The following is a 115,343-nucleotide window of genomic DNA, read 5'->3' as shown; positions in this document are numbered from 1 at the left end:
GGCGCAGCGCCTCTTGCGGGGCAAGGGCGGCCCCGAGCTCGCGAACCTCGTGGCCCTGCGGGATGTTGCCAGCGGGGGCGCGAAGGGTGAGCCTCCCAGAGAGGCCCCATGAACACGACCAGCTTCGACATCCACGTGCGCACCCTCGAGTGCAAGCGCTGTGGCGCGCCGGTCGCCACGGACCAGCGCGGGGGCGAGATCACGTGCCGCTACTGTGGCGTGGTCAACGTGCTCAGCACGCGTCAGGCCGCAGCGGGCGCGGGGGTGGTGCGCTCGCTGGCCGACGAAGTGGCGCGCCTCTCGCGCCTCAAGGCACAGCTGGTCAACCCCATCTCGGCGCACGCCTACGACTTGAGCCTGCCCCCCATGGGCTGGAAGAAGGGCGAGGTTTACCAGCCCGCCGGCATGGAGCGCGCCAGCCGAGAGTGGCGCGCCGCGCGCGAGAAGCCGTCGCCCCTGGCCGAGGAGCAGCGCAAGCTGTGCTGGCTGACGGTGTCGCTCGCCGATGGTTATCGCCGGCTGGGCCAGCCGCTCAAGTCGCGCGCCGTGCTGGAGACCGCGCTCGAGATGCTGGCGGACGACGGGCACCGCCAGCTGGTGCGCTGCCGCCTGGCGGTCGGCGCCATCGACGAGGACGACCTCGACTCAGCGGCAGGGTGGCTCGCCGAGTGTGACCCGTTCCCCGAGGTGCTGGAGCTGGACAGCGCCTACCGCGACGCGCAGGCGCGGCTGCACACGGCACGCGGCGATGGGCCGGCGCTGCTCGGCGTGGTGGGCGCGCGCGCCACGGACATCCCCATCGCCCCCGAGCACGACCGCAACGTCACGCTCATGCGCATCCATGGCCTCGAGCTGGCGGGGTATGCGGCCGAAGCCGACGCGGAGCTCGAGCGCGGAAGTGGGACCAACGGCCGCCGCGACATGCTGGCCCACCTCGCCGAGGGCAACCTCGCGCCGCAGGTCCGTGAGCGCGCCGCGAAGGGCGCCCTCGAGCAGCAGCTGCACGACTTGACCACCAAGCGGGCGGGGCTCGCCGGCAACGTCATCGACGCGCTGCTTCCGTCGCTCACGTTCCTGCCCGTCATCGCCGCGTTCTTGATGGTCCCCATCGCCGTGTCGCGCTGCGTCGCGGACGCCGACCCGCTGCTGGGTGCCTATGGGTACCCTCTCTGCCCCAAGGTATGCGAGGGCTGTCACGGGCCCGTGCGGGTCTCCACTGCGTGGGTCCCCTCGGGTCCTGGCGAGTGGACCAGCGACGGCGCCGACTACTACTGCGCGTCCGACAAGAACGACGTCGAGGTGCTCACGGACGAACAGCTCGAGGACAGCCAGCAGACCCTCGGGCCCTACCGCATGAACGCCCTCACCGCCGCTGGCGGGAGCTACCTCATGCTGCTCGCGATCCTGCTGGTGCTGCTGCCCTTTCAAGGCGCGCGGCGCTGGGCGTTGCATCGCGGTGAGCTCGCCGCGCTGAACGCCAAGCTGGACGAGCTGGCGGAGCAGCTGGGCGTCAGGGTCCCGCCGCCCGCACCGCCGCACATGCACTCGTTCGGCGTTGGTCTCGTGGTGTTGGTGGGTGCCGCCGGCGGAGGCGCGCTGCTCATCGTGCTGGGCATGTGGATGGGCTGAGGCCCAGCCCTTCGGGTCACATCAGGATGTTGTTCGTTGGCGTGAGCGGCGGCGGCAGGTCGGTCTCACCCAGCATGTCGCGCAGGTCGATCTCGATGCCGCGGCTCATGGCGCTGATGGGCACGTCGTTGGCGGAGCCCTCGAAGGGGTTCTCGGAGGCCTCGCCGATCTTGTCCATGGTGTGGAAGACCCACGCGATGATCACGGTGAGCGGCACGGCCAGCCACACCCCGAACGCGCCGAGGCGCTTGAACTCGGTGACCAGCCCGAAGGGCAAGAGCACGATGAAGAGCCACACGAAGATGAGGTTGAGCGTGGCGAACTGGCGCGGGTAGGGGAAGTTCTTGATGCGCTCGCACTTGCCCTGCTGCTCGTAGAGGGTGCTGACCAGGCGCACGATCTCCACCTGGCGATACTCGCTCAGCCGGCCCGCTTCGTTGTGCTTCCGCAGCTCCTCGGACTGCAGCGCCAAGAGCGCCGCCGCGCGGTTCTTCTTGCCGAGCACGCGCGCACACTCGTCCGGGCTCAGCAGCTTGCCCAGCTCCTCGTCGAGCGGGGTCTTGCGCTCCGGCACGCTGAAGTGGCTCGCCTCGAATTCGAGGTTGTGCTTCATCTGCTTGGTCTCCCACACGCGCGGCTCGCGCAGCTGGTAGCGGAGCGCCGTGAGCCATGCCACGTGCCGCAGGATCATGCGCTGGTGCGTCTGGCCGCTCGCCTCCGGCGTGATCAGGTCGCGCACCATCACGCCCCAGCTGCGGCTGGCGTTCACGATGGCGCCCCAGATCTGGCGCGCCTCCCACAGGCGCCCGTAGGCCGCGTTGCACTTGAAGCCCGTCACGAACGCCACGGCCGTGCCCAGCACCACCACAGGGGCCCACGGGATGACGCCCACGTCGACCCCGGCGCTGCAGAGCCCAGCGGGGGCGCTGGCCACCAAGACGAACGTGAAGAGCTCGCGTCGAGTCCACGTGAGGATCTCGCGCAGGGAGTAGTGGCGGCCCGCGTGCATGGCGGCTCAGGGAATACCGCGGCCGGTGGGAACTCTCCAGCCGTTTGGGTGTCGGATGGCTGTGGCCTCGTTGAAAATGTTCGCTGTCACGGGTACCGTCACCGCCATGGGTCTCCGCTCGGGGCTGACGCTCATTTCGCTCATCGTGCTCGGTGCAGGCCTTTCTGGCTGCGGCGCCGACGGGCCCACCTGCAGCGGCACGGCGCCCATCGACACCGTGGCGGTGGCGAGCGCGATGGGGACCGCCACTCTCACAGGCGCGCCAGCCCTCGTGTCCGTGCGCTTGCTCTCGATGCCGACTGCGCCCGTCGAGCTTCGTCCCGAGAATCTCACGGGCCTCATCCTGTCCACCGACGTGCTGCGCTTCGAGGCGGGTGAGCAGGGCCCCAAGACGTTTGAAGTCCGGGTCCCGAGCGACTGGGAAGCCACCTCGTGGACGCTGGGCTTCGAGCTGAGCACGGGCAGCCGCGATGCTGTGTTCAGCTGTATCCCCATCACCCCCGTGTTCGGGTCCGTGGGCGCGGGAGGCTGCGCTGACGGCGTCTTGGCCGCCGACGAGGAGTGCGATCCGGGGCCCGGCGGCTTCAATCTCTGGGAGCGCTGCGACTACGGCGAGACCTCGTGCCAGGTGTGTTCGCCCTTGACGTGCCGCTACGAGCCCGGCCAGCCCAGCTACTGCGGCGACGGGATGGTGGACCCGGCCAGCGAAGAGAACTGCGACGGGGACCCCGGCCTCGACTGCACCCCACCCGTGGGTGCTCTCGGCGGGTATGCGCTGGGCGAGGTGCGCTGCGATGACTGCCGCTTGGTGCGCGACTGCACGTGGTACGGCTCGTGCGGCACCGTGACGGGCCCATGCGTCACCACGGCGGGGCCAAACTCCCCCTCGGGCCCGGTGGTCCCTCACTCATGCGTGCTGCGCGGGGGAGTGCCGGAGTGCTTTGGTGACAACACTTACGGGCAGGCGCGTCCACCCGAGGGCGAGAGCTTCGTGGCCCTGACCACCGGCCGACATTACACATGTGGCCTGCGCGCGAACGGAACCATCGCCTGTTGGGGTGACAACGCCTACGGGAAGGCGTCGCCGCCTTCCGGACAGTTCAGTGACCTAGTCACCGTTGGGGACACTTCGTGCGCCCTCACAGCAGGCGATGGGAGCATTCGCTGCTGGGGCAGGCAGGACTACTTCCTGACCCCCATCCCTAGCGGGGGCGACTTCCACTCGCTCACCGCAAACGAAGCGTTCAGCTGCGTGGTGGACGCGGACCAGCGCGCGCGCTGCTGGGGCACCATCCCGCTCGCGCCACCCGACATCGCTCTCTCCTTCGTGCACGCTGGTGGCGACACCGCATGTGGTCTCGACTCGGAGGGAACCTTGCACTGCTGGGGTTTCGCTTGGACCCGGCCGGCCCCGGTGCCGGGCGTGTTCTCACCGCAGCCCGCCGGCGATGGCTTCTGCGGCACCAACGGCGAAGAGCTGGTGTGCTGGGGAGGCGGCACCCCCACACCTGCCGTGGACGTGTGGGCCCGCGCCAGCGGCACCTGCAGCGTGACCATGGTGGGCGAGCTGCAGTGCGCCGACCCGAGCTGCCCCGACATGACGCACGCCACCTTCGTGGGCGTCAACGTGAGAGGCGACTCGGTCTGCGGTGTGACCGACGAAGGCATCGCGTGGTGCGGTGAGTGCGCGCCCGGTGGAGCGGGAGCCTCGCCGCGGCAGGTGGCCCAGGACCCGGCCCAGGACGTCGAGCGTCGCTGCACCGTGGACACGACCGGCACGCTGCGCTGCCGTGGCTTCCTCGAGGGTGTGGTCCTCGGTGACTTCGCCGAGGTGGTGGCGGGCGAACAGCACGCCTGCGCGCGGGACGTGGATGGCCGCGTCTACTGCTTTGGCGAATTTGCGAGCGCGCCTCCCGCGGGACTGATCGCACGAGCCATCGCGGCGACCCGTCGGGTGGCCTGCGCCGTGGCCACCGACGGCACCCTTCAGTGTTGGGGCGACCCGGTGGGACTCGACGACCTGCTGAGCCCGCCCTCCGGCAACGACTTCGTGGACGTGGCGATGGGCGACCAGCACGGCTGCGCGCTGCGCAGCACGGGCGAGCTCAGCTGCTGGGGCTACGAGCTCTCGGGCGAGACCAGCCCACCGAGCGCGCTGCGCCTGACGACGCTCACCGGGGGCGACTGCGGGTTCGACACCGGTGGCGCGTACGTCTGCTGGGGTGCGACGTCACCCCGCTTCGACGAGGTGGTCTGCTGGGATCGCGATTGCCGTGCGCTCAGCGCCACGGCGTCGGCGCGCGTGAGCGGCCACCAACCGGATCGGTACGACATCCTGCCGCGCGACTTCGGGCTAGTCACCGACTTCTGCACGGTGTCCCCGGAGGGCCAGCTCTCCGACATCGGCGGGGGCCTCACCGGTCAGTGCAACGCCGGGGCGTCGGAGTTCCAGCGCCCACCGGACACCGTCTCCATCCTCGACATCGCCAGCGTGCGCAACGCCGAGGGCCAGGTGTTGTGCGCGCTCACGGACGACATTCAGTCCGACGCGCGCTCGCTGCGCTGCTGGGGCGCTGGCTTCGCCACGGGGCTCTCGCACCCTGGGTTTCACGTCGGCACCTACACGGCCCTGTCGCTCGGCTTGGACCAGCTGTGCGCGCTCCAGCCGAACGGCCTGCCGCGCTGCTTCCCCGACGGCGTGACGCCAGCGCCGCCCGCCGTGGCGCTCAGCGCCATCGCGTCGAGCGTGGGGCAGACCTGCGGCGTGGCCAGCAGCGATGGGCACCTCGTGTGCTGGGGAAACCAGGCGCTGACGCCGCCCAGCGGCAGCTTCGTGGACGTGACCCTCGGCAACGGCTTCGGCTGCGCACGTGAGTCGAGCGGCGACGTGACCTGCTGGGGCAGCTCCGCCTACTACGCGCACGTGCCGCCCAGCGGCGTGCGCTTCCTCTCCATCGGAGCGACGGACACGTACGTGTGCGGCATCGACGAGGACCAGCGCCTGCGCTGTTGGGGGGAGTACGCATGGAACCTCTGAAGACGATGCGCGCGCTCGCCCTGCTAGCCGTCGGGTGGCTTGCGGCGTGCGGCGGCCCGAGTGGTGCCGACCCCGATGCCGGCACACCCGAGGATGGCGGTGACATGCAGGACGCCGGACCGCTGCCGGTGCATCCCCGCCTCGCGCCCGCGCGCCTGCCGTTCCGCCTGGCGCTGCCCGAGATCAACACGTCGCTCTTCACCACCGGCACACGCGCCTTCGATGATGGCACGCTGGTGGGCTACCGAGAGGCGTCGTTCCCGGTGCTGGGCACGCTCGTCGCCGTGGCGGCACTCCCGGACAGGCTGGTGGTAGTCTACCCGGATCTCGAGACCGGGCGCATGGCCGTGGCGCACGCCGGTCTCGACACGCCGTGGCAGCGCTTCCCGCTGGGCAGCCTCGCCCTGCCCAGCCAGGTGGGCGCCGTGGACGCCATCGTGGGCGACGACGGCAAGGTGCTGGTCGCGCTCGCGCTGCAGACCGACGTGGTCACGCTCTACGAGGTGGAGCTCGACGGCACGGTCACCACGCTCTTCGAGGACCAAGTGGGCGTGGACGTGTGCCCGGCGCTGCGCCTCGGCCGCTCACGCGCGGGCGACGTGGACCTGTTCTACAAGCGCACCTGGTGGCACCGTGACTCGGGCGCAAGCACGTGGACGCGCGAGACCCTGCCCCACCAGTTCAGCGGGCCCATCGCGGCGGAGAACGCGGACATCGGCTGCGTCATGCGCGTGGCCTACGACGAGACCGACCGACCGATGGTGCTGGGCCTGGCGCGCGTCTGGGAGCCGGTGCTGACCAGTGGCGGCGTGCCGATCGACCGGACCAACCTCCAGACGTCTGGCACCGGCTGGACGCGCACCGCGCACGGTGAGTGGGTGCACCAGAGCGGCAGCAGCACGCCGGGCGCGGGGCTGGGCTTGCCCGCCGAGTGGCACGAGGGCTGGATCGACCTCGAGAGCCACCCCGAGGGGCACATCTTCAGCGGGCCGTTCGTGTACGACAGTGGCACGCAGTTCGAGATGGAGCTGGTCTCGCTGCGGCGCGATCCCCTGGCGGTCACCACCTATCCCATCGAGAACCCGAACCCCATTCCAGACTTCATGTTCACGGAGGGTGGCGACCTGCAGGAGGAGATGCGGCTCTACGCGTACCAGTTTCGCTACCTCGGGAACTTGATGAAGCTGACCTTCAGCCCGTGCGGCACGTCCACGGTGTACTCGGTCAGCTGGCCCACGTTCCAAGAGGACCCCTTCTCCGAGATCCGCATCGCCGTGGCCCCGCGGAACCGGTGCGACTTCGCGCCGCGCGCGCCCGTCTTCGATCACGGCCAGCGCCTCCCCAACGACCTTCTCCGGCGGCGCCCCGTGTTCGCGCACGGCTTTCGCTCCTATGACGCGGCGGTTTGCGTGGTGGGCACCGACGAGATGGTGGTTTGCCAGGGAGCGTGGGGCACCGTGCGCAACAACGACCAAGCCGACCCGTTCTTCTCGAGCGGACACGCGGTCCCCGCGCTGGTCTCCACCAGCATCGCGGACGGCGCCGTCGATGTGCCGACGGACACCGCCGCGGTGACCTTCACCTTCGACGCGCCGCTCGAGGTGGACTCCATCGACGCCGAGGTCTGGTACGTGTCGAGCGGTGGTGGCTCTCGGCGCGGGCCGATCACGGGCGTGCGTGGTGACACCAGCGTGGATGTGCAGCTGGGCGAGCACGTGGGGGTGGGCACTACCATCCGGGTGGCGCTTCACACGGGCAGCGAGGCCGACCTGATGGGTATGACGCCACCGGCGGTGAGCTTCCGCTGGGCCGGCTACGTGGAGCGCGTGGACCCACGCGACGAGGCCTCGCCCCAGGTGTGTTGCCCCACCTTTCCGTGCACCACGTGCGCCACCGAGGTCGACGTGGACTACCACGCTGGCACGCTGCTCGGCTGGCAGCTGGACGCCGACCTCGACCTCGAAAACGGCCCCGCGCCCGTGCTGCGCGACGGCAACGGCGACGTGGTGTCCGGCGTGAGCTTCCGCCTCATCCGCGCGCTGCCGTCGGACCCCTACCGCATCGAGATGGAGCTGCTGCGCGACCTCGAGCCCAACACGGCCTACACGGTGACGCTCCCACCTGGCAGCCGCACGCGCTGGGGTGCGCCGTTGAACGACTTCGAGACGCTGCGCTTCACCACCCAGGGCCCCTGAGCACCAAGCTGGGCAAGCAGGCCCTCTTCCGCTACCACCCGGTCTGTGGAGACCAGCTCGATCTACCTCACCTGCCCCGGCTGTGCCGCGGCGACCCTGCTCGACCGGCGCGGCCCGGCGGTGCGCTGCGCCGCCTGTGGCTTCGACTACACCGCCTTCCGCAAGGAGAGCGCGCCCGCCTACGAGCGCTTCCTCGTGGAGCGCATGCGTGAGGGCCCTGGTGGTCAGTTGGGCGCCGCCGCGCTGCACCAGTGGACCGGCACCGCCGGCGTGGCCGAGTCTGCTGCCTCGCTGCGTGCCCTCGCCGCACAGCACGGCGTGGCCCTGCCGCCGCCCATGACCACGGACCCGCTCCTGCGTGGCGCGCTGGTGGCGGTGGCGCTCATCGTGGTGCTGGTGCTGGGCTCCGTGAGCTATTTCATCGCGCAGGGGTCGCCCTGAGACCTGTATAACGGACGCTATGATTGACGCATAGCCACTCTTTCGGTCATAATACTGTACATTATGCCGAGAACGACGGTCGCCCCCCATCCCTTCGTGACGCGCGTGCTGAGCGAGCTGGGCGAGAACATTCGCCTCGCTCGTCTGCGGCGCGGGTTCTCCATGGAGCTGGTGGCCGCGCGCGCAGGGATGTCGCGGGCCACGCTCTCCGCCGTCGAGCGTGGGGAGCCCGGTGTGACACTCGGGTCTTACGCCAACGTCCTGCACAGCCTCGGTCTGCACGAGGACCTCGCACTGGTGGCGCGCGACGACGAGCTGGGCCGCAAGCTGCAAGACGCCGAGCTGCCCATGCGCCGCCGCGCGCCGAAGCGGCCTGGGCCCGCGAAGGCCACCAAGGCGAAGGATGACGCGCCATGACGGGCCAGCGCCGCATCGAGGTCGTGGCGGACTGGGCCGCTCTCCAAGGGCCGAGGCGAGTCGGCGAGCTCACCGCCACCCCTGCCCGCGGCAAAGAGGTGTTCGCCTTCGAATACGACAAGGCCTGGCTCGCGGCCGCCCCGCGGCAGCAGCTCGACCCAGCCTTGGTGCAGTACGGAGGGCCGCAGTACCCGGCGAAGAGCCGCGACAACTTCGGCATGTTCCTCGATTCGTCGCCCGACCGGTGGGGGCGCGTGCTCATGCGTCGGCGCGAGGCGCAGCTGGCTCGCGCCGAGGGCCGCGAGGAGCGTCGCCTGCTCGAGTCCGACTACCTGCTGGGTGTGCACGACGGCCACCGCATGGGTGCGCTGCGCTTCCGCATGGGTGAGCGCTTCCTCGACGACAACGACCACCTGGCCTCGCCGCCGTGGACATCGCTGCGGGAGCTCGAGCACGCCAGCCTGCAGCTCGAGCGCGACGGTGCCGAAGACGATCCCGACTACGGCCATTGGCTCCGCATGCTGATCGCACCGGGCGGGTCTCTCGGAGGCGCGCGGCCCAAGGCCAGCGTGCGAGACGAGCGCGGGCGGCTGTGGATCGCCAAGTTCCCGAGCCGCCTCGATGGAGAAGACGTTGGCGCGTGGGAGCACGTGGTGCACGTCCTCGCCGGGCGCGCGGGCATCGTGGTCCCGCCCGCCGAGGTGCGTCGCTTCGGCACGCGCAAGAGTGGCGGCCACGGGCATCACACGTTCCTGAGTCAGCGCTTCGACCGAACCGCGGAGGGAGAGCGTGTGCACTTCGCGTCGGCCATGACGCTGCTCGACCGCACGGACGGCGCGGGCGCCCACGACGGCGCCAGCTACCTCGAGCTGGCGGACCTCTTGATGCGGCTCGGCGAAGACGCGCCGCTGGACCTCGAGCAGCTCTGGCGCCGCATCGTCTTCTCCGTGTGCGTGTCCAACACGGACGACCACCTGCGCAACCATGGTTTCCTGCTGGGCGCGACGGGCTGGCTCTTGGCCCCGGCCTACGACATCAACCCCGACCCGCACGGCGCGGGCCTGAAGCTGAACATCTCGGAGACGGACAACGCCCAGGACCTCGGGCTGGCGCTCGACGTGGCGGGTGTGTTCCGCGTGAAAGAGCGTCGTGCCCGCGAGATCCTCGATGACGTCTGCGCTGTCGTGAACTCATGGCGCGCGGTGGCCACGGACCACGGTCTCTCGCGTGCCGCGCAAGACCGCATGCGACGCGCGTTCCGTGTGGCCGACGCCTGGGCCAAGACCTGAGCGCGCGCCTTCAGCCCACGTAGGCCGCGAGGTGCTGGCCGGTGAGCGTCTTCTCCTTGGCCGCCACCAGCTCGGCCGGGGGGCCTTCGAACACCACGCGGCCGCCATCGTGGCCTGCGCCCGGCCCGAGGTCGATGATCCAGTCGGCGTGCGCCATGACCGCTTGGTGGTGCTCGATGACGATCACCGACTTGCCGCTGTCCACCAGCCGGTCGAGCAGCCCGAGCAGCTGCGCCACGTCCGCCAGGTGGAGCCCGGTGGTGGGCTCGTCCAGCACGTAGACGCCACCGTCCGTGCCCATGTGCGTGGCCAGCTTCAGCCGCTGGCGCTCGCCGCCGGAGAGCGTGGTGAGCGGCTGACCCAGGCGCAGGTACCCGAGGCCCACGTCGTTCATGCGCGCCACGATGGCGTGCGCGGCCGGGATGCGCCCCTCGCCCTTGCCAAAGAAGGTGACCGCCTCGCGCGTGGGCAAGTCCAGCACCTCGGCGATGTTCAGCCCGCCGAAGCGATACTCGAGCACGGCCGCCTGGAAACGCTTCCCCTCGCAGTCTTCGCAGACCGTGGTCACGCCATCCATCAAGCCGAGGTCCGTGTAGATGACGCCCGCGCCGTTGCAGCTGGGGCACGCGCCCTCCGAGTTGGCGCTGAAGAGCGCGGGCTTCACGCCGTTGTGCTTGGCGAACGCCTTGCGCACGGGCTCGAGCAGGCCCGTGTAGGTGGCCGGATTGCTGCGCCGTGAGCCGCGGATGGCGGCCTGGTCCACCGTCACCACGCCCTCGCGGCCCGACACCGAGCCGTGGATGAGCGAGCTCTTTCCCGAGCCCGCCACGCCAGTGACCACCACCAGCACACCGAGCGGGATGTCCACGTCCACCTTCTGCAGGTTGTGCGCGTTGGCGCCGCGTACCGCGAGCACGCCGGTCTTCTTGCGCACCTTGGGTTTCAGGGCGGCCCGGTCGCCGAGGTGCCGCCCCGTGAGCGTGCCGCTCGTCCGCAGCCCCGCCACGCTGCCTTGGTACACCACCTCGCCACCCGCGGTGCCGGCGCCGGGGCCCAGGTCCACCACGTGGTCGGCCACCTCGATGACCTCGGGCTTGTGCTCCACCACCAGCACGGTGTTGCCCTTGTCGCGCAGGCGCCGCAGCAGCTCGTTCATGCGCCCGATGTCGTGCGGGTGCAGCCCGATGGTGGGCTCGTCGAACACGTAGGTCACGTCGGTGAGCGACGACCCGAGGTGGCGGATCATCTTGGTGCGCTGCGCCTCGCCGCCCGAGAGCGTGCCCGACGGCCGGTCGAGGCTCAGGTAGCCGAGCCCGATCTCCGTGAACGAGTCCAGCGTGTGCTGCAGCGTGGCCAGCAGGGGCGCCACGGTGGGCTCCTTCAAGCCGTGCAGCCACGTGGCCAGGTCGCTGATCTGCATGGCGCACGCGTCAGCGATGTTCACGCCCGCGATCTTGGAGGAGCGCGCCGCCGCGTTGAGCCGCGTGCCACCGCAGTCGGGGCAGGGCGCGAAGGTGACCGCGCGCTCCACGAAGGCGCGGATGTGCGGCTGCATCGCGTCCACGTCCTTCGACAAGAACGACTTCTGGATCTTGGGGAGCAGGCCCTCGTAGGTGAGGTTGATCTTCTCCACCTTCACCTTCATGGCCTCTTGGTGCAGCAGGATGTGGCGCTCCTCCTGCGTGTACTTCTTGATGGGCTTGTTCGGATCGAGCCCCGCTGCGGTAAGGATGCGCACCAGCCATCCGTCGGTGGTGTAGCCGGGGATGGTGATGGCGCCCTCGGCCAGCGACTTGCTCTCGTCGTACAGCTGCGTGAGGTCGATGTCGTTGACCTGGCCCATGCCCTCGCAGCGCGGGCACATGCCGCCGGCCTGGTTGAACTCGCGCTTCTCGGTCTTGCTGCTGGCCTTGTCCACGGTGATCTCGCCCACCGCGCGCACCGAAGGCACGTTGAACGAGAACGCGTTGGGCGGCCCGATGTGCGGCTTGCCCAAGCGGCTGAAGACCACGCGCAAGAGCGCGCTCGCGTCGGTGGCGGTGCCCACCGTGGAGCGCGAGTTCGCGCCCATGCGCTCTTGGTCCACGATGATGGCCGTGGTGAGCCCCGAGAGCGTGTCCACGTCGGGCCGCGCCAGCGTGGGCATGAAGCCCTGCAAGAACGCGCTGTACGTCTCGTTGATCATGCGCTGCGACTCGGCCGCGATGGTGCCGAACACCAGCGACGACTTGCCCGAGCCCGAGACGCCCGTGAACACCGTGAGGCGCCGCTTGGGCAGGTCCACGTTCACGTTCTTCAGGTTGTTCTCGCGGGCGCCGCGCACGCGGATCATGTCGTGGGTGTCCGCCGGGTGCGGTTCGCCGGTGGGGGGCTTCTTGGGCATGTTCGCGTTCCTTTGTCGCGGGTGCGGGATGAGTGTGGCGTCAGTGCGACTCGGCCGGCAGCTCCAGCAGCCCCGGGGCGGTGAGCGTGTACAGGCGATCCGCGTGATCAGCCACCGCTCGCAAGATCTTCTTCTCGTCGCGCGGGGCGCTCATGGCCGAGAATAGATGAGTCAGTGCTCATGCATAGTCACGCGAGGTCGTCGCGGAACCAGCGCGCGGTGGCCTCGTCGGCGGGGAAGAACGACTCGATCGTCAGCTCCTCGGCGGTCACGTCGATGGGCGTGCCGATGGTGGTGAGCAGCGTGAAGAGCCGCAGCTCGTTCGCGCCGCGGCGCAGGTGCAGCACCGCCACCGGGGCCCCGACGGGCGGAACGGCGCGCGCCACCCTCTCCACGTCGGGGTATGCGCGCACCTCGGCGAGCAGCGCGCGCCGCGACTCATCGCCCGGGTGCGCATGGTGTGCCCGCTCGAGGCGCTCCAGCATCACGGCCACCAGCTCGCTCCAGTTCACGATGTACGGCCGGAGGCCCTCGGGGTGCAGCGTGGCGCGCACCAGGTTGGCGGCGATGGCGGGCGGCACCGTGCTCGGCGGCAGGAACGTGGCGAACAGCCGCTGCGCACCGTCGTTCGCTCGCAGCACGTTCCAGCCGCGGTCGATGACCACCGCGCCATAGGGCTCCTGCTGCGCGAGCAGCAGCTCCACCGCGCGGTTCACCGGCGCCATGGCCTCGTGGCCGAGCGGCGTGGTGGGGTACACGGCCGCGAAGCCGGCGCCCACCAGGAGCGTGTTCCGCTCGCGCAGCTCGAGCCCCAGCACCCCCGCGAGCGCCAGCACCATCTCCCGACTGGGGCGCGCCTTGCCCGTCTCGAGGCAGCTCAGGTGCCGGGGCGACACCTCGGCCGTGAGCGCGAGCTGTTCCTGGCTCCACCTTCGGCGCACGCGATGCTCTCTCAACAGAAGCGGGAAGGTCTCCGTCATGGCGCCAACGTACCAGGGAGCGCGTCATGCCACCCATGACCTCCGAGGTCATGGACCACCGCCGCGGAAACCCCCACGTTGCAGGGCATGCTCATCAAGCAGGAGCCACCCTCATGACCCACGCCACGCACAAGCGCTGGTTGCGCGTCACCGCCCTCGTCATCGGCTCTTTCGGGCCGGTGTTCTTCCTCGGCACCATGGCGCCCACGCTGGAGCCCGCGCGCCTCACGCTGGACTTCCTGAACTGGCCCATCGACGGAGGGACCACCTACGCCGACGCCGACACCCGCTTCCTCTCGGCGCTGACGGGTGGGTTCCTGCTGGGCTGGGGAGTGATGGTGTGGTGCCTCGCCAGCTGGGTCTACGACCTCGCGCCCGAGGGCGTCCGGCGCTCGGTGCTGGTCGGTCTGTGCTCCTGGTTCTGCCTCGACAGCGCGGGCTCCATCGCTTCCGGGAATCCCTCGAACGCCCTCTTCAACGTGCTGGTGGTGGCGCTGGCCGCCGGTCCGCTCTGGGTGCCAGCCCGCAACCCTCCGGAGTCCGCCACATGATCGCTCTTCGCGCCTTCCTCGCCCTCGTCATCCTCGCCGTGGGCACCTACACGGGCATCGTCATCGCCAACCACGGCCTGAGCCTCTTCCCCGTCTTCTTCGGCGACATGGCGGAGCTCACCTGGCGGGGGCAGTTCAACCTCGACTTCATGTGCATGCTCGCGTTCTCCGGCCTGTGGGTCGCGTTCCGACACCGCTTCAGCCCCGTGGGCCTCGTGCTCGGCTCGTGCGCCTTCTTCTTGGGCGCGCCGTTCCTGAGCGCCTACCTCCTGGTGCAGACGTTCCGCACGAAGGGTGACGTGGCCGCGCTCCTGCTGGGCGAGCAGCGCGCCACCCGCTGACCGCGCGCTGCGCTGGTGCGGCTACCCCCGCAGGATGCTCGCCAGCTTCTTCCCCTTCGCGAGCTCATCCACGAGCTTGTCCAGGTAGCGGATCTTCTGCATCAGCGGGTCGGCCACGTCTTCCACACGCACCCCGCACACCACGCCGGTGATGAGCCCCACGTTCGGGTTCAGCCGGGGCGCTTCGGCGAAGAACGTCTCGAAGTCCACCTTCGCCTCGATCGCCTGCGCGAGCTGCTCGGCGCGGTAGCCGGTGAGCCATGTGATCACCTCGTCCACCTCTTGCTTGGTGCGCCCCTTCTTCTCGGCCTTCTGCACGTAGAGCGGGTACACGCTGGCGAACGACGTGGTGAAGATGCGGTGCTTCTTGTCGGCGGTCATCGCCTCATCGATACCAGATGAAGATCCGCCCGTCGTCCCTGCCGTCTTCAGCGGTTGGGTCGCCGTGCCTTCCGTGCGGCTTGACGTTTCTTCTTGGGGTCCTTCTTCGCGCGGCTCGAGCCCTGGCTCGTGCTGGCGCGCGGGCCTCCGAAGGGTGCCGCCCGCCCCATCTGCCGGGAGTTCTGAACGCGCATCCAGTCTTCGATTCCCTCCTGCGTGCTGATGTCGAAGCCCTCCTCGCGCGCCTGCATGATCATGGCCTTGGCCGTGCCGAAGTTGCTCGGGTCCGACAGCTCCGCCTCGAGCTCTTCCACGGCGTCTTCGCCGAGCACCCGGAGACAATCGTCGGCCTGCGCCAGCCCGAACTCGCGCTTCAGGAATCGGTAGAACGAGCGGTTGACCTCGATGATCCAGCGCGCCTCGGAGGCGTCGATGCTCACCTTGCGCGGGATGATCCTGAAGACCACTTCGCGGAGCCCCTTGGCGTCGAGGGTCGCCACGGTCTCGTGGAGGTAGGTGGCGGCGTACTCCAAGACGAAGTAGCACGCGTGCACGCTGGCGTGCTCGGCTCCCTCGGGCGACTCCGCGAAGCACAGCACCAGCTCTTCCTCCAGGGCGCCTCGAGCTTCGCCATCCAGCACCTCGCTCTGCCCAAGCTCGAAGAGGTCGCGCAGCAGGCCGGGGGCGGGGGCGGTGTGCGCCACCCGGCGCTCGTGCGGGGCCCGCAGTGTCACCTCCAGGTCGCCGCCGTGGGTGGCCACTCGCAACGTGCGCTCCACGGTGTCGCCGTCGACAAAGGCCGCCACCATCGCGTCCTTCTCCGCCACGAACGCGGTCAGGGCCAGCGCGATGGCCTCCGCCGTCCGGAGGTCACGGTTGGTCAGCGGTCGCACCAGCATGTCGCCATCCACGCTCGTGAGCGTGGGATAGGCGTTGGCGCCGGCGAGCTCCCAGCGCTGCTGGCGGACCTCTTTGCGCAGCGCAGGATGCAGCGCCTTCCCCGGCTCGAACTGCACCACGAACTGGGGCGGCATCTTGGGCTTGCCTCCACGCTGCATCTTGTCAGCACCCCAGACGAAAGCCTCGAAATCCGCGAGTCCGGGCAACATGATCAGACCAAGGCTCTCCCCCATCTGTCCGATGACCGACAGCGCCGCGTCCTCGATGCCGAGCTCCGGGATCGTCACCGCCAGCGGCTCGGAGTCGCTCGTCACCACCGTCCACGGCTTCACCCGGAAGAGACCCGCAGAGGCGCGGAAGAACGCGCGCACGGCCTCAGGCGCCACCCCGGGCGCGAGATAGGTGGGCTCGTCCGCGGGCCCATGCCCGATGTGCTCCCGCATGGCGTCCAAGAAGGCGTCGACCTCCGGTGTGGCCGCGCACACGATATCGATGTGCGGGTGTCCTTCGCGCAGGGCCTCCGCGAGCGCGGGAGAAGCCACTCGCACCCGCCTGGGGGAGCGTGGCTTGCCCATGATCGGGCGCTCCATGGCGGCGCGCAGGCTCTCCGCTGCCCGGCCCAGTACTGTGCCCGGCTTGTCCACGAGGTGACCGAGGATCGCGCCCTCGGTGTCGAGCCAAAATAGCCCCTCGGGGCGGTAGGGAGCGTCCCCGTCCAGGACGTAGTTGGGCATGGAGGCCACACCCCCGAGCCATTCGATAGCGGCGGTCGTCTTCTTGGTGTTCATTTGGAGCGCTCCACTGGCTACACCCGACTTTCGCGCCGTAGTCTAGCCATGTCGTTCGCCGCGGCGAGCGGCACGGAGAGAGGTGACACCCGACAGGTGACTGACTTGCCCATGTTCGACCCGCTGGGTACAGCCTGACTCATGGAGCCCAGACTGAACTTCGTGACGCTGGTGGTGGCCGACCTCGATCGCGCCCGCCGCTTCTACCTGGACGGCCTCGGCTGGACCGCGGCCTTCACCGGCGACGACGTCTTGATGATCGCGGTGGGCACCAAGCTGGTGCTCTCGCTGTGGACGGAGTCCGGCGCCCGCGAAGAGATCGGCGAGGTCACGCGCGGGGGCACGCTGCCGTTCACGCTGGCCCACAACGTGGCATCGCCCGCCGAAGTGGACGCCGTGCTCGCCACCGCGCGCGCCGCGGGAGCCACGGTGCACGACGCCCAGCAGCGCACGTGGGGTGGCTACAGCGGGTACTTCGTGGACCCCGAGGGGTTCCGCTGGGAGGTGGCGTTCAATCCGTTTCCCATCGGGGGCGTGACGTTCCCGTAGCGCGCGGGCCAGCAGGCCTCAGCCGTGCCGCTCCACGCGCGCCTTCACGCCGAGCAGCATGCGACGGTCCATGGCGAAGCCGATGGGCTCGATCGCGGCGCCATAGGCGAGCTTCATCCCGAGGTCGTCCGAGGTCGCCGCGCGGTAGCGGCTGATGAACCGGCAGCGGTCGGGACCGAGGGGCTCGAGGAAGAAGAGCCAGCACGACTCGACCCACGCCTTGCCCGCGGCCTTTGCGGCGGCGTCGGCGGCGCCGAACGCGAGCCAGTAGCGCCCCCGCTCCACCTCGACCACCGGCAACGGCGGCATGTCGGGGTGCAGCCGGAGCCCGTCGCCGACCTTCACCTCCCACTCGGGATGGATGCGCTCTGCGTTCCGCACCTCGCAACCGACCACGTTCTCGAGCCACTGGTAGCTGTAGAAGCCGCCGCGATCGGCTCCGATCTGGGCGACCCACGGCCACACGGCGTCGGCGGGCGCGTCGATCTCGACGCCGTGGGTCCAGTGGGACGTCGGGGCGGGGACGAGCTCATCCCCGGGGTAGCTCCGCGCCGCCGTGGCCTCGTCGACGCCCCAGCGTCGCTGACCGCTCCGAAGGAACGGCGTCAGCATCGCCGCCACCATGATGGCTGCGCCTCCGGCACCCTCGACCACGTCGCGCCACCCGTCGCGTGCCCTGCCCTCGCAGCGGCGCTTCAGGTTGTGGAGCTGCGCGGTCTCCATGAGCCGGTGCACCGGCGTGATCCACGCGGCGTGCAGGCGCTGGTCGGAGGAGAAGGCCGCGCGCACCCGAGCGTGCAGACGCGTGCTGCGCGCATCGAGAGGCTCGAGCGCGAAGGCCCAGGTCACCTGCCAGAAGCGCGGAGGTCGTGGCGACGCGAACGGCAGCTGCCTCTTCGCCTCGGGATCGAAGAGCCCGCCGAGCACGAGCGCGCGCTCCGGGTCGATGGCGAGCACCTCGAAGCCATCGGTGCTCTCGGGGGTCGCGGGGATCACCTGACCGACCTCGAGCGACTGCAGCCCGGGGTGAATCTCACGCGCGGAGGGCCGGTTCGCGTTGTCGAGCGTATCGAGCGAGTAGAAGCCGGCCCTGCCTCCGCCCATTTGAACCAGCCAGGGCCAGATCTGCGCCGGCGAGGCGGCGATGGTGACGCCGTGGGTGAGCATCCCGGTGGCGTCCGGCAGCAGCGCGTCGCCGGGAAGCGACCGCTCGTCCTCCCGGCTCTCGGGTGTGCCGTGCTCTCGGGCGAGCGCCGCGAAGAGCGTGCGCCGAACGAGGTGCGAGCCGGGGCCGATCACGAGCCAGTACTGCTCGAAGCGCTTCCAGGAGGCCTCGTCGGTCGCGTCCACGCGGACCTCGATCTCCACGCGGCTGTCTCGCTCACCAAATGGCAGCACGCGGAGCGCCCACGCCACCTTGACCCAGCCCGACTCGTCGAACGCCGCGTAGGCCGCGGGCCCATCCACGTGTACGAACGGGATGTCGAGCTGCCACACCTTGCCGATCGCGCCGACGACCACCTCGCGCGGCTCCTCGATCAGGACCTGAAAACCTGGGTGCTCGGCGCTCGAGGCGATCGCGTCGAGACGGAGCTCCACCTTCTCGACCGCACCAGTCCATCGCGACGGCAAGGTGCGCAAGGCGAACAGCGCCTTCACGAACGACGAGCGCGCGAGGTCTTCGTGGCGAACGAGCTCCCAGGCACGCTCGGGTGTGAGGGCGAGTTCGACGGCGGACACCTCCAGCTTGCGCGGGGTCGGCAACACGAGATCCAGGGCGCTCATGCGCACGAGTTTACGACGCTCTAAAGGCGTTGCACAGACGGGCGCGCCACCGGGTGGAGCGAGCCCTGGTCCCGTGCACGTCCCGCCGATGCGCTAGCGCCTCGGGCCCCAGCGTCGCGCAGTCCTTGCAGGTGTGGCGCCGGTGGCCCTTGCCCGAGAAGGCCTCGTTCGGTCGGCGGCGCTCGCACACCCAGCAGTAGTGCCCCGACGAGCCCGTCCGCTTCCGTCTACCCACGTCAGGACCGTCCGCTTGTCGAGTGAAGGCTGGCTACCCCAGTGCCACACGCTCTACGGACACACAGATCCACTATGAGCGCGGGCACAGGCGGTCTCGGTGGTCCCGTCCGCGTGTCTCGTGAACGCTCGGAGAGCACCCGCGGGTGGTTGAGTCCGAGCCTTGGCCCGTTGTGGACCGCGTGGCTTGGCGTCGCGCTGGCCGCTCGGGCATCTGCCACCGCGGACACACTGCTCACGCAAGCCCCAGCGCCCGAAACTGCTCGGCCTTGGAGGACGCCCACGGGTCGTCGGGCATCGCCCTCTGGTACGCGCGCAGGAACGCTGCCGCTTTGCCAGTGTCGCGCATTTGCTCGAACACAGCGACAAGGCGTCGAAGGATCGCCGGTCTTCCCGGCAGTCTTCGATTGAGCGCCATCAGCTGATCAGCAGCGTCCTCATACTTGGCGTCGAGCGCAAGGATCGATGCGTGCTTGAGTAGGAGGTCTGGCGCTTCGGGCGTCTCGGCCAAACATCGCCCAACGAACGCGCGCGCGTGATCGACCTGACGCACCTCGAGGTACGCCGAGAGCGCGAGGCGCCGAAGCTCGGCGCCAGAGGGCGTAGTTGCGTCGACGACGTCCGGCCGGGCCTCGAGATCGCGAATGCAGTCGAAGTAGCGCCCCTCTCGATAGGACGCCTGCACCATGAGGAGGAAGGCCTGCGCGTCGCGGGTCGCCTCGAACTCGGCGCGCGCAACCAGCTCCGCTTCGCGAAAATCGCCCGCCTCGACCAGGCGCACCGCTTGCGATGACCAGTCCTCGTGCGGCGGACGCGGCAATGCCAAGGTGCGCGTGGGCGTGAACAGGAGCTGCGCGCGTCGCACAGCGCGGAACGCCTCCAGCATTCCGTCTATGCTCGGCCAGCGCTCTTCGGGCGCGAGCCTCAGGCAGCGGTCGATGAACTCGTCGAGGGGCTGCGAGACCGACGAGTTGATCTCGCGTGCGCGCGCGAACGGTAGATGGCGGGCCACCTGGCTCAAGGTGTCGTGAGGGAGCCGCGCCGTCACGAGATGGTAGAGAAGCACGCCGAGGCTGTAGATGTCGCTCAGGAAGCGTGCATTGGTCTCACGCGTCGACAGTGTTGCCCCAACCACCTCGGGCGCGGAGTAGAGGATGGTGCCGCCGTTCTCTCGTGTGCGCGCGTACATGTCCTCCGGCAATACGCTTGAGCCGAAGTCGGTCAGCTTCACACGGTCGGCTGAGACCAGGATGTTCTGCGGCTTGATGTCACCGTGGGACATCCCGACGCGGTGCAGGTGTGCGCAGCCCTCGAGCACCTGCTCGAAGACTCCGAGGAGGTTGTCGTAGCTCGCGACGAAGCCCTCATCCCCCTTGTCGAGCAGCTGGGCCAACGTCACGGAGGGGAAGTACTCCATCTCGATCGCGTACCACTCGCGCTCTGGTGGGACGCGCCCCATCCAGTACACGTCGACCACGCAACGGTGAGACGCCTGCCCTACCAGCGGCGAACCCTCGGCAAGTTCCTCGTTCCGCTTGCCCTGCGCCTTCGGAATCTTCACCGCAACGATGGCGTTGTCGGACAGGCGTTGCGCGCGCCACACCCAGCCATACGAGCCATCGCCAAGGCACTCGACCAACTCGTAGCGATCGCCGAGGCGGCGGTCTGCTCGTGGGACGAAGAACTTGGTCGTCATGATTCGCCTCTTTGAAGAATGTTCTCGAGCCGGAGCAGGCCATCCTGCCCGGCGCGGACAACGAACTGGCAGAAGAGGATCCGTGCGGCCGAATTGCCAGGGACGCGCACGCCCCCGCCGGCATGAAAGCCCCCTCGCACGATGCTGCGCAGCAGGTCGTGGTCGGGGAGAGTCACGAGCCCCACGCTCCAATAGGCCAACAGCAGCGTCGCGTTCGGACACTCCCACCGCTGCTGCGCGAGAAGCAACGTCTCGACCTTCGGGCTTAGGTCCTTGTGCCGTCCCGAGTAGCGTTCGAACTCAGCGACCAGTGCGACGTGACGCGTCGAGCGATCAAACCACACCGAGTCAGATCGCACGTCCTGGTCGACGTTGGCCAAGATGCCTTGGCGCGGAGCAGGCACCTCGGACACTGCCGCGAAGCCGAGGTCACGGCCCGCCGCCGTCAAGAGTGTGCAGCCGAGGCTGTGGACCAAGTGACCCGCGTCGCGCACGCCCCATTCGGTCCACATCGGCAGATGGGACGTGGCTGCGTCGAGCGTGAGTTCGCTCCGTGGGTCCATACCCTCAGCCACCGAACCTTCCCCAGAGGTTGATCACCTCGGGCGACTCGCCACCGTGGACCAGCGCCTTCGTACCAACATGCACCAACAGTGGAGCAGGGATCGATCGCCCGCAGATGAGAGCCTCCCCGGTCGAGAGACCGGGCAGTTGATCGAGGTCGGCTGCGCTCACCATGTCGGAGGTCTTCGCGATGAAGCGTTGGTCGTCGGGGTTCTTGAGGCGCATCGCGATCAGCGTGTTGCACTGCGAGGTCACGTCGGGATCGAGCTTCGACGGACGCTGGCTCACGACCGCGAAGCCCACGCCGAACTTGCGACCCTCACCGGCGATCTTCTTGATGATGCGGTGACTCACGGCAGCCCCCCCCGCGGGTGCAAAGCTGTGCGCCTCCTCGTAGACGAGGAAGCAAGGGCGGGTGCGGTCGGTCTTGCTCGACGCGGCGCGGAGGATCTCGCTCGAGATCAGTGCGGTGATGACTTGCTTTGCGGTATCGCTGAGGCCCTGCAGGTCGACGATGACGAGACGCCCCCGGCGGTCGGACGGTCTCCCGACCATCTCGTAGACGTCTGTCGCAGCGGGCAAGCCCGAATGGTAGAAGCTCTGCGCCTCCTGAAGCACCCGCGAGAGCTTCATGGACGCGACGGCTGCGCTTCGACCGTTGAGCGCCGTCGCCTCCGCCTGGCTCAATTCGTCCCACTGCCGCACGTCGTCGATGCCGTCGCCGAGGTAGTGGCGGAGCCGATTGATGTCGCGCGGCGTCGTACGCTCGTGGGCAATCCAGTAGCGGATGGCGACGTCCAGCACTCGCTGTTGTGGCTCGGTCAGGCCTGGGAGGATCTCGCTCAGGTCGTCCATCTCGAAATGGTCGAATTGCAGCGCCAACTCTTGGTTCGCGCCGGCGTACTTCTGCCGAAACGACGGGTTCTGCGGGCTGTACACCGTGATGCCTGCTCCCGCCTCACGCAGTCTCGTGAAGGCGTCACGGATGGCCGGTAGGGCCGCACGATCGCGCTGGTCGTCCAGCTCGTCGGGGCGCTCGTTGAAGCGGAGCTCTCCACCAGCCAGCGCGCGCCCGTACTCGCCATGGGGGTCGAACACGACGACAGTGCCGTTGTTGATGGCGACGAGACGCTCGATGATGCGGCCCACGGTGTACGACTTGCCCGAGCCCGTCATCGCCAGGATGGCGAGGTGCTCCGTGACGAGGCGATTCACGTCCAGGTAAACGGGCACGGCCGAGGCGCCGCGCTCGTAGCCAACGAGATTGCCAATGTGAAGGCTCGAGTGCTCCTGAAACTCGTAGAACGCGCTCAGGAACTGAAAATCCACGGGCTCGACGGGTGAGCCCGGATCGAGAGCGCGGCGGGGCATCTTGATCTGACCACTCTGCGGGTCGCGGTAGCCGATGGCCTCGAGCTTGCCCAGGATCTGCTCCCCGGTGACGTGCGCGCCGGGCAGCAGCTCGAGCTCCGTCACGGCCTGCCCCAGGCCAGAGTTGTAGAGGACATTGCTGCGGCTGATGCTGACGATGCGCGCAAGCACGTCTGTCTGCGGGGCGCCCTCATCCTCGCGGTGCCGCACGCGCACGAACTCCCCGCGCCTGCCTGCAAAGGACGAGTTGAGCACCATCGAGAGGTTCGTGGGGTCGCCGGTGTTGCCGACGAGTCGGCCAAGGATATGGGTGGGCATAGTCGTTCTCCTTTACGGTGCGAGGTCGAAGTCCGAGAGCCAGACGCTCTCGATCTCGCGCCGCCTCAGCTCGCCGGCGACACTCCGGCTGTAGTGTTCCAGGAAGGGGCCGAGCGCGGTCAGCTCACGCTCGGCGAGCTGCACCGGCAGCGGAGTCGCCGCCGTACCGCCCACGGCCGTCAGCGCCATCGTCAGGCCGACGATCTCGTCGATGGCCTCGGCGGTCCACGCCGGCGCATCGCCCACGAGCTGCATCAGGCGCGGCTCCGTGGTCTGTCCGGCGCGGAAGTGAAGGCCAACGATGCCGAGCTCGACGACGTTGCCTGGCTCCATGCGCGGCGCGTGGACGTTCATTCGGAACGCGGCGGTCCTCGTGAAGCTGCCGAGAATGCCATGCACGAAGCGGCGCTCGCCGACGCCTAGGATCGCCTCGCGCACGCCGTCGAGGGCAGCGAGCGCCTCGTGGTCGACCGTCTCGGTGGGCAGGATCTGGCTGCGCCCGCCCTGCAGCCGCAGGTCTTGCTGCGCCGACTGGATGATCGCACCGAAGCGTTGCGAAGCAAGACCGATGATGACTGGCCCGCTCGGGTTCCATGGGAAGAGCCGCTCTCGGTGTCGCGCCCAGAACGACTCGATGATGTCCCGCGTAGCGGCGTAGGCCGCTGGGTAGCCCGGCTCTCCGGCGCGGCTGGCGGGTGGCACCATGCTCCGGTCCATCACCAGAGCGGTGTCGAGGAAGATGAGCCGTGAGCGCCCCTCGACGACGGCCCGATCCGCCAGCTCGTACGCCTGCCTCATCGCAGCGAGCGCAAGCCGCATCGATTGATTCTCGTAGTTGATGTCGTCGATCTCGCAGGCGCTGTCCTGGCCTGCTGTCGAGACGGCGTTGTGCTCGACGAGCAGGTCGCAGCGTGCGGCCGCCGCACCGTAGAGGAATCCGCCGATGGTCTTCGTCGTGGCGGAGTGGGTGGCGATGCCCGAGGCCCGCGTGTCGATCGGGTTCGGCCGCTCGACCCTGCGCACGAGGCGTGCATCCACGAAGAGCGGCGCCACGCGCTCGAGGTCGCGGATCTGCTTGAGGAGCCTCCCGACAGTGCCCGGCAGGTGGACCTGCGACTGCACAGCGAGCGTTTGAGCCAGTGTTCGATGGGTGGTCATGGCGTGGTCACCTCGCGGAGCGCGCTCACATATGGCGCGTAGGGGCTCTGCATCACGAGCGTAGTGGCTTCGAGCGTCGGCATGGCATCGACGACCAGGCCTCGAGCGCGCAGTTCGCTCAAGAGCGCTCGCGCGCGCTCGGGCGGGATGCGGAAGACCGGTGACGCGCGCAGCGCCGCCATGGCCTGCGCGTCACCGTCGAAGTTCCCGCTGAGCAGGAACACCAGGAGCCCGAAGTGCTCGGGCGAGAGCGGTGTCTGCGCGGGCGCGAGGGTGGGCTTGGCCTCACCCGCCATCGCAACGAGGCTCGCCATCCAGTTCTGCGTCTCCTCGGGGGCATCAAGCACCGAGAGTGACCAGAGGGGCAGGCACGTGATCGCGAACAGCCCGGCCGCCGGGTGCAGACGGTGCGTGCCCACGCAGACGCTGAGGTCGCTCCACGTCGCGCCCAGCAGCGGTGGGGACTGCAGCTTCCCCTCGAGTCGATGCGTCACCTCACTGGCTAGCATCTTGGCGAGCCCCTCTCCTCCTCGTGCTCCGCCCTCCATGCGCTCGGCGCGCCACGACACGGGGCGCCCGCAGGTGCCGGCGGCGAAAGGCGGGACGAGCAACAGCACGTGCCCGGACGAACGCGTCCACTCGACGAGCCGCGCTTGCTCACCGTCGTCGGCCCCTTGAAACGCCTCGGCGAAAGCCATGACCACGGCGCCGCCCTCGGGCAACGTAGTCGTTGTCTCGGCGGAGAGCGCTTCGCGCAGGATGCTTCCACGCCTGTGGGCGGCGAGTGCGCCGTGCAGTAGCACCGGAATGGTCACGACTTCACCCCCAGCCGGTAGGTGCGCTCCACGATGTTCCGCTTCACGAGCGCGTCGGCCTCTTGTGGCTCGAGCGCGGGGTCGCGCCCCGCGTCGAGGGCTCTCACAATGGCGCACCAGCGGTCGAAGCTGACCGGCGTGTCCGACAGACGACTCGAGCCCATCACCGATGCTTCGTGCACTGCCGCCTGAACGCGCTGCGCCGCGGTGGAGAGGGCGCCGGCCGCCTCGATGTCCTTGAGCGTCAGCCGATAGGGGGGCGAGTCACCGCAAGCCACCGCCAAGGCCTCGAGCCCGCGATAAGCGGCTTGGAGGCTGGGGGTGGCAAGCAGACGCTGCCGATACTCGGTCACCGCGTTCTCGAGCGACTGGACGTTCGCCACCAAGGTCGTGAGTGCGTTGCGCGGCTCCTCGAGCAGGCTGCGTGCCTGCGCCATGAGGGGCTGGAAGTTCCCATGCCGCGACGGGCCTTCGAAAGCGGAGCGCAGCCGCTCGACCTCCTCGTTCCGCGTGTCCTCGAGGAGGTCATGGATGTGGTCCGGTCGACTGCGCAGCTGCTGGAGCGGCGGAATCGTGTTCGGGTAGCGGAAGTCGGGGGGAGAGTTGTCTATGGCGACGCCGAGCGCGTCCAGCCGATCGGCAGCGTCGACGAGCCCTGCTTGGAGCCTCTCGTACACGGTCCTCACGTCGCGGTACGCGCTCGCGATGTGGCCTTCGCAGTCTGCAACCCCCCGCGTAGCCCCCGAGTTCAAGTCGAGACCCACCTCCTGTGCCAGTTGCTCGAACTGCGCCGTTGCTTCGGCCACCTTCAGGTCACGCAGGTTCTGACGCAGCGTGCCCGGCTCGTTGACCTGAACGGCCTCGGTTGCACCGGGTGTGGCCGCTTGGGTGAGTGCACCGTCGAGTATGTGGGTCAACCGCTCGAGGGACAGGGTGAAGAGGCCAATCGGAAAACCCGTGAGGTGAGCACTGCCATCCCGCATCTCCGCAGCGATCTTCTCCCCTTGCGAGCGGATGGCCTTCTCCGTGCGCCGGATGAAGTCCACGAACAGCGACGCGCGCCGGATGCGCTGCCAGAGCGGCACGGCGTCGGACTCGAAGTCGAGCGTCTTGACGTTGTAGTCCTGCTGAATCGCGTTGAAGTCGTCGTGGCGGTAGACCCAGTCAACATTGGCGATGACCCGACGTCGCCGTTGCGCGGAGGCACGGACGCCCTCGGCGCTCGCCGCTTGCGTCTCGGAATTGTCGAGCCCGTCGAGGTCCTTGGTGCTCTCGGTCAGCCTCCTGCGTGCGCTGAGCGTCTTGGTTCCCGGGGCACCCGCTTCGGGTGCGAACAGCTCCTTCACGCGTCCGACGCCGAACACGGTCTCCATGTCCGCGACCAGCGCCGCGTAGTCCTTCCTCAGCCAGTTGTCGGCCTCCTGAATGGCGCCACGCAGCTCGGCGCGCGTCGTCGCGATGTAGACGTCGGCGCTCTTGGCGCCGGGCTGCGGCTTGGCGAAGCCGAGCTCGCGCATGATGGACAGCCACTCGAAGTAGGTGTCCTTCGGCTTGATGCCCTCCCACGTGTAGCCCCAGAACCACTCGCGCTCGGCGCGGGCATAGGTCCAGTCGCCATTCAGCAGGCGCGCGATGCCTTCGACGAGGAATGGCGGGAACTGCGCCTCGGCGGCGTCATCGACGCGCGAAAAGAGGCCGGCGCGGTCGCTGTCCACGTAGCCCGCCGCGCGGGCCTTTGGCGTGACGCCGAGCTTGGCGAGCAGCGTCTTGAGCGCTTCCACGTCGACACCAGACTTGTCGTCGAGCGCAGCGAGCGTTGCCGGCGCCGCCTTGTCGATGGCCAGGACCCGCCAGGCCCGGATGAGGAGCTCCTCCTCGGTCTCCTTCAGCTTTCCCGACGAGCGCAACGGCCAGGCGATGCGACCCAGCTCGTTGAGCTGCTGACGGAAGCGGCCGACCTCCTCCGAGAACGGGCGAACGAGGCTCTGCAGCCGGTTGTTGAAGGCCGTGGTGAAGCCGTGGCCGTCGAGCCGGAAGCCGGCGCTGGCCTGCGTGGGGACGCCAATCTGGTGGAGGATGTGCTCCTCGGTCGAGGTCAGCTGATAGAGCAACACGTAGCTCTTGGCTCCTTTGAGCGTGTCGCTCGTTGGGTTCGCCATGCGGTCGACCAGCGCGCGCGACGACGTGAACGCCACGACGGGCGTCCGGCCCTCCTCGCCGAACTGCGCGCTCGCCGCCTTGCACAAGCGCTCCAGCTCCTCGTCGTTCTTCACCCACGCGAAGAGCACGCGGCCCTTCGGGTGCAGCTTGAGGCCGTCGAACGTCACGAGACCGCCGGGCTGCTTGCCTTTGGCCGCCGGCGAGGTGGCAATGACGGTCAGCGACTCATCGCGGATGCCCGAGGGAGCCGCGTCGAACGCCCAGTGCTGGTCGATGACGCGCATCGCGCCCACCAGCACCTGCTCGGCACGCTTCCGCTCGGTCTGCGTGCGCAGGGTCGAGAGCACCTTTTCGTGGGCGCTGTTCTGGTCTGGGTCACGGAAGATGAGGGAAGTCTGGCCTTGCTTTCGGTGGCGCAAGTCGAGGCGCGCGATCATCTCGACACTCGGTCCGACGTGCGTCGCGGTGTCGGCCGTCAGGTCGTCGGCACCTAGGAAGCGACGCCACAACGCGCGGGCGGCGTCCTCGGCAGCGGCGTGCGGATACAGCAGCGACACGAGGTGGACGAAGTCGTTCTGACGCAGCGGCACCACGAGCGTGTGCTTCCCGTCTGTGCGGCGGCCCCCCTTGGTCTCGTGGATGGCGTAGGTACCGAGGTTCGACAGGAGCTGGCGCAGATCGAGCGGCTGATCGACGCCGCCCAGCCGCCACACGCCCTTGTCGCGCGTGAACTTCGACGCGCGCAACGCGTCGGCCGCCTCCAACTCGTCCCACTCGACGCGGCGGAACAGGGTCGCGACCGGCTCGTCGTACTCGTTCTTCGCGCCCAGCACCGCAGTGCGGGTCTCGGGCGCATAGCTGTCGAGCGCAACCGGCAACTGGCCGTACAGCAGGTCACGTGCCGCCGGGAGCTGTGCCTTGTCGACCTTCAGCATGTCGAGTGCGTGATGGTCGAGCACGTGCTGCTGCACGCGGCCCGACACACGCACCAGCTCGTCGAACAGCGCGCCCACGGTCGGCGCGTCCTTCTCGCCCCGGGCGCGCTTGTCGCGCAGCCGCTCATCGATGCTGGCCATCACAACGTTGAACCAGCCGAAGTTCCCCGCGCTCATGGCGTAGGCCGCCTCGACCAGACCCTGAGGGTAGGACTCCGCGAGCCGCCCGTCGGCCGACAGGGTGTGCACGAAGTCACTCACGTCGGAGAACGCGTTCGATGAGAGCTCGGTCAGCTCGAAGCGCCGCGCGGTGGACTGGATCTCGCGCAGCTCGTCGCCGATGGCCGGCGAGCAGAGGGCCACGTAGCGCAGCCAAGGGAGCTTGCGGCGCGGGTCCTCCTCCTTGATGGCCTTGCCCATCAGCTTGATCGCGCGACCATCGAGGTGCTTGATGTCCGTCGAGTCGAGGCCGAAGGTCGCCGCCTCGGCGGCCGTCTCCAGCTCGTCGAGCACCACCAGGACGTACTTGATGCCCAGCGACTGCAGGTAATCGTAGGCCGCCTGGCACAGCTTCGTTGCCAACTCTGGGTCTTCGTAGAGCTTCTCGTCGGAGTGATGGGCCGTCACGTCGAGTGCCGCAGCGAGCTGCTTCGGGTCGAAGCCCGCCACGGCCAGACGGTCAGCCGCCTCCTTCGCGATCTGCCCCTGGATCGAGCCATCGAACGAGCCACGCGCCAGCGGCAGGAGCGCCTTGTAGAGCCCGAAGGCGAACCAGTTGTCGACGTTGTTGTAGTCGTTGGCCACCTGGCTGTAGCGGATGTAGAGCCCGAGGTACTGATCACGGTCCTTGTCGTCGTGAAAGAGCTTCGCTCTGTCGAGACCGCCGTCTTCGCCGCGCACCCACCATCCGCGGGAGGTGTCGTTGATCTGCGCCACCAGCTCGTAGCCAAGGCGTGACTTGCCGACGCCCCACTGGGCGATGACTGCAAACACGTGCGCGAACTTCTCGGCCTCGTCGTCGACCAGGTGGATGAAGTGCTTGAACGCACCGAAGAAGCGCCCCTGGCCCACGATGGGATGCGTGAGCGGGTACGAAGAGACGCCGGTAGCCGCCCACTGGTGCTTCGCTTTGTTGGTCGTCATCGTGTCAGCTCCCGTCGTGTCTCGAGCGCGTGCCAGGCGTTCTGGAAGGTCTCGTTGAATTCGCTGTGCGCCACCCACCGCACCAGCTTCTTCGTGGGGTCGGCGAAGAGCCCGCGCCCATGCCGAGCCTGGCCAGGCTCCACGGCGAGCAGCTCCAGCGCGCCGCGCTGCTCGGCCTCGTGGACGAGCGCGTCCATCCAACGCGCGAAGGCCTCGTCGTTGGGGCTCGCACCAAACGTGGCGAGCAGCTCCCGCAGCACCGGCTCGGCCGCGACGAAGCCGCGCACGTCGGCGTGGGCGCTCGTGAGTTCGGTGAGCGCCTGCGCCGGGGTGGCGGCGCCAGTGAGGTCAGCCTGGAGCTCGCTCGGCAGCGTCAGTGCGCCGGTGCGCGACAGCCAGCCCACCGACTCGAGCAGGAGCAGCGGCGCGGTGAGCGGCGTGAGTGAGAGGTTGTCCTTGCTCGGCTTGCGCCCGAGCACGCCCGGCGCGTAGGCGAGCGCATGGCAGTGCGCACGCGCGAGCCAGCGGCCCGCCGCCTGCCGCTCGAGCCCTCTGAACCAGAGCTCGGGATCGGCGTGCTGGTGCAACAGGAGCGAGCTGCCCGCCTTGATCCCGGCGCGGCTGCCTCGCACCTCGGACCACCCCCGAAGCTCCCAGTCGCCGCGCTCGACGCGCAGGAGCAAGAGACGCAGCCACACGCTCTCGCGCACGAGATGTGCCGCCAGTAGCGCGAGCCCGCGCGGTGGGGCCTCCTTCCAGCAGCGCAATAGGACCTTCGCTTCGTCGCTGAGGGTCCAGCGCACCTCTGTGTCGCGCGCGAGGAGCCCCACGCCGGGCAGCAGCTGGTCGAGGAGGCCGAAGAGCCCCGCGGCACCCCGCCGCGAGATGACCCCCACGAGCGCCCGGTCCGCGACGGAGCGCGGTGAGCCCAGCTCGGGTGGCTTGCTGGCGAGCACGTCGAGCGCGCGGAACCAGGCCTCGGGATCGCTGGTCTCGGTCCAAAACGCCGGACGCTCGAGGTGGAGGGTGCGTGTCATGCCGCACCGCCTGCGCGCGCCATGCGCTCCCTGGCCCAGCCCTCGGCGGCGCGGCGGATGGCGGCGGTCACCGGCGAGCCCAGCCGGTAGAACGCCCGGCTGCCCAGTGCCCGATAGCAGGCGTCGGAGAACAGCGGGTGAATGGTGTAGCCCGGTCGCCGCGCGCCCGAGCCGTGCTCGAAGCGCCACACGTCGTGCCGCAGCACGGCCTCGATGACGAGAGCGAGCTTGTCGTCGAGGGTGTTCGCCGTCACGCGGTGGCCGAGCACGGTCACGCCGAGCTGTGCGAGGGTGCGCTGGCAGAGTTCGCCGAGCGAGCCGCAGCGGATCTCCTCGCCGCTCGGCAAGCTCACCACCACCTCCACGCGCGGCGGGCTCTGAAACAAAGAAGCGTGCGCCGGCTCCAACTCGAAGGCGATGCCGCCCGATACGCGCTCGGCCTCCCACGACTCCTTGGTGAACGTGAGCTGCGCCAGCAGGAACGCCCACGGGTGATGCAGCGCCCAGCGCATGGCGTCTGCGTCGTTGGACCGCCCCTCGAGCGCGCCGCTCAACACCACCGTCGTCATCGCGGTCTCCGCGGAAGCGGGCAGACGCAAGAGGCGACCCGGGCGCCACGTGGCCTGAGGGTCGTCGTATGCCACCTCGGGCAGCGCCGTCGGCAGTGTCACCGGGGTCGGGTCGCTCGTGAGCGCGGCGGTGGCGGCCAGAACGCGGAGCAGCACCGGGAACGCGGGGGCCTCATGCGCGGGCGTCGTCAGCACCGCCCGCTCCAGCTCGCCGAACGGGGTCGCCGCCAGCGACGGCGCCTGCACGCCCACCAGCTCGCTCGCCAGCGCGCCAGCGTGAGTGATGGCCTCGGTCAGCGCCGCGACATCGCCGCGCTCGCCCATCTCGGAAAGGCGCGCCCGCACGACGCGCAACCACGCGTCGCGCACTTCGGGGACGAGCGACAGCACGGCGGGCTGCGCCTCGCCCGGGTTCGGCAGCCGGTCGATGAGGGTGACGACGGCAGGCCTCGCGACGGCGACCTCGCCATGCTCGCTCCAGATCTCGGTCGCCCGCACGGCCTCCAGGGCACGCAAGGTCGAAGACGGTGCCTCGCCCTGCACGAGCAGGGTGCGCACGTCTTCGATGAGGCGCGTGAGCATTCGTCCCTGGAGCGCCGAGAGCGTCATGCGTCCTCTACTTCCGAGCCATCAAGGAGCGCATACAGCACGTCGACGTCGGCGATGAGCTGCTGGGCGTCCGGCGCATCGCTCTGTCGAAGGCCCCTCAGGATCTCGCGATCCGCGCTGCGGTCGCCGACCTCAAGCGCCTTCTGCGCGGCGACGAGGTCGGCCTCAGTGAGGCGGCCGTCGATCAGGTTCTCAACCAAGGTCGTCGCGACACTCGTCAGGGCCTTCGCAGCGTCGAAACAGTGACCAGCCAGAAGCATCTGGTCGTCGGTCGCGAACCACGCTTCGCGATCAGCATCCGGTACCGTCGGGATGGGAATCTCGAGCAACCTCACGTCCGTCGGATACGAGTGTGCCGTGATGCCGCGGATCGTCGACTGGACCTGCAGGTGGCCGATCTCTGTCTTCAGGTAGTGGCGGACGAACGACGCTGGGAGCTGTGTCCGGTCGACGCGCACGACCATGACCTCGGTCGAGGGGTACGCTCCGTCAACTTGCGAATATGTGACGTCGCGCCCGATGTAGCTCTTGTTGTGAGCGGCATTGCAGAGCAGCAGGTCATGTGGTGCGAGCGCGCGTGAGCTATCGGCGGGGCGTTCGACGATGCGCAGCGAGCCCTCCACGAAGCTGCGTCCGAGGTTCGTGACCGTCGCCTGCCGCACGCCCTGCTCCGCTTCGGGCAGGCTCTGGCCGTTGACCACGAGGGAGCACACGCACTCAAGCGACCGGGTCGGATCGCCCAGCTGCCGGAAGTACTGCTCTACCGCAGACGGGTAGAAGTGGGCGTCGAGGCGCTCCGTGAGCGAGCGCGCGGCAAGCCGGCGCGTGCGCTTCGCGAAGTCGATTCCGGTCGGCGGAATGATGTACTGCGCGTGCGCAGTTGCTACAGCGTCTTCGAGCCGGCGCGTGCGCTCACGCAGCCGCTCGGCTCGCCGGACCTTGTCGCCGATGTAGCGCTGGGCGAACTTGTCTGGCGTGAGCAGGGAGAGCGAAAGAAGATCCTCGGCACCCAAGAACTCGACGTTGAGGTTTGTGCGAAGTCTGGTCCGCGCCATCGCTGCATACGGGCACGACAGAGCCGCCACCAAGTAGTACGGGTCGACGACGTCCCTGCGCACCAACCCTCCCCAGATCGTGCCGCTGACCAGCACCGGGTATTCCGGAGCGGTGTCGACGTACGCGGTGGTCTGGTTCGGGCCCTTCACCTTCACGAGCAACTCGCCCGACCGAAGGCGACCAGCCGGATAGTCCGCGAGAAACGCAGGCGATACGCGACGGCGCGCGCGGGTCTCGATGAAGAAGCCTTCGTCACCAAGGTCGTCGGAGGTTAGGAACGGCACCCAGTCGGGAGGCGCCTCGTCACCCTCGAGGGTCGTGGTGCCGAAGTAGAGCGTCCGTCGTCCATTTGAAACGAGGCTGCTCAGGTCGGAGCAACCAATGGCCGACGACGCAAGCCGCTGCGCGTTAGCGACATACTCGGGTCGGTAGTACGTTGCGTCGATTCGGCCGTCGAGCGCGCGCGGTGGCAGGCGTATGAACGAACCCATCACTCCCCCCGCACGTAGACGCCAACGATGGCGGCCAGGTCGTTCGGGACGCCCGCGCTGTAGTCCTCGACGTTGTTCTTCACCACGTAGCCGAGCGTCTCGGCCACGGCCATGAACACGTCGGTCTGCGGCTCGTCCTGGAACTTCTCGGGGTCGTCTTTGCGCGCGTGGCGCTTCTGCACGTAGAGCACGCTGGTCTTGGCGCCCGTGCCCGAGAGCTTGAAGGCGTCGGAGGGCAGGCTGATGACGCCCTTCACGATGGCCTTGCCACCGTGAAACTCGCCGGTCGCCTCGTCCTTCGTGCCCATGATGTACTCTCGCACGTAGCGGTCGCCGGAGTTGCAGAGCACGCCGTCGGGCAAGACGATCAGCAAGCGCCCGCCCGGCTTGAGCAGCTGCAGGCAGCGGTCGATGAAGAGCACCGCCGGATCGGTGTTGGTCGACGCCGCCTTCCAGACGCCCTTGCTGTTGGGTGATCCGCCCATCGCCAGGCCCGTGACCGTGGGCGAGTAGTCGAGCCCGCCACCGCGGCCCGCACGCTCCGACAGATCCGAGCGGTACGTCTCGAGGATCTTCTGCATCCCCTCCTCGTAGTTCTTCTTGCTCGCGTCCTGCCCCTTGCTGAACTTGGGCGTGCCGAAGGGCGGGTTGGTGCAGATGAGGTCGAAGGTGCCGGGCTCGAGCTGCGGACTGGTGAGCGAGTTCTGCGTGTAGAAGATGCGGGCCTTGGGCGCACCGAGCAGCGCCATGTTCACGCGGGCGAGCATCACCATCTGGGGCGAAGAGTCCGCGCCGACGAAGCTGTGTTCGCACATCTCCGCGAAGAGCTTCTTCTTCGCCTCGTCAGTGGCCGTGGCCTTGCCACCGAGCTCGTCGAGCGTGCGCCGCAGGTGGCTCAGCGCCACCGAGAGGAAGCCGCCGCTGCCACACGCAGGGTCGCAGAAGCGGAAGGCGGGGCGGCCCTTGCCGTCGCGAGCCACGAGGCGCGCGGCGTCCTCCGTGCTCTCCTTGATGTCGTGGAACGCGAGTGCCAGCATCGCCTGCTTCACCGGCGCCGGTGTGAGGTAGATGCCGAGGCCGCCCTTCGACTCGAAGTTGGCGCGCAGGAACACGTCGAAGGCACGGCCCAGCACATCGGCCGCGATGTGAGCGAGCGTGCCCCGCTTGTCCACCACGTTGCCCTGGTTGTCTGTGACCGGGCCGAGGTCCTGGATGAGCGACAGCACCGCTTCGTAGTTGCCGGGTTGCTCTAGGCGCAGGTGGGCGTTCTTGTCGAAGATGGCGTGCTTCTCGCCGGCGTCGTCGGTGACGACGTAGTCGGGGTGCAGCTTGAAGCGCTCGAACGCGGACTGGATCTCCGCGACGGCCCTGGCGCCGTTCGCCTTCACGTACGCCGAGGAGAAGACGTCCTTTAGACTCAGCTGCTTGCCCTGGTGCTCGAAGGTGAGCGCGCTCGAGCCGTCATCGTGGTGCAGTCGGAACGACTCGAGGAAGAGCAGTTTGGCCACCTCCTCGATGATGTCGTTCTTGCCGTTCACCCGGTCTTTGTGCGTCTGGTAGATGCGCTCGTGCAGCGCGTTGAAGCCCTTCATCAGGCGGTCGTACATGCGCATCGACCAGCGGTAGGTGGGGTCGGCCTTGATGCGCTTGTAGTCGTTGATCTCCGAGAGACTCGGCAGCCGGTCGATCTGGTGCGGCGGGTACGCGAGGTCGAAGAGGGCCTCGAGCTTGTCCTCGGCGTCCTTCACGATGGCGAACTGCGGGAACTGGTCGGCTTCTGTCTCGGGCTCCGGGAGCGAGTACGCGTGCACCAGCACATCGTCGGCGTTGGCGCGGCCCCATGCGCCCGCGGGCAAGACGAGCGCCAAGATGCGCGGCGTGACGGTGCCGTCGTGGTGACCCCAGACAAGGGCGGCCGACATACCGGGCTCGCTGGCCCTCAGGCCCAGAGACTGATCGAAGCCTCCGGCCGAGAGCCGGTGGACGATCGACTTGAGGACGCTGCTCTCTTCGGAGGCGACCGGCGCCGTGTGCGCCGTTTGCTGTTGCTGCTTCTTCTTGGTGGCCATGCGTGGACTCCTGAGCGCCTATGGGGCGATGCGGATGAGCTTCGGGCCGAAGACCTCGAGCCCAGCGGTGCGTCGAGCGATGGCGAGCACCTGCTCGTCGGTCGTCACGAAGTGTTGGGGAAGGCGCGCGCGGACCTGCGCGGCCGGCACGGGCTTGCCCGCGAACGAGCGTACGGCATCCACGATGGCGGCTGCGAGTTCGTCTTCGGCGCTGGCCGCGACGATGTGGAACCCGCCCGTTCCGTCTCGCGTGACGCCGCGCGCGCAGCACAGGAAGAGCTCCAGCTGGTCGCGCGTCCACGCGCTGCCCGAGAGGCGCGCGCGCGCGTGCAGCTCGTCGAGGCCGAGCGACGTCAGCTTCAGGTGAGAGAGCAACTCTTCGGCCTGGCGCGGCATCATTGGAACCCCTCCTCGGCACGCGGGCGCGTCACCATGAAAGGTCGGTGAGCCGCCTCGAACACGCTGGTCATCTCGGTCATGAGCGATGCCCACTGGCGGTCCTGCGTGCGACGCTGTGCGTGATGACGCTCTACGGTGCGCTGCCAGCGATCGCGCACCTCACGCGGCGGCACCGGCACTCGCAGCGAGCGCAGCGCGTCGGGCGGAACGAACTGCTGCACCGACCCCACCACGAGCCGCGCCGCCTGCGAGCGGGCTGCGTCGGTCGAGAGCAGAAGTGCCCACGCAGCCGGGGTCTCGCGGAAGCGCACGCGCACCCACCCGTCGGCCGGGAAGGTGTTCTGCGGGACGTCCTCGTCCACGTAGGCGGTGCGGAAGCTGCTGCCGAGTGTCGAGAGCAGCACCTCGCCATGAACGAGGGGTTGAGCCAGCGTGCGGCTGGGGACGAGATCCTCTTTTTCGTCGTCGGTCGCGGCGACGAACAGGTCCTCGCCGACGTCGCGGAGACGCAGCGCTCGCGCAGACTCGGGAGCATGCGTGAGACGGGCACGGTGGTCCCACGATGCCAGCTCAGCGACGGCGACCCACCCCAGATCCTCGGCGAGGCTGGCCTGTTCGGCGCGCAGCGCGGTCGCCGTGGGCAGCCAGCTATCGTGGGTCAGGGCGTCCCGTGCGAACCACGCTCCGGTACGCCGTGGGGGCGTCGTCGGGGCCGTGCTCGTCAGTTCGTTGGCCTCGGTGCGGACGTGGTGCATCGCCTCGCTCGCCAGCGTCTGGCCGTCGAGGGCTTCGCGCAGGCGGGCCGAGAGGCCATCCATCTCTGGCGGCGCCGGCGGCACGCGCAGCGCGGCGAGCGCTTTCATCCCGACACGGGCCAGGACGCCCGAGTCGAGGAGCACGAGGCGTTCGTAGCCCGAATGGTTGAGGCACAGTGCGACCCACGCCGCTTCTGCAGGCGCCAGGTTGCGTACGATCAGCGTGTTGCCGTCGACGGGGTGGCGCTTGGCGGCCGGGGAGACGAACGCTGCGCGGACCGGGGCGAGCTTGTTCAGCACCACGTCCCCAGGCCGCACACACCAGCGCCCCTCGATGTGCGGCGAGGCCCAGTGCTGGGCCCCGAGCTGGATGCGCAGCGCCTGGATGTTGGTTTGGCGATAGACCGGGGCGGAGGCCGCGCGGGGATCGTAGTCGAGCGCTGTCGGTGTCTCGCTCACGCGCCAGCCCTCGAGGATTTCGCCCCCCAGCTCGTGGATGCTGTGGCCGCCGACGCCTGCACGAAGAGCGACCGCAGTCGTGCCGGCGAAGCACGCTGGCACCCAGCCTGGGGCGGTACTCAACAGGTCCGGGGGGACGAAAGTTGCTGACACGTGCGTGCTCACAAACCAACAATGACACGGCGCTCGGCGTGTGCAAAGTGATTTTGTGAGTCCACACGTGCACGGGTTACATCCGTTGAGCGTTGCCGGCCAGAGGGTGGGAACAGGCGTGTAGCCTAGAGTGTTGCCTAGAGCGTAAACTTCAATATAGTGTGGAGCCCCGTATGACGAAGACAAAGAGGAACTGCCGGTACGTCCCGCTCAGCAAGAACCCGCTCGTCCTCGTGCTCTGCCAGGTGCGGTTCAGTCCAGTGCGCAAGATGGGCGACTACATCCCTGGCATCCAGGAGGCGTTTCGGCGGCACGGCTTCCCCATCGAGCGCGCGGGGAAGATCCAGCAGCTCACCATCACGCCTGCTGGTGTCGACATCGTCGAGCAGGACCGTTGGGAGTATCGGACCAAGGACGAGCAGTGGAGCGTGACGGTCCTCCAGGACAGCGTCGTGCTCCAGACCACCGCGTACGAGCGCTTCGAGGGCTTTGCCGAGAAGCTCGAGGCCGCCGTGAAGACCGTCCTCGAAGAGAGCGAGCAGGACAAGCTCGGCCTCATCCAGCGCGTCGGCCTCCGCTACATCGACCTCATCCGGCCAGGCGACGGCGAGAGCTTTCGCGACTACCTGCGGCCCGGCTTTCACGGCGCGTCGGACGCGCCCTTTACGACGGGGTCGCACCGGCTGCACGTCGAGAGTGTCGGTCGCACCAACGTGGGCGATACTCCCGGAACGATGGTCCTGCGTGTGGCCCAGAACGATCAGGGGTTCGACCTGCCACCCGATCTCATCGGCGGCGCGCCGAAGTTCCAGTCGCGCGCCCAGCCCGGTGAGCTCGTGACGCTGGTGGACATGGACCACTTCATCGAGGGCAAGTTCGATCCCAGCGCTGAGTGGGTGACGGCGCGCGCCTACGTGATGCACGACCACCTGATCGAGACGTTCCACGAGCACGTCGTCTCCGCGAAGGCGATCGAGGTGTGGCAATGAACCTGGTCATCGGGCCATATGGATCGAGCGGCGGCGCTGGTGAGGTCGTTGCGCTCGTGGATCGTGAGCGCGAGCGCGCACTGAGCACCGATGGGTCGTTGCAGCAGGCGTTGCTGCGTTCGATGTCCCGCGGGAGCGCGGGGGTCATCGCCTTCGACAGCGGCTATGGGCCCTACCTGCCCCACGTGGGCACGAGCCCCACGGTGTTCGACTCTCGTGGGATGGCGCGCAACTCGCCCGCCCTGGCGCCTCGAGTTCCGGCGGAAGGCGCCCGTCCGACCACTCGACAGACGGTGCTGCGGATGTCGTCGGCGGAGCAGGCACTGGAGCTGCTCGCCGCGCTGTCGCTGAACAAGTCGCTGCTCGCCGAGGTGCTCCGGGTGTCGCGCCCAACGCTGTATGACTGGCTCGGCGGCAAGGAGCCGAACGCCGCCAACACGCAGCGCCTCATTTTGCTGGCGCGGCTCGTTGCGGATGCAGGCGTGACGGCGGCCCACGCACTCAGCCCGCGCTTCATGCGCGAGTCCCTGAAGGATGGCGAGCCGTCGCTGCTCGAGCTGCTGAAGGCCGACACGCTCGATGAGGTGCACATCGCCAAGGTCCTCGCAGAGGCGAAGGCGTTGGAGGCCGAGGCGGGCCGCGGCCGGCTGGCTCGTGAGGAGCGCTTGCGTGCTCTTGGGTTCGAGGAGCCCACCGCCGAACAGCGTAAGACCAACCTTGCCCTCAACGTCGCTCTCCGCGATTGGCCGAAGGATTGACCAGCGATGTCGACCGCGTTCGATGCCAGCGCGATCGAGCAGCACGGCTGGCGACAAGGGGCCGTGCTGGGGGTGAGTCTTGCCGCTGATGTGCGCAAGCTCGCGCCGAACGGGATTGCCTTCGCCGATAGCGACTGGCTGATCGTCACGAGCCACGACTGCGACGTCTTGAATGGGAAGCTCGAGAAGGAGCCGACCGTCGAGGTGCTCCGCGCTGCTGTCGTCCAGCAGAAGAAGCCCGACAAGCAGCAGGTGTGGGGCCGCAACCCACGGGAGATGCAGCTTGCGGTGAGCGACGGCGCTGGTGGCGAGGTGGTGCTCGCCGTGAAAGTCCACGAGCGTTGGTCCATGCCCCGCGAGCTGCTCGCGTTGGAGGCGCCCCGATGTGTGCTCGACGGCAAGCCGCGCAGGCTGATCGCCGAGTGGCTCGCCAAGCGCTACATCCGTGCTGCATTTCCAACGGCCTTCGATGCGCGCTGGCGGTCGAAGATGAGGGACTGGACCAGCCTCCTCGAAGGCCAGAGCCAGTGGGTGCAAGGCGTCTACCTGCGACTCAACACTCAGGTCGAGCTGAGCGACGACAAGGCGTACCGGGTCCACCTGATCGTGGCGGCACCTGCGGGGGCGACCAAAGACCCAGCATGGGCCAAGAAGAAGGCCGCGCTGGAGACGTTGGTGGAGAAGTTCTGGGAGCAGTTCGGGCCCGGGATCGAGTGCGTCGGCGTCGAGGTGAACGCGACCAGCGCGCTCGCGCTCGCTGACATCGAGAAGTACCAGCGCTTCGACGCAGACTGGGTCAGCTTCGCCGACGACTCGCCAGCCACACCGCATGCCGCGGACATGATGGGGTGAACCGCAATGCTTCAGAGGGCGATTGCGGCGATGAGGTCCGAGGCGTGGCCATTCAGGCTCGCCCACGCCGCATCGTCGTCGCGCGGCCGACGATCAGCCGGCTCAGGCTGCAGCCTGCTCCTCGCCGAAGTAGGCGTCGGCGGCCCAACCCACCGCCTCCGTCAGTGCAACCGCGGTCGAGGCGTTGATCGCGTTGCCCCACGCTGGCACCCAGCCGACAAGCCACTGGCTGATGCCGCGCCCGACGTGGGTCGCAGCAAACGTCAGCAGGAGGTCCGCGGCAGCGGCCTTGGTGATCTGCGCGTTGTGCTCGTGAGCGATGGCGATGATCATCGTCGTCTGGATGCCCGCGAGCACCGGAGCGTCCGAGCCGGGCAGCTGCGCGAGGCCGGCGCCAACCGCGGCGGCAGCGGTGGCGGCGGTGTGAACGATTCCGTGGACCTTCTGGTTCGTCGTGAGGGCGGTGGTCTTGGTTTTGGTGAGCATCGTGGTCTGGTTCCTCTTGGGGCTGCTCCATCGCAGCTGGTGGGGTCCTTCGCACGTCCCATGCCGACGCCCAGGGTCGCCGCAAGTCGTTGAAATTGCGCCATCTGGCTTCGGTACATCGAGCCCGTCGCGCTGGAATCGGCCGACGCGTGGGCTGATTTGTGCCGTGCTTGGTAGTCGGCACTTATTTGCCTGCCAATCAGCGGTATAGTGCTCATGTGAACTTCGACTCGACGCCAAGCGCCCTAATTCCAGCGGCTTCGTCGGTTGGCACTCTCTTTGAGATGGGCCGCTGTGGAGGTTCACCATGCTCACCTACGAAGCCGATTGTCGACCCACGCAGCACTACAAAACCCGCGCTTCCGAGCGCGCTCTTCGATCCGACGTCGAGGAGTTCCTCATGACGTGGGGGACCGAGACGCGCGCGGCCGGGGCAACCCACATCACGCTGGTCTGGCGCGACCTCCCCAGCGACCTGCAGGACAGCGAGGAAGCCGCTCGCGCCGAGGGGTGGATTATCATCGCCGGGGACAATGGCGCCCTGGTCACCTGCTACCGCAGAAACGACGCGTGGCGGTTCCTTCGCCGCAAGAGCCAGATGCGCCCTGGTCGTCGAACGCGGAGGGCTGCCTGATGCTCGCTCAACGCATCGCTCAACTCGCCGAGCGCCTCGGCATCCCGCTCCCACGTGTCGTGGGGCAGGCCCGGCTCGGCCTCGCCGGGACCATCCGAGTCACACGCACCGTTCCACTGATCTTCACGCCTCGCGCCGACGGGCAGATCGCGGAGGCCGACCCTGGCTTGACCCGCCCAGAGCTCATCGACTCCATGAACGCCACGCACGTCTGGACGTGGCTCGAGGTGCGCGGCAGCGAAGGCCGATGGCGCTGGCCCGAGATGGGAGACGACCCCGAGGTGCTCGCTCGGTGCAGCGTGGGAGACCTTCCTCCTCAGGACTTCTCGGTCATCCTGTCGACGGCTCGCTGGTCACTTCGCTGCGTCCCGGCTCGTGATGGCGGCGGACTGCTGGTACTTGGCGTACTCAAGCCGCGCCGCGCACCGTGCGCGCGCCTGCTGGTCGCCAACTTCGGGAGCGGTGCCGATCTCAACTTCGACACGAAGGGCATGTGTACGCTCATCGCTCATCAGACTCGAGTTCGAGTTCGCGTGGACCCGCGAGACGTGGAGCGCGAGGCCAACGAGGACCGCGACTTCATCACCGGCGTTCGGCGCTACCTGGAGGCGCTGCGCAATCACGCGGTCTCGTCGACGCCTCGCGCGAGGTACGAGCTGCTCGAACGCTCCCCTGTTCGTGTTCGCACCGCCGATGGCGACGCCTGGCCGCGTGCCTTCACGAGGCCCGGGACTCTGCTCCAGGTGCCGACCGTAGGGGAGCAGCTCAAGACGCTCCCCATCGTCGACGTCTCAGACGACGGTGACGTGCTCACGCTAGACGGTGATGACGACCGGAACGAACTCGTGGCGCAGGGCGAGCTGAAGGTTCGGCCCGGCGATGACTCCTTGAGGCGCATGCGGGAGGCCCTCGACACCATCGCGATGGGTACGGACGAGGCGCATGGCCGTTTGCTCGAAGCGTTGACGCGCCCGGAGTCGCTCCAGCCGCTCGCCTCGCCTGAAGTCCTCACGGCTCACGACGAGCGGTCCCGTCAGCACGAGGCGAAGACGCTTGCATTGAACACCCCGGACATCGCGCTCATCCATGGCCCGCCGGGGACCGGCAAGACGACGGTCATTTGCGGGATCGTCGAGGAACTCGTGCGGCAAGGACAGCGCGTCCTCCTCGTAGCCCCGACCCACGTCGCTCTCGACAACGTGCTCGAGCGCGTGGGCGACCGGCCAGGCGTCACCGCGATCCGGCTCGGATCTCAGAACAACGTCGAGGAGCAGGCGCATCGCTTCCTTCTGCAGAATCGTAGCAAGGATCTGACGCGCCATCTGGCGATGGGCCTGCGCCTGGCGACGAGTGACGTCCCTGCTGATGATCCCGTCGCCTCCGTCCAGCGTGAGTGGGCGGCGCGCATCGCCAACGACGAAGAGGTCGGCACGCTCCTGCTGCTGAACGCGAACCTCGTGTGCGCGACGCCGATCGGCATCGCCATGGCCAGGGAGTTCCGCGAGGTCGAGGTTGTCTTCGACGTCATGATCCTCGATGAAGCCAGCAAGGCCACCATCACGGACTTCCTTGTGCCTGCGGCCCGCGCCCGAAAGTGGATTCTCGTGGGCGACCACCGCCAGCTTGCACCCTACGTCGACCTCGGCGAGTTGGAAGCCGTCGTCTCCGAGCGAGTCAAGCGCGCCGGCATCGACGAGCCCGACGCAGCCTGGGTGCGCGAGTTGAGCACACGGCTTCGGCAGCACTTCGACAACCGCATGCACCCCGACCCCGAGCGCGTGAAGTACGCGTGGAGCGATTTGATCGAGGAGCTGACGAGTCACTTCGAGGTCAACGACGCTGGTTTCGAGGAGCTGGTCGCGCTCGGCGCCGACGCGGACAAGTGGCGCGAGGCATACCGCACGACCTCGCGTTCTGGTGCCGAAGGCGACGGTGGCAAGGGAGCCGTCTTGCGCCTCGGCGCCGAGCTCCTCGAACTGCAGGCGCTCGCGTTGCCGAGCGTGTTCGAGCACCTCACGAGCCTTCCTGAGAGCCGCGCGGTGCGGCTGAACTTTCAGCACCGTATGGCTCCCGCATTGGCGGCGTTCTCTTCGGAGCTGGTGTACGGAGGCGACTACCCGTCTGCGCCCGAGACGTCGAAGCTCGGTCTCGACATCCCGAGCCTCGAGGCGCCGGCAATCTGGGTCGACACAGCGTATGCACCGGCAGTGCGTCGCTACGAGCACCCCTCGAGATCGGGACTGGTCGGGCGGTGACTACATCAACCCGCTCGAGGTTGAGATCGCCGTCGAACTCGTCGAAGCGTGCGCCGCGTGGGCGGTGCAGAGCTGGCGTGGCGACCCAAGAGAGCGTGGTCGCGGCGTCGATGCACCATTCGAGATCGGCGTGACCTCATTCTACTTGAAGCAGGCGTTCCAGCTTCGTGACGCGATCTTCCGCGAGGTCGCGAGCGGCACCGACCCTTGGCGTCGGCGCTGGAAGAGTCCCGCCGCAAACGGGGCGCCGATCGACATCCACGTGAGCATCGTCGACCGGTTCCAAGGGCGAGAGAAGGACCTCATCATCCTCTGCACGACCCGAAGCAACCCGAAGGGTCGGCGCGGTCACGTCGACAATCTCAACCGCCTGAACGTCGCAGTCACGCGCGCCCGCCACAAGCGGATCGTCATCGGTGACTCCACTACACTTGCGGGGCAGGAGGGGGGGCGGCGTCGACAGCCCGGAGACCTGTTGGTCCGGCTCTACGAGACCAGCGAGCACAAGAAGAAGTGGGGCCGTACGCTCGGAGGTGGGTCATGAGAACGCCGGAGCTCAAAGCCGTCGCCGCGTCACTTGCAGACGCCGGTGCCCCAGGGCTTCCGACCGTGGTGCTAGCGCGCGAGGTGCCGGTCCTCGAGGTCGAGTTCGCGGGCCTCGAGTTCGCTGTCGAAGCGAAGCTCCCGGCGAGCGACTGGGCCACCTTGGCACTGGCTCGCGCGCTCGGCCAGATGTCGCCCGCTGACGTCGATGCGTACCTGGGGCTGGGTGAGGACGTCTCGGAAGGGCTCGCGCGCCGCCTGGTCGACGAAGGACTCCTCGAAGAGCGCGACGACGCCCCACCGCTAGCCCAGCCGGCAGCGGTGGACTCGGGGATCGGCGGATTCTTCCGGCGCTTGTTCGGGTCGAATGTGGCGCCGGCCGAGACCCTAGCGTCGCCGGTCCGTCTCACGACGGCCGCCCGCAAGCTCCGGGAGTCACGCGCGTCCACCTCCCCGTTGTTCCGCCTGAGCGCTGGCGGCGCCCAGGCGCTCGAACGAGGAGCCGTCGCGCAGCGACGCGTTCGCCCTGCGCGGCTGATCTTCATGGCCGAGCCCCTGCTATTCCTTGGCGTCGTCAACGAGAAGACGCAGAAGCACACACAGCATCGCCGAGCGAAGCCGCTCGAGCCTGACCGTGTTCCCGAAGCGTTCCGCGTGCTCGATGCGACGTTCGGGTTGCCCGGCGCGGAGCGCGCTGCCGCGTGCGGGATTGGGGAGAGCATCCGAGGCTTTCCTGGGCAGTTCGTCGGCATCGATCCCGGCACGCAGTGGGAGGTCCGCCAACTCGAACGTCGGAACAACGGTAGGCAGGAGCAGCAGTTGGCGCTGCTCATCATCGCTGGGTTCCCTTCATCCGACGCGGATGGGCTCCACTGGCGCGCATACCTGCGCCAGCAGGAGCAGACGCAAGACTGCCCGCACCTCGCCGCGCCGCAGCTTCTCGGCCAGAACCTGTGCGGCCTTTCGAACCTGCTGTCCACGCTCGAGGCGGACGTGCAGCTTCCGGCGCCGAGCGCGCTCCGTGGCGATGGCGCGTTCTCGCTGCCATGCGACGGAGCGTTGCTCCCCAGCCTCCTCGGCGACGCAGACAGCCCCGAGGACACGTTTCTTCCCGCGTTGGCCCCGAACTGGTGGGTGGGCATCCGCGCTCACGCGATGCCTTCGAGCCTCGAGGCGGGGCGCGAGGCCTTCTACGCGTTCCTGCATCGACGCGATGCCTCTCTGCGGCGCGACTTCGATGGGACCTGCGCGAACGTCGCGACGAGCTTGATCACGTACTGGGGCCAGAACCCTGGACTCCCATCTGTGGATGAGGCAGCGATGAACCTGTGGCGACGAGCCGAACTCCGCGCGGCGCTCTGCATGCGGCGTCGTCATCGTGACCTCGTCACCCCGTACGAGCGTGAGGAGGTGGCGAGATGAGTGACCAGATGGCGACCAAACCGCGTCCCGACGGATTAGTCGATCCGACCCGCCAAGGAGAATCGAAGGGCGAGGACGGGAAGCAGAGCAACGAGCCGACCGTGAACCTCGGCAACCAGCGAGTAGCTGGCGTCATGTTTGTCCCGTCGTCGTCAAGGCAACCGCTCCCCCACCGTGTTCAGGACACGAGGCGAACAGACATCCTCCACGTCTCGACGGACGACCTCACTCGTACGTCACACATCCGAAACGCGCTCATCGAGCAGATCTCCGAGGCAAAGCACAAAGTCCTTTTCTGCAGCTTCCTCTTCGCCGATGACGAGGTCGTGCGCGCTCTCTGCGATGCAGCCGAGCGATTGCACGGCGGGGTGTACGTGCTGACGGCTCTTGGCAAGCACCTCCGTGCGGAGGTGCTCGAACTGGACGCGGATGTCGACGCGAATACGGCGAAGCTGCAGGACCGCGCGAAGCGTCACGAGGATCACCTGCAGCGACTGGCTCATGCGGGCGTGTGGCTTCGAAGCGCCGAGGATTGCCACGCCAAGTTCTGCGTGGTCGACGATGAGATCGCCGTCGTCACCTCCGCGAACGCGACGCAGGAAGCGTACGAGTCGAACCCCGAGGACGGCCTGGTCCTCGGCGAACCACGAGCTGCTCGTGAATACGGTCGGCTCTTTGCGCACGTGTGGCAGTATCTCTCGACTCTCGAGTCGACGCCTGGGGCGCGCCTTGACGTTCACTCCCTCGGCGCGCCACGCGTTCCGTCGTGGCGCGCGCTCGAGGGCGTCGGTCACGTTCGCCCAGTGACCACGCTGCGTCGCCATGAAACGTCTCTTCTCGGCGCGGCGATTGAGGTCATCGACCGCGCGAACGACCACCTCTCCATCGCGACGTACAGCTTCATGGGGATGGAGGGCCACCCCATCGGAGCTGCGCTTGGGCGGGCCATCGCTCGCAACGTCCGCGTCGACCTGCTCGTCCAGCCCCGCAACCATGTCGAGGCGCAGCGCGTATCGCTCGCGTGGCTGGTCGGCCTTGCGCCCGACCGCGTGCATCTTCATGGGCATCGCCGAACACACACGAAGTCGATCGTCGCCGACGGCGAGGTCGTTCTCCTCTGGACCGGGAACCTCGAGTCGAAGCACGGCTGGGACAATGGCATCGAGGTCGGTGTGATCGTCGAGGACGCAGGCGTTGCTTCGGCGGTCGCCGCGTGGACCGGAGACGTGATGAGACGCGCTACGCATGCCGCCCTTCTAGCGCCGTCGGCGCGTGAGTTGGTTGAGGCTGGCCAACCCTCGGCGCTGGCCGGCGCGTGGACGCTGCGCCTGTCGCCCGGCGTGTCACTTGCGCATACCGTCAACGCGCTCTCGCGCAACGCAGTCGAGTTGCTGGAGGTTCCGGGCGGCCTGGTTCTCCGGTGCGCCGACGAACTCCTGCTGGACGTTCGCATCCACGAGCCGAGCCGCACGCTCGAGATGCTTCGCGCGCGCTCTGTTCAGGGGCTCATGGGGAGCCGGAGCAAGGGCTGGCTCGCGGCCAGCGTTCTCCGAATCGTTAGTCCACCAACACCTCCACGCGACCAAGACCGTGGGCCGCGACAGCAACAGCACCAGGGACGCGGCAAGAGAGGAAGGCGACGATGACGACGAGCACGATTGGCGTGTCGTGGGTGTCGTTCAACAACGACCCCTACGAGCGCCAAAAAGATGGCACCTATCTGGAGCGCGAGGGCGAGAAGACGGCCGGGCCGACGCTGGAGTTCCTCTTCAATCCCGCATCACCGATCGCAGGGCGCATCAAGAAGCACTACGTGTTCGTGCGACGCCCCAGGGCACCAGAGCCAGGTGAGCGCCGTGTCCATCCTCGTGAAGTGGACGTCGCAGAGGAACTGGTGGCAGCCATTCACCAGCAGGGAAACGGGCCCGAGGTGAAGCTCATCTGGTGGGAGACCGATGCTCCTCCTACCGATCATCGAGAACTCTTTCTCTTCACCGCGCGCGCGCTTGTCGGCATTCGCCGCGAGAACCCACGCTCGGAACTCGTCGTGAACCTCAGCCCGGGCACGCCCGCAGCGCAGACGGTGATGCTCCTCGCACTTCAAGCCCGGCTCGCAGGCGATCAAGTGCGTGCATTCCACGGGACACCTCGTAGCAAGCGGCGCGGCGCGAACGACGTGGTGCGAGAGGTTCCTTGGAACCTGCTCGCCGAGCTCGCAGCGACCCCAACCGAGCTCGACGACGTCGTAGGACGTGCCGCCTGGAGCCTCGACCATGCTCGTTCGCCACGCCTTCGCGAGGTCGCGTCGCTCGTCAAGCAGTACAGTGGTGTCCCGTTCCCGGTCCTCATCATCGGCGCGAGAGGTACGGGCAAGACCGAAGTTGCGCGACGTCTGCGCGCTGGCTTTCGCGACTGGACCGCGAAGGCCCCGTCCGACTGGGACTTCCACCTCAACTGCGCCGAGTTTCGCGGCGACGCGAACATGCTGAGGAGCGCCCTCTTCGGGCATGTGAAGGGCGCTCACAGCACTGCGATGAAGGACGAAGCTGGCCTCCTGGAGAAGGCGGCCGATGACTGCGTTTTCCTAGACGAGATCCATTGGATGGATCCCCAGGCGCAGGGGCTGCTGCTCGTCGCCCTCCAGCGCAACGGCAGCATCCGCCGTGTCGGAGGCGACAAGTCGTTCGCCGCGAAGTTCAGGCTCATCGCTGCCACGAACCAGCAGCGCAACACGCTCCGCGAGAAGCTCACGCCCGATTTCCTAGACCGCATCTCCGACCTCGTAATCGAGCTACCGGACCTGCGTGACTGCCGCGAGGACCTCGGCGACATCTGGAAGTCCGTCGTGCGGCGCGCTTGCGAGGAGCTTGCTCAACGCGATCCTGCGCGCGCGGTCGGTCGGGGGAGTGGTTCCGCTCGTGTCGACGAGCTTGTCGCCGAGTTCCAGCCTCACCACGCCCGCATCGAGCGAGCCATCAGCGCCATGCGCCTCGCAGGCAACTTCCGTGACCTCGAGAAGCTGGCTCGTCGTCTGCTAGTTGGAGGTCTCGCGAAGGGCCGGTTCCTCTCGTTGAAGGAGGAACTCGTGCGGGTCGAACTCGACCGTCTTCGCAAGGATGAACGCGCAGACGCAGAACTGGGTGCTGGTCCGGCGACCTCGCTTGTCGATGAACTGCCGACCGTCGCGCGGTGCGAGGACTACATGCGGGAGGTACGGGACGCGGGTACGATCCTTCAGGCGGCCGTGGCGGTGAACGAGTGGGAGCGTCGTCTGCTGGTTGCGGCGCACGCGGTCGGCGGCAGTGGTGCCAAGGCTGCCGAGTTGCTCGGCATGCCCGCCCGCACGTTCAACGCGAAGATGGAGAAGTGGGACGTGGCAATAGCGCCGACGAGAGGCCGGAGGAGCGGACGCTCGAACCCAGACGTCGAGTAATTCCGCTGGGACGGCCACCCGTCGACGCTCGCTATGACGCGCCCCACACAGCGGTTCGCCCCATCCCAAGGGAGCAGTTTTCGTCGCTCCTCGGGAGCCTTCCACCCGGTGATGGACAGCGCGACCCGCGGAGGCTGCTGGCCAATCGGGCCGAGCGCTGTTCGCTCTGTGAAAGCACCGTCGCAGGACACGCCCCGCGCGAAACGGCCCGACACTTGTGGAGAAACGGCGAAGCCCCCTCGGATTGCTCCTCGGGGGCTTCTGTTGACCGTCCCTCGCCGGTAGTCGGCGACGAGATATTGTGGGCTCCGAAAACTGGACTCGAACCAGTGACCAATCGATTAACAGTCGATCGCTCTACCAACTGAGCTATTTCGGAATGTGGGCGCGGAATGTGTCCCCTGGGGTCCCGAGTGTCAAGTCATCCGCCGACTTTTCCGCCCCCTCCGCCGCACGCCCCGAGCCACCCCGCGCGCCCTCTGGCCCGCCCCGGTCAACCCAGCGGCACCATACGGGAATTCACCCGAGCTTACGCAGCTCCTTCGGCACTCCGAACGCGCGCTCGCAGAGCCGCACCAGGCCCTCGGCGATCTCCACCGCTTGGGTCTTCTGGATGTTGTGGCCGCCTTCCACAAACCGCAGCTCCTCGGCGCTGAGCGCCTCCACCAGGGCCTCGCCCACCTCGGGCTCCACCATGGGGTCGTCGTCCGCGAACGTGACCAGCGCGGGCAGGGGGCGCAGGCCCAGCTCGTGGGCGGCGGCCACCAGGGTCTCGAAGCGCAGCGCAGCCACGCAGCGCAGGGCCTGCACGCACTCGTTCACGGGGGTGGACGCGGGGAAGCCGCCGCGCACGAAGCTGTCGTAGATGGGCTTCTGCAGCGCGCGCGCCATGCCGGGCAGCTTGAGCAGCACGCCCACCGGGCGCGGGTTGGGCATGCGCAGGTACGCCTTGTGCGGCCGGTTGCCCACGCTGGCCACCTGGCACACGCCCACCACAGCGCAGCCCGCACGCTTGCGGCTCAGCGCCGCCGCCGTGAGCGTCACGCCGCCGCCCATGGAGTGGCCCACCAGCACCACGCGCTCGAGGCCCAGGGCGTCCAGCGCCTCCAGCACGAAGCGGGCGCGGCTCGTAACGTCGTGGGCATCGGCCAAGCGCAGGTCCGTGCCGCCTAGGCCCGGCATGTCCAGGCGCACCACGCGCAGGTTCGCGAGGCTGCCTTGTGGGGTCTCGCGCAGCGCGCTCTCGAGCCAGCGGTAGTCGCGCACGCTGCCGGGCAGGCCGTGAACCATCACGAGAGCATCGCCGGGACGGTGGCTGGTGCCTTCATCGGTATAGGTGGTGACGCCACGCTCGCGGACGAGCTGACGCACCTCGGGATCGAGGGGGGACTGGGGGGTCACTGCCAAGCTGTTAGCAGAATCTCGCGCGTGTGCTCCCGGACGCCCCGGAAGGCATACTCGCGCCCCATGGAGCTGTGCCTTCTCAACGCCGCCTCGCTGCCCATTGGCCACGCGCGCGCGTTCACGTGGCCGAGCGACGTGCGGACGGGTGGTGGCTTCCTGCTGCACCACCACACCGGCTTGGTCGCGTTTCGCAACGCCTGCCCGCACTGGGGCGTGGACCTCGACATGGGCATGGGCGGCTTCTACGACGCGGCCATCGACCGCGTGTTCTGCCGCACGCACGGCGCGCTGTTCGTGCTGCCCTCGGGCCTGTGTGACCGCGGCCCGTGTGTGGGCGACACACTGGACGCGCTCGCGCTGCGGGTGGACGGGGCCGACGTGTGGGTCAGCGTGCCCGATGCGGCGCCACAGCACGCGGACTAAACACGCGGCGCTGGGTGTACTCTCGCGCGATGGTCACCCACGCTGCTCCGCCCGTCCGGCGGCTGGTCCTCTTCAAGCACGGCGTCGCGTTCCTGGAGCACGCGGGCCCGGTGCAGGGCCCCTTCGAGCTGTCGTTCGACAAGGACGCCATGAACGACGTGCTCAAGTCGTTCGCGCTGTGGGTGCCCTCGGGCGATGCCAGCGTGGGCGCCGTGGACTTCGACTCCCCGGAGGACCCGGTGGCGGCGCTGCGCGAGCGGGGCCTCGAGTTTGCGCCCGACGACTCGCTGCGCGGCCTGCTCACGTTCCTGCGCGGGCGGCGTGTGCGCCTGCACGCGAGCGCCATCGGTCCCCTCGAGGGCGCGTCCCTCGGCGAGGGCGAGGTGCTGGGCCTGCAGGCGGCCAGCCCCACGCCCTATGGCGAAAAGACGCCCCACGGCGAGACCATCACCCTGCGCACCGCCGACGCCATGCTGCGCGTGGTGCCGCTGCGCGACGTGGCGGGCGTGCAGCTGCTGGACGAGGCGGCGCGCGGCGAGCTGCAGGTGCTCATGGACAAGAGCCGCGCGGCCACCTCGCGCGCGCATCGCTCGGTGCGCGTGGACGTGAGCGGCGCGGCCAAGGCGCTGCACGTGGCCTACACCGTGCCGGCGCCCATCTGGCGCGTGAGCTACCGCTTGGTGGCGGGGCGTGATGGCGACCGCGAGACCGTCACGGTCATGGCCTGGGCCATCGTGCACAACCCGGTGGACCGCGACCTCACCGACGTGCAGCTGGTGCTCACCACCGGGCAGCCGGTGTCGTTCGTGATCGACCTGTACGTGCCGCGTCACGTCACGCGCACGGTGGTGCAGGAGGAGGTGCGCGCCGGAGCGGCGCCGCGCTCGTTCGCCAAGGCCAAGGGGGCGCCCCCGCCGCGTCCGGCCGCTGCGCCTGCGCCCATGATGGGGGGGGCCTTCGGGCCGCCCGGCGCGCAGCCGATGGAGATGATGGTTCAAGACGCGCTCGAGGACGTGGACCTCGCGCTGCGCAGCGGCATTGGGGGCTTTGGCGCCGGCGCTCCGCTGTCGGCTGCCACGGGCGAGCAGCGCGGTGAGTTCTTCGAGTATCGCCTCGACGCGCCGGTCAGCCTCACGCGCGGCGGCTCGGCCATGGTGCCCATCGCCACGGCCAAGGTGGACGCGTCCCGGCAGCGCATCTGGCGCTGGGGTGACGCGCCTGCGCCGGACATCGTGCTGCACTTCCAGAACGACACCGGCGTGGTGCTGGAGGAGGGGGCCGCCGTGATCTACGACGAGAACGGCTACGCCGGTGAGGCCATGGTGCCCTTCCGTGCACGAGGCGGGGATGTGCGCGTGAGCTTCGCCAAGGACCTGTCGCTGCGCTGCACCGGGCACCAGGAGCAGCAGCTGCGCTTCCTGGGCATCCACGCCCACGGCCTGGCGGTGGTGGAGGCGCGCGAGCGCGCGTTCGTGCACCACGTGCGCATCGAGAACGACCACGCGCGCGACGAGACGCTGTTCGTGGAGCTGCCGCGGCAGCCCAGCGACAAGCTGGAGGTGCCCGCGGACGCCAAGGTGGAGGAGCTGGCCACAGGCTACCGCGTCGCCCTCCCGGTGCTGGCGGGCGGTGTCCGCGAGGCCAAGCTGACCCTCCGCCGCCAGGAGTTCGGGCACGTGGCCGTGAGCGGCGTAGGGACGCACGAGGTGGTGCGCTGGCTGCGCGAGCGGGTGGACGGCGCCTTCGTGCCGGCCGAGCTGGACCGCATCCTGGTACGCTTCCGCACCGCGGAGGACCTGGCGCGTGACGCGGCTGCGAAGCTCCAGCACGCGGGGGACCTGCGGAAGCGCCAGGAGGCCCAGACCAAGCAGCTGGCGGTGCTCCGTGACACTGGCGAGGAGGGCCAAGAGCGCCTCGCGGTGGTGCGCGAGGTGCGGCGGCTGGAGGCCGAGGCGGGGGAGCTGGAGCGCGCCGTGGCCGAGCTCAACATGCGGGCCCACGGCGAGCGCGAGCAGGCGCGGCGCGAGCTCTTGGAGCTGCCTGGGATGACGCCCCAGGCGCCACCCGGGAAGGCGCCGTAGACGCTATCAGTCATTTCAATTGTGAAATGACGCACTGCATCTATGCACTTTTGAACTCCCGTCTGGTGTCCCCTCCGCCCTTGGGTGGCCAGCCCTTTCGCGGCCCCTCCGCCCCTCCCTGCCCGATTCAGGCGTGATTTCGTGGCGAATGCCTCGCGAGCTGCGGGACCGCGCCCGTTTGGGGTCACCCGGCAGGTGTGACAAGTGGGTTGGATCGGTTTCTGCATTGTTTCGCTCACGTCACGCGGAGGTGAACCATGGAAACGCGAAACACCTGGCATCCCCCCAAGCCCCCCCAGCCCTGGTGGACGCATATTTTTTTCAGGTGGCGACTCTGACCCCCCGGAAACCCCCAAGATAGAGCGCCTCGCTTCGCAGTGATCGTGCCCGACCCTCGGTGCCCCCCCTCCTCACCGTTGGTCGGGCACAGGTTTTTAACCCATGCGCCCCGTGGCGGGTCAGAGGTCGCGCAGCGACGCAGGGTCCAGCACCCCATCGCGCTCCGTGACGAACAGCCGCTCGCTGAGCCCGTCGCGTCCCACGTAGTAGAGCGCCTCCACCCCACTCGGGGTCTGCAGCGTGCTGGGTGACCCCACGCCGAGGGCGTCCAACGTCCCCGAGCGCGGGCCCAGCGCCTCGCCCAGCGCGCGGAAGGCGCGCAGCTCGTCGCCCACCAGCACCTCGATGACGCTGCGGGTGCCGGTGCGCCGCTCCACGTGCACGCGATAGGTGCCGCCGCGCACGCTGAGGTGGGGCGCGCGCAGCAGCACCTGGGCGCTGCGCGCGGCGCTCACCTGGGTGAGCGTGCCCAGGTTGGAGGCCGGCGCCGGGGTGAGGTCGCGCAGGTTGGACACCGTGTCGGCAGGCGACCGCCACAGCTCGAGCTCGGTCTCGCCGCTGACCGCGCGGTGACGCACCATCATCAGGACGCGTCCGCCGTGCTCGATCACGCTCGGGTCGTCCAGCGACCCACCGCCGAGCACGCTCGCCACGGCCAGCTGATCGGGCAGCGCCCCCAGCGGGCCGTCGACCCCGCGCCGGGCACGAATCACGCGCGTTCCGTCCTCGAGCTCCGCTGTGTACACCAGGAACGTCTCGCCGCCGGGGCGCACCAAGAGCGATGGCGTGAGCAGGGCGTCCTCGCGGCCGGTGTCCACCACCACGCGGTGCGCGCTGTCGAACGTGACGGTGGTGCCCACCAGCTCACCGCGATAGAGGGCCCGGTCGTTCTCCACCACCACGTAGGTGCGGCCTTCGTGCTCCACCACCGTCGGGTCATGCGGCTGCCACGGGTCCACGTCCACGGGCGCGCTCAGCGTGATGGCCGTGCGGGCACCGAACACCGAAGGCGCCTCGCTGCGGTACTGCAGCGCGTGCAGCGAGCGCACACGCGCCCCCTGCAGCTCGCTGTTGCGGCCGTGCAGCACCACCTGCGCCCCCGCGCGCGGCGAGTACGTGAACGCGCTGCTGAGCAGCTCTTCATCGCGGTGCACGCGCACCATGCCGCTCGGGTGCAGCTCGAGCGTGAAGGTCACGTTGGGGTCGGGGAGCAGCCACGACGCGCGCACCAGGCCGCCCACCACGAGCGACACGTCTCCGCGCGAGGGGCTGTACAGCAGGCCCACCAGCGGGTTCACCACGCCCAGCGAGAGCTCCTCGGCGCGCGCCAGGGACACGCCCGCGCTCTCGAGGCAGCCGTTGCCAGAGCAGGCGACGGGCGGGACGAAGACCACGCTCAGCTCCACGCGATCCACGCGCAGGTCCACGGGCTGGCCCACCAGCACGCCGCCTTCCTGTGTGGCGTCGCCGCCGGGGCGCATGCCGCCAGCCTCCACGGTGGGCGTGGAGCTGCCGAGGGGCGTGAGGGGTTGCCCGGCCAGGCACGTGAGCGCGCTGGCACCCGAGGCGCAGCTCGTGAAGAGCAGGGCGCCGGGGAGCTGGTCGTCCAGCTGCAGCTCGGCACAGTCACCCGTGGCCACACAGCAGGTGGACAGCAGCGCGCACGGGGCGGCGGCGCAGCTGGCGGGGCCGGCATAGCAGGTGGTCCACGGGGCGGGCGCGTCGTCCTGCAGCGGGCCAAAGGCGGCGTGGGCGGTGGCCAGGAAGGGCGCGAAGCGCACCGGGTCGGCGGGCAGCACGTCGGCGTCGGTAGGGTAGGGGCCCAGGTCCCGCGGGCCCTGGTCTTCTAGGGGGCCCAGGTCCGCCACCACGCCCATGTCCGGGAGACTCAGGTCGCTCTGTCCGGCATCTCTGATGGGGGCAGAGTCGCCGGCGCCGCATGCGGTGCTCGGAGCCACCAGCAAAGCCGCCAGCAGGGGGACGACCAGGCGGAGTCTCCGGCGAGGCGACCACCCGGCTTCGCGATGCGGACGGCTCATGGCGTCCTCCAGCTCTGCGTCAGCGGCACCAGCTCGCTCAGCGCGTTGTTCGCGCCCAGCACCACACGCCGCGCCACCACGAAGCGCAGCTCCTCGGGGTCGCCGGCCGTGTCGGTGACGGCCAGCCCGGTGATGCGGCAGAACCCCGGGCAGCCACCGAGCACTGCGTCGTTGCTGCGCAGCACCGGGTTCGCGAGGTAGGGCTCGAGAGCGGGCAGCGTCTCGAGCGGCGGGGCCTCCGGCAAGCCGGCGTCGCCAGTCATGATGGCGGGGAGCTGTCCCGTGAACAGCACCACCGACGTGTCCCCCTCGGCATCACGCGCCACGAGCCAGAGCTGGAGCGTGAGCCCCGCGGCGCTGCTGCGCACCATGGGCTCTGCGCCGAAGACCCCGCCGGCTGCGAGCGCCCCGAGGGCCGAGGGCAGCACCACCCGCCGTGATGCGGACGCCGGGTCTCCCACCACTTGGAGGTCGTCGTCGAGGCGGACCGCGCGGATCTCGCCCACGCCGTCGGCCGGCACGCACGTGAAGAAGAGCCAGTAGCCCCCGCTGCCTCCGCGGACGGGCACCAGGGCCGGGTCGCGCAGGTCATCGCACTCGGCGACCGACGCGAGAAGCGGCTCACCCGAGCCGGTGAGCGGTGTGTTGGGGGAGGGGCTCACGTTCGAGTCCACGCGCAGCTCGTGTCCACCGCCGGGAAGCTGGGCGGCGAACGCCAGCGTGAAGTTGCCCGAAAGCACGTCGTCTGCGCCCCGACGCAGCAACAGGAAGGGCTCGCGCACGCTCGGCTCGCTGCACGTGTCGCCGCTCACCAGACACGATGGCGGGTCGCCCCCCAGGCGGGGCGTGCTGCTGGTGGTCCAGTCGGCGGGCAGCGCGCCGAACGTGGCCGTGCGTGCATGCGCGATGGCGTATCCCACACGCGCTCCCACATCGTCCGCGAGGTCGGGAGGATCGTTGGTGGCGTCGAGGAAGAGGTCCCAGCGCCGCGCCGTGTCCGTCGCGTTGTTGTACGAGCTGCCCAGCGAGGGCGAGCCCACGTGCGCGCCGCCATAGCGGTCGGGCACCCCCAGCGAGTCGGACGTGAGTGTCGCGGTGCCCATGGGTGCGGTCTGGAACTGGCTCGGATTGGCACACTGAAGTGCATTGGCCTGCAGGGTGCCGATGCGTGCGCCGCTGCCCACCATCTCCACGGCGGGATACAGGCCGCCCAATTCCATGCAGCCGCTGGTGCCCTTCACGAGGTCGTCTTGCCAGCTGACGAACGGGATGCTCAGCGTGGCCAAAGGCTCGGTGTCGATGCTGGCACTCGCGAGGCGGAGCTCGAGAAGCGCGCTGAGGGAGGGCCTCGAGTCCTCCGTGGAGGGCGTCACGAGCAGCCTGATCCCGTAGTGCACGTCGGGATCGATCGGCAAGGCGTCCTGCTCCACACCGCCCTGGGTGACGCGCACCATGGCGTGGTTGTAGAAGGCCGGGCGGTTGGGGATGGGACGCACGTCCCCATGCACGCGAATGGCCAGGGCCTCGACGAGGGGCTGGCCCGGTGTCGTATCGCGGACGGGAGAGAGCACCACGGAGGCCTGGTGGTTGCAAGGCACGTACCGGGCCTCACACATCTCCGTGCGCGCGGTCGCGATGAAGTCGAAGTTGAGCTCTGCGCCGAGGGCGAGCGGCATGCAGCTGTGGTACGCGAGCGCGTGGGGCTCGGTGTCGGACCAGCCGCTCAGCATCATCGTGTCGCCCTCCATCTGGCGCATGGGCGAGCTGGCAGGGGCGCTGATGGGCAGGTGGTCCCACTGGAACGTCCAGTCTCCGGGGGCGCTCCAGTCCTCATGGAGCAAGGGCGCGCCATCATCGACATCACAGCACGCGGGGTCGGCCGCGCAGTCGGCGTCCGCGCAGTCGAGGAGCTGGTCCGCGTCGTTGTCGAGCCCGTCCTCACACAGCCACTCGCGAGGGCCCGGCGGCGGTGTCCCGACGTCCTCAGAACCGCACGCCGACCCATCACAACAGCCGGCCCCGCAGCAGCCCGCGTCGCAGCCGCCGGCCTCCGGTCCCATCTCAATGGCCGCATACCACTCCTGCGAAGGCGTCTCCCAACAACCCCCACAACCGAGCGCCACCGTCAGCACCCACACACCGCAAGCACCGCCCCGCGCCAGCGCCCCCATCCCACGCTTAGCCAGCCCCCTCATCGCAGCTCTCCTGCCAGCCCCAGGGACAGCCCCGCCACCTCGCCGTTCACCACCACCCGCAACCGGGCCCGCTCCACCCGACGTCCCCGCACGCTCAACCCCACCGACACCCCGAGCCCCACCAGCGTGAGCGCCGTCAGCGCCTGACTAGCCCGGTTCGCCCGCACGATGCGCGCGTACAGCACCTCAGCGCGAGCCACCAGGTCTGGGTCCGGCGCACTCTCATGTTCTTCCTCGAGCCGCTCGTGAGCCCGCGTCACCCGCCCCGCCCGCAGCCGCAACGCCAGCGCCCCCAGCCCAAGCGCCGCGGTGGTGCTCCAAGCGCCACCACGCAGCCCCGCGCTGGGCCCAGCCCCGGCCCCGGCCTCGGCCTCGGACTCGGACTCGGCCTCGGACTCGGCCTCGGCCTCGGACTCGGACTCGGCCTCGGTCTCGGTCTCGGTCTCGGTCTCGGTCTCGGTCTCGGACTCGGTCTCGGACTCGGTTTCGGACTCGGTCTCGGACTCGGACTCGGTCTCGGTCTCGGTCTCGGTCTCGGTCTCGGTCTCGGTCCCGGCCTCCCCCCCTGCCTCCACCTCGCTCGCCCCGCCCGCCACCGCGACCACCACGACCGCGCCGTCCGCCCCGCTCGCGCCGCGCACCAGCAGCACGTGCTCGCCCGGGTCCAGCGCCACCACCAGCGGTGTCCGTCCCAGCGCCTGCAGGTCCGGCCGGTCCACACGCACCTCGGCCCCGGGCGGCGTCGACCGCACGCTGACCATCATCACCCGCCCCAGCAGGGCCGCGCGCTGCTCATCCCCCGCCCGTCGCTCCTCCTCGGTGAGCCCGGGCAGCGCCAGGTACTCACCAAAGTAGCTGTACGCTTCGGCAGCGCGCCCCAACGCCGCCAGCGTGACCCCCGCGTTGAACAGCGCGTTCTTGCTGCGCACGATCGCCAGGCTCGACACGTATGCCGCGAGGGCCTCCTCCAGCAGCTCCTGTCGCCGCGCGCTCCCCATCACCCGCTGGCTGCGCTCGAACGCGCGGTTGCCCTGGTCGAAGAACGCACGGGCCTCGGCGTTCTCGGTGGACTGCGCCTGCACGCGCGACTGCCCGGCGCCCACCATCAGCACCGCGGCCAACACCAGCCCGAGGCCGAGACTGGGCCCCACGCGTTGCAAGCGCGGCCGGCAGCCACGGGCAGGAGCCCAGGGGGGAGGAGGCGAAGCGAAGTTCACGGTAAGCAGCGGCGACGCGCGCGCAGCGACCGAGGCAGTCCCATCGCGCTGACCATCCCGCACAGTGAACCATTTTCCGTCGGTCCGTGCACGTTCCGTGGAGCGTCTCCCCTCACCTCTCCGCGCAGTGGCGCACCGTCTCCGCGCGCAGCACCGTCTGCCGGGCCGCCTGCACCGCTGGCGCATACCCTCCGTTGCGGGTCATCAAGCTGGCGTGGTCGCCTGCTCGGCGGGCTTCGAAGAATGGCGTCAGATCCGGCGCGATGTCCCACAGCTCTTCACTCGGGCCGCGCGCCAGCAACGCGCAGTTCCGTGCCCGCACCTCGGCCACGAGCGCCGGGAACGCCTCGATCACCCAGGGCTTCGTGTCGTGCAACAGCACCACACCGCCGCGCGCCCGTGGGCCGTCCTCACGCCTGCGCAGCGCGCTGCGGAACGCCTCCACCACACCCCGCGCGGTGGTCTGTGACGTGTCCGCCGCCGTGATGCCCCACATCACCTGCGTGTAGTGCCGCGCCACCACCACGCGGTCGCTGTCCACGTTGCGGCGCCCGTAGGGCGGACGCACCAGGTACGGTCTCTGCCCCAGCGCGCGCACGAAGGCGGCCTCGCCAGCGCGGAACTGGTGGTCCAGCTGCGGCCCGGTCAGCCCGCTGAACGCGCTGTGGTCGAGGCCATGGAAGCCCACCTGGTGTCCACGCCGCAGGGTGTCGCGCACCATGGCCACGTTGCGCTCGCGCCGCGCTCCGCTGCCCCCCAGCTGTCGGGCCACCACGAAGAAGGTGGCGTGCACCCCCGCCGCGTCCAGGTGATCCAGCAGCGGCCCCGTGGTCTCCGGGCGCGGACCGTCATCGAACGTGAAGTGCAGCACGCGCTGGCGGGCGTCACCCCGCACCATCCGGCCGTCGCGAAAGCTGGGCGGCTCGCTGGGCGGCGCCGGCGCCGGTACGCTGGGCTCGCTGGTCTCCGTGGCGCCCGCCGCGTGCGACGTGGGCAGCCCCGCGGCCAAGAAGGCACCCAAGAGGAGGAGGCAGGCGGAGCGAGCAGTCTGCAGGCGGTTCATGCCCGTGCCCCATCGCAGGAGCCATGCCCGCCCCCGCACCCCCGCAACTCGTCGAGGAAAGCCCACACGGTGGCCCCGATGAACGTGTCACTCCGTGTCGAGTAGAAGACACGCCCGTGTCCGCTGCGCTACGCTCAGGGGATGGACCCCTCGGTCGTCTCGCGCATCGTCCACGACTCCTACGCCCAAGAGAAACCCCTACTGAAGGACGGGGTCCCTTGGTGGGAGTCGCTCGACCCGGACTTTGCCCGGCGGCCCGAGCCGTTCGACCTCGAGTTTCGCGACAAGCTCCAGGTGGGTGCCTCGGCAGCGTTCGACGTGGGCCTGCGCACGGCTGGCGCGTCCCTCATCAGCGGCCTGGCCATCCCAATCGGGTATCACCCGCTCGAGCTGCGCCGCACCATCAAGGACATCGAGTTCTACGGCCCCATCGCCGAGAGCGGTGACGCCACGCGCTTCTTCAAGCCGCCCCCCAAGAACATCCGGGTGCGCACGTCGCAGGCCGACTGGTACCCGCGCTTCTCGCCGGACGACGGCACCACCGAGGTGGTGCAGTTCGACAGCCCGTTCATGCCGGTGAACCCGCGCCTGCACAACAGCTACTTGAAGCACGAGGCCAACCGCGTGGCCTACGCGCGCTACTGGCGCCACCACGACGGGCCGCGCCCCACCATCATCGCGGTGCACGGCTTCACGGCGGACTTCTACCTCATCAACGAGTGGTTCTTCGCGCTGCCCTGGTTCTACCGCATGGGCTGCGATGTCATGCTCTTCACGCTGCCCTTCCACGGGCCGCGCCAGACCGAGCACTCCCCCTTCTCGGGCCACGGCTACTTCGCCGGTGGCGCTTCGCGCATCAACGAAGCCGCGGCGCAGTCGGTCATGGACCTGCGCGTGCTCATCGACTGGCTCATGGAGAAGCGCGGGGCTCCCAAGGTGGGCGTCACCGGCCTCAGCCTCGGCGGCTTCACCACGGCGCTCTTGGCCACGGCCGAGCCGCGCCTCTCGTTCGCGATTCCCAATGTGCCGGTGGTCAGCCTGGCCGACCTGGTGCTGGAGTGGCAGCCCATCGGCCTCGCCATTCGCACGGCGCTCAAGGTGGTGGGCCGCCCGCTCACCGACGCCCGCAAGTTCGTGGCCGTCAGCAGCCCGCTCACCTACCCGCCCGCCATCCCGCGCGAGAAGCTCATGATCGTGGGCGGCGTGGGTGACCGCTTGGCGCCGCCCAAGCACAGCCGCCTGCTGTGGGACCACTGGGACCGCTGCCGCATCCACTGGTTCCCCGGCAGCCACATCCTGCACATGGACCGCGGCGAGTACCTGCGGCAGATCGCGCGCTTCCTGCACAAGACTCAGTTCCTGCCCGAAGGCGCGTAGAGCGGGCTCTCAGAACGAGAGCGAGGCGCCTGCGTGGACCACCGCTTGTAGCCAGGCCTGACGCGCCAACACCTCGAAGTCGTCTTCGGTTTGGTAGCGGTCCACGCGGAGGCCTGCCTCCAGGAACACCCCCACGTGCTCGGTGAGCATGACGTTGCCGCCGGCGAGCGCGCCGAGCAGCAGCCCGAAGGACGGCTGGCCTCCCGTCGCCGCCCCAGCCAGCGCCGCGCTCAGGCCGATGGGCACGCCCAGGTAGATGCTGGCTTGCTGTCCGCCGAGGATGACGGGGATGCACGCTCTCACCCACACGCCAAGGCCGATGACGCTCGCGCGATCTCGCGTGGTGGGGGGCATGGGGGGCGGCATGTGCACCACGTACTGGAGCCTCAGGTAGTCCACGAACACACCGAACGCGAGGTACGGGCTGGTGGCCAGCTCCAGCCGGCCGCCCACGGTGAACGCGGCGTCGAGGCGGTCGCGTGAGGTGCCCGTGTCGTCGGTCTGTCTCTGACGCCCCGCGAAGTCCACGCCGGTGTAGAGCCACGCGCTCAGCTCGGGGCCGTCGCCCGGGGTGCGCGCTGGTGCGGAGCCCGAGGGCGCGGGGAAGGGCTCCCGATAGGGCGCCGGTAGGGGGCCCTGCGCGTGCGCCGTCCCAGACAGCAGTCCGACCACCGCCACCAGGAGCCACGCTCCACTCGACCAGCTCCTCGTCCTCGCGTTCATGCGGGCGCAGCATGCCACGGAAGCACGGTGAGCAAAGGCCACCTCACCCCAGCGCCTGGCGCCTTCGCTCGAGCTCGTCCCAGCGCGTCATGAGCGCCTCCACCTTGGCGCTGGCGGCCTGCTGCTTGTCGGTCACGGCGCGCACTTCGCCCGCCCGCTCGGCGTACAGCGTGGGGTCGGCCAGCTGCGCGTCCAGCGCCGCCAGCTCGTGCTCGGCGCGCTCGATGGCCTCCATCATGCCGTCCAGCTCGCGGCGCTCTTTGCTGGTGAGCTTGTTCAGCACCACCTTCGGCGCGGGGGCGATGGACGGTGCTTTGGCGGCGCTCGCCTCGGCAGCCCGCGCGCTCGCTGCGGCGGCCTTGTTGCTGGCGGTGGCGGCGCGTGACGCGTCCATGGTCTCGGCCAGCGCGGCGGCCTTCAGGGTGCGGTACAGCTCGTAGTTGCCGGCGTAGGGGACCACCACGCCGTCGCCCTCGAAGGCCAGGATGTGCGTGGCCACGCGGTCGAGGAAGTAGCGGTCGTGGCTGACCACCACGGCGGTGGCGTTCGACTCGGTCAGCATCTCCTCGAGCGAGCTCAGCGTGGCCACGTCGAGGTCGTTGGTGGGCTCGTCCAGCAGCAGCACGTTGGACGGCTTGAGCAGCAGCTTGGCCAGCGCCACGCGGGCCCGCTCACCACCCGACAGCGCGATGACCTTTTGTCGCATGCGGTCCGGGGCGAACAAGAAGCGCGCGAGGTACGTGCGCACGTCGATGCGCTCGCCGCGGAACGTGACCTTGTCGTCGTTGCCCGCCACGTTGTGCATCAGGTCGGCGCTGTCATCGAGGCCGCTGCGTCCTTGGTCGAAGTACGCGATCTCGGTGTTCTTGCCGACCACCACCTCGCCCGAGTCAGGCTGCAGCTGGCCCACCAAGAGCTTCAGCAGCGTGCTCTTGCCGGCGCCGTTCGGCCCCACCACCCCGAGGCGCATGCCGCTCGACAGCATGAAGGTCATGTCGCGGATCAACGTGCGGTCCCCGAACCCGATGCTCACCTCGCGCAGGTCCACGATGGTCTTGCCGAGACGGGTGGTCTCGAGCGTGAAGCCCGCGCGGCCGTGCTGCGTGGGGCCCTGCTGGTCGCGCGCGGCCTCGGCGCGGTCCACCCGCGACTGGCTCTTGGTGGTGCGCGCCTTGGGCGAGCGTCGCAGCCACTCGAGCTCCGTGCGCAGGAAATTCTGACGGTTGCGCTCCGAGCGGGCCTCGTGCGACTGCCGCTCGGCCTTCGCCATCAGGTACTCCTCCCAGGCGCCGTCGTAGGAGTGCACGTGGCCGTCGTCCACCTCGAGCGTGCGCGTCACCACGCGGTCGAGCACGTAGCGGTCATGCGTGATGAGCACCAGCGCGCCGCCGTAGCTCTCGGCCAGGTAGTGCTCGAGCCACTCGATGGTGTCCACGTCGAGGTGGTTGGTGGGCTCGTCCAAGATGGCCAGGCTGGGCTGCGAAACCAGCAGGCGCGCCAGGGCCACGCGCCGCCGCTCGCCACCGCTCATGCGGCCCACCAGGGCGTCCGGCTCCAGCACCTTGAGGTGCCCCAGCATGGCGTCCACCAGGTGACCGCGGTCCCAGCCCCCCAGGCGCTCCACCTCGGCGCCGGCCTTGGCCTGGATGTCCAGCAGCTTGTCGTAGTCGGCGTCGGGCGAAGACAGCGCCTCGCTCGCCGCAGCGTGCGTCTCGTAGGCCTCGGCCCAGGCGCGCAGCCCCTCGCGCACCACCTCGCGCGCCGTGCGGTCGTCCGGCAGCACGGGCTCCTGCGCCAGGTACTCGATGGTGGCGTCGCGGCGGCGGATGACCTCGCCCGCGTCGGCCGGCTCGATGCCCGCGAGGATCTTGCAGAGCGTGGACTTGCCCGACCCGTTGATGCCCACGATGCCAACGCGCTCGCCCGCATGGACGGAGAGGTCGACTTTGTCGAGCAGCACGCGCGGCCCGAACGCTTTGCTGATACCGGTGGCAACGAGGATGGGCATAGGGCGGGCGCCATACCATGCGCAGACGGGCTATGCTCGGCCACCCCTCATGACGCCGGTAGCGCCACCCCCCCATTCGAGCGAGCCACGACCCAACCTGGAGCTGGTGTTCAGGCACGCTCTCGAGCACGACGAGGCCCTCGACCGCTTCGTCGGTGGCCTCACGGACATGGGTGGCCCGTGCGCCGACACGCTCGAAGAGGTGCGCGCGGCGCCCGACGGAGTGGACTTGGTGCTGCACCCCGCGGCGCTCCCCGTGGAGATCCGCAGCCTGCCCGGACTGCTGCGCGCGTCGGCCTTCACGCTGTCGCTCGGGCCCGGCTATCACGCCCACGTGGCCGACGCGCTGGTGGCAGCGGCCGAAGCGGCTGGACTGGTCGCGGCGCACGACGTGATCGACAGCTACCTGGCGAGCGGCGATCTCTCGGCCGTGCGCGCGGCCTGCGAGGCCTACTGGTGCGACGCGCTGGCCTCGGCCGAACACCACGGGGGTCACGTGGCCATCGACGGGCTGCGGGTGGCGCACGAAGCGCGTCTCGTGCTGCCGAGCGGGCCCTGGGCAGTGGCCGACGCCATTGTCCCGGCAGAGCACGCGCTGTGGTGGGAGCCGGGGCTGAACGACACCATGCGAGTCCGCCGCGCCGCCTATCAGCTGCGCTTCCTCATCCCGCCGCGCCCGCCGCTGGACGAGCTGGAGGTGGGTCGCTTGGAGTCGCTGTGCGACGACCTCGACGCGCTGCACGCGAACCTGCCGCCGCACGCCGAGCTGCAGCCGCTGCGGGCCCCTTGGCGCGCGGTGCTGGACGCGCTCGACGCGCTGCGTGAGCGGCCGAGGCACCTCGACGCGGTGGTACCGGACTGGTCCATCAGCCTTCGCCGAGGTGAGCTCTGGCTGCGCGCGCGCCGGGACGCGTGGCTGGCGCTGCCCAGCGCCATGAGCGTGGCGTGGCGTGGCAACGGGACCTTCTGGGCGGCCGACGAAGGTCTCCAGCTGTGGCTCGAGGTGCACCCCGTAGAGCTCTTGCCGGGTGCGCCGCCTCCCGAGCCGTCCGAGGTGCTGGACGCCGTGGGAGACTGGGGCCCCGAGACGCAGCGTGACGCCGACCGCTTCCTCGAGTGGGAGACGGTGGAGGACGCTCAGGTGCTGCACGCCGCGGTCTGGCTCCCAGGGCAGGTGGGCCTGCTGACCATCCAGCCCGAGCCCGGCGCGCGCCCTCGCGCCGAGGCCATCGCGCGCTCGCTGGTCGTGTATCCACGTTGACGTGGGGTGGGTGGGCTGTAGGGTGGCGCCATGACCACCGCCGACAAGAAGCCGAGCGCCCTCGAGGCGCGCCTCGCCGAAGACCTCAAGCAAGCCATGCGCGACAAGAACGTGGTGGCGCGCGAGACCCTGCGCATGCTGAAGGCGGAGCTGCTGCGCGAGCAGGTCAAGGTGGACGATCCGAACGATCCGCAGACCGAGATCGACGAGATGGCCATCATCCTGCGTGCGGTGAAGACGCGGCGTGACTCGGCGGCCGACTACCAGAAGGGTGGCCGCGCCGAGCTGGCGGCCAACGAGCTCGCGGAGGTGGAGGTGCTCAACGCGTACCTCCCGAAGGCCATGGACGACGACGCGGCGCGCACAGCGCTGCGGGCCATCGCGGCCGAGCTGGGGATCACCGAGAAGAAGCAGATGGGGCAGCTGATGAAGGTGGTCCTCGAGCGTCACCGTGGGTCGCTCGACGGGCAGCGGGCGTCCAAGCTGGCCGGCGAATTCTTGAGCTGAACCTCAATAATCATTTGCCGCCCACGAACTCGTGATTCATATCTCCGAATTGCAATTCGGAGAGAATCATGACTCGTTTCAGCTTCGTACTCACGCTGCTCGCCTGCTCACTGCACACCGGCGCGCCGGCGATCGCTCAGGAAGCCACTGATTTCAGTGACTTGAGCTTGCTGATGGGGCCCGTCCAAGAGGGCCTGACGGCCGATCAGGTCGCGGTCTTGGCTGTGACGAACGCTCCCCAGGCGGAGGCGGCGGCCGCAGCGCAGGCCCGGGCAGAGGCGGCCTATCGCGAGGTGCGGGTGGGCCTCTTCCCGCAGCTGGCGCTGCAGGCCAACTACACGCGGCTGTCCGAGGTGGACCTGCCGCCCTTCGACATCGGCGGCACCATCATCGACAACCCGTTCCCGCAGATCCTCAACACGTACCTGCTGCGGGCCTCGCTCTCCATCCCGGTGACCGAGATCTTCCTGACCACGCTCCCCGCCATGCGGGCGGCCGAGCGGGGGCAGGAGGCGGCGCGCTTCCAGACCGAGACGCAGAATCGCCAGCTGGCCATCCAGGGGCGCGAGGCGTTCTACCAGCTGATCCAGGCTCGCGCGCGCGTCATCGTGGCGCAGGACTCGGTGCGCCTGCTGGAGTCGCTCTTGGCCACCACCGAGGCCATGGTCGAGCGCGGCGTGGTGGCCGCCGTGGAGCTGTCCGAGGTGCGCGCGCGGCTGTCGTCGGTGCGTGTTGTGCTGCTGGTGGCCGAGGGCGACGCGGCCATCGCCGAGGTGGCGCTGGTGCAGCGCATCGGCGGCGCTCCAGGAGACCGCGTGGTGATCGGTGAGTCCGTCTTCGAAGAGGCCGCCGCCCTTCCGCCCGCCCTCGATGGTGGGCGCGTGACGCTGGCGCTCGACGCGCGCCCCGAGGCCCAGGCGCTGCGCCTCTTGGTGGAGGTGCGGCGGGCCGAGGCACGCACCACGCTCGGCGCGCAGGTGCCGCAGCTCGCGGTGGTGGGCGCCATCGACTACGCCAACCCCAACCAGCGCATCTTCCCGCAGACGGCCGAGTTCCGTGCCACGTGGAGCGTGGGCGTGAACCTCACCTGGTCACCCAACGCGTTCGCGGCCGCACGTCACCGCGCCGCCGGCATCAACGCTACTGTGGCGGAAGCGGAGGCGCAGCTGCGCAGCCTCGAGCGCGCCGTGACCATCGAGGTCTATCAGGCAGACGCCGCCCTGCGCGCCGCCGCAGCCTCCATGCAGAGCGCGCAAGACGCGGTGGACGCCGCCCGCGAGGCCTACGAGTCGCGCGTGCTGCGCTTCGAAGCGGGCGCCGCCACCTCCAACGAAGTGCTGGACAGCGAGACGGCCGTCCGCCGCGCCCAGGTCGACCTCGTCGACGCCCACCTCGGCTACCGGCTCGCGCGAGCGCGCCTCGACTATGCCCTTGGCCTGACCCCGGAGACACGATGATCCACGCGCCGAACAGCGGAGTCGCCCCGCTCCTCTCGAACCTCCTCTCCCGCAGCGTCAAGAAGCTGGCTCCCGGCGTGCTGAGCGGCACGCTGCTGCTGGTGGCCGGCTGCTCGCAAGAGGGCGCGGCGCAGCTGCCTGCGGTCGAAGCCGAGCGCGCCACGCCGGTCGAGGTGCAGGTGGTCACCGTCACGCGCGGGCCCATCGCGTACATCCCGGAGATCGGCGCGCACCTCTTGCCGCTTCGCGCTGTGGACATCGGCGCCGACGTGACCGCGCGCGTCCAGCGCATCTTCGTGGAAGAGGGCGACACCGTGCGCCGCAACGCGCCGCTCATCCGCCTGGACGCGCGCTACGCCCGGGCGCTGGCCGCCCAGACCGAGGCGATGGCGTCTTCGGCGCAGGTGCAGGCCAGCCAGTACGCGCGCGAGTTCGAGCGCATCCAGCCGCTCGCCGAGCGCGGCGCCATGCCGGTGTCTCAGGCGGACCAGCTGGCCGCCAGCCGCGACGCCGCGCGCGCCTCGGCCGAGGCCTCGCGCTCGGCAGCGGGGGCGGCCGCCGTGTCGCTCGGAAGCTACACCATTCGTGCTCCGTTCGCGGGCGTGGTCGAGTCCATCCCCACCGAGCTGGGCGCCGTGGTCAGCCCGCAGGGCTCGGGCATCCTGCGCCTGCTGGACCTCTCCGAGGTGGACGCGCGCGTCCGCGTGGCCGAGTCGCAGCTGCCGGGCGTCCAAGTGGGCGGCGTGGCCACGGCCGAGCTGCGCTCACTGGGCATCCACATCGAGGGGCGCATCGTGCGCGTGGGCTACGAGCTCGACCCGCTGACGCACACGGCGTCGGTGATGGTGCGCTTCCCCAACGCCGACGGGCGCTTGCGCGCGGGCATGTTCGCCCACGTGAGCTTTCCGCAGGCCGCCCCGGTGGAGGGCCTGGTGCTCCCCGCGACGGGCGTGCGCAGCACCGCCACCGAGTCGTACGTCTACGTGGTGCAGGGCAACGCCGCGCGCCGCGTGGTGGTGCAGGTGCGGCCCATCGATGCGACCAACGTGATGGTGCTCTCGGGCCTCGAGCAGGGCGCTCAGGTCATCGTGCATGCCAGCCAGCCGCTGCGTGAAGACGTGGAGGTGCGCGTGGCGGCAGCCCCCGCGGGTGCAGGTAGCGCGGCGGTTCCGGCCGCCCAGCCAGAGCCCACGCCGACGCCGGAGCCGGAGGCCGCCGAATGAAGATCTCGGACGTCAGCATCGCCCGGCCCGTCTTCACGACGATGGTCATCGGCGCGCTCGTGGTCTTCGGGCTCCTGCTGTACACGCGCCTCAACGTGGACCTCTACCCGGAGGTCGACTTTCCCATCGTGACCGTGACCGTGGTCTACCCCGGCGCCTCGCCCGAGACCATGGAAGAGCAGGTGGCCGATCCGATCGAGGAGGCCGTCAACAGCCTCAGCGGCATCCGCTCGCTGCGCTCCACCAGCGTGGAGGGCGTGGCGCAGGTCTACGTGGAGTTCGAGCTGGGCGTGGACCTCGACGTGGGGGCGCAGGACGTGCGCGACCGCGTGGCCACCGTGGTCCCCGACCTGCCCGACGGTGCCGAGGCGCCCTCGGTGGAGAAGCTCGACCTGGGCGCCGCGCCGATCATGCAGCTCTCGGTGGCGGGCGATGACCAGCGCGCGCTGGCCGACTACGTGGAAGACCGGCTGAAGCCGGACCTCGAGCGCATCGGCGGCGTGGGACAGGTGCGCCTCATCGGCCTTCAAGAGCGCGAGGTCCAGGTCTACGTGGACCTCGGCGCGCTGCAGGGCTACCGCCTGACCGTGCAGGACCTGGTGATGGCGCTGGGCCGTCAGAACATCGAGATCCCCGCGGGTAATTCGGTTCCGGGCGCCAGAACATGGTGCTGCGTACTGACGCGCGCTTCGCCAGTGTGGAGGAGCTGGGCCGCACCACCATCGCCACGGTGCAGGGCATCCCCGTGTCGCTCGCCGAAGTGGCCACCATCGAAGACAGCTTCGAGGAGCGCGCCTCCATCACGCGCCTCGACGGGCGCCCGGCCGTGGCCGTGCAGCTCATCAAGCAGAGCGACGCCAACACCGTCGCGGTGGCCCGCGAGGTGCACGAGCGCATGGCCGAGCTCAACGCCACGGCGCCTGCCGGCATCACCATCCAGATGGTGCAGGACAACTCCACCACGATCGTGGCGTCCATCGAGACCGTGCAGCTCGACCTCGTGCTGGGCGCGCTCCTGGCCATCGTCATCATCTTCATCTTCCTGCGCGACTGGCGCGCCACGCTGATCAGCGCCCTGGCGCTGCCCACCTCGGTCATCGGCACGTTCGCGTTCGTGAAGGTCATGGGCTTCACGCTCAACATGATGACCACGCTCGCGCTCTCGCTCTCCATTGGCATCCTGATCGACGACGCCATCGTGGTCATCGAGAACATCGTGCGGCGGCGCACCGTGCTCAAGGAGACGGCCATGGAGGCGGCGCAGCGTGGCACCGCCGAGATCGGCCTGGCCGTGTTCGCCACCACCATGTCCATCGTGGCGGTGTTCGTGCCGGTGGCCTTCATGGAGGGCATGATCGGCCAGTTCTTCTACGAGTTCGGCCTCACCGTGGCCGTGGCCGTGCTGCTGTCGCTGTTCGTGTCCTTCACGCTCACGCCCATGCTCTCGGCGCGCTTCCTGGGCGATCACCACGGGGCCAGCACCGGGCTCTCGGCCAAGATCGAGGCCGTGCTCGACTGGTTCGACGCGCGCTACCGCGGCGTCATCCGCTTCGCGCTGCGCAACCGCACCATCACCTTCGGCGCGGCGAGCGCCGTGCTGGTGGCCAGCTTCGGCGTGGCCGGCATGCTGGGCTTCGAGTTCATCCCCATGGAGGACAAGTCGCAGTTCCTCGTGCGCATGGAGCTGCCCCCGGGCGCCAGCCTCGAGGCCACGGACGAGGCCGCGGCCCAGGTGGCCAACGCCCTGCGCGAGATCCCCGGCGTCTCGTCCACCTTCGCCACGGTGGGCGGTGGCGCCCAAGAGCAGCGCAACCTGGCGACCGTGCTGGTGCTGCTCGAGCCGCGGGCGGCGCGCGCCTATCACCAGACCGAGATCATGGCCTTCGCACGTGAGCGCTTCGCGGGCTCGACCGAGTTCACTTCGTCGGTGGAGGCGGCCGACGACAATGGATCGGGTGGCCAGCGCAACGCCGAGGTGCAGCTCGACCTGCGCGGCAACGACCTCGAGGAGCTGCAGGCCAGCGCCCAGCGCATCGTCGCGGCTCTGCACGAGCGTGGTGGCTACGTGGACGTGGACACCAGCTTCCGCACCGGCAAGCCCGAGATGCGCGTCGAGGTGCGGCGCGCCGTCATCGACGACCTCGGCATCTCCGCCGACACCGTGGCCAGCACCGCGCGCACGCTCTTCGCCGGCACGGTGGCCACCAGCATCGAGGACGAGTCCAACCAGATCGACGTGCGGGTGCGTCTGCCGGAGTCGGCCCGCAACATCTACACGGCGTCGCACGCCAACATCATCTCGGCGCAGGGCCGGCCCGTGCCCCTGGGCATCCTCGCCGACGTCTCGCTGGTCAGCGGCCCGAGCCGCGTGGACCGCCAGTCGCGTCAGCGGCAAGTCACGGTCTACGCCAACCTCAGCGGCAAGCCCCTCGGCGACGCCATGGCCGAGGTGCAGGCCATCTCGGACGACGTGGTGGGCGAGGGCGTCACGGCGGCCTTCGGCGGCACCGCGCAGATGATGGAGGAGAGCATGGCCAGCATGCTGCTCTCCATCTTCCTGGCCGTGATCTGCGTGTACATGATCCTCGCGGCGCAGTTCGAGAGCTTCCTGCACCCGCTCACCATCATGAGCTCGCTGCCCTTCTCGCTGATCGGGGCGTTCGGCGCGCTGCTCCTCACGGGCAACACCATGACCATCTTCGCCATGATCGGCCTCATCATGCTGTTCGGCCTGGTCACCAAGAACGCCATCTTGCTCATCGACTTCGCCATCCAGCTGCGCGGTGAGGGCCAGTCCATCCCGCTGGCGCTCGAGAACGCGGGCGCCACACGCCTGCGGCCCATCTTGATGACCACGGGCGCCATGATCTTCGGCATGTTGCCGGTGGCCATCGGCCACGGTGACGGTGGCGAGGTGCGCGCGCCCATGGGCATCGTGGTCATCGGCGGCCTGATCACCTCGACGGTGCTCACGCTGGTGGTGGTGCCGGTGCTCTACTCGCTGCTCGAGGGCGGCCGCCTGCGCGTGGCGCGCCTGTTCTCGCGCGCCACCGAGACCCCTCCCACCACGGAAGCGACGGTGAGCTAGCCATGATGCGTCCCACCCGACGAGAGCGTGCCGCCGAGCACACCCGCGAAGACATCCTGGTCGCTGCCGCGCGCGTCTTCGCCCGCAAGGGCTACGCGGCGGCCGGCGTGCAGGAGATCGCCGCCGAGGCAGGCTTCGCGGCCGCCTCGCTCTACAGCTACTTCAAGGGCAAGCGCGCCATCTGGGACGCCCTGCGCGACAAGATCATCGCGGAGTTCGAGGCCCTCATGGAGAAGCCGCTCCCCGCGGGGCTGTCCCTCGAGCAGCGCCTCGAGCTGGTGCTCTCCGAGCAGCTCGGCTGGGCCGAGGGGCGGCGCGACGAGTTCGTGGCCGTCATGAGTCCGCCGCCGGCCGAAGCCAGCGACGGAGAGCCGTCCGCGCAGGACTGTGACCCGGACCTCATCGCGCGCTCCGCCGACTACGTGGCGCGCATCTGCGCCGAGCACCCCGACCACCCCGCGCTACAGGGCCTCACCGAGGAAGAGGCCGGCTACGTGATGTGGGGGCTCAGCAACGCCTACTTCATGCGCTGGATCGCACGCGGCGAGGCGGCCACGCCGCTCAGCCACGAGGCCAGCAAGATCGTGACGCTGTTCTTCCGTGGCTGCGCCGGCCTCAGCGAGCTGGCCAAGGCCTGACCGCAGCGGGGTGAGTCAGGTGCCCTGACGCGCGAGGACGAAGTACCCCATCACGGTGGACTCGTCCTTGTACGCCTTGCCGATGCTCACGTGCTTGGACACGCGCCGCAGGTAGTCGCGGCAGCGGTGGAACACGAAGCGCTGCAGGCCCACCGCGTTGGGCACGATCTCTGGCCAGCCCGTGGGCACCTCGCCTGCGGGACACATGAAGTAGTCCACCACGATGTGGCCGCGCGGGTCCTTGCCGGTCTCGCGCGCCACGAAGTAGCCCGGCCCGATGACGTCGCGCAGCAGGCCTTCGTTGTAGCCGAAGACCGACCCGTCCACGCCGCGCGTGCACGGCTTCTGGAACTTCCGGAACGCCGGCTGGTTGTTCATGCCCTCGTGGATGATGGGGTGCAGCGTGCCGCCCTCGGGCGCCAGGTGGTCCAGCGAGATCACCGGGCTGGCGATGTCGAAGAGCTTCTTCTGGTCGCCGCGCGAGAGCGCCATGGTCTCGGCGGTACGCACGTCCTGCGAGAGGTTGTCCAGGTGCTGGCCGATGCGATCGAGCGAGGCTCCGCTGCGGAGCAGGTCGGTGAAAGTGGTCATGGCGCGCCCATGAGACGCTGTTTCGGGGTCAGCCGCAAGCCTGATCGTGGTAAGAGAACGCCCGAGAAAGACGCGCATGCACGGACTACGCTGCTCCCCTGAAATCGCCGGATTCACCCGCTTGCTGGACGAGTGGGTGGTGGGCCTGACGCGTTACACGGCCGAACCGCGGGGCGTCTTCGCGGACCCAGCCCTCTTCGCGCGCAGCTTCGCCGAGGCCGCCACTCGGGTGCGGGCCTTCGCGTGGGGCGCGGGCGAGGTGCAGCCCACCACCATCACCGATGACGTCACCACGTTCGAGCTCCAGGGCTACGACTACAGCGTGGCCGTGCGGCGCCTGACGGTGGCTTCCCCGGAGCAGCTCGCGGCCGAGGCCGAGGCCTGCATGGTGGCGGCGGCCCTGGCCGCCCCGAGCGTGTCGGACCACCTGCAGGTGGGCGTGGTGCTGGTCAGCGTCGCTTCGGACCCCGGCAGCACGGAAGAGGCAAGGCAGGCTCGCGCCCATGACTATCGCGACGTGACCCGTGGCCTCGCCAGCACGGGCGCGGCGTGGAGCTTCCCCAGCGCCGACGAAGGCCCCGCCTATGCCTACTGCGGGGCTGGCCAGCTCGGCGGCATCCTGCTGGTGCGCCGCCTGCCGCCGGCCTGAGAAGCGTCACGTGCCTCACAGTTGACCCCACGGGGCGGCTGCCGGACTATGGGCCGATGAGGTCCCCCAGCGTGCTCTCGCGGCTCGCCGCGCTGCTCCCCTTGTTGCTCTGCTTGAGCTTCTCCGCGCCGGCCCCCGTGGCCGCCCAGACCGAGGGCGGTGACACGCTCGAGGGTCAGGACGAGGCCGCCATCGCCGAGGCGCGCGAGCGCTATGCGCAGGGCGCAGAGTTCTTCCGGCGGGAGCGCTACTCGGCGGCCATCGCGGAGCTCACCGAGGCCTACCGGCTGTGGCAGAACCCCACCATCCTCTTCGCGCTGGCCCAGGCCTATGAAGGCGACAGTCAGGTGCTCGCCGCCATCGAGACCTACCAGCGCTACTTGGACACCACGCCGGAGAGCGACACGCGGCGTCCGGACGTGGAGAGCCGCATCCGCCTGCTGAACCAGCTCTTGGCCACGCTGCGCATCGCCTCCAACGCGCCGGGCATGGTCTTCATCAACGGCCAGGAGGTGGGGCCTGCTCCCGGCGAGATTCGCGTCCCCACGGGCCGCCATCAGATCGAGGTGCGCGCGGAGGGCTACCGCCCCGAGCGCCAGACGGTCACCATCGCGGCGGGCACGGAGGTCCAGCTGACCTTCACGTTGCGCGAGGAAGAGACGCGCACCGAGATCATCCGCGTGTCCGAGGGGCGGGCGCCCATCCGGCTCCCGCGCTCTGCGTTCATGGTCAGCGCGGGGGTCACCGTGGCGGCGGTGGGGGCCTGGGTAGGCTTGGCCGGCACGGCGGTGCGGCAGGCCAACACGTACAACGACCAGCCGGTGCGCTCGGACGCCGAGCGTCGCGACGCCCAGGCGTGGGGCCGGCGCGCGGACATCATGATGGGCGTGGCCGGCGGCTTGGCCGTGGGCACGCTGGTCATCGGTATCCTCACGGACTGGGACGGTGACGACGACGAGGATGACGGAGGAGATGGAGGCGGCGATGCTGGAGCCACGGGCCCGGCGCCCGAGGCCGACGTTGTCCCGCAGCGCGGCGGCGCGGTGCTCATGCTGGGGTGGCGCCGATGACGTGTTCCAACTCCTTCCTCCGCTCGGCGCTCGTCATCGCCCTGCTAGGGCTGGGCAGCACGGGCTGCAGCGTGCTCGACCTGGTGGACCCCCCCACCTTCGAGCTGAACGACAACGACCGCGCGTGCATCGTGGATGACGACTGCGCGGGCGTGGTCATCGTGAGCGAGCGTGGGTCGCTGCTCGCGAACTCGGATCCGGATCAGACGGGGCCCATGCCCGCGTGCCTCGAGGCGAGCGTCGGATGCAATGCGAACCGCGGCGTCTGCGAGGCCGAGGTCAGGGTGCGCAGTGGGGACGGCGACGAGTTCTTCGACCCGGCGTGCCAGGGCTACGCTTTTCCGCCTTTCGTGGAGGACTGCGACGACAGCGATCCCGCGATCGGGGCGCGCGACTCCGACGGCGATGGTCAGGTCTCCACGCTCTGTGCGCGCGAGCCGGGGAACGATTGCGATGACACCCGGGGCTCGGTGCGCAGCGGTGCCGCCGCCGAGTACTGCGACGGGTTCATCAGCGACTGCGACGCGTGGGTGGACGGGGTGAGTCCAGCGCGTCCCGAGGAGGACCGAGACGGCGACCTGGTGGCGGCCCCCGATGCGGACTGCGATGTGGCGACGGCTGGCGAGGCGGGCCTCACGTTGGTGTTCGCCAAAGACGACTGCGACGACGCCAACCCCTTCGTGTTCGCGGACGCACCCGAGGTCTGCGATGGCGTCATCAATGACTGCGTGACCTCGGGTCCGCGCGCAGGCGAGGACGGCGACGGGGATGGCTTCGGGCTCCCCGACGCCGACTGCGAGGACAGCGACGCGTTCCCGAAGACGGACTGCGACGACACGAACGCCGCGACCTACCCGGGCGCGCCCGAGGTCTGCGATCGCATCACCAACGACTGCAACATGCCCCAGGTGGTGCAGCTCGCAGAGGACCGGGACGGCGACGGTTTCGCTTCGTACGACGCACCCTGCGCGCCGGTCCCATCCCCTACGGGGAGTGCAATGACGGAGGCGACAACGACGTGACCTCGCGCTTCTGCCCCTTCCTCGAGCTGATCCCGAGCCTGGAGGACTCGCTGGCGGGCGCCAACGGGGTGGCCTTCGCCGACTTCAACGGGGATGGTCGCGGCGACATCTTGACCGGCAGCGAGAGCGGCGGAGCCGTGCGCCTCTACAACCAGCTGTCCAGTGGGGGCTTCGCCTCTCCGGCCACGCTCTCCGTGACCGCAGCGGTGCGTGTCCTGCGCACGGGGCCGCTGTTCGACGACCCAGCCTCCACCACAGACGACGCCATCGACGACCTGGTGGTGGTCAACGGCTCCAGCGGGCAGGTCACCGCCGTCTGCAACGGGAGCACGGGAGCCGCAGCCACGTCGGCCGTTCTGCCCACCGTGGTCATGGGTGCGCGCGACGCGGTGGTCGTGCGGGTCAACGCCAGCGCTCACGCGGTGGCCTACATCTCGCCGCTGCAAGGCAACCTGTACCTGGCGGAGACCATCGGGCCCTTTGCGCCCCGCTGCACCTCGCTCGCCTTCGACCCCAACACCCTCGCCATCGGCGCCGTCAGCCCCACCGCCATCACGGGGGGGCGCTTCTTGACCCGCGGGACCGCGGTCGAGGACATCGTCGTCATCACCACCACGGGCGACGCGTTCCTGTTCGCCAACGCGCCGGCGCAGGCCGGCGGCTTCCAGCTGGTGGCGGCACCCATCGCCACCGGCCTCACCGGCGCGCTGAGCGCGACGGCGGGTGACTTCAACGGCGACGGACGCCTGGACGTGGTGGTGGGCACCGCCACCGGCGCGCACTTCATCGAGAACACTGACGGCACCGCCACGGGCTTCGTGGCGAGCGCCATTTCAGGCAGCCCGGTGGACGTGGTCAGCACGTCCGCGAGCGACATCAACCTCGACGGTCGCGACGACTTGATCACGGCGTCTTCCTCGGCCGACAGCGTCGACTGGTGGGAGCGCGTGGGCACGGGGTGGCTGCGCCACTCGCTGGTCTCCGACTTCAACGGGGCCCGCGCGGCCGTCGCGGGCGACGTGGACTCGGATGGCGACCTGGACGTCATCGCGGCCGCATTCCAAGCCGCCACGGTCACTTGGTGGACCACCGAGATCGTCAGCAACGCCACGTTCGTGCGCGCCAACGTGGACCGCGCCTTCGACGGCGCCAGCGTCTCTCTCGCAGCGGACATGAACCAGGACTCCCGGCCGGACATCGTGGGCCTGGGCACGCAGCTGCTCTCCTGGTGGACCGTCGAAGGCACCGCCACGGCCCCGGTCTACACCGAGTCGGAGATCGCGCCCCTCGACGACGGTGCGGCGCTCGCTTCGGGCGACCTGAACCGCGACGGAGTGGTGGACTTGGTGGTGGCCGACGACGACGGCCTGCGCGTCATGCTCAACGACGATGATGGCGACGCGTGGATGACCCTTGCGGGGGCGAACGGCCTCGGCGTCTCGGGCGTGGGCTTGATTGCCCTCGAGCTCGGCGACGTGACCGGTGATGGCTTCGTGGACATCGTGGGGACCACCGCGACGTCGGTGCAGTACTGGGAGAGCTCGGGCGGTGGCGTGCCCACGTTCGTCCACACGGTCGTGGGCGCGCAGGCCAATGCCACTGCGGTCGCGCTGGGTGACGTGAACGGGGACGAGCGCGTCGACATCGTGGTGTCGAATGGCGCGGCGATGGCCACTCCGGGGCTGCAGGTGTTCACCCGCGCGACCCCGAGCGCGGCGTTCGCACCCATGGTCATCCCCGATGCGCCCAGCGCTTCGCACGTGGTGGTGGGTGACCTCGATGGCGACGGCATCGATGAGATCTTCTCGGGCGAGCGGAACTTCGGGGCCCTGGTGGCCTACTGGACCTGGACCGGCTCGGCGTTCGAGCAGCACGTCATCTCCACGGCGTTCCTCTCCACGTGGACGCACCGCCTCGAGCTCGCTGACATGGACTCCGACGGTGACCTCGATCTGGTGGTCGCCTTCGGCGCCTCCGTGGCCGTGCGCTGGTTCGAGAACGTCAACGGCACCGACACGGGCTGGGTCTCGCACTTGGTCACCGCGGTGGGTGCGCGTGCCGAAGGGCTGGCGGCGGCCGACTACGATCAAGACGGCGACACCGACTTGGTCGTGGCGCACGAGGGCGACTCCGAGGTCATCCTCTACAAGAACGATGGCGTTGCGTGGTGGCGTCCAAGCGGTAGATAGGGGCTCGACCGAGCCCCATGCAGGACCCCTCCGACAAGCCGCCGACTCCCGTGCTGGTGGCGCGTGACCCACGCGCCCCGCTGCCAGCGCACGGCCTCGGCACACCGCCCGCCGAGGAGGCCGACGAGGCCGAGGTGCGCGCCGCCATCCAGCTGCTGGAGTGGCTGGACGCCGATCAAGCGCGCGTGATGGCGCTCGATGACGAGCTACGCAAGCGCCTGCTGATGGCGGCGGGCAAGGTGGCGCGGCCTGGACGGGACGACCGCAAGCGCCGCGTCAAAGAGGAGCGTCGTGCGCGCCGCCGCGACAAGCGCGACGCAGACGAGGCCCAGCTCAACGCCACCGGGATTCGGCGCAAACGTGACGAGCCGGTCTACGTGACACCGCGCGCGCCGGCCATGTTGATGGGCTCGGCCGTGGGGGCGCTGCCCGATCCTGACGCCGCCCCAGCCTTCCCACCGGACGGCCCCGACGCGGAGGCCGCCGCTGCGGACGGCCCGCGCGTGCAAGAAGCCCGCGTCTGCTACGTGTGCAAGGCCGAGTACGAGCAGCTGCATCACTTCTACGATCAGCTGTGCCCCGCGTGCGGAGACTTCGGCTTCGCCAAGCGCTCGCAGACCGCCGACCTGCGCGGGCGCGTGGTGCTCATCACCGGAGCGCGCGTGAAGATCGGCTACCAGGCCGCCATCATCCTGCTGCGCGCCGGGGCTCGGGTCATCGTGACCACGCGCTTCCCACGTGACGCCGCGGCGCGCTTCGCCCGCGAAGAAGACTTCGACGACTTCCGCGAGCGCCTCGAGGTCCATGGGCTCGACCTGCGCCACACGCCCAGCGTCGAGATCTTCGCGCAGCACCTGAGCGAGCACCTGCCCACACTGGACTTCATCGTCCACAATGCATGTCAGACCGTGCGCCGTCCGCCTGGGTTCTATGCCCACCTGGTGAGCGGCGAGCGCGAGTCCACGCCGCTCAGCGCGGAGGCCGAGTCGCTGGTGTCTGCCCACGAAGCCTGGAAGCGGGCGGACAGCGCGGACGCCCTGGCCACGCGCGGCGAGGTCCCGCAGCTGCTCGAAGCGGCCGGCATCCACCACGCGGCGGCGCTCACCCAGGTGCCTCTGGTGGCGGGCGACCACGACCGCAGCGCGGCGCTCTTCCCGCCCGACGAGCTCGACAAAGACCTCCAGCAGCGCGACCTGCGCGACCAGAACAGCTGGCGGCTCACGCTGGCCGAGGTGCCCACCGTGGAGCTGTTGGAGGTGCAGCTGGTGAACGCCATCGCGCCCTTCGTGCTCAACGCGCGGCTCAAGGCGCTGATGACGCGCACGCGCACGGGCGACAAGCACATCGTCAACGTGTCGGCCATGGAGGGGCAGTTCTACCGGGCCTTCAAGACCGACAAGCACCCGCACACCAACATGGCCAAGGCCGCGCTCAACATGATGACGCGCACGTCGGCCATCGACTACGTGCGCGACGGCATCCACATGAACAGCGTGGACACCGGCTGGGTGACCGACGAAGACCCGGTGGGGCTCGCCGCCTACAAGCAGGTGGTGCACCGCTTCCACCCGCCGCTCGACATCGTGGACGGCGCCGCCCGCATCGTGGACCCCATCCTGCATGGGGTGAACACGGGCGAGCACGTGTGGGGGCAGTTCCTCAAGGACTACCGTTCCATCCCGTGGTGACCGGCCGATTGAATCCCGGGGGCCCCTCGGGCGTCTCGAACCCATCCCCTTTCGTGCCGAGACCAGGCACACTCCCCGCCAGGAGCCTCTTCGAATGACCCGTCTCAGCGCCCTCCGCAGCCTCTTGGTCCTCTGCCTGCTCGCCGTCCCGGTGGTGGCCTACGCACAGGCCCACACCTTCACCGTGGGCACCGGCAGCCGCATCGGCTTCCGGTCCGTGGCGCCGCTCGAGACCATCAACGGCACCAGCTCGCGCGTCACCGGCAGCATATCGGTGAACCCGGCCAACCTGTCCACGGCCAGCGGGCGCATCGAGGTGCCGGTCAGCTCGCTGCGCACCGGAGAGGACCTGCGCGACGAGCACCTTCACGGCGCGCAGTGGCTCAACGCCGCGAGCTTCCCCACGGCGGTCTTCGAGATCACCGGCGTCGAGGGCGCGAGCTCGCTGACCCCCGACGTGGAGGCCCGGGTCACGGTGGTGGGGCGCTTCACGCTGCACGGTCAGACCCGCAACGTGCGCGCCGAGACCCGCGTGAAGCTCGTCACCAACGACGGGCCGCACTACCTCAGCGCGCGCAGCCGCTTCAACGTCAACCTGCCGGACTACGGCGTCACCGTCCCCGCGGTGGTCCGCGCCAAGGTCAGCGACACCATCAACGTGACCATCACGCTGCGCGCCAACGCCAGCTGAGTTGGTAACGTGTTGTGGGCACCCACCGCTTAAGCGGTGGGCAGCAGACCAGGTGGCTGATGGACATAAAGTCCCCCGCCTTTCGGCGGCGGACTACGTGGCTACCAGCAGGGTTTGCCTACCCTGGGTACTCCGACACTGCGTCCCGCCACCCTTGGTAGAACACACCCTGTTGTCGATCACGTAGTCCGCCCAAGGGCGGACTTTCTGCATGTCCAGGCCTGGTCTGCTGCCCCCGGCTTCCAGCCGGGGGTGCCCATGGTGCCTTGCCGCAGTGCGAATCGGCTGCCAGCAAGATGTGTCGAATCCTCAGGCTCGAGCCGAGGGTGCCCATCAACGGCCCGTCGCCAAGCGATCATGATCGCCTGAGACGCGGTACTAGAACGCGCCCCGCTCCAGCTCGAACAGGACCACGCCCGAGCCGCGCGGGACGAACACCCCGCCGCCCACGCTGTGGAAGTGCTTGGCCAGCTGCTCCGTGTACCAGTCGGGCGACCGCAGGTGGACGTTGCCGTCCGTGATCTCTTGCGAGACGTTCTGCTCCCAGTCGGTGGTGGTGAGCGCCTCGAGGTAGAGGGCCCCCTCGGTGACACGCGCGAGCGTCTTGATGGCGGCGCGCGCTTCCCGGGCAGGCAGGTACTGCAGCACGCCCTGGCAAATGACCAGGTCGGCCGGCTCGCCGTCGTAGTCCGCGATGGAGCTCTGCACCCACTCGTACTCGGCGCAGAGGTAGTCGCTGACCTCCACGCCCGTGTAGTCGATGCTGTTGTCGATGCGCTCGAGGGCGGTGCGCCAGCGGCCCACCCCGCAGCCCAGGTCGAGCGCGGTCTCCACGGTGACGCCAAGGTACTCTAGGTACGAGCACACGAAGCGCGCCAGCGTGAGCGTCTCCTCGGCCGAGCTGACCGCGGTGCTCTCGTCCAGGTAGTGGCGCGCGTAGTACTCGGCGTCGAAGCGCCGGTGGTCGGAGGGCCCCAGCGCCGCCGGCGCCGCCTTGGCTTTGCCCTTCGCGCCACGGGCGCTGTCGCGCCGCTCTCGCTCACCCTTGCGCGGCATGCTCAGCGAACCTGCTGCACGGTGAGCGTGTACGCGCCCACTTCGCCCGGCCGAAAGCTGGTGACCAGCACTTGCCAGGTGCCCGTCTGGGTGACGTCCAGGTCGTAGCCCGCATCCGTGCCCGCTGCTTGGTTGCGGTCGTCGTTGTCGATCTGGTTGCCCGTGGGAGGCTTGATGATGAGGTACGTGTCGAAGCCCGTGGAGCGCGCGTCGATGCTGTAGCGCTGGCCTGCGGTCCACTGGAAGTCGTGACGGTCCACGAACTCGCCCGAGTTGAGCGCGGTGTCTCCGGCGGCGAGCGACCCGCTGCGGGTCTCGGGCGCGGCACCGGGAACACCCGGGGTGGGCACGGGGACCTGGGCCGAAGCGACCAGCTGCACCTGCGTGGGCACGTTGGCCAACACGTTGACGTTCTGCTGCGCCACGATGGTGCCACCCTGCGAGATGGCGACCTGGTGCGAGCCCGCGATGACCGACACCTCGCGGCCGTGCTGGGCGTCGCCGAGCGCCGCGCCGTCCACCAGCAGCTGGCCGCCGGTGATGTTGGTGATGAGGATGATGCTGCCCACCGTCCCCGAGGGCGCGACGGTGCCGCCCGTCCCCGGGGTGGTGCCCGTCCCGGGCGTGCCAGCCTGTGGGGTGGCCACGGGGCCACCCACCTGTGGGTCGGTGGGGGCGTCTTCGCCGCGGAACAGCATCCACGCCCCGCCGCCCACCAGCGCCAAGAGCACCAGGCCCACGCCGGCGCCGCCCACGATCCACGCCGCGTTGCCGCCGCCGCTGCTGGGCTGCTGCGAGTACATGGGCTGGGGTGTGGCGTGCGTGGGCGTGGGATAGCCGGCACCGCTGGCTGGAGTGGTCTGCGCGCCGAAGCCGCCGCCCGGGGAGGGCGTGGTGGGCGCGCCCGATGCACTGCCGAAGCCGCTGGGGGTGTTGCCGAAGCCGCTGGGGGTGTTCCCGAAGCCCTGGCCCCCGCTGCCGAACGGTGGGGCGGAGGGTGCCGTGGCCGGGCCGGCGGGCGCGGTGGCGCTCATGGGGGTGGGCAGCGGCGTACCCCACGAGTTGGGGGGCGGCGCCACGGGGGCGGCGGGCGCGCTGGGTGTGGCGCTCTGCGCCGGGGAGCTCCCACGCACGCGCCGCAGCTCGTCCAACAGTGCCCCAGCGTCTTGTGGGCGTTCTACAGCGCTCTTGGAGAGGCAGCGGTCTACCAGTGCGGCCAGCGCCGGCGGCGTGCTGGGGGCCATCTCCGCGAGCGGCGGGTGCGGAGCCGTGCAGGCGTGCACCACGATGGCGCTGGCCGTCTCGCCCAAGAAGGGCGTGCGCCCGCTGAGCGCCTCGTAGAGCATGGCGCCAATGGCCCACACGTCCGCCGACGCGGTGACCCCGCGCGCGCTCATGGCCTGCTCGGGCGCCATGTAGTGCGGCGTGCCCATGGCGATGCCCGTGTGCGTCACGTTCTCGGCGCTCTTGTCCAGGTCGCGCGCGATGCCGAAGTCCAGCAGCTTGGTGCGCACGCTGCCGTCTCGCTGCTGCGCGAGGATGACGTTCTCGGGCTTGAGGTCGCGGTGCACGATGCCGTTGCGGTGTGCGGCCGCCAGCGCATCCAGCATCTCTTCGAACTTGTCGAGCACGGCCGCGCGGGTGTGACCGCCGCGCCCCAGCCAGTCGCGGAACGTGTCGCCCACCAGCAGCTCCATGGCCACGAAGAGGCTGCCGTCGCTGGCGTCGAAGTCCGCGTCGTAGACCTCCACGATGCCGGGGTGCCCGATCTGCGCCGGCGCGCTGACCTCCCGCAGGAAGCGCTGCCGGGCGCCCGGGTCCTTCCCGATGTGCGGGAAGAGCACCTTGAGCGCCACGGCCTTCTTGGTCATGCGGTGGCGCGCTTCGTACACCACCCCCATCCCGCCGCGCGCTATCTCGCGCACCACCTCATAGCGCCCACCGACGATCTCGTTCTTGGCTTCCGTCACGCCGGGTTCTCACTATTGGCTCGGGTTGACCTCAGGATACGCCGTCAGAGCTCGAAGTCGCCCTGCTCCAGGATCTCGGAGATGCGGTACAGGAAGCCGTTGGCGTGCACGCCGTCCACGATGCGGTGGTCGTACGTGAGCGCCATGTACATGACGGGGTGGATGGCCATCAGGTCCTGGTCGTCGCGCTCCACCACCACCACGCGCTTCTTGATGGTGCCGAGGCGCAGGATGCCCACGTTGGGCTGCGAGATGATGGCGCCGCCCACCAGGTTGCCCTTGAGGCCCGGGTTGGTGACCGAGAACGTCTTCCCGGCCAGGTCGTCGGGGGTGAGCTTGCCATCGCGCGCGCGCACGGCGATGTCGGTCACCGCCCGGGCCAGGCCACGCACGGTGAGCTCGTCGGCGTTGCGGATGACCGGCACCACCAGGCCATCCGGCGTGTCCACGGCGATGCCCAGGTTCACGTCGCGCAGCTTCACGTAGGCGTCGTCCAGCACGCGCGCGTTCAGCTCGGGGAACTCGCGCAGGGCGCGCGCGGTGGCGGCCAGCGTGAACGCCAAGTAGGTGAGGCTCACGCCCTCCTTCTTGTACTGGTCCTTGAACTTGTCGCGCAGGCGCGCGGTGGCGTCCAGGTCACACTCGGCGAAGGTCACGACCTCGGGCGAGGTCTGCTTCGAGTACACCATGTGGTCCGCGATGATGCGGCGGCGACGCGAGAACGGGATGACCTGGTCCCCCGGGGCGGGGCGATAGGCAGGCACCTTGAACGCGCTCGGGCGGGCGCCCATGAGGCCCGTGGCAGCGGCCAGCGGGCTCTCGGCGCGCGGGCTGGCCGACAGCGGGGCGGGGCTGGGCGCGGGCGGGGCGCTGGGCGCTGGCGCCTTGCCCTGTGAGCGCACGTCGTCGGCGGTGATGCGACCGGAGGGGCCGCTGCCCTTGACGCCCACCAAGTCCACGCCCGTCTCGCGGGCCAGCTTGCGCACCGAGGGCGACGAGGGTGCCTCTGCGGCTGCGGGCTTCTCGGGGGCGGGGGCTTGGGCCGGGGCGCTCGCAGCGGGGCTCGCGCCGGCTGTCGCGCCAGCCTCGATCTCGCACAGCACGGCGCCCACGGACACGACCGCGTCGGCCACCGCGTGGATCTTCCGAACCACGCCGGCGACGGGGGAGGGCACCTCGCTGTCGGCCTTGTCGGTCAGGATCTCGACGATGGGCTGGTCCTTCGCGACGGTGTCGCCCTCCGACACCAGCCACTTGCCTACGGTACCCTCGACAACGCTCTCGCCGAGCTGCGGCATGCTCACCTTGGTGGTCACGTCTCGTCTCTCATTCTCAGAAGTTTTTCGTGTTGGCGCAGGAGCTGCGCGAGCTTCCGGGGGGCACGATAGTACAAACCCGCTCGGCTCGCGATGGAAAGCACAAGTTCTTCACATGGTCGCGAGGGAGTTGCAGACCACCGGCGGTGGCGACACGCTCCGCCCGTGACCGACGAGCTCGAGGCCGACCTGAAGCGCCGTGATACGGGGTTCATCATCCGCATCCTGCTGCGCCTGAGCGTGCTGGTGCTGGTCATCGTGTGGGCGGTGAACGCGCTGGGCGAGCACCAGGTGGGCGGCTGCGTGGCCGACGCCTTCCGCGCCGTCACGGGTGAGCCCGCGCCGCGCTGACCTCGGCCCCATCCCGAAAAAAGACCGCGACCGCGCGGGTCGCTGAGGTATGGTTGGCGCATGGGCCTGTCCAACCTCGACCGCGAAGAGCGTCTCCGTCTCATGAAGTTCGTCTGCTCCTTTGCCTGGGCAGACCTCGAAGTGCAGGACGAAGAGCGCGACTTCGTGCGCCGGCTGGTCAAGAAGCTGGAGCTGGACGACACCGACCGCGGCATGGTGGAAGAGTGGCTCGAGGTCCCGCCGCGCGCCGAAGAGGTGGACCCGGCGGACATCCCCGTCGAGCATCGCCAGCTCTTCCTGGACGCCGTGCGCGCCATGATCGTGTCCGACGGCCGGGTGGATCAGGACGAGGCCGAAAACCTCGTCCTGCTGGAAGCGCTCCTCGGCTGAGTCAGAACACGTTGAGTGACACCATGGCGCCGCCTCGGAGCGGTGCCGCGCCGAACACGAGGCCGCGCCCGCTGTCGGTGTAGTACACCAGCTCCCGGCGCCGAGCCGCGGCCCCGATGATGATCATGGCGAGCCCCGCCCCCTGGATGAGCGTGGAGAAGGCCGCGGCGGTGCGAGCGTTCGAGTTGTCGGTCACCAACAGCGCGCCCACCAGCGGCACCCAGATGCGTTGGTCCACGGTCCCGCCGATCTCCATGGCCAGCGTCCCGATGAACCCCGTGAAGAGGTACCCCGCCCCGAAGATGGCCACACCCGGGATCCAGAGCCCCTTGCGGGAACGGCTGCGCACGTAGGCTCCGGGGGGCACTTCCATGCCGTCCTCGTAGGGGATGACCACGCGCCGTGGCCGAGCGTTGGGATCGGGCGGGGGCTGATAGGGCTGCTCGTACACGTCCACCGTGTACACCTGCTGCGGCGGCGCGTAGCCCTGCGGAGCGGGTTCTTGGGCCTGGGCGGCGGCGGTGTTGGTGAGCGCCATCAGCGCCGTGAGCGCGCCGAAGGCACCGAGTGCCGTTCGAGTCCTAGCGGTCTGCATGTGTTCCATCACCTTCCGAGAGGCAGAATCCAGGCCAGTTCCAGGAAGCCCGTGATTCTGCAGCGTTCCGCCGACCCCCGCCGGCTCAGTGTGAAACTAGCACCACAGGTGTGACCTATTCAATCGTGTTCCCTCATCATCAACGCCGCCTGGTGATGGCTGCGCAGGGCCTGGAACACGTCGCCCAGCTCCCCCGCCACCACGCGGTCGAGGTTGTGGAGGGTGAGCCCGATGCGGTGGTCCGTGACGCGGTTCTGCGGGTAGTTGTAGGTTCGGATCTTCTCGGAGCGGTCGCCGCTGCCCACCATGGAGCGGCGCTCGGCGCTCACTTCGGCGGCCTGCTTGTCCTGCTCGGCCTGGAGCAGCTTCATGCGCAGGAGCTGGAGCGCCTTGGCCTTGTTCTGGTGCTGACTGCGCTCGTTGTCGGCGCGGATCATGATGCCCGTGGGGAGGTGCTTCACGATCACGGCGCTGTTGGTCATGTTCACGTGCTGCCCACCCGGACCGCCCGCCCCGGTGGCCCAGATGTCCAGGTCCTTCGGGTCGATGTGCACGTCCTCGATGGCCTCGGTCTCGGGCATGACCACCACCGTGGCGGTGGACGTGTGCGTGCGCCCTTGGCTCTCGGTGGCCGGCACGCGCTGCACGCGGTGCACGCCGCCCTCGAAGCGCATGACGGAGTACACGCGGTCGCCGCTGATGGTGGCGACCACCTCCTTGAGCCCGCCCGCGCTGGCCTCGCTCTTGCTGATGAGGTCGATCTTCCAGCCCTTGGTCTCGGCGTAGCGGCTGTACATGCGGAAGAGGTCGGCGGCCCACAGCGCCGCCTCTTCGCCGCCGGCGCCGGCCCGGATCTCGAGCACCGTGTCGCTCAGGTCATCCGGGTCTTTCGGCAGGAGCGCCACGTTGAGCGCCGCCTCGAGACGCTCGCGCTCGGCCTCCAGCTCCGGGATCTCGAGCTCGGCCAGCTCACGCAGCTCGGCGTCGTTGAGGGCCTCGCGGTGCCCGCGCAGATCGGCGGTCACCTGCTGGTAGCGCTGATAGAGCGACACCACCTCGAACAGCTCGCTGCGCTCCCGCGTGAGCCGAGTGAGCCGCTTGTTGTCCGCCAGCACGTCCGGCTGACAGAGGATCTCTTCGGTGTCGCGATAGCGTGCCGCCAGCGACTCCAGTTTTTCGATGGGCAGCATGGCTCAGGCAGCGCTTCGGAGAGAGGGCAGCGCCTCCGTGAAGCGCTCGAACGACGGGAAGAAGAGCACTGCGTCGCCAGCCGGGGCGGAGGGCCCGACCTCACCGCGCCACGCGGCGGCCTGCAGGGCGGCGATGGCCACCTCGATCTGCGCGTCATCCGGCTCGCGCGTGGTGATCTTCTGGAAGAGGAAGCCCGGCAGCAGGAACACACGCAGGGGACCGGTGGTGCAGAAGCGCGCGCTCAGGCGCTGCAGCTCGAAGCTCAGGGCCGAGATGAACGGCAGGAGCGCGATGCGCAGCCCGAGCAGCATGGCCCAACCGAGAGGGCCCGAGGCGTTCGGCAGCACCAGCGGCGCCACCAGCGAGCCGGCCACGATGGACACCAGGATGACCACCACCAAGAAGGTGGTGCCGCAGCGCGGATGCAGCGTGGTCTGCGCGCGCACGTTCTCCACCGTGAGCGGGAGGCCCTGCTCGTAGGCGTGGATCGTCTTGTGCTCGGCGCCGTGGTACTCGAACGTCCGACGGATCTCCTTCACGCGGCTGATGAGCGCGAGGTACACGCAGAAGATCAGCAGCTTGAAGCCGCCGATGACCCAGTGGAAGCGCGCGTCGGTCAGGCCGAAGTCCACGCCGAACAGCCGCCCGGAGCCCGACGCGAGCAGCTGCGGGAGGACCACGAAGAGCCCGATGGCGAACAGCATGGCGATGACCATGGTGCCCTTGCTCTCGGCGCCCTGGGCGGCGCGCTCCTCTTCGGTCATCTGCTGCTCGGCCGAGAACTGCAGCGCACCGAAGCCGATGCGCATGGACTCTACCAGGGCCGCGACGCCGCGGAACCCGGGCCACTTCCAGGGCTTGTGATCGAAGCGCGAGGTCATGGGCCCCTCGCGCACGACGAGTGAGCCATCGGGGCGTCGCACGGCGACGGACATGCAGCCGGGGGCGCGCATCATCACGCCTTCGATTACGGCTTGGCCACCGATGTAGGGCTTGGGGTCGGTCATGGGGGGCTCACTATACCTGTGGCCGCCGATCCTGGTAGTCGAGGGGTCGCGGAGGGCCGCACCGCCGGGGTGACTTCGGCCGGGAAGCGTGGCAATTTCGTTGCCCCTTCGAACCGCTCACCCCTCGGGAACTTCGCATGTCCACCGTGGAAACCTCTCGCGACGCCGGCCTCGGCGTGTCCACCTCCTCTCTCGCCGAGGCCCAGCCCAGCACCGCGCGCGGCGTGCCGGCCGGCCTCGCCGTCATCGTGTTCCTGGTGGGCGCCACCGCCCTTCACATCTACCTGCACTACGCGGCCCACGGCGTCATCAACGTGCACCAGGCCACGCTCGCGTTCTTCCTGGTGCTCAACGTGCTCATCAACTTCTGGGAGATCGGGCTCTTCTTCCGCGGCGACCAGATCCACGACGAGTACGAGGCCACCAAGGTGTCCTACAAGGGGCGCGAGATGGTCCGCTGCGCGGAGGTCTTCACCAAGCGCATCCCGTTCTTCCAGCTGCTCTCGTTCCGCCAGTGGACGCTGGTGTGGTCCAGCTACGCGCTCTTCGACCCGGGCTACTCGCAGCGCCACTCGTTCGGCTTCAACATCGACGTGGGCAACGGGTTCTCCACCATCATCCCGGCCACGCTCTTTGCGTTCGGCATGACGTACGACATCGTCTCGCCGCAGATCCTGGGCATCCTCGGTGTGGCCATGTTCTGGCAGATGTTCTACGGGACGGTCGTCTACTTCTTCCAGTTCTTCCACTCGGGTCGCCACCACGGGCACAGCAAGGGCGACCTCTGGCTCTTCGTCGGCACGTCCAACGGCATGTGGTTCATCTTCCCCATCTGGGGCATCGCCATCTCGGTGTGGATGATCCTCAACAACTCGACCGCCATTCTGCAGTGATGCGCGGGCGCACGAGCAACGTGTGAAGTCTCCCCAGCCCAGCATCCTCATCGCCGGTCCCGTGAATGTTCGCGCCTCGCTCGAGCAGGCGCTCACGCAGCACGATGTCCGCGTGCACGGTTGCTCGTTCCCGGACCTGATCGCCACCTGCGCCGGCACGTCGCCGAGCCTGGTCGTGCTGGCCGGCACCATGAAGGGCGTGGAGCTGGGCATGGCGGCCACGGCGCTGGCGGAGCACGTGGCCACGCGGGCCATCCCCGTGGCCATCCTCACGGCGGAGCCCGGCGTTCCGCCCGTGCGTCGCGCGGACGCCGCGCCGCTCACGCTGGTGCTGAGCCACCAGGGCATCACCTCCGTCGTCGAGCGGTTGGTCGAGCTGGCGCGTAGTGGGCAGCGGCCGCAGGGGCGGCCGGGTGCCATCGCCGAAGAGGCCGGTGCGTCGAAATCAGGCGGAGAACCGCAGGTGGATGATAGACTCGATCCATTCCTGAGCGGTGAGCCTACCGAGGACACTGGTTCAGGACCCATTCGAGCTCTCCACCTCCAGGCTTCCATCGCTAGCGAGCCGTCGACCAACGTCACTCGTTCTCGCGATTGGACGTGGGAGGACAGCCCCCAGGGTACCGCCTTGACCGACGACAACGACGACCAGAAAGCCGCGAAACAACGTCGACTCGCCCGCACCATGATGGGCGTCGCACCCGCTGCGCCTGGCGGTGCGTCGGGGCAGGGGCCCGCGCAGGGCCCTGGCGTGGATGGCGGTGAAGGTGACGGCGACATGCCAGCGCCGGCCGCGAGCCGTGCGGGCGCGTGGGGAGCCAAGTCCGACTCCGTGATGCCCACGGGTTTCCCGCCCTCTCGCCCCAAGCCGCTGGCGCGCGCCGCGCTGCGCAAGGCCGAGCCGTCCACCGTGGGTCCGCTGCCCACCGACGAAGAGCAGGCCCCGGTCATCTCGCCCATCGTGGGACCCCCGCGCACCGCGGCCAAGGCGCGCCCGAAGACCATGCTGGGGGTCGGCCTGCCGCTCCCCGGCGCCACGCCGGCGGCGCGTCCGCCCGAGGCCCCGGCGGCAGCGCTCGCCCCGGAAGCTGCCGCACCCGCAGCGCCTGCTCCAGCCACCGCCACTCCTGCTGCGGCTCCAAGTGCTGCGGCCACGCCTGCGGCCGCTGCCCCGGACGCCAAGAAGGCTCGCCCCCGCACCATGCTCGGGCTCGGGCTCAGCGCTCCGCAAGCCGCTGCCCCACCTCCCGCGTCGGCTCCTGCAGCGCCGGCCCCTGCAGCCCCCGCCGCCCCGGCACCGTCTGCCGCCGCGCCCGTGAAGTCTGCGAGCTCCATCAGCTCCACCAGCCTGCCCGCCGCGCCCGCGAAGTCCGCGAGCTCCATCAGCTCCACCAGCCTGCCCGCCGTGCAGGGCACGCCGCCTGCGCGCACACCCAAGTTCACGCCGGCCGCGCCCATGGCAGCCGTGTCGGGCAAGTCGCCGGCCGCCGCGCCGGCCGCGCGCCCCACACCGGCGGCGGCGACCGCCAAGCCGGCCTTGCCCGCCGCCCCTGCGCAGTCCGCCGCCAAGCCAGCCGCGCCCGCGCCCGCGCCCGCCGCTCCAGCGTCCGCCACGCCGGCCGCAGCGTCCGCCGCTCCCGCTCCACGCTCGGCCGCCCCCGGGCCGCGGCGCAGCGCCAACCGCACCATCATGGGCGGCATGAGCAGCCCGCTCAGCCCGCCTCCCCCCGTCAACCTCCCGTCGCATCGGCCCGATGACACGGCCGTGGTCGTCACCGAGTCCGAGCGTCCTGCGGCGTCCATCACGGCGTCGGGCGGCTTTGCGGCGGCCACGCCCACGGGCCCCGCGGCGGCTCAGTTCGGCGGCGCGGCCTCCATGGACTTCACCGACGAGCCCACGGTCGTGGGGGACTCCGTCAAGCGCGCTGCCGCCAAGGACCTCGACACGCCGGACGACCTGCTGGAAGACGAAACGGCCAAGTCCAGCGCCACGCAGATGGCCGGCGCGGGCGACGACTTCGACGACTTCGACGACCTGGGTCTCGGGATGGACCACGACGAGGCCACCCAGATCCTCGACCAGAGCTCCATCGCCGCGGCCAAGCTCGAGGCGCTGCGCGCCAAGTCCGCGCAGCCCGACGACACCGAGTTCGACACGCTGCGGCCGCCAGCCACACCGGCTGCGCCGCCGTCCCCACCGGGCCAGCGCGCAGCTCCCAAGCCGTCGCACCACGATGACTTCGAGGTTGCGGCCACCGAGCCGCCGCCACCGGGCATCGGCATCGACGGCATCGTCCCCGAGGGGACGCTCAGCCTGACCGACGCGCTCGAGCTCGACTTCGACGAGCCCGACCGCCTGGGACGTACGCTCGAGATGGGCGACGAGCCCATCACGGGTGGCGCCGCCAACCCCGAGCCGCTCCCCCCGGTCCGCCCGAAGGCCTACCAGCCGAGTCAGAGCGGCACCGAGGAAGACACCGAGATCGTCGCGGGTCTGACCAAGCAGCTGGAGCAGAAGGCCGTGAAGCAGGCCAGCTCGGGCAGCTCGAGCCGCGGCTGGCTGTGGGCCACCATGGCCATCGTGCTCGTGGGCGGAGTGGCCGCCACGGCGTGGTACGTGGCCCCCACGTTGCTGGGCACGGCAGCGCACTCGGACGACACCGTCGCGCACACGCCCGTGCCCACGCCCCCCGGCGCAGACCCGGTGCCCACGCCGCCCGTCACGCCGCCGCCCACCCCCACCACGGACGTGGCGGCTCCCACCACCGACACACCGCCCACGCCGCCGGTGGAGCCGCCGCCCGAGGTGGTGGCCGTGGCCGAGGTGCCGCCCACGCCACCGGTGGAGCCACCGCCCGTGGCCGAAGTGCCGCCCACGCCGCCCGTCACGCCGCCCGTGGCCGCTCCCGCCACCGGCGACGAGGCCCGCTTGCGGCAGGCGCTCGCGGCCAACGACGAGGACTACGAAGCGATGGCCGCGCTAGCCGAGGTGCTGCTCGCACGCGGCGGCAACGACGAGGCGCTCACCCTCGCGCAGGCAGCGGTCCGCGGCCGTGCGCGCGTGGGTCGGTACCACATGATCTATGGTGACGCGCGCGCCGCCACGGGTGACCGCTCCGGTGCCTCGCGCTCCTGGTCGCGCGCCGTCGAGGTGGACCCAGCCCTCGCTGCGGAAGTGAACCGCCGCCGTAGCGCCAACTGAGCCGCACTCTCTCGAGTGCCCGAGCGCGCCGCCCCGTCAGAACACCAAGACGGTGCACGCGGACGGGTCTGCGTAGAGCGGAAGCCCCGTGCGCAGCGTGAGCGTCTGCTCTTCGTCGCAGCGGCTCGGCGCTTCGGGAGAGCGTGGCGCTTCTTCATCGAACTGCCGCGTGCGCGTGTAGACCCAGTCACGCCCCTCGGCGTGCATGCTGTGCACCACCCGACCGCCGCAGCTGGGGTCGAGCGTCTCGCTGCCCCAGCGCATGGCGCCCGTGGGGGTCAGGTCCAGCACGTCTTCCTCGGTCTCGAGCTCGCACGTGGACACGTTCAGCTCGGTGACGATGGCCTCCACCAGGTCGCGGCACGACGGGCCGCTGCACGGCTGGCAGAGCCGGGTGCGCAGGGCGCGCAGGCCTTCGTTGTAGCGCTCCACGCCACGCTGGCGGCTGGCGGACCAGGTGGGCTGCGACCGCTCGTAGGGGCGCGCCTCGGGGCCGCACTCGCGCCGCTTGCGGGCCTCCAGCTCGCGCTCGAGCTCACCGGGCTGCGTGGACGCTAGCAGCGCCGCATACGGCTCCACCATGCGCTCCACGCGCAGCACGCGGCTGCGGGCGGTGCAGCGCAGCAGGCTGGGTGACGTGGCCGGGAAGGGTGCGCACTCGAGCGTGAGCGAGCGCGTGCCCTGGGTGGCCACGAAGGGCACGTACTGCACCGGCCAGAGCGTGTTGTCCGAGACCCAGCGCGGCGGCGGGGTCACGCGCCGCTGAGCGCCCACGCCCGTGACGCTGGCCAGTGGGGCCAGCGAGGCCAGGAGAAACGCGAGCAACGAGAAGGAGAGCAGACGGCGCAGTGTCATAGGCGGGCCCAGGGGTCAGGTCTTGGCCGTGGACGTGCGAGACGTCGCATGATTCAGCGCTTCGCGGACCTCGCGTCGATCGAGAGGCTCTGTGGGCGTGGGCTCGAACAGCGGCAGGCCCTCGGCCATGGCGGTGTGCGCCAGCGTCTGCACCTCGCTCACCATGGAGCGCACACCGCTGAGGCCGGTGCGCTTGCTGATCTCGGCGATGTGGTTGGTGACCGTCTTCTCCGTGCGGCCCAGGTCCCCCGCGATTTCGCAGGCGATCTTGCCCTGCACCAAGCCGAGGAGCACCTCCTGGTGCCGCTCGGTGAGGGTGTGACGCCGCGCCAGCTCCCAGATGGCCCAGTTGATGGCGTCTCCGGGGCCGGGTGAGCGACGGTGGTCGCACAGGTCCAGGAAGGGCTTCACGCTGGCCGGCGACGGAGGCGGCGAGGAGTACAGGAACCCCCGTTCGCTGGCGAGGCGCAGGTGCTCGGCGCTGGGGTTGGCCGACAGCCACAGCACGACCGGCTGGCGCAGCGACGTGGCCTTCAGCCGCGACGCCCACTCGAGCGCGACGCCGTCGTCTTCGAAGCCGGGCCCGAGCACCAGCCCCACCCAGCGGTGCCGGCGGGGGTCTTGCAGCAAGCGATGGGGGGCCGAGCCACTGCGGACGGGCACGGGGCCGGCCAGCGCGTCCAGCAAGGACATGGCAGAGCGCGCCACAGGGTCTACGACCATGATGAACACCTTGCGGGTGTCGTCGGTGAGGTCGGGGTCCGAAGTGCGCCGGGTTGGCATCCTCGGGCGAGGATAGCAGGAAATGGACCCTGGGATACGGGGTCCGTGGCTAGCGCGCCCACCCGTCGGCTGTCATATCCTGGCCCATGGCGAACTCTCCCTCCATGGGTCCCGTGGGCCCGAGCCTCCCTGGCACGACCCTCGAGCGGCACATCCTCGACCGGCAGCGCGCCAACCCGGAGGCCACCGGCGACTTCACGCGGCTCTTCCAGCAGATCTCGCTGGCCGCCAAGATCATCGGCAGCCGCGTCAGCCGCGCGGGCCTCTCGGGCGTGCTCGGGACCACCGGCAAGATCAACGTCCAGGGCGAGGTGGTGGCCAAGCTGGACGAGTTCGCCAACAACACGCTGGTCAGCGTGGTGCAGTCCGGCGGGCAGGTCTGCGTGATGGGCAGCGAAGAGGTGGAGGAGCCCATCGCCATCCCGGCCGAGTACCCCTGCGGCAAGTACGTGCTGCAGTTCGACCCGCTGGACGGCTCGGGCAACATCGACATCAACGCGTCCATCGGGACCATCTTCTCCATCCACAAGCGCGTCACGAAGGCGGGCGGCCCCGGCACGCTCGAGGACCTGCTGCAGCCCGGGCGCGACATCGTGGCGGCGGGCTACGTCATCTACGGCTCGTCCAACATGCTGGTCTACAGCACGGGCGACGGCGTGCACGGCTTCACCTACGACCCGGGCATCGGCGAGTTCTTCCTCTCGCACGAGAACATCCGCATGCCGGAGCGCGGCAACACCTACTCCATCAACGAGGGCAACTACCACAAGTGGTCGCCGGGCGTGCAGGCCTGGGTGGACTGGATCAAGTCGCCCACCGATGGGCGCTCCGCCTATGGGCACCGCTACATCGGGGCCATGGTGGCGGACCTGCACCGCACGCTGCTGCGCGGCGGCATCTTCGTGTACCCGGCCGACAAGAAGAACCAGAGCGGCAAGCTGCGCCTGCTCTACGAGGCGTCCCCCATGGCGTTCATCGTGGAGGCCGCGGGTGGCATGGCCAGCACGGGCACCGAGCGCGTGCTCGACCTGGTGCCCACGGAGCTGCACCAGCGCACGCCGCTCTACATCGGCAGCATCCGCGACGTGGAAGACGCGCTGCGCATCGCGCACGGCTGAGCCATGGGCAGCGACGACACGCACGAGAGCGGGCTGACCCACCTGAGCGCGCGTGGCGAGGCCCACATGGTGGACGTGGGCGACAAGGCCGTGACCCAGCGCGAGGCGCGTGCCCGCGGCGCGTTGCGCATGGCCCCCGAGACGCGGCGCCGGCTGCTGGCCGAGGACACGCCCAAGGGCGACGTGTTCGCCAGCGCGCGCATCGCGGGCATCCAGGCGGCCAAGAAGACGGCGGACCTGATCCCCCTGTGCCACCCGCTCCAGCTCTCGGCGGTGAGCGTCACGCTCGAGCCCGACGCGGACGGAGAGCGCGTGTGGATCGAGGCCACCGTGCGCTGCAGCGGCAAGACCGGCGTGGAGATGGAGGCCCTCACGGCGGTCAGCGTGGCGGCGCTCACGCTGTACGACATGCTCAAGGGCATCGACCGCGAGATGGTCATCGAGAGCATCGCGCTGCACGAGAAGAGCGGTGGGCAGCGCGGGCACTACGTGCGCTCTACGCCCAGTTCGTGATCAGACCCCGAGGGCGCTGCGCCCGGCCTTGAGCTCCGCCTTGCCCAGCTCGCCGGTGAGCACCAGGCCCAGCAGGAACGCCGCGAAGCCGCCGGCCAGGGCGACGATGCTCATGACGCGGCTGCCGTGCGGGATGAAGGCGGCCGCAGCGAAGGCGCCGGCACCCGCGAGGGCACCGCGCACCACCGAGAGCGGCGGCAGGAACGCGCGGAAGCGGGCGTAGACCGCGGCGCCCGCTCCCAGCAGCGCGAACACGGTGCCGGCGCAGGTGCCGAGCGCGGCGGCCAGCAGGGCGTCGTTGTCTGGGCCCGCGGCCACGATGAAGAAGCGCGTGGCCACCAGCACCACGCCCAGCGACACGCCCGCGATGAGCGCGGCCACGCGCGGCTGCCCGGCGCTGGTGAGCACGGTGGCGGTGATGACGAAGAGCGCGAAGGCCGCGATGCCGAAGACCAGCGCGCCCAAGGCCGGGGCGCCCGCCAGGTAGGCCTCCGGGTAGGCGATGCGCATGACGCCGTCGGACGCGCCCGCGATGGGGCAGGCGATGGCCAGCAGCGCCAGCATGGAGAAGCGCAGGGCCCCCTGAATGGTGCGCCGGGCGGCGTCTTCGTCACCGCTGGCCAGGGCGCGCGAGACCATGGGGAAGACGATGAACGTCATGGAGAGGATCAGCTGATACGGCACGAACGCGAAGGTCTGCGCGGCGCGGTAGTAGCCCACCAGCGTCTGCGCGTTCTCGCCCGCGGCGGCGCTGGCCATGCCGGCCTCACGGCCGAGGTCTCCCAGGGTGCGCGAGAGCACCTGGATGTCGATCTGCAGGATGCCGTTGAGGAACCCCTGATAGAGCCAGATGGGCGCCATGAAGGCCATCCACGTGCGCAGGTGCGTGCCCTTGCCGCGCTGGCCGATGCCCACCACCAGCAGCGCCGCCACGCAGATGGTCACGGCGGCGCTGGCGAAGCCCGTGAACGCGCCGAAAGCCCCGAAGCCGAGGGCCGCGCCGCCCACGATGCCGAGCGTGCGCAGCGTGGAGAAGCCGATGTCGAACTTGGCCTGGGTGGCGAAGCGCTGCCGCCCGTTCAGGTCACCGATCAGCGCCGCATACAGCGCGTAGGCCAGCACCACGGACGACGACACCCGCATCATGGGGGCCAGCGCCGGGTCGGCGTGGAAGTCCGCGAAGTAGGGCGCCGCCGCGAACAGCAGCGCCGAGAGCAGGCCGCCCACCACCAGCTGGATCTGCAGGCCCTGGCGCAGCACCGCCGGGCCGCGGGCCTCGTCTTCGCTCACCAGCTTGCTGACGGACTGGATGGTGGCCGCGATCAGCACGTTGTTGAGGATGCTGATGGCCGCCATGATGGTGCCGAACTGACCGAACACGCGCGGGCCGCTGAAGAAGCTGGGCAGGGCGAGCTGGATGCCGAAGCTGGTGACGACGAAGTAGACCTTGGCGCCCGTGATGACGAGCAGGCCACGGCCGGCCTTCTGGCTGGTCACCTTGGTGTCGCTGGGGGCGTCCGACATGCGGCGGGTTGTGTGGGCAGGCGCCGCACGGGTCAAGCGGGCGGTGGCCGCCACGATTGCCGGAGCGTGACCCAGGGGCCACACTGCCCGCGTGACGTTACGCTTGGCTTCGGTGGTTGGATTCGTGGGTTGCGGGCTGCTGGCGGGGTGCCTCGAGCCGTTGCCCATCATCCTTCCAGACCAAGGGGCCGAGCAGGGCACCCCCGACGGCGACGTGCCCATGGACGCCGAGCCCGAGGACCTGGGCCCGCCCGCCGACCTGGGTCCAGACTTCATCCTCGAGGTGGGCTTCGGCGAGACGGGCAGCTTCATGGTGGCCCCCGGCAGCGGCACCGCCACCGCGGTGATGGGCATCCAAGGCGGCTACCACCTGGACATGGGCTTCCGCGTGCGCGGGCTGAGCGCGGCCGACTTCAACAGCGGCGACTGGATCATTTCGTATGAGTTCCGCTCGGCCGCGGGCGTGGCGCTGAGCGAGCCCATCACCCGCATCTTGAGCTTGGTGGGCGTGAGCTTCGACGGCACCGGGCAGGTGCGCACAGGGGACCGTGTGTTCTTCCTGTCGAGCGACCCGAGCGTGCACAGCCTGACGACGATCACGCTGGAGGTGAGCCTGACGAACGGGAGCACGAGCGTGGTGGACACGGCGGAGGTCACGCTGGTGGTGCCGTGATGCTCTGAAGACGCGCCGGGCCACCGCGCGCATCGGTGCCGAGCGACGAGACGCGTACGCTCAGACGACCACGTCGTGTCCCACGAGCTGGATCGTGCGCCAGCGCCCCGACAGGAACCGAGCCGACAGCGCGAGCGACAGCACGGCGAGGTACGCGCAGAGCGCGAGCATGGCGCCGGTGGTTCCCGCGTCCCACACGCGCACCGCTGCGAACGCGAGCGGCATGAACACCCCCCACGCGATGAAGAGTCGCGCGAGCATGCACCATGTCGTGTCCCCCGCGGCGCGCAGCGCCTCGCCCAGGGTGATCCCCACCGCGTCGAAGAGCTGCCACAGCACCGACATGGAGAGCATGGACGCCCCCACGCTGACGAGCGCTGCGGAACCCTCCGGATCGTGGGCGAACAGCGACATGATGGCCTCGGGGAACGCCAGGTAGATCAAGCCGAGCGCCAGCATGAACGTGGCGGCGGTCCCGAGGGTGAGCCGCACGATGCGCGGCACGTCCTCGGGTCGACCGCCGCCGATGGCCTCGCCCACGAGGATGGCTCCTGCGGTGGCGAGTCCGAACGCCGGCATGAAGGCGATCGAGTTCACCTGGATGACGACGTTGAGGGCCGCGAGCGGCGTGGTCCCGAGGGCCCCCACGACCACGTTGACGAACAGCGCGAACGCGGCGAACTCGAGCAGCCAGTTCACCCCGTTCGGTGCGCCGAAGCGAACGACACGCAGGAACTCGTCGCGCCGCATGCGCACGTCTCCCTTCGGGAGCTCGAAGCCCACGTCCCGCGAGAACGCCACTAGCATGACCGTGAAGCCCACGAACGTTGCGATGGTGCTCGCCGCCGCCGCCCCCATCACGCCATAGCCCGGCAGGCCGAAGCGGGGGGAGATGAGCAGCCAATTCCCGAGGAGGTTGGCGAGCATGGTGAGGATGCTGACCACCATGGGGAGGCGCGTGTTTCCGAGCCCACCGTACCAGTTGCCGAGCGCCTCCACGCCAACGGCGGCGCCGACCGAGAAGAGCCGCACGCCGACGTACTCGGTCATGCTCGCGGCGACGGCGGGCTCGTAGCCGAGAAGGCCGATCACCCGGGGGACGAGCGGCACCAGACCGAGGCCCACGACGCCCGCGGCCAGCGCGATGACGAGGCCGTAGCGCGCGTAGCGACGGATCGCACCCAGCTCACCGCGCCCGCGGAGCTGCGAGGCGAAGCTCTGGAGGATGAACACCATGCCGAGCGGGAAGAGAATCACGGTGAACATGTCGAGCGCCCCCGTGGTGGTCGCGGCGAGCTCGGCCTCGCCCAACGGGGCAACCATGTACGCGTCCGTGAACCCGATGACCGACTGCGTGGCGCGCGCCAGCACAACGGGCCACGCCAGCGTGAGCAGCACGCGGAGCGTCGGGGCGACGGGAGGCTGCGCGGTGGCGGAGGAGTCCAGCATGGGGGCGAATCCTGAGGCCATCGCTCTTGGCGTCAACGGGGGGGCGGACTGGCTGGGGGTGGCAAGTCGCACAGCTCCCACCTAGAATCGGAACGTGACCTCCACGGCCGAAAAGATCCTCGAAGACGCGCTCGCGCTTCCCGAGGCGGAGCGGGTAGCGCTAGTGTCCGCGCTCGAAGCGAGCCTGACCGGCGCCATCGACCTCAGTCCCGAGTGGAAGACCGAGATCGCGCGGCGCATCCATGCGGTGGAGTCCGGAGAGTCCCGTCTCGTCCCCGGTGAAGAGGTGGCCGCGCGCGTTCGGGCAGCCTTGCACCCTCGCTGATGGAGCTTCCAACGAGCGGCACGCGGGTTGGCGACACAGATCCCGCGCGGGACATCCGGCGCTTCGGTCTCGGGCGTTTCCCCTACTCGGTGGTTGTCGGGTTCGTGGCCGGTCGCAGAGCGGTTCTGTCCGTCGCCCACATGAGCCGAGAACCCGGGTACTGGCACGATCGCGCCAAGTAGACAGAGCGTTTCAGCCACCCGCCAATCCGGCTGCGGGGAACACAGCGCTCACCGGGCCCCGTGGCACACGCCCGAGATCAAACCCCGCAAGCAGCTCCGCCAGCGACGTGGGCGCATCCGTCTCCTGCACCCCGAGGGACCGCCCAAGGAACCCCAGCACCCGCTCCGGGGTCACCCCCCCCCCGGCGTAGTCCGCGAGCGCCACGCTCCCCAGACGCTTGGCCAGCCGCCCGCCGTCCTCCGCCAGCACCAACCCCACGTGCAGGAACCGCGGGGCCGCATGTCCGAGCGCGGCATACAACGCGAGCTGGCGCGGGGTGCTGCTCAGCAGATCATCGCCGCGCACCACCTCGGTGACCCCCTGGGCCGCGTCGTCCACTACCACGGCGAGCTGATACGCGAACAACCCGTCGCTCCGGCGGATCACGAAGTCACCACCGAGCCGCCGCTCCACCACGCCCTGCAGCACGTCTTCGAAGCGCTCGAAACGCGCGTCCTCCGGGCTCGCGGCGAAGCGCAGCGCGGCGGGGCGATCCGTCCGAGCCCCGTGCACACGGCACGTGCCGGGATACACCAGCTCGCCCTCGAGCTCTCCCGCGTGCGGGGCGCTGCTCAACGCGGCCTCGATCTCACGGCGCGTGCACGTGCACGGGTAGCACCGGCCAGCCACCCGAAGCTGCTCGAGCGCGGCTTCATACGCGTCCGTGCGGGTGCTCTGGAACACGGGCCCCTCGTCCCAGTCGAGCCCCAGCCACAGGTGGTCCCGCAAGATCGCGTCGGCGGCGCCCGGCTTCACGCGCGGCGGGTCCAGGTCCTCGATGCGCATCACGATGCGGCCGCCCTGCGAGCGGGCCCGCAGCCATGCCAGCAGCGCCGTGCGCGCGTGGCCGAGGTGCATGGCCCCCGTGGGCGAAGGTGCGTAGCGAGTGGTGTACACGGGCGTGTGCGCGCTTCCGCTTGCGTTCTCCCACGGGCGCGCGGCATGGTCCACCGCGATGCGCGGCAATCAAGACTCGGTGTGCGGCTGCTTCCCCACGGGGCGGCACTACCCTGGCATCGCGGACCTCATCGCCCGCGCCATCCAGAACATCGAGGGGCTGTGTGAGCAGTGGGGGGCGAGCGACTCGTGGTCCGAGATCCCGCTGGCCGTCATCGACTTCGAGACCACGGGCACCAACCCCGAGCAGGACCGCATCATCGAGGTGGGCGTGGTGTGCTTCCACCGCGGCCAGCTCACCCGCCGCGAGGCGCTGCTGATCAACCCCGGCATGCCCATCCCCGCCGAGGCCACCGCGGTGCACACCATCACCGACCAAGAGGTGGAGGGCGCGCCGTCGTTCGCCGAGGCGCTGCCCGCGCTCGCGGCCATGCTCGCGGGGCACCTGCCGGTGGCCTACAACGCGGCCTTCGACCGGGGCTTCCTGCTGGCCGAGACCGAGCGCAACAAGCACGCGCTGGCCGGCTTTCAGGGCGAGCTGCCGCCAGCGCTGCGCACCGACGTGGTGTGGCTGGACCCGCTCATCTGGGCGCGCGAGATCCTGAAAGACCAGAAGAGCCGGCGCCTGGGCGACGTGGCGGCCCACTTCGGCATCGCGCTCGAGCAGGCGCACCGCGCGGCGGGCGACGCCGAGGCCACCGGCTGGGTGCTGCTGGCCCTGGCCGACCACATGCCGCGCGTCTACGGCGAGCTGGTGCGCCTCCAGACCCGCTACGGCGCGTTCCAGGACGCCGACCGGATGAGCTGGCAGCGCCGCTGACACGCAATCTTCGGTTGTCCCGCGCTCGCTTTCTGCGCATAAACAGCGTCTTGGTTTTGTCGCGCGAAGGGCTCGCGCGCAGGTCACCAAGGACGGAGAACGCGGAATGAGCAAGGTCCTGATCGTCGGTGCGGGTGGTGTGGGTGGCGTGGTGGCGCACAAGTGCGCGATGAACCCGGAGGTCTTCACCGACATCCTGCTGGCCAGCCGCACGGTGTCGCGCTGCGAGAAGATCCAGGCCGAGATCAAAGAGCTGCACGGCCGCGACATCCGCGTGGCCGCGCTGGACGCCATGGACGTGCCGGCCACGGTGGCGCTCTTGAAGGCCGAGAAGCCCGCGCTGCTCATCAACGTGGCGCTGCCCTACCAGGACCTGGTGCTCATGGACGCGTGCCTCGCGACCGGCACGCCGTACCTGGACACCGCCAACTACGAGCCGCCCGACGAGGCCAAGTTCGAGTACAGCTGGCAGTGGGCCTACCAGGAGCGCTTCCAGAAGGCGGGCCTCATGGCGCTGCTGGGCTCGGGCTTCGACCCGGGCGTGACCAACGTCTACTGCGCCTACGCGCAGCAGAACCTGTTCGACGAGATCCACACGGTGGACATCCTGGACTGCAACGGCGGCGACCACGGGCACGCGTTCGCCACCAACTTCAACCCGGAGATCAACATCCGGGAGATCACGCAGAAGGGGAAGTACTGGGAGAAGGGCCAGTGGGTGGAGATCGAGCCCATGAGCCAGTCCATGATGTTCGACTTCCCCGGCGTGGGGCCCCGCAAGGCGTACCTGCTCTACCACGAGGAGCTCGAGTCGCTCTGCCAGAACCTCAAGGGGCTCGAGCGCATCCGCTTCTGGATGACCTTCGGCGACGAGTACATCACGCACCTGCGCGTGCTCCAGAACGTGGGCATGACCAGCATCGAGCCCATCGAGTTCCAGGGGCAGCAGATCGTGCCCATCCAGTTCCTGAAGGCGCTGCTGCCGGACCCCAGCTCGCTGGCCGCCAACTACACCGGCAAGACCAGCATCGGCTGCCTCATCGAGGGCGTGAAGGACGGCAAGCCCAAGAAGGTGTTCATCTACAACATCTGCGACCACGCCGAGTGCTACCGCGAGGTGCGCGCGCAGGCGGTCAGCTACACCACGGGCGTGCCCGCGGTCACCGGCGCCATCATGATGCTCACGGGCCAGTGGAAGGGCGCGGGCGTGTTCAACATGGAGCAGTTCGAGGCGAAGCCGTTCCTGGCCGAGGTCAGCAAGCAGGGCCTGCCCTACGAGATCGCGGAGCACTGAGCCGTGCACGGCATCGACGTCACCGACATCGAGACGCCCGCGTTCGTCATCGACCTGGGCGCGCTCGAAGACAACCTGCGCATCCTGGGCGAGGTGCAGCGCGACGCGGGCTGCAAGATCCTGCTGGCCCTCAAGGGCTACGCGGCGTTCAGCACGTTCGGCCTGGTGAAGAAGTACCTGGCCGGGGCCACCAGCAGCTCGCCGCACGAGGCGCAGCTGGCGCGCGAAGAGCTGGGTGGCGAGGTGCACGCGTATGCGCCGGCCTACAGCAACACGGACATGACCGAGATCCTGCGCTTCGCGGAGCACGTGGTGGTGAACAGCCCCGCGCAGCTGCGCCAGCACGGGCCGCGCGTGCGCGAGGCGGGCGTGGACATCGGGCTGCGCATCAACCCGGAGCACTCGGAGGTGGCGGTGCCGCTCTATGACCCGTGCGCGCCGGGCTCGCGCCTGGGCACCACGCGGGCGGCCTTCGATGCCGCCGGTGTCACCGCCGAAGAGCTGGACGGGCTGCACTTCCACACGCTGTGCGAGCTGGGCAGCGACGCCCTCGAGCGCACGCTCGTGGCGGTGGAGCGCGGCTTCGGCGATGTGATCCCGAAGATGAAGTGGGTGAACTTCGGCGGCGGGCACCACATCACGCGGCCGGAGTACGACCGCGCGCTCTTGGTGCGCCTGGTGAAGGACTTCCAGCAGCGCCACGGCGTGGCGGTCTACCTCGAGCCGGGCGAGGCCATCGGCATTCGCACCGGCATCCTGGTGAGCCGCGTGCTGGACATCGTGCAGAACGGCGCGGTGGCCATCGCCATCTTGGATACGTCGGCCACGGCGCACATGCCCGACGTGCTGGAGATGCCCTACCGCCCCGAGGTGGTGGGCGGCGCGCTGCCCGGTGAGAAGCCGCACACCTATCGCTTGGGTGGGCTCACCTGCTTGGCCGGCGACGTGATCGGCGACTACAGCTTCGGCGCCCCGCTCAACATCGGCGACAAGCTCGTGTTCCTGGACATGGCGCACTACACCATGGTGAAGACCAGCACGTTCAACGGCGTGCGGCTGCCGGACATCGCGCTGTGGGACCCGGCCACCAAGACGCACCAGGTGGTGCGGCGCTTCGGCTACCAAGACTACAAGAGCCGCCTCGGCTGAGGCACAGGGCAGCCCACGGCGGGCTGCTCGCACCAGAACGGAACCGCGCATGACCGACCTCTCCCGCTTTGCCACGTACGCCCTCGAGACCGGGGCCCGCATGACCGCCTCGCCGCTGCAGCACACCGCCCAGACGCGCGTCGATGCCAGCCAGCAGGAGCTGTTCGCGTTCGTCACGGACTTCAACCGCATCGGGGACTTCATCCCCATGATCAAGCGCTCGTACTCGGACGACACCAACGCCGTGGTGCCCGGCCAGGTCGGCGCCGTGCGCGTCATCTATGCCCACGGCGCGCCCAAGCCCACGCTCGAGACGGTGAAGGCCTTCGAGGCCCCGCGCCTGCTGGCGTATTCCGCGGCGGACGAGAACCTGTTCGGCATGTTCACCGAGCACCTGAGCGTGATCACGGCCGAGCCGCACCCGGATGGCGGCAGCGTGTTCACGTGGCTGGCCTACGGGAAGCCCGCCAAGAACCCCGTGGTGCGCCTGGCCGGCAAGGGCATGTTCGCGGGCGTGCTCACGGCGGGCACGCGGAACTTGGCCAAGCGGCTTTCGCGCTGAAGCGGCGGGTGGTTGCCGGCTGGGTGCGACGATTTGTCGCAGTGCCCCACCCCCCCTCCGCTCCTACCCTCCGCCCGTGACCCCCCGCGCCCTGCATAGGCTGGCCTCGGCTGTCCGGCTTGCCCTGACCGCGGGGGTGCTCGTGGGCGCGTGGGGGCTCGCGGCCACCGAAGCGCGCGCTTGCGCCACGTGCTCCGTGGGCGACCGCACGCTCACCAGCATGGGCGCAGCGCAGCCTTACCCCAACCGGGTGCGGCTCTCCGTGGGCCTGCGGCAGCGTGAAGACGGCGTGGGCACCCCGGGGGTGGACGCCCTCGAGCTGCGCGAGCTGCGCGTGGAGCTGGCGGCGGCCTACTCGCCCACCCGCTGGCTCACGCTCTCGCTGCTGGCGCCCGTGCTGCGGCGCGACGTGCTGTACGCCAACCTGGCGCGCTCGGTGTCGTGGGACTTCGGCGACCTCGACTTCGTGGCCCGCGCGGTGGTGTTCCGCGACCGCGCCTTCGCGCCCCGCCACCTGCTGAGCACGCTGGTGGGCCTCGAGGTGCCCACGGCGCGTGCGCAGCGGGACCGGCAGGGACAGGTGCTGCCGCTCGAGCTGCAGGCCGGCTCGGGCAGCTGGGACCCCTCGCTCGGGCTCAGCTACGCGCACTTCGCAGACCCGTGGTCGGTCTACGTGTCCAGCGTGCTCAGCCTGCCCACGCGCGGCTTCGACGACTCGCGCGGCGGGGCCTCGTGGCGCACCGTGGCTGACCTGCAGGTGCAGCCCACCAACGGCTTCGGCATTCGCATGGGCGGGCTGCTGCGGGTGGACGCCGTGTCGCGCGAGAACGGCGGCCCCGAGCCCGACTCGGGCGGCGCCATCGTGTACGCCACCATGGGCTTCGTGGCGTCACCCGCCACCGACCTCATCCTCCAGGCGGGCATCGCGGTGCCCGTCGTGAACGCACTCACCGGGCAGCACCGCGAAGGGCTGGCCGTGAACCTGGGAGTCTCGCTTGACCTCTGATGTCCTGACTCGCCCCCTCGGGCTGCTGGTGCTGCTCGCCCTGCTGGGACTCGTGCCGCTCACGTTGCCTTCGTGCACGGACGACTCGGCCGGCATCGAGGTGCCCGTGGCCTACCGCGGCGAGCCGTTCGCGGATGCGCCCCTCGAAACCGCCAACGCGCAGCGTGTCCGGCTGACCAGCGCCCACGTGGCGGTGGAGGCGCTCGAGCTGTGGGCCTGCCCCGAGACCACGCTGGCACGCGCCGCGCGCCTCTTCGGGCCATCGGTCGCGCGCGCCCACACAGCGGCGTCGCCCACCCGCATTGGGGTACCCGTGGTGGTGAACGGGCTGAGCGACGAGGCCCTGCGACCCGGCACCTTCCGGCCCACGCCGGGCGCCTACTGCGGGCTGCGCGGCATGCTGGCCACGCCGGATCATGACGCCCTGGGCGCGGACCCGAGCGCGCCCCTGAACGCGGCCGTGGAGCTGAGCGGTGAGCGGCTGGGCCCTGATGGTGAGGTGCTCGGCACCTTCTCGCTGCGCAGCACCATGAGCGTGTCGTTCGAGTGGACGTTCGACGAGCCCTTGGTGCTGGACGCGAGCGCGCCCTACGCCGAGGCCTGGCTGGTGCTGGATGCAGCGGCGTGGATGGCCGCGATCGCGCTCCCAGCGGGCGAGCTGGACGCCGCCGGCGCCAGCGCACTCAGCCAGGCGGCGGCGGACGGGCTGCGCTTCGAGCTGCTGCGCCCCGAGCTCTGAAGGTCAGCGCAGCTCGCGGTAGCGCAGCGGCTCGGCCACGTTCTTCACTTGGGCGCGCTGCTCGGGGCCGAAGCGAGCCTCGTCACCCAGCGCGGCCACGAAGGCGTCCATGCACAGGATCTGGTCGCGCGTGGCCACGCCTTGCAGGCGCGCCGTGTTGTTCATGCCCGAGCTGAAGCCCGTGTAGTCCTCGTCGGGGCCGAACAGGCCCACGAAGAGCCGGCAGTAGTTGAGGCCCGTGGCCACGCCGATGGGCAGCTCCATGCCCGCGAGCGCCGGCAGCTCCACCCCGTCGTTCAGGGTGCGCGTGTAGTCTCGAATGCGCTCCGCCGCGTCGGCCGCGCTCTTGCAGGCCGCGGCTGGTGACAGCTCGTGGAAGGGCGGGCCCCACAGCGCGATGATGCAGTCGCCCACCATCTTGTCGAAGACGCCGCCCGTCTCCCACACGATGTCCACCACGCGCTTGCTCCAGGTGTTGACCAGCGCGCCGATGAGCGCGGGCTCGCCCAGCACCTGCTCGCTGATGCGCGTGAAGCCCGAGATGTCGCAGTAGAGGATGGCCACGTCCTGCTCGCGCGGCACCAGGTAGCGCTCCACGTAGCCCTCTTCGTGCAGCAGGCGGCGCACGGTGTCGGCCGGGAAGCACAGCGACAGGTGCTTCCACTCGCGGTTGAAGTCCACCACGCGCTGACGCAGCGCATCCGCGAAGCGCTCCAGCAGGTCGCGGTCGTAGGTGTTGAACTCGCCGCGCGCGCTGGTGACCACCACGCGGCCCAGCACGCGCTCGTCGCGCACGCCGGTGATGAGCACCTCCTCGCGGAAGGTCTGGATGCCGAAGCGGTCGAGCAGGCCGCGCGAGCGCCCGCGGATCATCTCGGTGGCGTCCGTGCGGATGAAGTCGTCCACGTCCATGTCGTCCGGCGTGCGCGAGTCGTGCGTGAGCACACCGTTCTGGATGATCTTGTAGTTCAGGCTCGCGCCGCGCAGGTCATCCTCCTGGCGGAACACCAGCAGCATGTCCTCGAAGGGCACGCTGCGCTGCAGCACGGCGATGGCCTTGCGGATGCCGTCGTCCAGCACGGGCTCCTTCAGCGCGTCGCTGGTGGCCCGCAGGATGTGGAGCTTCTGGCGAGACTGCGCGATGGAGGCCAGGTAGTTGTCGAGCTCCTCGCACCAGGTGTCCAAGAGGTCCTGCGCCACGTCGCACGCGGCGTCGTCGAGCGCCCCGTCGAACCACAGCGCGGCGGCGCCGAAGCTCTCGCCCGCCACGTCCACGCGCTGGCCCACCACGCTGCCCTGAACCGTCACGTCGCGGTAGGTGTCGCTGGTCACCGCCGCGTGCACCACGTCGGCGGCCTCTGCGGGCACGGTGTCCACACCGAAGCAGAAGTCACGCAGCTCGAGGTTTTCGTCGTAGGTCCGGATCCACGCGCAGCGAGCGCCCGTGCGCCCGAGCAGGAGCGGCGCCACGCGCAGCAGCGTCTGCTCGAGCGGGAGCCGGTCGCGCAGGGCGGCCTCGATGGCGTTGTCGGTCTCGGCGTTGAGCGCGCGCAGGGCCTCGAGGTGCTGGACGCGCGCTTCGAGCTCACGAATTCGGACAGAGAGGTCGGTCACGCGCCAACGATACCGCGTCTGCGCGCGCGTGTGTCCGCCACGCGACGTGCTGGGCTACACTCGCCGACGATGGCCCCCACGAACGACCCGATCAGTCAGCACCTCTTCGTCCCGCGAGTGCTGTGGCTCGCGCTCATGATGTCCAACGTCATGGTCTTCTTCGTGATCACGCAGACGGTGCCGGTCCCCGAGGCGCCCTTCGACCCGCTGTACTTCCTTGTGTTCGGCGTCGCCTCGCTCGCCACCGGTGCGGTGCACCTGGTCTTTCCGGCGCGCATGAAGAAGCAGATCGTGGCGGGCACCAAGCTCGAGACCACCGAGGCCGTGGACCCCAACGCGAGCGTCATCTTCCGCGAAGCCGCGCCGCGCATCCGCGTGTTCGTCGACGAGCGCGCGGTGGCGGCGGCGGGCGGGCGCGTGCTGCAGACCCCGTTCATCGTGGGCATGGCGCTGGCCGAGTCCATCGGGCTCAATGGCACGGTGCTCGTCGCGCTGGGCTGCCCCCTCGCGCAGGCCGTCGCGTTCCCTGCCATCGCGGCGCTGCTGATGGCGCGCCTGTTCCCCACGCGCAAGTCGCTGCTTGCGCCGCTCGAGGCGCACTACGGTGCACGCCTGGTGAGCGATCAGCCCGCGAAGAGCCAGTAGCCCACGCCAGCGGCCACCACCACCAGCGCGATGAAGCCGGCAATCAAGCCGGCCGAGCCGGCCGCGGGGCTGCTGCTCGTGCTGCCGCTGCTGGCGGGTGCGGCCGGCGCGGTGTTCGGGTCCTTGGTCTGCGAGTCGTCGTCCCAGCCGTCGCGCTCCACGGCGGGAGGCGCCGAGGCGGCGGCGCCACCGTTCGACTTCTTCACCGGACTCGCGAACTCCGAGATGACCTGGAAGGTCTGCGTGACGGTCTCGGGCCCCGCCACGCGGCGCAGCGCGTCGCCCGTGACGTCGGCCACCACCGCGGTGATGTTGTCGCTGCCGCCACGCTCGTTGGCCATGTCCACGAGGCGCTGCGTGATGACGTCCACGCTGTCGCGCGACTTGAGGACCTCGGCCAGGTCGGTGTCGTTGAGGTGCCCCGTCACGCCATCCGAGCAGATGAGCAGGCGGTCGCCGCGGCGCAGCTCGAGCCGGCCGAGGGCCACCTGCACGTCTTCCTTCTGGCCCATGCTCTGCAGGATGATGCTGCTGAACGCCGAGTGCGCGGCGTCTTGTTCCTTGATGAGGCCCGCATCGAGCAGCACCTGCACGTAGCTCTGGTCGCGCGTCATCTGACGCAGCCGGCCCTCGCGCAGCAGGTAGGCCCGCGAGTCACCCACCGAGGCGATGTGCGCGTGGGTGTCGCGCACCAGCACGGCGGTCAGCGTGGCGCCCATGCCCGCGCGGCCCGGCTCGCGGCCGGCCTCGTGCACCTCACGGTTGGCGCGCTCCACGGCCTCCTTGAGGATGTCGTCCGGGGAGCTGTGGCTCTCGGCGCGCAGCGACTGGTCCAGCGACTGCACCACCATGGCGCTGGCGATCTCGCCCGCCTGGGAGCCGCCCATGCCGTCGGACACGCCCACCAGGGCGCCCTGCGGCCCGACCTCGAGCTCCACCAGCTCGCCGTTGCCGACCTGGACGTCGGCGCGGGCCAGGTCCAGGGCGATGTAGGCGTCCTCGTTGTGGCCACGAACCCGTCCGACATCGGTCCTGGCCGAGAGTGTGATCTTCAGTCCGCTCATGGTTGATAGGTGAACAGAAGTATCATGGAACGGCGGCGCAGTGGAATCGTTCGTCGACCGTCAGGGGAGGGGGCGCCGCCGCCGTGCCACGAGCGCGAGCGCCGCGAGCGCGAGCGAGGCCATCCCAGCCAGACCCCGAGAGGGCTGCCCTGCCTGGCAGGTGTCCCGGGACGGCCGCAGCGTGATGGCGCCATCGCGGGCCAAGCGCTCGTCGATCAGCGCGCTCTGGTCTTGCATCACCACACCGCTTCCGGCCGTGGCCAGCTGGGTGGCTTTGCGCATGGCAGGCAGGTCCACGCCCGCCGTGTACGGCCAGCGGAAGCCCTCGCCGCGCACCTGCTCGCCGTTCGGGAGCCGCGCCAGCCACGGCGCCGTTTGAAACGAGTGGTCCGGGCTGCAGAAGATCACGCGGTCCGCCATGTGCACGTTGTTCACGCTGGGCAGCCCCGGGTTGAAGTCGAACGTCGGGTCGAGGGTCATCTCGCTGGCGCTCAGCGTGGTGTAGAGGCGGGTCACGTAGGCGCTCCCGTCGAACAGCGCCTGCGTGGCGCGCATGGGCGCGATGACCTGCGCCTCGAGGGAGGCCAGCAGCGCCTGCCGCTGGGTCTCGTCCATGGAGACGACCTCGGGGATGGCGCTCGCGTCGCAGGAGAACTGGCACTGCGCGATGAGGGCCTGCGCGTCGACCTCCTCCACGAACCACGGCGCGATGACCTCGGCGAGCCCGTCCCAGCCGACGTACTGGTTGATCAGGTTGGCGATCAGGGTGCGACTGCTGGGCTCAACCAGGATGGCCGCGATGGTGGGCTCCTCGACCGCGCGGAAGACTGCTCCCCGGTAGACGCCGTCGCTCGGCACCGCGTGCTCGGTCACGAAGCCCTGGCCGCCGGCTTCGTTCGCCGCCATCGTGACCACGTCGTTGTAGTTCGGGGCCCCCAGCGTCCAGTCCAGCACCGCCTCGTTCAGCTCGAGCGACAGGTAGTTGGTGGGGACCGCACGGCTGGGCCCCAGCACCCATACCAGCACACCCATGTCGTCCTCCGCCGCCACAGCGGTGGGCCGGATGGGCACCATGGGGCAGCTGGCCGCGTAGCGAATACGGATGGGGCGGATGGTGCCGGCGGAGTTGCCCTTCGTGAGCCGGAACGCGATCAGGTTCATGCCCATCAGCAAGTAGGATCCGAGCGAGCTGCCACCCAGGCTGTCCACGTCGTAGCCGTTGTCGCCCAGCCACGCGATCGCCACGTCACCCGGGCGCTCGGTGGAAGGGTCCAGCTGGATGACCTCGTACTCGTAGGGGCCCACGTTGCCGGCGGCCACCACGGTCACGGGAGGCCCGACGCCGGCATCCGCGAAGAACTGGGGCGACGTCGTCGCGAAGGTCGTTGTGGGGGAGTCACTCCGCGGCTGGCGACACACGCCGTCCACCGTGGTGTTCATCAGGTAGAGCGGGTTGCTCACCGCCATCAAGCGGTTGAACGCGAGGTCGGACGAGACCTCTACCTCCGGGATGCCGGGGACGGGCAGCACCCACGCGAAGCTCTCGGACGGGCCCGAGTACTGCACCTGGACCACCGCCGTGACCGTCCCGTCGCCGTGGTCCGCGAAGATGATGCGCTCGGCGGCCTGGTTCACCGGCGCTTGGGCCGAGCAGAAGAAGCCGCCGCACGCGCGCGCGGGCGCAGGCGCCACGACCCACGCCGATGCGACCGAGGTCAGCAGGCTGGTGATGAAGACGAGACGTGACGACATGGCGCTCTCCCCCCGTGACGAACTCGCCGGGTTGCCCGCCCAGCATGACACACACCTGCGCGAGGTGGGTAGGCGGTACCCGTGAACGCGAGAGGGCCAGCCTTGCGGCCAGCCCTCGTCACGAATTCAGGGGTGAGACGAGCTCAGACGCGCTCGAGCACTGCCGCCGCGCCGAGGCCGCCTGCGGCGCAGATGCCCAGCACGGCGGTCTCCTTGCCGGTCGCGGCCAGCTCGTTGGCCAGTGTGGTGACGATGCGCGCGCCGGTGGCCCCGAAGGGGTGACCGATGGCGATGGACCCGCCGTGCACGTTGAACTTGGCGTCGTCGATGGTGCCCACGGCCGTGCTGCGGCCCAGGCGCTCTTCGGCGAAGGCCTTGCTCTCCATGGCCTTGGTGACGCTGAGCACCTGCGCCGCGAACGCCTCGTGGATGTCCACGAGATCCACGTCGCCCAGCTCGAGGCCGGCACGCTCGAGGGCGCGCGGCATGGCGATGGCGGGCCCGATGAGGAGCTGGTCCGTCGGGTCCACGCCCACGTACGACCAGCTGCGGAATGCTGCGAGGCCCGTGAAGCCGAGGGCCTCGGCCTTCTCTTCGCTCATGAGCAGGATGCAGGAGGCGCCGTCCGTGAGGGGCGTGGCGTTGCCGGCGGTGACCGTGCCGTCCTTCGCGAACACGGGGCGCAGCTTGGCCAGCTTCTCTTCGCTGGTGTCGCCACGGATGATGGTGTCCGCGTGGACCCAGCCCTTGCTGGTCTCGACGGGGATGACCTCGGACTCGAAGCGACCCGAGCTGACGGCCGCGGCCGCCAGGCGGTGGCTGCGGGCCGCGAGGGCGTCCTGCTCCTGCCGCGTGATGCCGTTGCGGCGCGCCATCTTCTCGGCGGACTCGCCCATCACCTCACCGGTGGTGCGCTCCGCGATCTTGGGCATGGACGGCATGATGTCCGAGAGGGGCATCAGCTGCGCCAGCACGCCCAGGTAGTCCTGCATGCCCTTGGCCTTGCCGAACGCCAGCGGCGCCAGCGCGTGCACGGCCTTGTTGGGCAGGTTCACGGCCGCGTTGCTGGTGCTGTCCGAGCCGCCCGCGATGAGCACGTCGGCGTCGCCCCGCTCGATGGCGGAGACGGCGTCGGTGATGGCCTGCAGGCCCGAGGCGCAGGCGCGCGTCACGGTGTAGCCCTCGACGCCGGCCGGGAGCTTGAGGTCCAGCGCCACTTCGCGAGCGATGTTGGGCGAGAGGGTGGGCAGCAGCACGCCGCCCCACACGATGCCGTCCAGCTCGGAGCGCGGCACCTGCGTCTTGTCCAGCAGGGCCTTGGTGGCCACGCCGGCGAGCGCGATGGTGTCGAGCAACATGAACTCACCGAAGGCGCGCACGAAGGGAGTGCGCACGCCGCCGATGATGACCGCGCGGCGTCCCTTGGGGATCTCGCCGGTGGTGCTGAGGATCTTCTTTCCGGACGAGGCCGGCTTCTTCTTGGCTGCCATGATCATGCTCCCACTAGTGCGCCGCCGCAGACGCGCAGCACGCTTCCGGTGATGCCCACGGCACCCGGGGTTGAAAGGAAAGTGATGGCCTGCCCCACGTCCTCGGGGTGGCCGCCTTGGCCGAGCGCGCTCAAGCGACGAGCGCCCTCACGAATACCGACCGGCATGGCGCTGGTGAGGCGCGTCTCGATGAAGCCGGGCGCGATGGCGTTGACCGTGACGCCGCGCGCCGCCAGCTGCGGGGCCAGGCTCTCGACGAAGCCCACGATGCCCGCCTTGCTGGCCGAGTAGTTGGTCTGGCCGCGGTTGCCGGCGATGCCCGACACGCTGCTCAGGCAGACCACGCGACCGCCGTCGTTGAGCACGCCGTTGGCGACGAGCTTCTCGGTGATGCGGATGACCGCGCCGAGGTTCACGTCCACGGCCATGTCCCACAGCTGCGGCTTCATGTTGGCGAGCAGCTTGTCGCGCGTGATGCCGGCGTTGTGGATCACGATGTCCACGCCGCCGAAGCGCTCGTTGAGCTCCTTGCAGATGAGCTCGGGCGCGTCCGGGTCGGTGATGTCCGCCAGCAGCACGGAGCCGCCGATGGAGCGCGCCACCTTGCTGAGGGGCTCGTCGTCACGCGGCAGGTCGAGGCACACCACGTGGGCGCCCTCGGCCGCCATGATGCGCGCCGTGGACTCGCCGATGCCGCGCGCGGCGCCGGTGAGCAGCACGATCTTGCCCTCGAGGGGCTGCGTGGTGGGGGCCTCGCTGCCCTTCGCGTCGTTGCTGATGTTGAACGGCTGGCAGGTCACGAAGGCCGAGCGCGGCGAGAGCAGGAAGCGCAGCGTGGCGTCCAGGCGACCCTCGGCCCCCTTCTCCACGAACACGCTGTTGGCGGTGGAGCCACCTTCGCCCACTTCCTTGCCGAGGCTGCGCGTGAAGCCCTCGAGGCCCGCGGCGGCGGCGGCTTCGCTGTGCGTGCCGGCCAGCGCGGCCGGACGGCCGATGACCACGCAGCGGCCACCCTTCTTCAGGCGGCGCATGTACGGCATGAAGAACTCGTAGAGCCCCTTGAGGTCATCGGGCCCGCGCACGCCGGTGGCGTCGTAGACGATGGCGTCCACCTTCACGTCCTCCGGCGCCTCGCCGGGGGCGACCACACGCACCGGGCGGCCCCAGGCCTCACCCGCGCGGCGGAATGGCTTCGCGTCGTCTTCGTCGCCGAACACCACGGACTCGGCGCCCATCTTGGCCAGCGAGCTGGCGAGCGTGTCGCGCAGCGCCGAGTGACCGCCCACCAGGACCACCTTGCCTTCGAGCGGACGCTCTTCGTAGGGGCCCTTGGCGCGGCGCAGCCGCTCCGGCACGGGGAGGGGGAGGCCCAGCGTCTTGATGAGCTTGCGGGCTTGCTCGTTGTCGAGGAGGAGGTCGCTCATGGTCTTCCGTATCCGTGATTCGCGGGTTGTTCGAGTTCAGCGAGTGGTGAAGGTGCCGACCAGGTTGGCCGGGCCGCCCTTCGCGGAGCCGACGAAGATCTCGTCGCCGCGAACGTAGAGCCCCACCTTCGCGGGGAGTACCAAGGGCCGCGTGAAGCGCACGTCAATGGTGGCGAGGCGCGACGGGTCACCGGCGAAGAGCGCGCGGTTCATGCCCTCGATGGCGCGGGCCAGCGTGGCGAAGCCGTGCAGGATGACGTTCTTGAAGCCTGCGGCGCGCGCGGCCGGCGGGATCCAGTGGATGGGGTTGAAGTCCCCCGTGAGCTTGGCGAAGTCGAGGCCCGCCGAGACGGGGATGTTCCAGAACGCGATCTCGCGGGCGTCCTCGGGCACGCGCGGGGGCGGCGCCTTCTTCTTGGGTGCGCCACCCGCGGGCTTCTCGTCCTTCTTGCTGCTGAGCGGGACGAACGCGTAGACGTGCGTGACCACGGCGTCGGGCTGCGCGGCCGTGCCGGTGACCGCGCGCTGGTGGATGATGGCGCGCTTGCCGTCGTCGTCGATGCCCTCGAGGCGGCAGCTCACGTTGAGCGCTTCGTTGAGGGCCAGCGGCGCGTTGAACTCGATGCGGCAGCCGCCGTTGAGCACCTTCTGGAGCGGGTAGTTCACGTCCTCGAGGCCGCGCGCCTGGAGCGGGAAGACCCACTGCGGGAAGAGGTGCGCCGGCACCTGGTTGCGGTACGCCGAGGGGTCCCCACCCACGTTGCGGATGTAGTCCTGCACCAAGTCGGCCGGGCGCGGCGGGATGCGCTCGCGCAGCTCACGGCCGGGGATCTGCGTGGGCGCGCTGCCACCACTGGTCTTCTTGCGACTCTTCACCGCCGCCATGGCCGCGCGTCCGAGCGCGCCGAGCACGGGGCCTTGATGAAGCACGTAACGGGTCGATACCCCCATGGGTCACTCCTGTGGTTCGCGATACGGCGGAGGACCTGCCGCTCGCTTGAGGGGTTGTCTACCATTCGGTAGAGACGGGCGCAAGGCGAGGCTCTCCGGGTGGCGAGACGGTGGCGGGATCGATCGGAGGGCGAGGGGCACCCGGGTCCGCGGGGGCGGTCGCGCAGGCGCTCCCTCTGGTTGACCTCCCCCATTTCGGCGCGCCCGGAGGGCGCTTGAAATAGGGCCCCCCCAAGCCCCGCTCGACCCGGGCGCCCCTCGCCCTCCGCGGCGACGTGGTGTGCGCGTGGGGCCTCGACTTGGGCCCTGGGGGGAGACCGACGAGGGCTCGACTGGGCTCAGCTGGGGCCCACTCCGTCCAGGGGGCTGGGACCACGAGCGGGCCGAGGCGGCGGTGCTCGCGAAACAACGGACCGACGTCGAGGCGGAGCGCGTCTACCACCGCGTGTTCGAGCAGTACTCGGCGTGCTCGCCGCCGTTGGCACCAGGCCGCGTCGATATAGTGGACCCTGCGTGGCTGACCCAGAGCGTCAGCCTGTCTCTGACGCCGGACGAACTCTGCACGGCTGCGCTGGCATGCAGGGTGGCCGCGTTGGAGTTCGCGTCGTCCATGTCGGAGTTCGCGATCATCTCTCCAGCGTTTCGCCTCGGGCGACTGCCTACAATCGAGGAACTCGAGAGTTTGGCACGGCAGTTGGAGCACCGAGCGGACTCTCGTTGACCGCGCGCGATCACGGGTCTCCCGCTCTCGGAGCTGACGGCCTGGCTGAATAGCCGCGCGGCGTTCTCTCCTCGGTTCGTGTTCAAGGGAGCCATGGAGGACGCGCAGGTCATTGCGCGCCCGTACACCGAGGTGCTCGAGCGGGAGCTCTGGACGGATGGCGCCTCCGGCTAGCGAGACACGCGGCGTCGCAGCTCGGCGAGCGCGTCGAGGATGTCGTCCTCACCGAGTCCCTCTGCGATCGCTTCCACCATGCTGGTGATGTCGTCGAGGCTGGCGCCGGCCTTGACGAGCGCCTTGGCGTCTTCGAGGTCGTTCTCCCGTCCAGCGAGGAGCTTCATCACTACGAGGTCTTCGGCGAGCGGTGTGGGGACCTTTGTGGTTCCCACGAGGAGGACCTCAGCGCGCGCGAGGAAGTGTTCTTCGATTCCTGGCGTACCCAACACGACGTCCACGGGCATGTGGGTTGCGGCGTGCGCCACGGGCAGCACGCGTGTCCGCGCGACGAAGTCGTCGTCAGCGGGGACTCGCAGGGGGAGACCACGCGCGGCAAGCGCCGACACGAGCTGCGCGGTGCGCGTTGCTCCGAGGAACACGGTGACGTCGACATCGGCAGTGAGGCGTCGCGAGCCGCGCAGGAGAGCGGCCTGCGCTCCGAAGAGGTACCAGCGCACACCGAGGTCATCGAGCGTCCGCGCGAGGTCCGCGAGGACGCGCTCAGCGTCGGAAGACATGCGCCAAGCGGTCGAGCTTTGCGGCGAGCTCGAGGTGGTGGGCCAGGTCCTCGGCGCGCTGGGCTTC

At 69.7% G+C, this 115,343-nt stretch carries 95 protein-coding genes and 1 tRNA gene (2 of these 96 running past the window's edge); 49 read left to right on the top strand and 47 right to left on the bottom strand.

The window, feature by feature from the left end; genetic code table 11:
- Together IPI43_06540 and IPI43_06535 are read left to right on the top strand one after the other, a co-directional pair.
- Positions 1-112, top strand: the 3' portion of a protein-coding gene (locus tag IPI43_06540; GenBank protein MBK7773782.1) for a chloride channel protein. It extends 1,178 nt beyond the left edge of the window; only the last 112 of its 1,290 coding nucleotides appear in the window; its start codon lies beyond the left edge, outside the window; its stop codon occupies positions 110-112.
- Positions 109-1,629: a hypothetical protein gene (locus IPI43_06535; protein ID MBK7773781.1), complete on the top strand. Its 1,521-nt coding sequence runs from the start codon at positions 109-111 to the stop codon at positions 1,627-1,629. The genes IPI43_06540 and IPI43_06535 overlap by 4 nt, the downstream gene beginning before the upstream one ends.
- A gap of 16 nt (positions 1,630-1,645) precedes the next feature.
- Here the strand turns inward: IPI43_06535 and IPI43_06530 are convergent, their stop codons facing one another.
- The gene (locus tag IPI43_06530) at positions 1,646-2,638 is read right to left on the bottom strand and encodes a multidrug transporter (protein ID MBK7773780.1); all 993 of its coding nucleotides are present in this window, start codon (positions 2,636-2,638) and stop codon (positions 1,646-1,648) included.
- Between the two features lie 106 nt (positions 2,639-2,744).
- On the opposite strand from IPI43_06530, the gene IPI43_06525 reads away from it, so the two are divergent.
- The 5 genes from IPI43_06525 (at position 2,745) to IPI43_06505 (ending at position 10,017) form a co-directional block, all read left to right on the top strand.
- A complete protein-coding gene (locus IPI43_06525; protein ID MBK7773779.1) occupies positions 2,745-5,675 on the top strand; it encodes a hypothetical protein in 2,931 nt (976 codons plus the stop codon).
- Positions 5,663-7,870 (top strand): Ig-like domain-containing protein, encoded by a 2,208-nt coding sequence (locus IPI43_06520; protein ID MBK7773778.1) that lies wholly within the window; start codon positions 5,663-5,665, stop codon positions 7,868-7,870. The genes IPI43_06525 and IPI43_06520 overlap by 13 nt, the downstream gene beginning before the upstream one ends.
- A gap of 45 nt (positions 7,871-7,915) precedes the next feature.
- Entirely contained in the window at positions 7,916-8,311 is a 396-nt protein-coding gene (locus tag IPI43_06515; GenBank protein ID MBK7773777.1) for a hypothetical protein, read from the top strand.
- 63 nt (positions 8,312-8,374) lie between these two features.
- Positions 8,375-8,728 carry a helix-turn-helix transcriptional regulator gene (locus IPI43_06510; protein ID MBK7773776.1) on the top strand — a complete coding sequence of 118 codons (354 nt, stop codon included), beginning with the start codon at positions 8,375-8,377 and terminating at the stop codon, positions 8,726-8,728.
- A complete protein-coding gene (locus tag IPI43_06505; GenBank protein ID MBK7773775.1) occupies positions 8,725-10,017 on the top strand; it encodes a type II toxin-antitoxin system HipA family toxin in 1,293 nt (430 codons plus the stop codon). Before IPI43_06510 ends, IPI43_06505 begins: the two co-directional genes overlap by 4 nt.
- A 10-nt stretch (positions 10,018-10,027) precedes the next feature.
- Here the strand turns inward: IPI43_06505 and IPI43_06500 are convergent, their stop codons facing one another.
- Both IPI43_06500 and IPI43_06495 read right to left on the bottom strand, forming a co-directional pair.
- Positions 10,028-12,400 carry an excinuclease ABC subunit UvrA gene (locus IPI43_06500; GenBank protein ID MBK7773774.1) on the bottom strand — a complete coding sequence of 791 codons (2,373 nt, stop codon included), beginning with the start codon at positions 12,398-12,400 and terminating at the stop codon, positions 10,028-10,030.
- A gap of 188 nt (positions 12,401-12,588) precedes the next feature.
- The gene (locus IPI43_06495) at positions 12,589-13,380 is read right to left on the bottom strand and encodes a helix-turn-helix transcriptional regulator (protein MBK7773773.1); all 792 of its coding nucleotides are present in this window, start codon (positions 13,378-13,380) and stop codon (positions 12,589-12,591) included.
- A 113-nt stretch (positions 13,381-13,493) separates the two neighbouring features.
- Here IPI43_06495 and IPI43_06490 point away from each other — a divergent pair, with 113 nt between their 5' ends.
- Together IPI43_06490 and IPI43_06485 are read left to right on the top strand one after the other, a co-directional pair.
- Complete coding sequence (locus IPI43_06490) at positions 13,494-13,931, top strand: hypothetical protein (protein MBK7773772.1); 438 nt, start codon at positions 13,494-13,496, stop codon at positions 13,929-13,931.
- On the top strand, positions 13,928-14,272 hold the full coding sequence (locus IPI43_06485; protein ID MBK7773771.1) for a hypothetical protein: 345 nt from the start codon (positions 13,928-13,930) through the stop codon (positions 14,270-14,272). Before IPI43_06490 ends, IPI43_06485 begins: the two co-directional genes overlap by 4 nt.
- Before the next feature lie 21 nt (positions 14,273-14,293).
- Here the strand turns inward: IPI43_06485 and IPI43_06480 are convergent, their stop codons facing one another.
- Positions 14,294-14,653, bottom strand: a complete 360-nt coding sequence (locus IPI43_06480; protein MBK7773770.1) for a DUF2200 domain-containing protein — start codon at positions 14,651-14,653, stop codon at positions 14,294-14,296.
- Between the two features lie 47 nt (positions 14,654-14,700).
- Complete coding sequence (locus IPI43_06475; protein MBK7773769.1) at positions 14,701-16,341, bottom strand: hypothetical protein; 1,641 nt, start codon at positions 16,339-16,341, stop codon at positions 14,701-14,703.
- 141 nt (positions 16,342-16,482) lie between these two features.
- Between IPI43_06475 and IPI43_06470 the strand changes: the two genes are divergently transcribed.
- On the top strand, positions 16,483-16,890 hold the full coding sequence (locus tag IPI43_06470; GenBank protein MBK7773768.1) for a VOC family protein: 408 nt from the start codon (positions 16,483-16,485) through the stop codon (positions 16,888-16,890).
- A gap of 18 nt (positions 16,891-16,908) precedes the next feature.
- Here the strand turns inward: IPI43_06470 and IPI43_06465 are convergent, their stop codons facing one another.
- The 13 genes from IPI43_06465 to IPI43_06405 all read right to left on the bottom strand — a co-directional run bounded on the left by IPI43_06465 (position 16,909) and on the right by IPI43_06405 (position 36,513).
- A complete protein-coding gene (locus IPI43_06465; protein ID MBK7773767.1) occupies positions 16,909-18,675 on the bottom strand; it encodes a hypothetical protein in 1,767 nt (588 codons plus the stop codon).
- A 469-nt stretch (positions 18,676-19,144) separates the two neighbouring features.
- Positions 19,145-20,605: a protein kinase gene (locus IPI43_06460; GenBank protein ID MBK7773766.1), complete on the bottom strand. Its 1,461-nt coding sequence runs from the start codon at positions 20,603-20,605 to the stop codon at positions 19,145-19,147.
- Positions 20,602-21,168, bottom strand: coding sequence for a hypothetical protein (locus IPI43_06455; GenBank protein MBK7773765.1), 567 nt, complete (start codon positions 21,166-21,168; stop codon positions 20,602-20,604). The genes IPI43_06460 and IPI43_06455 overlap by 4 nt, the downstream gene beginning before the upstream one ends.
- A gap of 4 nt (positions 21,169-21,172) precedes the next feature.
- A complete protein-coding gene (locus IPI43_06450) occupies positions 21,173-22,858 on the bottom strand; it encodes an ATP-binding protein (protein ID MBK7773764.1) in 1,686 nt (561 codons plus the stop codon).
- 12 nt (positions 22,859-22,870) lie between these two features.
- On the bottom strand, positions 22,871-24,016 hold the full coding sequence (locus IPI43_06445) for a hypothetical protein (protein ID MBK7773763.1): 1,146 nt from the start codon (positions 24,014-24,016) through the stop codon (positions 22,871-22,873).
- Positions 24,013-24,831, bottom strand: a complete 819-nt coding sequence (locus IPI43_06440) for a hypothetical protein (GenBank protein MBK7773762.1) — start codon at positions 24,829-24,831, stop codon at positions 24,013-24,015. Before IPI43_06440 ends, IPI43_06445 begins: the two co-directional genes overlap by 4 nt.
- The gene (locus IPI43_06435) at positions 24,828-29,069 is read right to left on the bottom strand and encodes a hypothetical protein (GenBank protein ID MBK7773761.1); all 4,242 of its coding nucleotides are present in this window, start codon (positions 29,067-29,069) and stop codon (positions 24,828-24,830) included. Before IPI43_06435 ends, IPI43_06440 begins: the two co-directional genes overlap by 4 nt.
- Positions 29,066-30,106 carry a hypothetical protein gene (locus tag IPI43_06430; GenBank protein ID MBK7773760.1) on the bottom strand — a complete coding sequence of 347 codons (1,041 nt, stop codon included), beginning with the start codon at positions 30,104-30,106 and terminating at the stop codon, positions 29,066-29,068. Before IPI43_06430 ends, IPI43_06435 begins: the two co-directional genes overlap by 4 nt.
- Positions 30,103-31,284 (bottom strand): hypothetical protein, encoded by a 1,182-nt coding sequence (locus IPI43_06425; GenBank protein MBK7773759.1) that lies wholly within the window; start codon positions 31,282-31,284, stop codon positions 30,103-30,105. Before IPI43_06425 ends, IPI43_06430 begins: the two co-directional genes overlap by 4 nt.
- Positions 31,281-32,834 carry a hypothetical protein gene (locus IPI43_06420; protein ID MBK7773758.1) on the bottom strand — a complete coding sequence of 518 codons (1,554 nt, stop codon included), beginning with the start codon at positions 32,832-32,834 and terminating at the stop codon, positions 31,281-31,283. The genes IPI43_06425 and IPI43_06420 overlap by 4 nt, the downstream gene beginning before the upstream one ends.
- A complete protein-coding gene (locus tag IPI43_06415) occupies positions 32,831-34,753 on the bottom strand; it encodes an N-6 DNA methylase (protein ID MBK7773757.1) in 1,923 nt (640 codons plus the stop codon). Before IPI43_06415 ends, IPI43_06420 begins: the two co-directional genes overlap by 4 nt.
- 165 nt (positions 34,754-34,918) lie before the next feature.
- Positions 34,919-35,299 (bottom strand): hypothetical protein, encoded by a 381-nt coding sequence (locus IPI43_06410; GenBank protein MBK7773756.1) that lies wholly within the window; start codon positions 35,297-35,299, stop codon positions 34,919-34,921.
- Complete coding sequence (locus tag IPI43_06405) at positions 35,296-36,513, bottom strand: hypothetical protein (protein MBK7773755.1); 1,218 nt, start codon at positions 36,511-36,513, stop codon at positions 35,296-35,298. Before IPI43_06405 ends, IPI43_06410 begins: the two co-directional genes overlap by 4 nt.
- Before the next feature lie 326 nt (positions 36,514-36,839).
- Here IPI43_06405 and IPI43_06400 point away from each other — a divergent pair, with 326 nt between their 5' ends.
- Genes IPI43_06400 through IPI43_06390 form a run of 3 tightly spaced genes read left to right on the top strand, consistent with a single transcriptional unit; the run spans position 36,840 to position 39,265 of the window.
- Entirely contained in the window at positions 36,840-37,655 is an 816-nt protein-coding gene (locus IPI43_06400; GenBank protein ID MBK7773754.1) for a TIGR04255 family protein, read from the top strand.
- A complete protein-coding gene (locus IPI43_06395; protein ID MBK7773753.1) occupies positions 37,652-38,413 on the top strand; it encodes a hypothetical protein in 762 nt (253 codons plus the stop codon). The genes IPI43_06400 and IPI43_06395 overlap by 4 nt, the downstream gene beginning before the upstream one ends.
- 6 nt (positions 38,414-38,419) lie before the next feature.
- Positions 38,420-39,265: a hypothetical protein gene (locus IPI43_06390; protein MBK7773752.1), complete on the top strand. Its 846-nt coding sequence runs from the start codon at positions 38,420-38,422 to the stop codon at positions 39,263-39,265.
- 102 nt (positions 39,266-39,367) lie between these two features.
- Here IPI43_06390 and IPI43_06385 read toward each other — a convergent pair whose 3' ends face one another.
- Entirely contained in the window at positions 39,368-39,751 is a 384-nt protein-coding gene (locus tag IPI43_06385) for a hypothetical protein (protein ID MBK7773751.1), read from the bottom strand.
- Positions 39,752-40,151: 400 nt separating this feature from the next.
- On the opposite strand from IPI43_06385, the gene IPI43_06380 reads away from it, so the two are divergent.
- From IPI43_06380 to IPI43_06355, 6 genes are read left to right on the top strand one after another with little or no spacing between them, the layout of a single operon-like run.
- Entirely contained in the window at positions 40,152-40,385 is a 234-nt protein-coding gene (locus IPI43_06380; GenBank protein MBK7773750.1) for a hypothetical protein, read from the top strand.
- Complete coding sequence (locus IPI43_06375) at positions 40,385-42,640, top strand: AAA family ATPase (protein ID MBK7773749.1); 2,256 nt, start codon at positions 40,385-40,387, stop codon at positions 42,638-42,640. Before IPI43_06380 ends, IPI43_06375 begins: the two co-directional genes overlap by 1 nt.
- Positions 42,582-43,184 carry a hypothetical protein gene (locus IPI43_06370; GenBank protein ID MBK7773748.1) on the top strand — a complete coding sequence of 201 codons (603 nt, stop codon included), beginning with the start codon at positions 42,582-42,584 and terminating at the stop codon, positions 43,182-43,184. The genes IPI43_06375 and IPI43_06370 overlap by 59 nt, the downstream gene beginning before the upstream one ends.
- Positions 43,181-44,605 carry a hypothetical protein gene (locus tag IPI43_06365; protein MBK7773747.1) on the top strand — a complete coding sequence of 475 codons (1,425 nt, stop codon included), beginning with the start codon at positions 43,181-43,183 and terminating at the stop codon, positions 44,603-44,605. The genes IPI43_06370 and IPI43_06365 overlap by 4 nt, the downstream gene beginning before the upstream one ends.
- On the top strand, positions 44,602-46,251 hold the full coding sequence (locus IPI43_06360; protein ID MBK7773746.1) for a phospholipase D family protein: 1,650 nt from the start codon (positions 44,602-44,604) through the stop codon (positions 46,249-46,251). The genes IPI43_06365 and IPI43_06360 overlap by 4 nt, the downstream gene beginning before the upstream one ends.
- On the top strand, positions 46,248-48,038 hold the full coding sequence (locus IPI43_06355) for a sigma 54-interacting transcriptional regulator (GenBank protein ID MBK7773745.1): 1,791 nt from the start codon (positions 46,248-46,250) through the stop codon (positions 48,036-48,038). Before IPI43_06360 ends, IPI43_06355 begins: the two co-directional genes overlap by 4 nt.
- A gap of 306 nt (positions 48,039-48,344) precedes the next feature.
- Here the strand turns inward: IPI43_06355 and IPI43_06350 are convergent.
- Both IPI43_06350 and IPI43_06345 read right to left on the bottom strand, forming a co-directional pair.
- Positions 48,345-48,417: transfer RNA gene (locus tag IPI43_06350), tRNA-Asn, on the bottom strand.
- Positions 48,418-48,557: 140 nt separating this feature from the next.
- The gene (locus tag IPI43_06345) at positions 48,558-49,439 is read right to left on the bottom strand and encodes an alpha/beta hydrolase (protein ID MBK7773744.1); all 882 of its coding nucleotides are present in this window, start codon (positions 49,437-49,439) and stop codon (positions 48,558-48,560) included.
- Positions 49,440-49,505: 66 nt separating this feature from the next.
- On the opposite strand from IPI43_06345, the gene IPI43_06340 reads away from it, so the two are divergent.
- Both IPI43_06340 and IPI43_06335 read left to right on the top strand, forming a co-directional pair.
- On the top strand, positions 49,506-49,865 hold the full coding sequence (locus IPI43_06340; GenBank protein ID MBK7773743.1) for a Rieske 2Fe-2S domain-containing protein: 360 nt from the start codon (positions 49,506-49,508) through the stop codon (positions 49,863-49,865).
- Positions 49,866-49,894: 29 nt separating this feature from the next.
- Positions 49,895-51,946 carry a hypothetical protein gene (locus tag IPI43_06335; GenBank protein ID MBK7773742.1) on the top strand — a complete coding sequence of 684 codons (2,052 nt, stop codon included), beginning with the start codon at positions 49,895-49,897 and terminating at the stop codon, positions 51,944-51,946.
- Between the two features lie 458 nt (positions 51,947-52,404).
- Here the strand turns inward: IPI43_06335 and IPI43_06330 are convergent, their stop codons facing one another.
- The 4 genes from IPI43_06330 to IPI43_06315 all read right to left on the bottom strand — a co-directional run bounded on the left by IPI43_06330 (position 52,405) and on the right by IPI43_06315 (position 58,799).
- A complete protein-coding gene (locus IPI43_06330; protein MBK7773741.1) occupies positions 52,405-54,324 on the bottom strand; it encodes a hypothetical protein in 1,920 nt (639 codons plus the stop codon).
- Positions 54,321-56,519 (bottom strand): hypothetical protein, encoded by a 2,199-nt coding sequence (locus IPI43_06325; GenBank protein ID MBK7773740.1) that lies wholly within the window; start codon positions 56,517-56,519, stop codon positions 54,321-54,323. The genes IPI43_06330 and IPI43_06325 overlap by 4 nt, the downstream gene beginning before the upstream one ends.
- Entirely contained in the window at positions 56,516-57,670 is a 1,155-nt protein-coding gene (locus tag IPI43_06320) for a PEGA domain-containing protein (protein MBK7773739.1), read from the bottom strand. The genes IPI43_06325 and IPI43_06320 overlap by 4 nt, the downstream gene beginning before the upstream one ends.
- Before the next feature lie 178 nt (positions 57,671-57,848).
- The gene (locus tag IPI43_06315) at positions 57,849-58,799 is read right to left on the bottom strand and encodes a polysaccharide deacetylase family protein (GenBank protein ID MBK7773738.1); all 951 of its coding nucleotides are present in this window, start codon (positions 58,797-58,799) and stop codon (positions 57,849-57,851) included.
- Between the two features lie 141 nt (positions 58,800-58,940).
- On the opposite strand from IPI43_06315, the gene IPI43_06310 reads away from it, so the two are divergent.
- Positions 58,941-60,176 carry an alpha/beta hydrolase family protein gene (locus tag IPI43_06310; protein ID MBK7773737.1) on the top strand — a complete coding sequence of 412 codons (1,236 nt, stop codon included), beginning with the start codon at positions 58,941-58,943 and terminating at the stop codon, positions 60,174-60,176.
- 9 nt (positions 60,177-60,185) lie between these two features.
- Here the strand turns inward: IPI43_06310 and IPI43_06305 are convergent, their stop codons facing one another.
- Together IPI43_06305 and IPI43_06300 are read right to left on the bottom strand one after the other, a co-directional pair.
- Positions 60,186-60,899, bottom strand: coding sequence for a hypothetical protein (locus IPI43_06305; GenBank protein MBK7773736.1), 714 nt, complete (start codon positions 60,897-60,899; stop codon positions 60,186-60,188).
- Between the two features lie 43 nt (positions 60,900-60,942).
- Positions 60,943-62,907 (bottom strand): ABC-F family ATP-binding cassette domain-containing protein, encoded by a 1,965-nt coding sequence (locus tag IPI43_06300; protein MBK7773735.1) that lies wholly within the window; start codon positions 62,905-62,907, stop codon positions 60,943-60,945.
- Positions 62,908-63,013: 106 nt separating this feature from the next.
- On the opposite strand from IPI43_06300, the gene IPI43_06295 reads away from it, so the two are divergent.
- The 6 genes from IPI43_06295 (at position 63,014) to IPI43_06270 (ending at position 71,081) form a co-directional block, all read left to right on the top strand.
- Positions 63,014-64,168, top strand: a complete 1,155-nt coding sequence (locus IPI43_06295; protein MBK7773734.1) for a hypothetical protein — start codon at positions 63,014-63,016, stop codon at positions 64,166-64,168.
- Between the two features lie 30 nt (positions 64,169-64,198).
- Positions 64,199-64,675 carry a GatB/YqeY domain-containing protein gene (locus tag IPI43_06290; protein MBK7773733.1) on the top strand — a complete coding sequence of 159 codons (477 nt, stop codon included), beginning with the start codon at positions 64,199-64,201 and terminating at the stop codon, positions 64,673-64,675.
- A 68-nt stretch (positions 64,676-64,743) separates the two neighbouring features.
- On the top strand, positions 64,744-66,132 hold the full coding sequence (locus IPI43_06285; GenBank protein ID MBK7773732.1) for a TolC family protein: 1,389 nt from the start codon (positions 64,744-64,746) through the stop codon (positions 66,130-66,132).
- On the top strand, positions 66,129-67,355 hold the full coding sequence (locus tag IPI43_06280; protein MBK7773731.1) for an efflux RND transporter periplasmic adaptor subunit: 1,227 nt from the start codon (positions 66,129-66,131) through the stop codon (positions 67,353-67,355). The genes IPI43_06285 and IPI43_06280 overlap by 4 nt, the downstream gene beginning before the upstream one ends.
- A gap of 664 nt (positions 67,356-68,019) precedes the next feature.
- Positions 68,020-70,443: an efflux RND transporter permease subunit gene (locus IPI43_06275; protein MBK7773730.1), complete on the top strand. Its 2,424-nt coding sequence runs from the start codon at positions 68,020-68,022 to the stop codon at positions 70,441-70,443.
- A 2-nt stretch (positions 70,444-70,445) separates the two neighbouring features.
- Positions 70,446-71,081: a TetR/AcrR family transcriptional regulator gene (locus tag IPI43_06270; protein ID MBK7773729.1), complete on the top strand. Its 636-nt coding sequence runs from the start codon at positions 70,446-70,448 to the stop codon at positions 71,079-71,081.
- Between the two features lie 15 nt (positions 71,082-71,096).
- Here the strand turns inward: IPI43_06270 and IPI43_06265 are convergent, their stop codons facing one another.
- Positions 71,097-71,672 carry a hypothetical protein gene (locus IPI43_06265; GenBank protein ID MBK7773728.1) on the bottom strand — a complete coding sequence of 192 codons (576 nt, stop codon included), beginning with the start codon at positions 71,670-71,672 and terminating at the stop codon, positions 71,097-71,099.
- A 76-nt stretch (positions 71,673-71,748) separates the two neighbouring features.
- Here IPI43_06265 and IPI43_06260 point away from each other — a divergent pair, with 76 nt between their 5' ends.
- The 6 genes from IPI43_06260 (at position 71,749) to IPI43_06235 (ending at position 78,981) form a co-directional block, all read left to right on the top strand.
- Positions 71,749-72,321, top strand: a complete 573-nt coding sequence (locus IPI43_06260) for a hypothetical protein (protein MBK7773727.1) — start codon at positions 71,749-71,751, stop codon at positions 72,319-72,321.
- 56 nt (positions 72,322-72,377) lie between these two features.
- Positions 72,378-73,391 (top strand): PEGA domain-containing protein, encoded by a 1,014-nt coding sequence (locus IPI43_06255; protein ID MBK7773726.1) that lies wholly within the window; start codon positions 72,378-72,380, stop codon positions 73,389-73,391.
- The gene (locus tag IPI43_06250; protein ID MBK7773725.1) at positions 73,388-74,413 is read left to right on the top strand and encodes a putative metal-binding motif-containing protein; all 1,026 of its coding nucleotides are present in this window, start codon (positions 73,388-73,390) and stop codon (positions 74,411-74,413) included. The genes IPI43_06255 and IPI43_06250 overlap by 4 nt, the downstream gene beginning before the upstream one ends.
- Complete coding sequence (locus IPI43_06245; protein ID MBK7773724.1) at positions 74,410-76,602, top strand: VCBS repeat-containing protein; 2,193 nt, start codon at positions 74,410-74,412, stop codon at positions 76,600-76,602. Before IPI43_06250 ends, IPI43_06245 begins: the two co-directional genes overlap by 4 nt.
- A 17-nt stretch (positions 76,603-76,619) precedes the next feature.
- A complete protein-coding gene (locus IPI43_06240; GenBank protein ID MBK7773723.1) occupies positions 76,620-78,290 on the top strand; it encodes an SDR family oxidoreductase in 1,671 nt (556 codons plus the stop codon).
- Positions 78,291-78,384: 94 nt separating this feature from the next.
- Entirely contained in the window at positions 78,385-78,981 is a 597-nt protein-coding gene (locus tag IPI43_06235) for a YceI family protein (GenBank protein MBK7773722.1), read from the top strand.
- A gap of 378 nt (positions 78,982-79,359) precedes the next feature.
- Here IPI43_06235 and IPI43_06230 read toward each other — a convergent pair whose 3' ends face one another.
- Genes IPI43_06230 through IPI43_06220 form a run of 3 tightly spaced genes read right to left on the bottom strand, consistent with a single transcriptional unit; the run spans position 79,360 to position 83,305 of the window.
- Positions 79,360-80,037: a class I SAM-dependent methyltransferase gene (locus IPI43_06230; protein ID MBK7773721.1), complete on the bottom strand. Its 678-nt coding sequence runs from the start codon at positions 80,035-80,037 to the stop codon at positions 79,360-79,362.
- Positions 80,038-80,039: 2 nt separating this feature from the next.
- The gene (locus IPI43_06225) at positions 80,040-82,007 is read right to left on the bottom strand and encodes a protein kinase (GenBank protein MBK7773720.1); all 1,968 of its coding nucleotides are present in this window, start codon (positions 82,005-82,007) and stop codon (positions 80,040-80,042) included.
- A 44-nt stretch (positions 82,008-82,051) separates the two neighbouring features.
- A complete protein-coding gene (locus IPI43_06220; protein MBK7773719.1) occupies positions 82,052-83,305 on the bottom strand; it encodes a 2-oxo acid dehydrogenase subunit E2 in 1,254 nt (417 codons plus the stop codon).
- A gap of 183 nt (positions 83,306-83,488) precedes the next feature.
- On the opposite strand from IPI43_06220, the gene IPI43_06215 reads away from it, so the two are divergent.
- On the top strand, positions 83,489-83,674 hold the full coding sequence (locus IPI43_06215; GenBank protein MBK7773718.1) for a hypothetical protein: 186 nt from the start codon (positions 83,489-83,491) through the stop codon (positions 83,672-83,674).
- A gap of 60 nt (positions 83,675-83,734) precedes the next feature.
- The gene (locus tag IPI43_06210) at positions 83,735-84,064 is read left to right on the top strand and encodes a TerB family tellurite resistance protein (GenBank protein ID MBK7773717.1); all 330 of its coding nucleotides are present in this window, start codon (positions 83,735-83,737) and stop codon (positions 84,062-84,064) included.
- Between the two features lies 1 nt (position 84,065).
- On the opposite strand, the gene IPI43_06205 is transcribed toward IPI43_06210, so the two are convergent.
- The 3 genes from IPI43_06205 to IPI43_06195 all read right to left on the bottom strand — a co-directional run bounded on the left by IPI43_06205 (position 84,066) and on the right by IPI43_06195 (position 86,857).
- Positions 84,066-84,668, bottom strand: coding sequence for a hypothetical protein (locus IPI43_06205; GenBank protein ID MBK7773716.1), 603 nt, complete (start codon positions 84,666-84,668; stop codon positions 84,066-84,068).
- A 110-nt stretch (positions 84,669-84,778) separates the two neighbouring features.
- Positions 84,779-85,849 (bottom strand): peptide chain release factor 1, encoded by a 1,071-nt coding sequence (prfA, locus tag IPI43_06200; protein MBK7773715.1) that lies wholly within the window; start codon positions 85,847-85,849, stop codon positions 84,779-84,781.
- Positions 85,850-85,852: 3 nt separating this feature from the next.
- Positions 85,853-86,857 carry a DUF1385 domain-containing protein gene (locus tag IPI43_06195; protein ID MBK7773714.1) on the bottom strand — a complete coding sequence of 335 codons (1,005 nt, stop codon included), beginning with the start codon at positions 86,855-86,857 and terminating at the stop codon, positions 85,853-85,855.
- A gap of 137 nt (positions 86,858-86,994) precedes the next feature.
- Here IPI43_06195 and IPI43_06190 point away from each other — a divergent pair, with 137 nt between their 5' ends.
- Complete coding sequence (locus IPI43_06190) at positions 86,995-87,750, top strand: hypothetical protein (GenBank protein ID MBK7773713.1); 756 nt, start codon at positions 86,995-86,997, stop codon at positions 87,748-87,750.
- A gap of 22 nt (positions 87,751-87,772) precedes the next feature.
- The gene (locus tag IPI43_06185) at positions 87,773-90,952 is read left to right on the top strand and encodes a hypothetical protein (protein ID MBK7773712.1); all 3,180 of its coding nucleotides are present in this window, start codon (positions 87,773-87,775) and stop codon (positions 90,950-90,952) included.
- 36 nt (positions 90,953-90,988) lie between these two features.
- On the opposite strand, the gene IPI43_06180 is transcribed toward IPI43_06185, so the two are convergent.
- Positions 90,989-91,807 carry a hypothetical protein gene (locus tag IPI43_06180; GenBank protein ID MBK7773711.1) on the bottom strand — a complete coding sequence of 273 codons (819 nt, stop codon included), beginning with the start codon at positions 91,805-91,807 and terminating at the stop codon, positions 90,989-90,991.
- 15 nt (positions 91,808-91,822) lie between these two features.
- The gene (locus IPI43_06175; GenBank protein ID MBK7773710.1) at positions 91,823-92,590 is read right to left on the bottom strand and encodes a helix-turn-helix transcriptional regulator; all 768 of its coding nucleotides are present in this window, start codon (positions 92,588-92,590) and stop codon (positions 91,823-91,825) included.
- Positions 92,591-92,694: 104 nt separating this feature from the next.
- Here IPI43_06175 and fbp point away from each other — a divergent pair, with 104 nt between their 5' ends.
- Positions 92,695-93,708 (top strand): class 1 fructose-bisphosphatase, encoded by a 1,014-nt coding sequence (gene fbp / locus IPI43_06170; GenBank protein ID MBK7773709.1) that lies wholly within the window; start codon positions 92,695-92,697, stop codon positions 93,706-93,708.
- 3 nt (positions 93,709-93,711) lie between these two features.
- Positions 93,712-94,221 carry a cyclic pyranopterin monophosphate synthase MoaC gene (gene moaC, locus IPI43_06165; protein MBK7773708.1) on the top strand — a complete coding sequence of 170 codons (510 nt, stop codon included), beginning with the start codon at positions 93,712-93,714 and terminating at the stop codon, positions 94,219-94,221.
- Here the strand turns inward: moaC and IPI43_06160 are convergent, their stop codons facing one another.
- Positions 94,222-95,745: a lipopolysaccharide biosynthesis protein gene (locus tag IPI43_06160; protein ID MBK7773707.1), complete on the bottom strand. Its 1,524-nt coding sequence runs from the start codon at positions 95,743-95,745 to the stop codon at positions 94,222-94,224.
- 91 nt (positions 95,746-95,836) lie between these two features.
- On the opposite strand from IPI43_06160, the gene IPI43_06155 reads away from it, so the two are divergent.
- The gene (locus IPI43_06155) at positions 95,837-96,418 is read left to right on the top strand and encodes a hypothetical protein (GenBank protein MBK7773706.1); all 582 of its coding nucleotides are present in this window, start codon (positions 95,837-95,839) and stop codon (positions 96,416-96,418) included.
- 60 nt (positions 96,419-96,478) lie between these two features.
- Here the strand turns inward: IPI43_06155 and IPI43_06150 are convergent, their stop codons facing one another.
- Complete coding sequence (locus tag IPI43_06150; protein ID MBK7773705.1) at positions 96,479-97,867, bottom strand: MATE family efflux transporter; 1,389 nt, start codon at positions 97,865-97,867, stop codon at positions 96,479-96,481.
- 94 nt (positions 97,868-97,961) lie between these two features.
- Between IPI43_06150 and IPI43_06145 the strand changes: the two genes are divergently transcribed.
- Positions 97,962-98,192, top strand: coding sequence for an addiction module protein (locus IPI43_06145; protein ID MBK7773704.1), 231 nt, complete (start codon positions 97,962-97,964; stop codon positions 98,190-98,192).
- Positions 98,193-98,384: 192 nt separating this feature from the next.
- On the opposite strand, the gene gluQ is transcribed toward IPI43_06145, so the two are convergent.
- A complete protein-coding gene (gene gluQ / locus IPI43_06140; GenBank protein ID MBK7773703.1) occupies positions 98,385-99,311 on the bottom strand; it encodes a tRNA glutamyl-Q(34) synthetase GluQRS in 927 nt (308 codons plus the stop codon).
- Between the two features lie 58 nt (positions 99,312-99,369).
- Here gluQ and IPI43_06135 point away from each other — a divergent pair, with 58 nt between their 5' ends.
- The 6 genes from IPI43_06135 (at position 99,370) to IPI43_06110 (ending at position 104,881) form a co-directional block, all read left to right on the top strand.
- Entirely contained in the window at positions 99,370-100,131 is a 762-nt protein-coding gene (locus IPI43_06135) for a 3'-5' exonuclease (GenBank protein ID MBK7773702.1), read from the top strand.
- Positions 100,132-100,237: 106 nt separating this feature from the next.
- On the top strand, positions 100,238-101,425 hold the full coding sequence (locus IPI43_06130) for a saccharopine dehydrogenase family protein (GenBank protein ID MBK7773701.1): 1,188 nt from the start codon (positions 100,238-100,240) through the stop codon (positions 101,423-101,425).
- 3 nt (positions 101,426-101,428) lie between these two features.
- Complete coding sequence (nspC, locus tag IPI43_06125) at positions 101,429-102,574, top strand: carboxynorspermidine decarboxylase (protein MBK7773700.1); 1,146 nt, start codon at positions 101,429-101,431, stop codon at positions 102,572-102,574.
- 49 nt (positions 102,575-102,623) lie between these two features.
- Positions 102,624-103,136 carry an SRPBCC family protein gene (locus IPI43_06120; protein ID MBK7773699.1) on the top strand — a complete coding sequence of 171 codons (513 nt, stop codon included), beginning with the start codon at positions 102,624-102,626 and terminating at the stop codon, positions 103,134-103,136.
- A 136-nt stretch (positions 103,137-103,272) separates the two neighbouring features.
- Positions 103,273-104,142: a transporter gene (locus IPI43_06115; protein ID MBK7773698.1), complete on the top strand. Its 870-nt coding sequence runs from the start codon at positions 103,273-103,275 to the stop codon at positions 104,140-104,142.
- Positions 104,132-104,881 carry a hypothetical protein gene (locus tag IPI43_06110; GenBank protein MBK7773697.1) on the top strand — a complete coding sequence of 250 codons (750 nt, stop codon included), beginning with the start codon at positions 104,132-104,134 and terminating at the stop codon, positions 104,879-104,881. The genes IPI43_06115 and IPI43_06110 overlap by 11 nt, the downstream gene beginning before the upstream one ends.
- Positions 104,882-104,884: 3 nt before the next feature.
- On the opposite strand, the gene IPI43_06105 is transcribed toward IPI43_06110, so the two are convergent.
- Positions 104,885-106,495: a hypothetical protein gene (locus IPI43_06105; GenBank protein ID MBK7773696.1), complete on the bottom strand. Its 1,611-nt coding sequence runs from the start codon at positions 106,493-106,495 to the stop codon at positions 104,885-104,887.
- Between the two features lie 69 nt (positions 106,496-106,564).
- On the opposite strand from IPI43_06105, the gene IPI43_06100 reads away from it, so the two are divergent.
- Entirely contained in the window at positions 106,565-107,140 is a 576-nt protein-coding gene (locus tag IPI43_06100) for a hypothetical protein (protein ID MBK7773695.1), read from the top strand.
- Here the strand turns inward: IPI43_06100 and IPI43_06095 are convergent.
- From IPI43_06095 to IPI43_06065, 7 genes are all read right to left on the bottom strand, one after another.
- Entirely contained in the window at positions 107,119-108,204 is a 1,086-nt protein-coding gene (locus tag IPI43_06095; GenBank protein MBK7773694.1) for a serine/threonine-protein phosphatase, read from the bottom strand. The two genes, IPI43_06100 and IPI43_06095, sit on opposite strands and share 22 nt — an antisense overlap.
- A gap of 60 nt (positions 108,205-108,264) precedes the next feature.
- Complete coding sequence (locus tag IPI43_06090; protein MBK7773693.1) at positions 108,265-109,956, bottom strand: DUF2330 domain-containing protein; 1,692 nt, start codon at positions 109,954-109,956, stop codon at positions 108,265-108,267.
- A gap of 143 nt (positions 109,957-110,099) precedes the next feature.
- The gene (locus IPI43_06085) at positions 110,100-111,446 is read right to left on the bottom strand and encodes an acetyl-CoA C-acyltransferase (protein MBK7773692.1); all 1,347 of its coding nucleotides are present in this window, start codon (positions 111,444-111,446) and stop codon (positions 110,100-110,102) included.
- Positions 111,447-111,448: 2 nt separating this feature from the next.
- Positions 111,449-112,870, bottom strand: coding sequence for a 3-oxoacyl-ACP reductase (locus IPI43_06080; GenBank protein ID MBK7773691.1), 1,422 nt, complete (start codon positions 112,868-112,870; stop codon positions 111,449-111,451).
- Between the two features lie 36 nt (positions 112,871-112,906).
- On the bottom strand, positions 112,907-113,821 hold the full coding sequence (locus tag IPI43_06075) for a hypothetical protein (protein MBK7773690.1): 915 nt from the start codon (positions 113,819-113,821) through the stop codon (positions 112,907-112,909).
- Between the two features lie 891 nt (positions 113,822-114,712).
- Positions 114,713-115,276, bottom strand: a complete 564-nt coding sequence (locus IPI43_06070) for a hypothetical protein (GenBank protein MBK7773689.1) — start codon at positions 115,274-115,276, stop codon at positions 114,713-114,715.
- On the bottom strand, positions 115,260-115,343 hold the 3' end of the coding sequence (locus tag IPI43_06065; protein MBK7773688.1) for a hypothetical protein. It continues 183 nt past the right edge of the window; only the last 84 of its 267 coding nucleotides appear in the window; its start codon lies off the right edge, out of view; it ends in the stop codon at positions 115,260-115,262. The genes IPI43_06070 and IPI43_06065 overlap by 17 nt, the downstream gene beginning before the upstream one ends.

This window comes from Sandaracinaceae bacterium (genome assembly GCA_016706685.1).
Lineage (GTDB): Bacteria > Myxococcota_A > Polyangia > Polyangiales > Houyiibacteriaceae > JADJJE01.
Note: the sequence above shows the minus strand (reverse complement) of the source record. Positions and strands in the feature narration are given on the sequence as shown.

Excerpts from the sequence above, each read along its gene's own strand:
- prfA (MBK7773715.1), bottom strand. The coding sequence starts at position 85,849 with ATGCTGCCCATCGAAAAACTGGAGTCGCTGGCGGCACGCTATCGCGAC.
- IPI43_06265 (MBK7773728.1), bottom strand. The coding sequence starts at position 71,672 with ATGACCACTTTCACCGACCTGCTCCGCAGCGGAGCCTCGCTCGATCGC.
- IPI43_06100 (MBK7773695.1), top strand. The coding sequence starts at position 106,565 with ATGGCCCCCACGAACGACCCGATCAGTCAGCACCTCTTCGTCCCGCGA.
- fbp (MBK7773709.1), top strand. The coding sequence starts at position 92,695 with ATGGGTCCCGTGGGCCCGAGCCTCCCTGGCACGACCCTCGAGCGGCAC.
- IPI43_06500 (MBK7773774.1), bottom strand. The coding sequence starts at position 12,400 with ATGCCCAAGAAGCCCCCCACCGGCGAACCGCACCCGGCGGACACCCAC.
- IPI43_06135 (MBK7773702.1), top strand. The coding sequence starts at position 99,370 with ATGCGCGGCAATCAAGACTCGGTGTGCGGCTGCTTCCCCACGGGGCGG.
- IPI43_06250 (MBK7773725.1), top strand. The coding sequence starts at position 73,388 with ATGACGTGTTCCAACTCCTTCCTCCGCTCGGCGCTCGTCATCGCCCTG.
- IPI43_06285 (MBK7773732.1), top strand. The coding sequence starts at position 64,744 with ATGACTCGTTTCAGCTTCGTACTCACGCTGCTCGCCTGCTCACTGCAC.
- IPI43_06240 (MBK7773723.1), top strand. The coding sequence starts at position 76,620 with ATGCAGGACCCCTCCGACAAGCCGCCGACTCCCGTGCTGGTGGCGCGT.
- IPI43_06160 (MBK7773707.1), bottom strand. The coding sequence starts at position 95,745 with ATGTCGGACGCCCCCAGCGACACCAAGGTGACCAGCCAGAAGGCCGGC.
- IPI43_06360 (MBK7773746.1), top strand. The coding sequence starts at position 44,602 with ATGAGTGACCAGATGGCGACCAAACCGCGTCCCGACGGATTAGTCGAT.
- moaC (MBK7773708.1), top strand. The coding sequence starts at position 93,712 with ATGGGCAGCGACGACACGCACGAGAGCGGGCTGACCCACCTGAGCGCG.
- IPI43_06190 (MBK7773713.1), top strand. The coding sequence starts at position 86,995 with ATGTCCACCGTGGAAACCTCTCGCGACGCCGGCCTCGGCGTGTCCACC.
- IPI43_06455 (MBK7773765.1), bottom strand. The coding sequence starts at position 21,168 with ATGGACCCACGGAGCGAACTCACGCTCGACGCAGCCACGTCCCATCTG.
- IPI43_06260 (MBK7773727.1), top strand. The coding sequence starts at position 71,749 with ATGCACGGACTACGCTGCTCCCCTGAAATCGCCGGATTCACCCGCTTG.
- IPI43_06235 (MBK7773722.1), top strand. The coding sequence starts at position 78,385 with ATGACCCGTCTCAGCGCCCTCCGCAGCCTCTTGGTCCTCTGCCTGCTC.
- IPI43_06085 (MBK7773692.1), bottom strand. The coding sequence starts at position 111,446 with ATGGCAGCCAAGAAGAAGCCGGCCTCGTCCGGAAAGAAGATCCTCAGC.
- IPI43_06230 (MBK7773721.1), bottom strand. The coding sequence starts at position 80,037 with ATGCCGCGCAAGGGTGAGCGAGAGCGGCGCGACAGCGCCCGTGGCGCG.
- IPI43_06400 (MBK7773754.1), top strand. The coding sequence starts at position 36,840 with ATGACGAAGACAAAGAGGAACTGCCGGTACGTCCCGCTCAGCAAGAAC.
- IPI43_06150 (MBK7773705.1), bottom strand. The coding sequence starts at position 97,867 with ATGCTGGACTCCTCCGCCACCGCGCAGCCTCCCGTCGCCCCGACGCTC.
- IPI43_06210 (MBK7773717.1), top strand. The coding sequence starts at position 83,735 with ATGGGCCTGTCCAACCTCGACCGCGAAGAGCGTCTCCGTCTCATGAAG.
- IPI43_06130 (MBK7773701.1), top strand. The coding sequence starts at position 100,238 with ATGAGCAAGGTCCTGATCGTCGGTGCGGGTGGTGTGGGTGGCGTGGTG.
- IPI43_06365 (MBK7773747.1), top strand. The coding sequence starts at position 43,181 with ATGAGAACGCCGGAGCTCAAAGCCGTCGCCGCGTCACTTGCAGACGCC.
- IPI43_06075 (MBK7773690.1), bottom strand. The coding sequence starts at position 113,821 with ATGGGGGTATCGACCCGTTACGTGCTTCATCAAGGCCCCGTGCTCGGC.
- IPI43_06090 (MBK7773693.1), bottom strand. The coding sequence starts at position 109,956 with ATGTCGTCACGTCTCGTCTTCATCACCAGCCTGCTGACCTCGGTCGCA.
- IPI43_06525 (MBK7773779.1), top strand. The coding sequence starts at position 2,745 with ATGGGTCTCCGCTCGGGGCTGACGCTCATTTCGCTCATCGTGCTCGGT.
- IPI43_06370 (MBK7773748.1), top strand. The coding sequence starts at position 42,582 with ATGCACCGGCAGTGCGTCGCTACGAGCACCCCTCGAGATCGGGACTGG.
- IPI43_06330 (MBK7773741.1), bottom strand. The coding sequence starts at position 54,324 with ATGAGCCGTCCGCATCGCGAAGCCGGGTGGTCGCCTCGCCGGAGACTC.
- IPI43_06505 (MBK7773775.1), top strand. The coding sequence starts at position 8,725 with ATGACGGGCCAGCGCCGCATCGAGGTCGTGGCGGACTGGGCCGCTCTC.
- IPI43_06315 (MBK7773738.1), bottom strand. The coding sequence starts at position 58,799 with ATGAACCGCCTGCAGACTGCTCGCTCCGCCTGCCTCCTCCTCTTGGGT.
- IPI43_06385 (MBK7773751.1), bottom strand. The coding sequence starts at position 39,751 with ATGCTCACCAAAACCAAGACCACCGCCCTCACGACGAACCAGAAGGTC.
- IPI43_06310 (MBK7773737.1), top strand. The coding sequence starts at position 58,941 with ATGGACCCCTCGGTCGTCTCGCGCATCGTCCACGACTCCTACGCCCAA.
- IPI43_06205 (MBK7773716.1), bottom strand. The coding sequence starts at position 84,668 with ATGGAACACATGCAGACCGCTAGGACTCGAACGGCACTCGGTGCCTTC.
- IPI43_06510 (MBK7773776.1), top strand. The coding sequence starts at position 8,375 with ATGCCGAGAACGACGGTCGCCCCCCATCCCTTCGTGACGCGCGTGCTG.
- IPI43_06195 (MBK7773714.1), bottom strand. The coding sequence starts at position 86,857 with ATGACCGACCCCAAGCCCTACATCGGTGGCCAAGCCGTAATCGAAGGC.
- IPI43_06305 (MBK7773736.1), bottom strand. The coding sequence starts at position 60,899 with ATGAACGCGAGGACGAGGAGCTGGTCGAGTGGAGCGTGGCTCCTGGTG.
- IPI43_06180 (MBK7773711.1), bottom strand. The coding sequence starts at position 91,807 with ATGACACTGCGCCGTCTGCTCTCCTTCTCGTTGCTCGCGTTTCTCCTG.
- IPI43_06520 (MBK7773778.1), top strand. The coding sequence starts at position 5,663 with ATGGAACCTCTGAAGACGATGCGCGCGCTCGCCCTGCTAGCCGTCGGG.
- IPI43_06390 (MBK7773752.1), top strand. The coding sequence starts at position 38,420 with ATGTCGACCGCGTTCGATGCCAGCGCGATCGAGCAGCACGGCTGGCGA.
- IPI43_06460 (MBK7773766.1), bottom strand. The coding sequence starts at position 20,605 with ATGACGACCAAGTTCTTCGTCCCACGAGCAGACCGCCGCCTCGGCGAT.
- IPI43_06340 (MBK7773743.1), top strand. The coding sequence starts at position 49,506 with ATGGAGCTGTGCCTTCTCAACGCCGCCTCGCTGCCCATTGGCCACGCG.
- IPI43_06450 (MBK7773764.1), bottom strand. The coding sequence starts at position 22,858 with ATGCCCACCCATATCCTTGGCCGACTCGTCGGCAACACCGGCGACCCC.
- IPI43_06290 (MBK7773733.1), top strand. The coding sequence starts at position 64,199 with ATGACCACCGCCGACAAGAAGCCGAGCGCCCTCGAGGCGCGCCTCGCC.
- IPI43_06475 (MBK7773769.1), bottom strand. The coding sequence starts at position 16,341 with ATGAACACCAAGAAGACGACCGCCGCTATCGAATGGCTCGGGGGTGTG.
- IPI43_06120 (MBK7773699.1), top strand. The coding sequence starts at position 102,624 with ATGACCGACCTCTCCCGCTTTGCCACGTACGCCCTCGAGACCGGGGCC.
- IPI43_06270 (MBK7773729.1), top strand. The coding sequence starts at position 70,446 with ATGATGCGTCCCACCCGACGAGAGCGTGCCGCCGAGCACACCCGCGAA.
- IPI43_06355 (MBK7773745.1), top strand. The coding sequence starts at position 46,248 with ATGACGACGAGCACGATTGGCGTGTCGTGGGTGTCGTTCAACAACGAC.
- IPI43_06425 (MBK7773759.1), bottom strand. The coding sequence starts at position 31,284 with ATGACGCTCTCGGCGCTCCAGGGACGAATGCTCACGCGCCTCATCGAA.
- IPI43_06465 (MBK7773767.1), bottom strand. The coding sequence starts at position 18,675 with ATGAGCGCCCTGGATCTCGTGTTGCCGACCCCGCGCAAGCTGGAGGTG.
- IPI43_06535 (MBK7773781.1), top strand. The coding sequence starts at position 109 with ATGAACACGACCAGCTTCGACATCCACGTGCGCACCCTCGAGTGCAAG.
- IPI43_06380 (MBK7773750.1), top strand. The coding sequence starts at position 40,152 with ATGACGTGGGGGACCGAGACGCGCGCGGCCGGGGCAACCCACATCACG.
- IPI43_06080 (MBK7773691.1), bottom strand. The coding sequence starts at position 112,870 with ATGAGCGACCTCCTCCTCGACAACGAGCAAGCCCGCAAGCTCATCAAG.
- IPI43_06255 (MBK7773726.1), top strand. The coding sequence starts at position 72,378 with ATGAGGTCCCCCAGCGTGCTCTCGCGGCTCGCCGCGCTGCTCCCCTTG.
- IPI43_06415 (MBK7773757.1), bottom strand. The coding sequence starts at position 34,753 with ATGTCGGCCGCCCTTGTCTGGGGTCACCACGACGGCACCGTCACGCCG.
- IPI43_06435 (MBK7773761.1), bottom strand. The coding sequence starts at position 29,069 with ATGACGACCAACAAAGCGAAGCACCAGTGGGCGGCTACCGGCGTCTCT.
- IPI43_06275 (MBK7773730.1), top strand. The coding sequence starts at position 68,020 with ATGGTGCTGCGTACTGACGCGCGCTTCGCCAGTGTGGAGGAGCTGGGC.
- IPI43_06335 (MBK7773742.1), top strand. The coding sequence starts at position 49,895 with ATGGTCACCCACGCTGCTCCGCCCGTCCGGCGGCTGGTCCTCTTCAAG.
- IPI43_06300 (MBK7773735.1), bottom strand. The coding sequence starts at position 62,907 with ATGCCCATCCTCGTTGCCACCGGTATCAGCAAAGCGTTCGGGCCGCGC.
- IPI43_06325 (MBK7773740.1), bottom strand. The coding sequence starts at position 56,519 with ATGAGGGGGCTGGCTAAGCGTGGGATGGGGGCGCTGGCGCGGGGCGGT.
- IPI43_06495 (MBK7773773.1), bottom strand. The coding sequence starts at position 13,380 with ATGACGGAGACCTTCCCGCTTCTGTTGAGAGAGCATCGCGTGCGCCGA.
- IPI43_06280 (MBK7773731.1), top strand. The coding sequence starts at position 66,129 with ATGATCCACGCGCCGAACAGCGGAGTCGCCCCGCTCCTCTCGAACCTC.
- IPI43_06410 (MBK7773756.1), bottom strand. The coding sequence starts at position 35,299 with ATGATGCCGCGCCAGGCCGAAGAGTTGCTCTCTCACCTGAAGCTGACG.
- IPI43_06445 (MBK7773763.1), bottom strand. The coding sequence starts at position 24,016 with ATGACCACCCATCGAACACTGGCTCAAACGCTCGCTGTGCAGTCGCAG.
- IPI43_06485 (MBK7773771.1), top strand. The coding sequence starts at position 13,928 with ATGATCGCTCTTCGCGCCTTCCTCGCCCTCGTCATCCTCGCCGTGGGC.
- IPI43_06395 (MBK7773753.1), top strand. The coding sequence starts at position 37,652 with ATGAACCTGGTCATCGGGCCATATGGATCGAGCGGCGGCGCTGGTGAG.
- IPI43_06470 (MBK7773768.1), top strand. The coding sequence starts at position 16,483 with ATGGAGCCCAGACTGAACTTCGTGACGCTGGTGGTGGCCGACCTCGAT.
- IPI43_06220 (MBK7773719.1), bottom strand. The coding sequence starts at position 83,305 with ATGCCGCAGCTCGGCGAGAGCGTTGTCGAGGGTACCGTAGGCAAGTGG.
- IPI43_06375 (MBK7773749.1), top strand. The coding sequence starts at position 40,385 with ATGCTCGCTCAACGCATCGCTCAACTCGCCGAGCGCCTCGGCATCCCG.
- IPI43_06070 (MBK7773689.1), bottom strand. The coding sequence starts at position 115,276 with ATGTCTTCCGACGCTGAGCGCGTCCTCGCGGACCTCGCGCGGACGCTC.
- IPI43_06430 (MBK7773760.1), bottom strand. The coding sequence starts at position 30,106 with ATGACACGCACCCTCCACCTCGAGCGTCCGGCGTTTTGGACCGAGACC.
- IPI43_06490 (MBK7773772.1), top strand. The coding sequence starts at position 13,494 with ATGACCCACGCCACGCACAAGCGCTGGTTGCGCGTCACCGCCCTCGTC.
- IPI43_06175 (MBK7773710.1), bottom strand. The coding sequence starts at position 92,590 with ATGCCAACCCGGCGCACTTCGGACCCCGACCTCACCGACGACACCCGC.
- IPI43_06095 (MBK7773694.1), bottom strand. The coding sequence starts at position 108,204 with ATGAGCGGACTGAAGATCACACTCTCGGCCAGGACCGATGTCGGACGG.
- IPI43_06480 (MBK7773770.1), bottom strand. The coding sequence starts at position 14,653 with ATGACCGCCGACAAGAAGCACCGCATCTTCACCACGTCGTTCGCCAGC.
- IPI43_06530 (MBK7773780.1), bottom strand. The coding sequence starts at position 2,638 with ATGCACGCGGGCCGCCACTACTCCCTGCGCGAGATCCTCACGTGGACT.